Raw genomic sequence first — 115,343 nt, 5'->3', positions numbered from 1 at the left:
GAAAAAGCAGCAAGGGTGAAACGAGTATGGAAAGAACAAAGATCGGTATAACCTGTTATCCGACAGTTGGAGGATCTGGTGTTATCGCGACAGAACTCGCAAAATTATTAGCTGAAAAGGGGTATGAAATCCACTTTATCACATCGAATATCCCGTTTCGGTTAAAGCGAATTTATCCAAATATTTATTATCACGAGGTAGAGATGACGCATTACCCGGTCTTTCAATATCCCCCGTATGACTTGGCTTTAGCTAATAAAATGGCTGAGGTCATTAATCGAGAGAAGATAGATATATTGCACGTTCATTATGCAATGCCTCATGCGATCTGTGCCATATTGGCCAAGGAAATGATTCATCACGATGTGAAAATTGTAACGACTTTACATGGAACGGACATAACAGTTCTTGGAGTCGATCCGAGTCTACAAAATATGATCCGATTTGGAATCGAACGCTCTAACCGTGTTACAGCGGTATCCAGAAGCCTCGTCAATCAGACGAAAGAAATGCTTAATGTTGAGAGGGAAATGGATGTTATTTACAACTTCGTGGACGAACGAGAGTATCGTGAGCGGGATGAGTCTCATTTGAAAGAAGAATACGGTATTGAAGAAGATGATAAAGTTATTATACATATTTCGAACTTCCGCCAAGTGAAAAGAGTTCCTGATGTCATAAAATCTTTTAAAACAATCCGTGAAAAATCTAAAGCAAAACTTCTTTTAGTTGGGGATGGACCGGACTATTATAAAACTTGTCAACTTGTTAACGAACTTGGCTTAAGGGAAGACGTATTATTTCTCGGTAAACAAGAAAATGTCTCTGAACTTCTTTCTTTATCTGATTTGAAACTTCTTCTATCTGAAAAAGAGAGTTTTGGTCTTGTTTTACTAGAAGCAATGGCCTGTGGTGTACCATGTATTGGAACAAACATCGGAGGCATCCCAGAAGTCATTGTGCACGAGGAAACAGGATATATATGTGAGGTAGGGGACACTGAACAAATCGCCGAACATGCATTACGCCTTCTTTCAGACGATGATAAGTGGGAAGAATTTTCTCGAAAAGGGCTAGAACGTGTGCGTAGCGAATTTCTTTCTGAAACAATTGTTAAGCAATACGAACAAGTCTATTCAGATTTACTAGAGGAAAGCGTATGAATAAGCAACTCGAGAAGCCTTTCTTAGAAGCATTGCCAGTGTTGTTTATCTTGATGAAGCAAGGATATGAGGCTTATTTCGTAGGTGGATCTGTAAGAGATCATATCATGGGAAGAGAGATAGGTGATATTGATATCGCCACCTCTGCCCGCCCAGAACAAGTTCAGGCTCTTTTTGAGAAGGTAATCCCAATTGGTATTGATCACGGAACAGTAGTTGTCAATTACGAGGGGACTTCTTATGAAGTGACTACCTATAGAGTGGACGGAGAATATAACGATTTTCGTCATCCTGATGAAGTGAAATATGTGGCTACTATTGAAGAGGACTTATCTAGAAGAGACTTCACAATGAATGCGATTGCTATGAGCTATAAAGGGGAACTCGTTGACCCTTATGGTGGCAAAGAATCGATCATTAATCGTTCCATAGAAACTGTAAGAGATGCAGCGGAACGTTTTCAAGAAGACCCTCTTCGTATGATGAGAGCCCTTCGATTTACAAGTCAATTAGGGTTTACGATAAGTAGCTCTACCTTCCAAGCTGTTCAAGATTATGCTTATCTACTCGACAAAATCGCAGTAGAACGTATAGCCATAGAATTTGAGAAGTTCTTAATGGGAGATTGGGTTCAATCTTCATTTGAACATTTGATTACATCTAACCTCCCTCAGTTTATGCCTGTTTTCAGTACCCATCATGATTTGATGGCAAAAAGTACGGAGCTTAGTTGGGAACCTTTGAATGGATTAGAAGAGGCTTTTGCGATTTTCGTACTTTCTAGTCATGAACTATCTGTAACTTCATTTAGTGAACAATGGAAATGCTCAAAGAAGTTAAAAAAAGAATCAGAGGTATTGGTGAAAGCCTATAATCTGTTAAGAACCGAGCCTTTAAAGTGGGTTGTATATCAACTCGGGGAAGAACGTTTAATCTCTTTTAAAAGAATTTTATCCATATTGGGTGACCAAGAGGATCAGGTGGAAACCTTAAGGCAAACCTTACTAGGTTTACCTATATATTCTAAAAGCGGACTTTCTATTTCTGGGAACGATATTAAAAATTGGTTTCCTGATCAAAAACCAGGACCATGGATAAAAGAACATATGGACAAGGTTGAGCGAGCTGTTGTAATAGGGCATCTTAAAAATGAGAAGGAAGCAATTGAAATGTGGGTGAAGCAATGGAATCAACAAGAGGGAAGCTGATTGAAATACTATCCAATCATCCAGAAGAATATCTTTCTGGTCAAAAGCTTTCACAACAATTAAATATTAGCCGACCAGCTGTTTGGAAACATATGAAAGAATTAGAGAAAGATGGTTATGGCATTGAGGCTGCTCCAAGAAAGGGATATAAAATTATGACATTTCCTGACAAAGTTAGCTCGAATACTCTTTCTTGGGGATTAAAGACCAGGTGGTTAGGTCAAGAGATGATCCATAAACCTAGCGTAACGTCAACGCAAGTTATTGCTCATCAAGAAGCACAAGCTGGAGCTGTACATGGTACGGTTATTGTAGCTGATGAACAAACCAAAGGACGTGGTCGTTTAAATCGTTCCTGGCATTCACACAAAGGGGACGGAGTATGGATGAGTATTATTTTGCGACCGAAGTTTGAGCCTCATAAATCCCCTCAAATTACACTTCTGGCTGCTACAGTTTTAGCTGAAGTGTTTAAGACATATTGTGGAATTTCACCCCAAATCAAGTGGCCAAATGATTTACTAACGGGTGGAAAGAAACTCTCAGGTATCTTAACAGAACTTCAGGCCGAGCAAGATCAAATTAATTATATCGTACTCGGTATGGGGATTAATGTTAATCATGGTGCAGAACAGTTTCCGGAAGAAATTGTGGACCAAGCGACCTCATTAAAAATTGAAACAGGAGAGAGCTGGGAGATACACACCCTTATACAACAAATTTTAAATACGTTTGAAAAACGATATGAGGAATTTATTGAAGAAGGTTTTAGAAGTGTAAAACTTCGTTGGGAAGCCTTTGGTTATCGAATCGGTGAACATGTTGAAATCACTACCCATCAGCAAGAATGGAGTGCTTTAATCATGGGGATTGAGCATGATGGAGCGCTTAAGGTTCGGGATGAAGAAGGAAAAGAACATGTATTGTATTCAGCAGAAATTAAGTGGAGAAGGGGAGAAATATAATGCTTACCCATACAAAGCTTAAAAAAATGAAAGAAGCTAAAGACCCAATTGTCATGCTAACGGCATACGATTATCCAACAGCCAAGTTAGCTGAATCATCGGGCGTTGATATGATTTTAGTTGGTGACTCATTAGGTATGGTGGTTCTAGGATATGAATCTACCATCCCCGTAACAGTAGATGATATGATCCATCATGGGAAAGCTGTACGCAGAGGAGCTAAAGAGACCTATATGGTTGTAGATATGCCGTTTATGTCCTATCATGCTTCTCTATCTGAAACAATGGAGAATGCCAGGCGGATAATGCAAGAGACAGGAGCTCAAAGTCTTAAGCTTGAAGGAGCGGGTGATGTGCTTCCTGTTATGAATAAACTAACAATGGCAGGAGTACCGGTTGTGGCTCACCTTGGACTAACACCTCAATCTGTAAATGTATTAGGTGGTTACCGAGTTCAAGGAAAAGATATAGAAGCAGCTGAAGCTCTTATGGAAGACGCAAAGCAAGTAGAGAAAAATGGGGCGATTGCTTTAGTGTTAGAATGTGTTCCTAAACAGCTTGGTGCTTTAATTCAGGAAGAATTATCAATTCCTGTAATAGGGATAGGTGCAGGTGAGGGAACAGATGGACAAGTACTTGTCTTTCATGATGTGGTAGAGTTTGGTGTAGATCGATTACCTAAGTTCGTTAAGTCATACGCTGACCTTAACGGAAGCATAACAAATGCTTTATCCACCTATGTTCAAGATGTGAAGAATAAATCATTCCCTACAAATGATCATAGCTTTCAAATGAAAGAGGAACTTATTCCTTCTCTTTACGGAGGAACACGTAAATGAAAGTAATTAAAAGCATCTCAGAGATGCAAGCTTATATGCGAGAAAAGGTTAAAGAAGGTAGAGTAATTGGTTTTATTCCTACTATGGGTTACTTGCATGAGGGGCATCAACAGCTCATGAGAGAAGCAAAAAAAGAATGCGATTTTGTTGTGACGAGTATCTTCGTTAACCCACTACAATTTGGACCAAATGAAGACTTCGATCGATATCCAAGAGATGAACATCATGACCTAAAGATAGCGGAACAGGAAGAAAATGATATTCTATTTTTCCCCCATGTAAATGAGATGTATCCAAATGAGCAGTCAGTTAACATGACCGTTCATAAAAGAGTAAACGCTCTATGTGGCAAATCCCGAGTAGGACATTTCGATGGAGTTGTTACGGTATTAGCAAAGCTCTTCAACATCGTGATGCCTGACAAGGTTTATATGGGAATGAAGGATGCTCAACAAGTAGCTGTTGTAGATGCACTTATTGAAGATTATAATATTCCAGTAAAGCTCGTTCCAGTTCCAACAGTAAGAGAAGAGGATTTCTTAGCTAAAAGTAGCAGGAATGTTTATCTAAATGCGATAGAAAGAGAAGAAGCTCCCTATCTATATCAAGGTCTTTTACATGGGAAATCTTTGATTGAAGAGAATGTCGAAAAGTCACCTCAAGCTGTTATTGAGGCTGTTTCTCACTTCATTAAAACACATACCCATGGTAAAATAGACTATGTTGATGTCTTGTCATATCCTCAACTTGAGTCATTAGAAGTTTGTAGGGGAGACATGATTATCGCTGTGGCTGTTCATTTTGAAAAAGCCAGGTTAATTGATAATATTCGAGTATACCAGTAACGGATATATATAGGGGGAGAAGAGATGCTACGCACCATGATGAAATCGAAAATTCATCGGGCCCGTGTGACAGAGGCAAATTTGAATTATGTGGGCAGCATTACGATAGACCAACACATTTTAGAGAAAGTTGGTATATTGCCTCATGAGCAAGTGCAAATTGTAAATAATAATAATGGAGCTCGTCTAGAAACCTACGTAATACCAGGTGAAAGGCACAGTGGAGTGATCTGTTTGAATGGAGCTGCTGCTCGACTTGTGCAACCTGGTGATATTGTAATAATCGTTTCTTATGGACTTTTAAGTGAAGAAGAATTAGAAACCTTCCAACCTAAAGTAGCCATTATGAATGAACAGAACCAAATCGAAGAAATGATCGAACAAGAAACACCATTAACGATCATGTAGAGGGTGTCCCTTTCAAGAGGATCGCTCCCCTATACAAGTAGCCCATTCATGACTTTTTAGATTATGTGGGTAAAGTATTGGGGGCATCTTCATTTGAGTGGTACAGCCTCTTTATTTTTTGAATATAGATACTATTTAGCATGCAGCAAAGAAGGTGAACAAATGGCGAAGTTTGTAGTTGTTGATTTGGAAACAACGGGTCATAGTCCGAAAAAAGGTGACAAAATTATAGAGATTGGTATGGTCACGATTGTAGATGGCGTCATAACTGATCAATATAAGTCGTTCGTCCACCCCGAACAACCCATTCCGAGCTTTATTAGTCAATTAACAGGCATTCAAGATTCAGATGTTCAAGGTGCGCCGTTATTTGATGAGATTGTAGAAGACGTCGTATCCCGGTTAGATGGGGCCTATTTTGTGGCACACCATGTAGAATTTGATCTTGGTTTCTTAGATTATGCTATTAGAGAAGTTACAGGTAATAAACTATCTATGCCTGTTATAGATACTGTAGAATTAGCGCGTATTCTCATGCCACAAGCTCCTGGATACAAATTAGGGCAGCTAGCGGAGTTTTTTAACGTTTCACACAAAGATCCCCATCGTGCGCTTGCGGATGCCTATGTGACGGGAGAAATCCTCTTAAAATTATTACATAAAGCTAAAGGTCTTCCTTATGAAACGTTATCACACTTACTACAGCTTGAAGCAAAATTGAAAAGTGATGTAAGCGAGCTATTACAAGGAATCGTTAATGAAAAAGCCTTCAGTTTAGATCATACAGAAATGGATTTATTCAGAGGCATTGCTGTTCGTAAACAAGATGAATTTGATGAGGTTTCCCATACATCTCAAGAAAGTTTTGCTCCTTTCTTAGAGAACACATTTAAACAAGGCGGCTATCTTCACAAGCATATGGATAAGTATGAGGACCGAAAAGGCCAGAGGGAGATGGCTACCACGATCTATGACGCTTTTCAGTCACAAACTCATGCGATGATTGAAGCAGAAACCGGAACTGGGAAATCACTTGGTTATCTTATCCCTGCCCTATATGAAGCAATGGAAACAGGGGAAAGGGTGGTGGTGAGTACCCATACCACTCAATTGCAATCACAACTTGTAGAAAAAGAACTTCCTTTTTTACAATCAGCATTACCGTTTTCTTTTTCATCTGCATTATTGAAAGGGAAGCAACATTATTTAAGTTTGAAAAAGTTCGAACATGAACTCTTCTCACCTACCTCTGACAATTATGATGTCGCCTTAACGAAAGCGATGATTTTGGTGTGGTTAACTGAAACGACTACAGGTGATCGAGATGAAATTCAATTGCCCTCAAGTGGTCAAATCTTTTGGAGAAAAGTATCCGCTGAAGCTGAAGGGTATGCAGATCCTAAGTCACTTTGGTATCGTATGTCCTTTTATCAACAGGCTAAGAAACGTGCACAGAAGGCGGACATTATCATTACGAATCATTCCTTACTATGCACAGATATTATTCGTCAGAATGGTCTTATAGCTTCCTATAAGAAAATTATTGTGGATGAAGCGCATCACTTAGAATCTTCAGCTGCTAAACACTTTGGGTTAAGACTTGATTACGTAACCATTCAGTATTTAGTCAATGAGATGGGTGGAAATCAAAACGGTGATTGGATGCATAACGTTTTATCAGCGTACCCTGAGCTATCGCTGCGTTTAGATATACGTAAGTGGGATAAGTATATGCAGCGTATAAGGGAAGAAGCGGATGAATTGTTTCGATTTATCTTTTCTTATGTTGTAAAAAAACATAATGCTGAAATTACTTTAAATGATGTTGGTCGTTTTCAGTATCGTTATCAAAAGGATCAAGAGGATGTTACAACTTGGAATACGATTGAAGAGATGACTCATCGTGTATCGTTCTATATGCGTGACGCGATTCAGTTTCTTCATCAATGTAAGCAGTATATTACCATGGCGGAAACAAGTAATGAAGCTACAAGGTGGACAGAAGATATTACGATGTACATGGAGCGCTTAGAAACCATTATAAATGGCCTTCAGGAGCTACTGATTGAAGATCAAAAAAACCTTGTAAAGTGGATTGAACTAGAGGCTTATGGGGCAAAGAATGCGGTTTTCCTTTACAGCGAGCCCATAGAGGTGGCATCCATGCTTTCTGAGCATTTCTTTGATAAAAAAGAAAGTGTCATACTCACAAGTGCTACTCTAACCATGAAGGATTCTTTTTCGTTCATGTTAAAGCGTTTAGGATTATCAAACGAAGACACGATTCAATATAAAATCCCGTCACCATTTCTTTATGACGAACAAGTTCAGTTGCTTATCCCAAATGATTTTCCAAGTGTGAAATATGGAGAACAGGAAGCTTTTATCCATGCTACATGTGAAGCCATATATTCTTTAGCAGATGTAACAGAGGGCCGTATGCTTGTGTTGTTCACATCCTACGATATGTTAAAGAAAACGTATTATGTCATGAAGGATTTTATGGACCAAGAAGAATTTATGCTGATTGCTCAAGGGATATCAAGTGGAAGTCGAACACGTCTTAAGAAGAACTTCCAAGCATTTGATAAAGCCATACTTTTTGGTACGAGTTCTTTTTGGGAGGGTGTTGATATTCCAGGAGAAGACCTTACGTCTCTTGTTATTGTTCGTCTTCCATTTCAGCCTCCTGATCATCCAGTTTATGAGGCAAAGTCACAAAGCATAAAAGAGTCAGGGAAAAATGCTTTCATGGAACTTTCATTGCCAAATGCAGTGCTTAGATTTAAACAAGGGTTTGGGCGATTAATACGCTCTAGTTCTGATCGAGGTATTGTATTCGTTTGTGACGATAGGATTATGAAAGCTAAATACGGAAAGTATTTCTTGGATTCAATCCCTGAGCTGCCTGTACATTTTGACAGCACCACTAAATTAATTAAGCAAGCTAAAGACTGGCTATAATAGAGTGATGAGAAAACGCACATCCTAATGGCATAGTTTAAGTAAGGGTGTGAATGGTATGAGAATATTGCTTATCATGTTTCTCATTGTTATCTCTTTTCCTAGTCACCATGTAGATGCAGAGAGAATGTTATTAGATAAAAATGAAGCGATATTTGTTTTTTTCTCACTTCCAGATGGAGAAGCCATGCTCATTCAAACTGGGAGAGGAAAAGATTTTCTTGTGAACACAGCTTCGAAAGAAAGTGAAGATGATCTGTTAGCACAGCTTTCAAATATAGGGGTAGATCAATTAGATTCGATCATCCTCACTAATCAAGAAAAATCAACCTGTGGAAATACTTCAAGAATTGTAAAAAGGTATCACGTGGAGTCTGTTATTCATGGAGCTGATTTAGAAGAAATTTGTTCTAAATCGAACAATCATGCTAAGGAAGTTATTTGGAAAGAAGGAGAACTTCATGAATTGAACCCTGGTTTGTCTGTTCGAGTCTTGCCTTCAATGGGAGAAAGTGACATGAGTTTATTCTTTATGTATGGGAAGACATCGCTTATGTATTTAGCTAGCGGTGAGTTAGAATTAGAGCAAAAAATAGCCGACAGTTATCCTTTAAAAGCTGAAGTCATTAAGATTGCGGATTATGCACGTACACAGTCGCCTACGCTTCATTTTTTAGAAGAGGTTGATCCTCATGTAGCAATGGTGTTTCCATTGCAGGGATCACGTCCTAATGAGGGACTTTTGGAACGTTTGCATGAATCGTGGATTGAAGTATATCAGCTCAAGAATACAGGAACGACTACAATTCTTTGTAATTTAGAGGATTATGAAGTATTATCTTAAAAAATGCTCACTTCTTGTGGGCTTTTTCCCTTTTCTATAAAAAAAACTGCACGATATAACTTCGTGCAGCAAGAATGGGTTAGGAAGAAATTTTTGAAAAATGTGTAGCTTATCATCAAATTGTCAATGGATCATTGTTATAATAAAAAGGTGCTTTCCATTGGTGTACTTTTATGATGTGCACCGCAAGAGGGTTTTATGTGATCCAGATTTTGATAAGCACATGCAAATATCGACAAGACAGACGGAGGGTTATTATGGAAGGACAAAAGGTTGAAGTGATGTCTACAACTCGGGTTGAGAAATCCAATGACTTATACAAGATCGTGGATTCTTTAAATCGTACACTGAAAGATCAAAATTTAATGTTTGGATTAGCATTGGATGAGAATGATGAGAATACGGCCGTATTTACCATCTATAGAACATAAGTCGGGGAAAGTTTTATTAACCGTTATCATTGCTGTTGTTCTGCTGACCGGATACCTTGGTTATCTTTATTATACAGTTCAAAATGATAAAACAGAGACTTACGCAACATCGAAACAAGTAGCTCAAAAAGAAACCCCGTTAATGTCCGTAAATTCAGTTTCTCGCTACCATGGAATGCATCAATATGATATAGTAGCAGGCGTGGACGACAATGGAGTAAAAGGATTTGCCTTTATTCCCGTAACAGATGAAAAAGAAGAATCTGTAACATATGTTACGAATACGGATATGGTTGTTGAAGAAGAAATGCTTAATATTTGGGAGGACCAATGTGCTAATTGCACTTTCATTGAGATTACTCCTGCAATACACCAAGGTGTGCCACTATGGGAAATCACTTATAGAGATGAAAACAACCGTTATGTATTTGACTATTATAAAATGGAAAACGGAAAGCGATTTGAAGTTTTTCGTTTACAACAATAGACGTATAAGAGGAGGGCATATGGAATGGAATTAGCAAAACGCGTTCAAACGTTAACACCTTCAAGTACACTTGCTATTACAGCGAAGGCAAATGAACTTAAGTCTCAAGGCCACGATGTCATTGGCCTAGGAGCAGGGGAGCCTGATTTTAATACCCCGGAGCACATATTAGATGCTGCTAAGAATGCGATGGATAAAGGGCATACGAAATATACTCCATCTGGAGGCATTAAACAACTCAAGCAGGCCATTGTAGAAAAGTTTGAAAATGATCAGGGCCTTACATATGATCCCGACCAAGTGATCGTTACTACTGGTGCTAAACATGCTCTATATACATTATTTCAAGTATTACTTAACGACGGCGATGAAGTCATTGTTCCTGCTCCATATTGGGTGAGCTATCCTGAACAAATTAAGCTAGCTGGAGGGAATCCAGTTATCGTTTCAGCTCAGGAAGAGAACCATTTCAAATTGACCCCTGAACAATTAGAACAGTCTATTACAGATCGTACGAAGGCTGTCATTATCAATTCACCGTCTAATCCTACAGGTATGGTTTATTCTAAAGAGGAGCTAACAGCGCTAGGGGAAGTGTGTAACCGTAAAGATATAATGATTGTTTCAGATGAAATTTATGAAACGCTTATATACGGTGGCGTTTCACATACTTCCATTGCTCAACTATCTGAGGAGTTAAAGGAACGTACCGTTATTATTAATGGTGTTTCTAAATCACATGCTATGACAGGATGGAGAATTGGATATGCTGCTGGGAGTAAGAAAGTAATCAAAGCTATGACAAATCTTGCTTCCCATTCTACGTCAAATCCAACAACAGTAGCTCAATATGCTGCTTTAGCGGCTTACACATCTTCTCAAGAAGAAGTGATGACCATGAAGGAAGCATTCAGTCAGCGACTAGAGAAACTTTATGAATGGGTAACAGCGATTCCTGGTATTACGTGCGTGAAGCCTCAAGGCGCATTCTACTTGTTCCCAAACGTTTCAGAAGCGGTACAACTCACAGGCTTTGATTCTGTTGACGATTGGGTAAAAGGAATTTTAGAAGAGGAGAAAGTAGCACTTGTGCCGGGCTCAGGTTTTGGAGCTGATCAAAACGTTCGGTTATCTTATGCTACATCTCTTGACCAATTAGAAGAAGCAGCAAAACGTATTCATCGTTTTGTAGAGAAGCATCAATCTTAAGTTTTTTGGAGGGAAAGAAAGTGAAAACAACTATTTCTCAAGCACATAAGCATGTTAATGAGGAAGTAACAATCGGCGCGTGGTTAGCAAACAAGCGCTCAAGTGGTAAGATTGCTTTCTTACAATTACGTGATGGAACTGGATTTATCCAAGGCGTAGTTGTGAAAGCAGATGTAGAGGAAGAAGCATTCAATCTTGCGAAAAGTGTAACGCAAGAATCCTCGTTGTACGTAACAGGAAAAATCGTAGAAGATACAAGATCTCCTTTTGGATACGAGATGCAAGTTAGTTCTCTTGAAATCATTCATGAGGCTGTTGATTACCCAATCACACCAAAAAATCATGGTCCTGAATTCCTTCTTGATCATCGTCATTTATGGTTACGTTCAAAAAAACAGCACGCCATTATGAAAGTACGTAATGAAATCATTCGTGCAACTTACGAATTCTTTAACAATAATGGTTATACTAAAATTGACCCACCAATCTTAACTGGGTCATCTGCTGAAGGTACAACTGAGTTGTTCCATACAAAATATTTTGAAGAAGATGCTTATCTTTCTCAAAGTGGTCAACTTTACATGGAAGCTGCTGCAATGGCATTTGGCAAAGTATTCTCATTTGGCCCTACATTCCGTGCTGAGAAATCTAAAACTCGCCGTCACTTAATCGAGTTCTGGATGATTGAACCTGAGATGGCATTTATGGATCATAATGATAGCCTTGAAGTCCAAGAGCAATATGTCTCACATGTTGTACAATCTGTACTTGAAAATTGTAAATTAGAATTACATGCACTAGAGAGGGATACTGAGAAGCTTGAAAAAATTCAAGCCCCATTCCCTCGCATCACCTATGATGATGCCATTCAATTATTAAAGGAAAAAGGCTTTGACGATATCGAATGGGGCGAGGACTTTGGAGCTCCACACGAAACGGCCATTGCTGAGAGCTATGATAAGCCTGTATTCATTACGCATTACCCATTAGACATTAAAGCCTTTTACATGAAGCCTGACCCAGAGCGTCCGGATGTGGCACTGTGTGCTGATTTGATCGCACCAGAGGGTTATGGTGAAATTATTGGTGGAAGTCAGCGTATTGATGATTTAGAGCTTATGGAACAACGTTATGAGGAGCATGGGCTTACTGGTGACGCCTATCAGTGGTATTTAGAACTACGTAAATACGGAAGTGTTCCTCACTCTGGTTTCGGTCTTGGACTTGAGCGAACAGTTGCTTGGATCACAGGCATTGAACACGTTCGCGAGACTATTCCGTTCCCTCGTTTATTAAACCGTCTATACCCATAAGACAATAAGCGATGTTTATTGTAGTAAAAGCTCCCAAAGTTTGGGAGCTTTTTCATTCATTGGCTGTCGGTTTTAATCGTTAATCATGTTACAATCAGTGGATGGATAACTTCGGTGTAATCAAAGGTAGAGGTGAGCAGGACAATATGAACGGAATCGCAACGTTAATGAAAGAACAGTTAGCATTACCAAAAAGATTATTAACCAATTACAGGCATCTAGGACTAACAGAGAGTGATGTTATGGTGCTTTTACACATCCATCGCTTTCAAACAGAAGGAAATGATTTTCCTACACCTTCAGAACTGTCTGAATTTCTTTCTATAAATGAATATGAATGTTCCCAAGTTCTTAGAAAGTTAATTCAAAAGAGCTATCTTTCAATTGAACAAAATACAAACGAAGAAGTGCTAAATGAGGTTTATTCGTTAAATGGCCTGTGGGAAGCACTTCTTGAAGAACAAGAAGACGAATATCGTACGAAACAAGACGATCCGGAGCAGCCTAATATGTTTGTTTTGTTTGAGCAAGAATTCGGGAGAGCCTTGTCTCCATTTGAAATTGAAACGATTAATATATGGATTGATGAAGATCATCAAGAGCCCGCACTCATTAAAGCAGCTTTAAGGGAAGCGGTGCTAATGGGGAAATTGAACTTTAAGTATATTGATCGCATTTTACGCGAATGGAAGAAGAAAGGGATTCGTTCTGTACAAGATGCCAGAGAGGCCAGTAAATCATTTAGAAGTCAACAAGGGAAGTCAAATCAAACTTCTGAGGAACAAAGTTCTCAGCGGGATGTTTCCATTTATTATAATTGGCTTGATGATGACGCATAGGAGAAAGGGGAGAGGAGATGCTGAATCGTTCCCAAATCAAGATTGTTTTAGATTCATTAGAGAAGATGTTTCCAGATGCGGATTGTGAACTAGAACATGAGAACCCTTTTGAGCTTCTTGTTGCTGTAGTTCTGTCAGCTCAATGCACAGATGCTTTGGTCAACAAAGTGACAAAGGATTTATTTAAGAAGTACAGGACACCAGAAGATTACGTGAACGTGCCACTAGAAGAACTTCAACAAGACATCCGTTCAATTGGCTTGTATCGAAACAAGTCTAAAAATATCAGGAAGTTAAGTCAAATGCTAATCGATGAATATGACGGGGAAGTACCATCATCAAAAGAAGAGCTAGAGAAATTAGCTGGGGTAGGGCGTAAAACAGCAAATGTAGTAAGTGCTGTGGCCTTTGGAGAACCAGCCATTGCGGTTGATACACATGTTGAGCGCGTGTCTAAAAGGTTAGGGATATGCAGATGGAAAGATTCTGTGCTTGAAGTAGAGAAAACACTTATGCGTAAAGTTCCAAAAGAACAGTGGAGTGCTACTCATCACAGAATGATTTTCTTTGGAAGGTATCACTGCAAAGCTCAAAATCCACAATGTGAGGTATGCCCTTTATTAGAACTATGTAGAGAAGGGCAAAAGAGAATGAAAAAAGTAAGTAAGTAAAAAGATCGATCCTAGAAGGATCGATCTTTTTTTAATTATTATTTTCTTCTGAATCGTTTTCTTCTTCATTTGTATCGCCTGAAGACTGGTCTTCAGAGTCTGGTTGGTCATCTGTATTGTCTTCTTGTTCTTGATCTTGATTAGAATCGTTATCTTGGTTGTTGTTATCATTACCTGCATCATTATTGTCCTGATTGTTGCCGTTACCGTTATTGCCTTGGTTGTTGCCATTGCCATTATTGTTGCCATTATTGTTCTCGTTTTGGTCATTTTCGTTTTGATTCTTTTCTTCATTTTCTTCTTCACCGTCTAACAGATCATCTACATTTTCATCCTCTTTTTTAGGAACTTCAATCTGAACAGGTTTTGGTGAACTTGTATTAGCACCATTTCGTTCACTAACAGCAAAGACTTCAAAGGAGTAAGCCTCTCCAGGCTGAACATTAGGAATTTGTATTTTGGTTTCCTTAATGCCTTCTGTAATCGTTTGAGGCGATTGTCCTCTAGTTGCTCCTTTTACGGTAAACGTTACGGGACGCTTTTCATCTTGTTTATATTTCCAGGAAAGGGTGATGCTTTGCTTTCCTTGGTCATAGTTAGCCTGCAAGCCCTCAACAGGGTTTAACTGATCATAGGCTTGTGACCTATTTGTAGGTTCTGTCCCTTTTACAAATAGCTCGTATCGGATTAGGTTGCTCGGTGTATACTCACTTGGGAGTTTAGCAGGACTTGTGCCAGCTTCTACTTTAGATTCTACAACAGAAGAAGGCTTTTTGAAGTCAGCTGTTTCGACCCCTTGTGAGATATGGGTCATGAGTTGTCGGAAGTAATTGTGTGGAATATTCGTATACCCTTTAGGTATTGAACGTTTGTTATTTCCGTAACCCGCCCAAGCTGCAATTGTGTAGTTTGTTGTATAACCAGCAAACCAAGAGTTGGTGTCATCGTTCGTTGTTCCGGTCTTACCGGCAACTGGAAGTCCAGGGATGTTGGCTGCTGTTCCTGTACCAGATGTTACGACATCTCTAAGCATATCTGTAACCATATAAGCAGTTGAGTCATTCATAGCTACATTTGATTTAGTTTTAAATTCAATTGGTTCGCTTCCGTCTTGAAACTCGATTCGCGTAACAGAATACGATTCATTATGAACTCCTTCATTACCAAATGCACTATACGCTTCGGCTAACTCAAGTGGAGTTACTTCTTCACCGCCACCGATTGCATTCGTCTCATAAAAGCTAGGTTTTGTAAATTCAATACCTAATCCTTCAGCAAAGGATTGAGCTTTATCAAATCCAACTTCATTAAGCGTTTTGACTGCCGGCACGTTTAAAGATTTCTCTAAAGCGTACCTCATTGAAACCTGGCCCTTATATCCAGAAGTATAAGGGGTCCTAACTTGTTTATCAGGTTCAGTTTGATAATAGTATTCTTCATCAACAAGCTGATGGTGAGTCGACCACTTCAAGTACTCAATTGCAGGTCCATAATCGAGAATTGGTTTAAATGTAGACCCTGGCTGTGATCCTCCATCGATTGCATAGTTAAATGTAGCGTTAATTCCTTCTGTGTTACGTCCTCCTGCAATCGCTCTAATCGCACCTGATTTGGTATCTATGACGGCTGCAGCAGCTTGCAGTTCTTTATCAGGGAAGGAGATTCCACCATTATCATCTAAAAGCTGTTCTGCTTTTTGTTGTGCTTTTGGATCTAGTGTTGTATATACTTTAAGACCATCTTCATAGACATTCACGTCATCAACTTTACCTTGAATCTCTTTTAATACTTGTTCAATAAAGGCGTCGTACGGAATATTGGTTTCCGTTTTTTCAGATAGCATGGATTGTACTTTCACTGATTTTGCTTCTTTTGCTTCTGCTTCTGTAATTTTTTCGTGCTGAACCATTAAATCAAGAACGACGTTTTTACGTTCTTGAGCGAGATCAGGGTTCTTGTATGGGTTATAAGCAGATGGACGCTGCGGCAGTCCGGCTAATAATGCAGCTTCAGGTAATGTTAATTCATTTAAATCTTTATTGAAATAGAGTTTTGCTGCACTTGCTACACCGTATGCGTTGTTTCCGTAATAAATCTTGTTCAAGTACATGGAGAAAATTTGTTCTTTAGAGTATTTCTGTTCTAGCTTAAGTGCGAGCCATTGCTCCTGAACTTTACGCTCAATTGATTTTTTCGGGCTTAAGAAGGATCTTTTAACAACCTGTTGCGTGATTGTACTTGCTCCTTGAGCTCCAAACCCTTCTGTTATATTGGCATAAATGGCACCGCCAATGCGCTGAAGATCAATACCAAAGTGATCAAAGAAACGAACATCTTCTGTTGCGAGGACTGCATTTTCTAACACTTGTGGGACATCTTCATAAGTTATCTTTGTTCTTTTCTGAGTCCCGAGTTCAGCAAACAGATCTCCGTTTACATCATACAGCTTGGTTGAATACGGATCAGATAATTTCGCTTCATCTAAATTAGGTGCACCTTGGACATAGTAGACAAAAAGACCACCGCCTAAGAGAGCTCCTACTAAACCTATAATCAATAACGTGGTGAAGATTCGTTTAAATACCGATTTCTTCCCAGATTGTTTGCTTTGCTTTTGCTGCTTCTTTCTAGCAGCTCGAGATTGGCTATTTTCGGCCATTTCCCATCTTCCTCCGTTCTAAAAGTATAAGTCATCCAAAACGTGCAAATAATCTACACGTATATGATACTTAAGTGAGATGATATACCCTTTTGTTACAATCTCTTGATAGGGGATTGATTTTCTTCCCCCATCTTTTTGTCGTTCCCAGTAAGGGAAAAGTTTCTCTGCCTCGAGAAAATACGTTTCTCCTAGAGTGGAAAATCGAATAATTAAAAAGCAGATTCCCCCATGTTCACATACTTGTTTCATATGGTCAATTTGGTGTTGGTGAACATTAGCAAGAGGGAAGGATGTTTTGTTTTTAGTTTCCTTCGCTTCAAAATCAATATACCTACCCTTGTAAATTCCGTTGTAGTCTGTAGTGGAAGCTTGTTTGAAGTACGCTTCCTTAATGACAGCAGCACTGCGCTTAGGGAAATCTACATTGACGATCTGTACGGGGGTAGGCTTCTTATGGATGACAGCTCGGTTTAATTCTAAATAGGCTTTATTTGTTTGGTTAATGTCTTCTTCTAACGTCATGCCACGATTAGAGAAGTCCGGTTTCGACTGAGGACGTTTCTTCCCAGGGGATGGGGAACGTCCTTTTTTTCCGTTTGGATAATTCATGAAATGTGCCCTCCCTGTGCATGATAGTATCATATCAGAAATGATAAAAAAATGAGAACAAAAATGTGAAAAATCCCTAAAACATTGCATTTCTGAATAAGTACGAGAGAGGTGATTGTTTGAATAAGACGAAACATCCTTCTTTTATTCAAGACATCATTCATGCTACAGAAGAAGGTAATAAAGATAACGTTTCAAGAACTAAATGCTATCAGGACTTCTATATGAAAAACAAGGAAATTCATTGGGCATTTCTTGCTAGCATGGTCTCAAGAAATGCTGGATGGAATATGACCGATCTTAATGTGCATCCAATGAAGGATTTACTGTCTAGAGATGTCAGGCAGCAATTATTTGCTACTTTTGAACGGGCTAACTGGCTCATATTCTCAGATGCTTACCCTCAATTACTTCTCTATAAACGATCGATTGAAAAAGGGGAACCGCTATTTCGACATTTATCAACATTAAATGTATCTCGGTTTATGATTAAAGAATGGGAAAGTTTTTGGCATACAAATGACAAGGAACGTCTTGTCAAAGCACTCATTATCAATGAACAAAATGTTATTGAAAAGCCTGTTATTCAACACCCCTTCTTCAAGAAACGAGTATTTCATAGGGTACCGTACTTATCTCAAGACTTTTTTCATTTAAGTGCTGTCCTTTTTCCTACATCAACCGGGAAACTTTACGGTGCTTCAGTTCATGATTTTACGAATATCTCTAAACGAATTGCATTGGGGAAGAAGTTATATCAATTACTATTTCATCCACAATTTTACCCCTTTTTTCACCAATTTGCTGTTCAGACGGAACCTATCGGATCAAGAACTGAGTACGAACAGTATTTCTTGTTACCAGTTGCGAAAACTCCTATGCTTAGGGTGATGTATCCTATCATACATCACAGGGATAATATTCGACCAGATTGGTACCTTTCAGGGCGTTCCGTGAAGAAAAAGTGGTGGCGAGATGAGTGTTATAAAACGACTATGGATGTCAGTCATCGCTTTTATGCTAAGCGTTTTGCTATGTTAGCGTTTCAACAGTTAAAAAGTCCACAATAAAGCACGAGCATCCACTAGTGGATGCTCGTGCTTTATTATTATTTAGCTTTAAGTAGCTGGACGATTCTCACCGTCTAGTTTAGGATTCCCATCGCCTTTAAAGTTCTCGTTGCGTTGTTTTGGTTCCTCGTTCTTTAAAGGCTTCTTTGCTTGTGTATTACGACCTTTTTTACCCATGATATCCCTCCTCGACAATAGTTTGCGACAGTTTTATGAAAACATACGAATCAAGGGGAATTTTGGCGATATTCACTTTCTTTGTAGCTTTTCTTCTAGTTTTGTCAGGTGGAAAGGGTTATTGGACCCAAGAGAGAATTCTTATATAAACAATTCTCGAGGAGGGTGCCAAATGGCGGTAGCTGCTAAAAAGATTGAAATGTTCCAAAAAGGTGTTTCCAAGTTTGAATTTGAACAAAACTGGGTTGAGCTTATGGACCGGATCGAAATGGTGGACGAGAAAGTTTCAAGAAAAGCAGATGAGGTTGTTATGACAATGGTATTGTCTCATAGGCACGAAATTGAAGATTTGCAATCAGAATTATACCGTCTCCAAAGTGAACTTAAGAAACTTCAAAAGGAACAAAAGAACGCCGTGCAACATATAGAGAAACCCACTCAATCTTCTAAAATTAAAAACCTTTGGCACCGAATTTACAAGTGAACATTGTTTATTTTCATGTTAAAGTAGACATGGGAGTGAGCAACTGTGAATTCACAATTATATGATGATATACTAAAAATAAAAGAGCAACTTGAAGTATTAAAAGTACAGTTCGTACAATCAGAAAAACCAGCAGAGAAGAAAGATAGGGCTTTATTTGAACGTGTCAAAACAGAAACAGCTCCGCTTTTTACTTTAAATGAGCGATGGGCCAACGAGGCTGAACAGTACTTAAAGCGTCATCCAGGTCAATCTGTTCACCCATTGCAATTGAAAAACACAAAAGAAAATATAGAACTTGTAATTCTTCACAGTTATTACATTGATGTTCCGAAAAAACGTTTCATGGAATTATACAATTCCATTCATTATGTTTTAGATCAACTAGTGGAAGGGTTACAAAAAGAGAGCACCGATGAATAGGTGCTCTCGAACAATGAGGTGAAGCTATTCTTTAATGGCTCCACCTTTTTTTGTGTGCATTTCTGATGGTTTGTCCTCGCCTACTTCTGCAAATCGTTTAGCAGTTAAGGGTTTTTCATTTTCGTGATTTTGACGTTTGACTTTATATCCTTTACCTCTTCCCATTACCATTCGCCTCCTTTCTGCTTTCATATTTATTATTTCTTAGGGGACGATGAACTATGCTTAACGAATTTTGAATAGGAAATATAAAAAAATTAAAATAATCATGAACGAATGGCTATACTTATTCGTTATATCTATAAGGGTCATAAAAGGGGAGTGGGTATGGACGAACAAGTTCTAAAGAGGATTAAAAAAGGTGATCAACAAGCCCTTGCCCAAGTTTTAAAAGATCATTATGAGTTTCTTTATAAATACACTGTTCAGCTTACCGGAAATACAGACGTTGCGAAGGATGTTACGCAAGAAACGATGGTGAAAGTCATACATTCTATTCACAAATATGAAATACAGGCCAAGTTTTCAACATGGATCATTCAAATTGCTACGAATATTTTTCTGGATATGAAGCGGAAGGATAAAAGATGGGAACTATATCTGAAAGAAAATAGTGGGGCAGTAGGATATAAATCAAATATGGAAAATGGCTGGTCTGAAACATTGGAAGTTCTTTCATCCCTAGAAGATAAATATCGTATTCCGATCCTCTTGAAGCATTTGTATGGCTATGAGTATAAAGAGATTGGACGGATGATTGGTTTAAAGGCAGGCACTGTTAAATCTAGGGTACATTATGGACTGGAGCTTTTAAGGAAGGAGATGCAAGGTGATGAAAAAACATAATGAAAACAACATGTTTGAGGATAAAGTGACGAACGATTTAAAGGATTTCCATGAATCCATTGATGTAGAACAACCTGACTTTAATCATCTATTGCATCTTGTTCAAACAGAACAAAATCAAAGGCATCAAGATATTTGGAAAGAGTTAATGTTTTTATGGGGGATGTCTGTGATCATTTTGGCACTGCTAGCTATCCTTTATTTTTATACACCCATTCTTTTCGGTTTGTCCCAATTAGGAGTCATTACAAGTCTTGCTGTATATTTCTACAAGGAAAAAGTGAAGGTGATGCGGTATGACCCAAGTTGAACCTCACGAAGTGCCGATCTTAGCTTGGTGTCTCATTGCATTATTATTAGTTAGTCAAAGTACTTTTTTATTCCTACAAGCTAAAAAGGTGGGGAAAGCTCCCTGGTTTTGGGCTTTAATTGGTCTAGTACAGGTCCCTATGCCCACTGTTGCATTTTTTGTAATGAAAAAGCTTTTATGGGAGAAGAGAAGATGAGAGCTGGACTAATCTTTTTAAGCTTACTACTTCAAATGACCGGGCTTGTTAGTTTCTTCATTGATGTTAAAACAGGAAGCGTCCTTTATGCCTAGTCTTATGTGCTTGTTGGCATTGTCCTGTTTATGCTAGTAAAAGATCTTCAAAAAGAGGAGGAAGAACGCAATGATTATCGTGACTACTGATTTTGTAACAGGCTCAACCATTAAAGAAGTAAAGGGGTTTGTAAGAGGGAGTACAGTTCAATCTAAAAATATTGGCCGTGATATACTTGCTGGACTTAAAAACATAGTAGGTGGAGAGATACGGGATTATACGAAGATGATGGATGAAGCTCGTCAATTAGCCATTGGGCGGATGACAGAACATGCTAAGGAAAAAGGGGCGAATGCCATTATAGCCGTTCGTTTAGAAACTTCGAGTGTAACGAGTGCGGCTTCCGAGATCATAGCTTACGGAACTGCTGTTATCATTGAAGAAACATAGAGAATAGAGGTATTCACCATAAAGTTAAAATGAAAGCCGAGAGACAATTGTCTCTCGGCTTTCATTCATTGTTTTTTACTGTACTTATTAAGACAATGATTTCTTGCCGTTTCGTATACGATATAAAATAAGGTAGAAAGCAGGAAGTAATAGTAGCGTTAAGAGTGTTGAAAACGCAAGTCCTGCCACAATAGATACGGCAAGAGGCCTAAATAAAACATCTCCACTAACGATAATAGGCACTAGTGCAGCGATTGAAGTTAAGGTCGTTAGTATAATAGGACGTATACGCGCTCTTCCAGCTTCAATGACAGCTTCAATAATAGACTGTGATACTCGGTAGTTCTGCTCAATAAATTCGACCAGAATAACTGAGTTTCGTACTACAATTCCTGATAATGATACAATACCAAGCACTGCTAAGAAGCTAAGAGGCTGATTGAAAATAAAGAGTCCAATGATCGCACCTGTTACTGCTAAGAAGACAGTACTTGTAATGAGTAAAGGCATTAACAAGGAGTTGAACTGGATTGCAATAACTAAGTAGATCAGGAACAAGATAATAACAAATAGTTTAGATACTTCAATAAAGAACTCTTGTTGAGCACTTGCCTGACCACTTTGCGTGAAAGAGTAACCAGAAGGCAACGTTTCTTCAAAATCAGATACGATTTGATTGGCATCATCTTGGAATCTATTCGATCCTTCTTCTCCATACGCTTTCAGTGTAATGGTGCGTTCTCCGTCTATATGAGGGATGCTCCCAATCTTCTCCGTTTTTTCTTCGGTGATTATTTCATTAAGTGTAATAATTTCAGGTGGACCGTTTTCACCTGTTGAAGGTGCAGCAATTTGTAAGTTACTTAGGTTAACACCTGCATCGTCCCCGTCATCTAGTAAGACTTTCATAGAATAGTTTTCAACTCCGTTATCAAATGCAGGTAAGGGGATTCCTGCGCTTGCGGATTGAATCTGAGAAGAAACTTGATCAACTGATAGATTTAAGTCAGCCATTCTCTCACGATCTAAATTATATTCAATATAAGGTTGCTCATTATTCATGTTTAATGTCACGAGTTCTGTAGATTCAAGAGACTTAATTTTCTCTTTTAAGTCATTTGATAGGCTAAGAAGCTCATCAATTTCACTACCTTGAATTTTCACCTCTACAGGAGCACTCGGGGGTGGACCTGAAACGATGGTTTCTAAGAAAATCTCTGCTTCCGGATATTCTTCTCGTAATGGTCCTTCCCATTCATTAATGAATTCGGAAGCACTCGTTTCACTTTTGTCAACCCTTACCAGGACCTGGCCTGTATATTCGCCGCTTTGTTGTAAACCTGAGCTGAATAGATTTGGCATACCGGATCCCGCAAATACGGCTGTTTCATCAATCTTGTTACTGTTTTCTTTAAGAAACTGTTCCATGTCGTTTAATTGATTCTGCGTATTATCTAATGTCGTTTCTTGGGGATAGGATACCGATATAGTAACTTCTTGCCTGTCTGCCTCTGGGAAGAATTCGAAAGGAATTCGTGTTACAAGAAGGGCTAGTAATACACATGCCAATAACCCAGAAAATCCAAAAATAAATGGTCGCTTTGTTACTCTTGGTAATACTCGGTTTGCATACGCATCTTCAATCCAATTGAAAAATGAACCGAGTATCCCCACTTTTTTGGGAGCTTCTTCTTGGTCTTTACGCTTTCGACGAACGTATTGGACCGTAGGCACTAATGTTAATGCCATGATGGTGGAAGCAATAATCGTTGTTATGAGTGTTGTAGGTAAAGCTCGTATAAAGTCCCCGTTAGACCCAGAAATAAAGGTAAGAGGGAAAAAGCTGAAAATAATCATGAGAGTAGAGGTTATAATGGATACACGAACTTCCTTTACCCCCTGTATTGTACCTTGCCATGCGCTGTCTCCCATTTGGAACCTGCGCTGAATATTGTCGTTCACCACAATGGCATCATCAACTAATATACCAATGGCTATTATTATTCCTATAATGGATATTTGATTTAAATCAACTCCAACATAAGGGAGCGGGATTAATCCAATAATGACGGATATTGGAATAGCAATAGCGACTAGAATGGCACTTGAGATTGGTAGTCCGAATAACATAATAATCAATACGGCCACTACAGATATAGCAAAAGATGTAATTAGACTTGTGAAGACTTCTTCAATGATCGTGCTTTGGGTATAGAAGCGATCAACATCGATATTTGAAGGTAAATCTTTTGATAGTGTATTTACTTCTTCTGTTATTGTATCCTGCAAAGCTGATATATTTTGACCTTCATTGGCTAAGATTGTAAAAGAAAGGGAAGGTTTGCCTTTATACGTAATAAGGTCTTCCGTCTCTTTTAACGTAAGTGATATCGAGCCAACATCATTTAAGAAAAGCGGGTCTCCATTTTGCTTCTTTCCGATTGCTAGAGATTTTAGTTGTTCCCAGTTCTCAGTTTTTTGCAACAATAGTTGGTATTGCTTTCCTTCTTCTTCAGTTGTACCAATTGCTCCAGGAGAAAGCTCCTCCCTTAATGTTTGTGTAATTTGAAAAGGCGAAACGCCTTGTTGGTTTAGTGAGTCTGAATCAAGTTCAATAAGTAGCTGTTGCTCTGGTAAGCCTTTTACTTGAACTTGATCAATCCCGCCAATATCAGTTAAAGATTCTTTCCATTTTTGGACGGTGTCACGAATGTTATAAAGATCGTTAAACTCCTCTGCTGTTAGGTGATAAGATGCAACAGCCGACATACGGAAGTCTGTTTGAACACTCGGGTCTTGAACGTTATCAGGGAAGGACCTTGATACGTCAGATACAGCTTGTCGTACTTTAGAGAAAACGGTTTGACGGTCTGCATCTCCACTTAATGTCAGGGTAACAGAAGAGAATCCAGTTGAAGAAACAGATTCTACAGTATCTATACCGGCTATATCCTCCATATCATTTTCAAATGGGTTCGTAATGGTGCTTTCCACTTCTTTAGGGGTTGCACCAGGGTAAACAGTTGAGATCGTAGCAACGTTCACATTGATTTCTGGAATCTCTCTTTTAGGCAACTGTGCGTATGTAAAGATGCCTGTAAAGATGAGTAAGAGAATAAATATCCAAACAATTTTTCGATATTTAAGTACCCAATTCATTAATATCCTCCTTTATCTCTGGTGAGAGTTTATATTACAATATTAACATATGCGACCTTTCATTATAGGTCAATTATGAATCGGTTATAATGAAATTATTTAGTGGAAACGCTTTACACCTTGTTATTTATCTCATATAATAATTATCCATTTATCTATTTTCCTGAGCAGAAAGGGCTGTCATTTTAAATGAATACAGAACAATTAATTAATCGAGCTAAAGAAGTTAGAAACAGAGCTTATGTACCGTACTCTAAGTTCCCAGTAGGTGCAGCAATTTTAATGAAATCGGGAAAAGTCTATGAAGGTTGTAATATTGAAAATGCCGCGTATCCGGTAACCTGTTGTGCTGAGCGGGTAGCCATTTTTAAGGCAATCTCTGAAGGTGAAACAGACTTTGAACAGATTGCTGTTGTTGCAGATACGAATCGACCAGTTCCACCTTGTGGTTCTTGTCGTCAAGTTATTAGTGAATTCTTTGGACAAGACACAAAAGTTCATACCACAAACCTAAGCGGTGAAGTCAAAACCCTTACTGTACGTGAACTATTGCCATATTCATTTAATCAAGATGATCTTACAAAATAATTTTTTAAGGGAGAGGTTCTGATAAGAACGCTCTCCCTTTATTTATGTACTTAATTAAAGGGATTGTTGAGTCTAAGTTGTCACCGAGCAAGACATAGTATTTAAAGGGTGAACGGACACGCGATTTTCGGTGAGGGGAATGCATGTAGAAAATTAGGCTTGTTTATTAAGTTTACTTTGGGAGAATTAGGTATCTGTCTTAGTACATGTCTCTCCTTTTTGACATAGGTTATTAGTGAACCTAAGATAAAGAAAGGAGAAATGATTATGCATCACAAGAAAATGTGTCATCCTTGTCAACCTTCAATGGTGAGCCCGGCTAAGACTAATGTTTTCCCTACGAAACAATGTGTAAAGCACAACTTCTATCAACAAGAGGTAAATAACGTTTACCCAACACACACTACAAATGTAAACCATGTGAATACAGTAAATAAAAACTTCTTCCCTCAAACTCAATCTGATGTATTTGAATTTTCTGAGCAAAATGTAAACATGGGTCCAACTTCACCAATGGGTCAACAAGGTCCAGGAGGACAGGTAATGGGCGCTTCCACAGGTCCTATGGGTCAACAAGGCCCTGGAGGTCAAGTAATGGGTGCTTCCACAGGTCCTATGGGTCCTGGAATGCAAGGGCCTGGTATGGGACCAGGCATGCAAGGACCAGGTATGGGACCGGGCATGGGCATGGGTCCTAAAGGGCCTGGATGTTGGAGAGATTAATGCAGTTATAAATGAGCTGGCTTACCAGCTCATTTTACATATATTAAAGGAGTTATTTTATGAGAGTTATAACGGTGACAGGCTATAAACCAATGGAAATGGGGATTTTTAAGGTCGATGATCCAAACATTGTATTTGTGAAAGAAACGCTTCGAAGGAGATTGGTTCCTCTTATTGAAGAAGGAGTCGAGTGGGTATTAATCTCTGGTCAAATGGGAGTAGAGTTATGGGCGTGTGAAGTTTTAGTGGCTTTAAAAGAACAATACAATGTGCACGTCGGCATATTTCCTCCTTTTAATAATCAGGAAAGTAGGTGGCCTGAAGCTCAGCAAGAAGAATATCGACGCCTTTGTGAAGAAGTTGACCATGTACAAGCTTTATATAATAAAGATTATGATGGCCCTTACCAGTTTAGAGCAAAAGATCAATGGTTGCTAGACAAAACGGATGGGTGTCTTATTCTCTATGATGAAGAAACCGGAGGGAGTCCGGGATATTTTCTTGAAAAAGCGAAAAACTACCAAGAAACACATGACTACTCCATTTTTTATGTCACTCCTTTTGATATTGATGACACTGTCCGTGAAATGCAAATGGAAGACCCAGATTACTGGAACCATTCCTAAAGATTAAATTGACAATCGTGGGTTCATCTGCAAGAATTATGATAAGTGTATAAATCTGAGGTGAGAGAGATGGGTTTAGATCGTATTCAATTGTCAGGTAAAGAAATATTGGATAAAGATTTTAAAACAGGTATTCGTGGGTATAATCAAGATGAGGTAGATCAATTCTTAGATGTAATTATCCAAGATTATGAAGCTTTTCATCAAGAGATTGAACGGTTGAAACAAGAAAACGCTAAGCTGAAAAAGCAAGGTGATGTTCCGAAGCAACGTGTTCGTTCCTCTGAAGCATCACCTGCGCCTTCAAGACAAACCGGCCAGGTTAATTATGATGTGTTACAACGATTATCGAATTTAGAAAAGGCTGTTTTCGGCAAAAAGTACGCAGATTCTTAGTATATGGAAAAATATACTTGATGAAGTAATGTGAATTTCGTGGTATACTATTTGCAGAAACAGATTGACGAAACAAAGAAAAGAGATTAAAATAATTGAGCGGTTGATGAATGCTTGGGTAATCGCTGCATGTTTTAGCATGTAGAGGAAAGTCCATGCTCGCACAGGCTGAGATGCTTGTAGTGATCGTGCTTGACGAAATCATAAGTCAAGGTAGTGTTCACACTAACGGCAGGGAAGACACCTACGTCTTAGTGATAAGGTGTTGCGATCTTGAAAGTGCCACAGTGACGAAGTTTGATTGGAAACAATCAAAGTGGAACGAGGTAAACCCCACGAGCGAGCAACCCAAAATTAGGTAGGGGCACTCTTCTGAGGAAATTCAACCAATATGAAGAGACAAGCTTTGCGCTTGTAGATAGATGATTACCACCTTTTGTACGAGGTTGACCACCGGTAGCAGTACAAAGGTACAGAACATGGCTTACAAAGCATTCATCTGGTCAATTAATGTTCATCACAACACCCTTTCTAAAGCTCGAGCTTAGAAAGGGTTTTTTTATTACGTTATAAGGAGTGCTTGTGCATGCCGAAACCGAAAAAAGTAACCCTAATTGCAACTACAGCCATGGGGCTTGAATCCATAGTAGCTAAAGAAGTAAAAAATCTAGGTTATGAGGATGTTAGTGTAGAGAATGGCCGGGTTCGTTATGAAGCAGATCTATCTGCAATTCCAAGAAGTAATCTGTGGTTGAGAAGTGCTGATCGAGTGAAATTGGTAATTGGTGAATTTGAGGCTAAAACCTTTGACGATTTATTCGAACAAACGAAAGCTTTGCCATGGGAAGATTATATACCTGAAGACGGATCGATTCCTGTTATTGGAAAATCGGTTAAATCTACCCTTTATTCTGTTCGTGATTGTCAGTCAATAGTTAAGAAAGCAATTGTTGAACGAATGAGGAAAATGTATGGGCTTGCATCTCGTATCGAAGAGTCAGGGCCAGAACATAAAGTAGAAATTGCCATTCATAAAGATCATGCTCTACTTACAATGGATACAAGTGGTGCCGGGCTTCATAAACGTGGCTATAGAACTGGTCAAGGTGAAGCGCCTTTAAAAGAAACGATGGCTGCTGCTCTTGTACAGCTTACGAATTGGCGCCCTGATGAACCATTTGTAGATCCCTTCTGTGGCTCTGGTACTATTCCCATTGAAGCAGCTTTGATTGGTCAAAATATTGCCCCAGGATTTAATAGGGAGTTTGCATCAGAATCATGGGACTTTATTCCTTATAATCTTTGGGAGAATGCTTTTAATGAAGCTGAAGAGGCGGCTAATTATGACCAGGAGTTAAATATAACTGGTCTAGACGTAGATGGCCGTATGATAGAAACTGCAAAAGCGAATGCGATTGAAGCAGGACTTGGTGACTTAATTTCGTGGAAACAAATGCAAGTTAAAGACTTTAATCCAAAAGAGAAAAATGGTTACATTGTGGGTAATCCTCCTTACGGTGAACGCATCGGAGACCAAGAAGAGGTCGAACAAATGTATAAAGACTTCGGGTTAATCATGCGTGATCATCCTTCATGGAGTGTTTATGTTATAACTTCGAATGAAAAATTTGAAAAACTTTACGGTCTGCCAGCTACGAAGCGACGTAAGTTATACAATGGATTTATTAAGATCGATTACTATCAGTATTTTGGGAAGAAAGAATCTTAAATGTAACCTTAGTCAGGCACTGCTACTTCTTTAGCAGTGCCTGACTTTTGTTATGTCTAAAAGATATATTTGTTGAAGTTTACTGAATAATTAGTATAATTGTAGGAGATCTATCGTTTATTGGAAACGGAGAAGAGGAGGAAAGAAATGAGTACAGTTCAAACAGAATTACAGCCGATTGAGCAGAAATTTATGGACTATGTGAAAGAAATAACACAATTAGGTGAAGCTATTGGTTTAATGGGATGGGATTTACGTACATACGCACCAAAGAAGGGGGTAGAAGGTCGTTCAGAAGTTATCGCAACCCTTTCATCTAAAATACATGAAATGCAAACATCTGATCAAATGAAAGAATACATCGACACATTAAAAGGTCAAACTGATCATGAAATTGTTCAGAAGTCAGTAGAAGAATGTGAAAAGGACTATAATCAAGCTCGTAAAATACCTACTGCTGAGTTTAAAGAATATGTAGCACTACAGTCTAAAGCTGAGTCTGTGTGGGAAGAAGCTAAGGACAAAAACGATTTTGAGATGTTTAAACCATACTTAGAGAAGATGGTTGAATTTAATAAGCGATTCGCAGAATATTGGGGTTATGAGAAGCATATCTATAATGCACTCTTGGATAATTTTGAACCTGGAGTAACTGTAGATGTCCTTGACGAGGTTTTCCCAGCTGTAAGAAAGTCACTGACTGAACTACTGCAAAAAATTCAAAATTCTAGTGTGGAAGTTGATGCTTCTGTCCTTACAGGTCATTTCCCTAAAGAACAACAACAAGCATTTAGTCTAGAAATTTTAAAGCGTATGGGATATGATTTTGATGCTGGTCGCCTTGACGAAACAGTACATCCTTTTGCAACAGGGTTAAACCAAGGGGATGTCCGTGTTACTACAAAATATGATGAATCAGATTTCCGAACCGCTGTCTTCGGTACAATCCATGAAGGTGGGCATGCTCTATATGAACAAAATATCAGTTCTGAGCTTGCATATACTGCTCTCCAAGGTGGCACTTCAATGGGAATTCATGAATCACAATCCTTATTCTGGGAGAATTTTGTTTCAAGGACTAAAGCATTTTGGCAGAACCATTATGACTTGTTCTTGGAGCATGCGCCTGAATCTTTTAAGGAAGTTTCATTCGAAGATTTCTTTGCAGCTGTAAATGAAGTCAAACCATCATTTATTCGTATTGAAGCAGACGAATTAACCTATTGTCTCCATATTATGATCCGGTATGAACTAGAAAAAGCGCTAATCAGTGGAGAGATAGAAGTAGGTGACCTTCCTGAGTTATGGAATGATAAAATGGAAGAGTACCTTGGCGTTCGTCCAACTAGCAATAAAGTTGGTGTACTTCAAGATGTTCACTGGGCTGGCGGAATGTTCGGTTACTTCCCATCCTATGCACTAGGTTATATGTATGCAGCTCAGTTTCATAACACAATGAAGAGTGAGATAGATGTAGAGGGATCAATTGAAAAAGGTGACTTTACTGTCATAAAGAATTGGTTAACTGAAAACATTCATAAATATGGTAAATCTAAGAAGCCTCTTGAGATTTTAGAGGATGTAACTGGTGAAAAATTAAATGCTAATCACCTAGTACAGCATTTATCGGACAAATATAGTAAAGTGTATCAATTCTAATAAAAAAACAGGAGACCCTTTAAGGGGCTCCTGTTTTTTTATGAATTACCGATTAAACCTTTAAACGTTGGTGATCCTGGTGGTGAATTTTGAATGATGTCTATAAATGGAATCGTGTAAGCGAAAGCAATTAAGACCACTGCGATGCCAATCCATAAGCGCCAGTTCTCAAAGATCATAGGGGTAGGTTCAGCATCTTCAGCTGTTTCAGCTATTGGGAATTCTTCTACACCTTTTGGAGCAAAGAAAGTCATGTAAATAAATGTGTACATCATGATTATGATGCCGATAAATAGAATGGATCCACCAATGGCTTGACCGTATTGATATCCAATCCATTCTGTTACTTGTTCACTACCATTGTATTCAGAAAAGGCGGAGCGGCGTGGAGCGCCAAGTAAACCGGCAATATGCATGGAACCTGACATAAAGAACATTCCAATGGCCCACACAATGGTTTGAATAATTCCTAAACGGTTCGTTTTCTCATCCAGTTTGCGACCTGTTAATACAGGAACGAGCCAATAGGATATCCCGAAGAATGTAAGGATAACAGTTGTCGCTAATGTCAGGTGAAAGTGACCTGTAACCCAGATGGTATTATGAACAACAAGGTTTAATTGGTTAGATGCATTAACCAGACCTCCTGCACCTGCAGGGATAAATGCAATCATTCCAACCATAGGTGCGAAAAAGCGAACGTCCTTCCAAGGTAGTGCTTTAAACCAACCAAATAGGGTGTTAAACCCTTTTGCTCTGCCAGCTGTTTCAAAAGTCGCAAACATGCTGAAAGCAGTTAGTAAGGAAGGGATGGCAACAGCAAAAGTTAATACAACTTGGATGTATTTCCAAAATGGATCAATACCAGGTTCTAATAATTGGTGGTGAAATCCAACTGGAATAGAGAACAACAGGAATAGAATGAATGCCAGACGTGCTAACCCGTCACTAAATATTTTGCCACCGATAATTTTAGGGATAATTCCATACCATGCCATGTAAGCTGGTAACAACCAGAAGTATACAAGAGGATGGCCAAAATACCAGAATAAGGTACGACTTACAAGGATGTTAATTTCATCCACAATACCTAAAGACCAAGGGATAAATTGAATAAGTACTGTTGCTGCCACACCAATTGTACTAATAAACCAAATTATCATATTAATAACGACCATAAAGGCTAGTAATGGAGATTTTTCTCCTTTATTTGCTTTTTTCCACTTATATAACTGGTGAAAATTAACGAAACAAGCGATCCACGTGCCTACAATAACGAGTGTTAGGCCAAAGTAGAAAATAGGATGAGCCGCAAGTGGAGCGTAGAAGGTATATAATACACTTGCTTTACCTAACAGAATCATAGTTGCAGCTGCAATCGTACCAACAAGCATTACCCAGAAGGCGATCCAAGCCCAAACTCTTTCTTTATCACTCATACCAACCGTTTTACTCATTAAAGAAAATTGGAATCCGATAATAAAGAATGTGGTTAACACTAAAGCAAGAATAACTCCATGCACAGTGAGGATTTGATAATAATCAATTCCAAATGGTAATGTGAATCTCCCTGTTCTTACTAGGGTTTGTAAAAGTCCCATTAGTCCGCCTATCAGTAGTGAAATAAAGGCAACCCACATGTGGGCCATAGATAGCTTTGAATCCTTCTTTGTTAGTTGGTTAGCAATCATTCGTCATACACCTCCACAGTAGCGGTCATATAATGGTGGCCAGTTCCACAATATTCATTACAAACAAATGTATATGTTCCTGGCTTGTTAAAAGTGGTCTCTACCGTATTGATATAACCAGGCTCAAGCATCATATTTGCATTGGTGCCTGCTAATTCAAATCCATGAACTACATCTGTACTTGTGCCTTGGAACATGACCTCTGAGCCTACAGGAATTCTAATCGTGCGTACTACATTTCCTTCTTCATCTGTTCCGAAATCGTAGTTAAAGGCTGAAGCAATGACGTTCACTACATAACGGTTATCATCTAGCTGCTGCATGCCTAAGTTCTCTTTTTTAAATGAATCATGAGCCTCTACATTTTGCGGGTCGATTGTTGTTAAGCAGCTAGGTGGTTTCGTCCCTTGATAAAATGCCCCTACGCCTAACATGATTAAAAAGATTAATAACGCTCCTCCGCCTATTAACATCCACATCTTTTCATATTTGTGTAAATGCATTGTCTTTCCCCCTTAAACAAATCTGATTATGACTTACCGATTTACAAAAATCCCCCAAACTCCAAACCAAGTTACGACCAAGAATGCCCCTACAAATAAAACCGCGATAAACGTTCCTTTTAGATCCGCTTCTTCTGCTTGAGTTTTTGTCTGTGTATTTGGATCGTTCAATTGAGTTTTTGCCATCTTCCATTCCACTCCTTCCAAATTACCCCTGTTTGGTTTTTACATTTTTATCATACTGTATTTTTTCTGTTTAGAAACAAGTTGGAGATCCATTTCACAAATAGTTCAAAACTCTCGAATAAACCTTTAATATCAATGGATCCGGCCGTTTGTGACGTTTATTTGACACCGATTTCATGAACAATCAGTGACAAAGTGACTATAAATGAATGGTTTTTAAAGCACTTCTGGTTTTACAAATTAATCAGAGTATATTTGTTTACACTGCGAGGGTAGTGAAAATGGCGTTCTCTTTAAATGGAATGGTATACTAAACAAACATTATAGTTGGAAGGGGAGAGTTTTATGTTTTTGCCTAGTTTTAACCTTGAAGGTAAACTTGCTGCAGTAACGGGTGCTACGAAGGGGATTGGGTATGCTATTACGATGGCGTATGCGGAAGCCGGGGCAGACATTATTGTCATTTCAAGAACTGAAGAAGATGTACATACAGTTTGTAAAGAGATTGAACAGTTAGGGAGAATAGCTTATCCTGTTGTAGGAAATGTGCAAGATTACGAAGAGATTATAAATCAAATTAAAGAAACCACCCCTTATCAAGACATTCATATATGGGTGAACAACGCTGGGGTCAATATAAGAAGCGACGCATTCAATGTAACAGAATCTGAGTGGGATCAAATTATACAGACAAATATGAAAAGTGCTTTCTTCTTAGCACAATTTGCAGGTGAACAAATGAAAGAAAGAGGGGAAGGAAAAGTTGTTAACGTATCATCAGTGGCGGGTCACGTAGCCCTTCGTACAGGAGTGGTATATGGGATGACGAAGGCAGCGTTGATTCAGATGACCAAAACTTTATCTCTAGAATGGGGAAAATACAATATTCATGTAAATGCTATCGGCCCATGGTATTTCCCTACATCTCTGACCGAAAAGCTTCTTGAAAATGAACAATACGTTAAAGAAATAAAAGAGCGAACACCAATGGGGCGGATTGGAGAGTTAAAAGAATTAGCGGGAGCTGCTGTTTTCTTGGCTTCAGAAGGTAGTAATTACATGACGGGTCAAACCTTGTATATAGATGGCGGAATGAGCGTTTATGGTTTTTAATTTTTAAATTTAATAATTGAAGTTTTTGGCGCTAGGAGTTTTATGACTCATAGCGCCTATTTATATAGATTAAGGTAAATCATACTGCTTTTCGATTCATAGTACATCTTGAACACATATGCTGGGGTTTAAGGAGATGCGTAGTTTCCTTTGAAACAAATTCAAATAAAAGCTACATAGTAAAATGTGTAAAACCGTGAGTAAGATTCAAAGGGGGGAGGCAAGCTAAAAGAAAAATGGAAGAGGGATAGTATGGCATGGATAACATCGGTCGGTGTAAGTATTCCCGAATATGAAATAACACAAAAGGACATACAATCTTTTGTGAAAGAAGTGTTTCCTCGATCAGAAAGAGAGATTAACAGGCTTTTACCTGTATTTGAAAATGCAGCAGTTGAGAAACGTCAATTCGTTGTACCAAAGGAATGGTTCGGCAAAGAGCATTCTTTTCGGGAGCGAAATGATTTATATGAAGAAAAAGCACTTCAGCATTCTTTAGAAGCTGTTGATCATTGTCTGACTAATGAATCATTCCTGACAGAAGAAGTCCCTTATGAATCAATTGACTATATCATTTATGTATCCAGTACAGGAGTAGCTACACCAACTATTGATGCGCGTCTAATGAATGAACGAAATTTCAGAGATGATGTGAAACGTGTTCCTATTTGGGGGTTGGGATGCGCTGGCGGAGGCGCAGGTCTTGCTAGAGCTATGGATTTTGCGCATATGTATCCTGAAGCAACTATTCTAGTAGTGTGCGTTGAACTTTGTGGACTTACTTTTCAAAAAGGCGACCGAAGAAAGAGCAATTTCATAGGGACTGCCTTATTTGGTGATGGAATTGCAGCAGCATTAGTAACGGGGGAACATTCTCCAATTGCAGCGAAAAGAACTTCTACAGCTCCAAAAATGATTCGATCAAGTTCGAAATTAAAAAAGCAAGCTCTTGATGTAATGGGGTGGAATGTGAATGAGGATGGCTTTCAAGTAGTCTTTGCTAAAAGCATACCCACACTCGTTGAAACGTTTTGGAAAGAACACATTGAACACTTTTTGAGAAGTATAAATAAGAAAGAGGGGGACTTATCTTTCTACGTAGCTCACCCTGGAGGCCAAAAGGTTCTTCAAGCTTATGAGGAAGTATTGGGGAGTTCTAAAGAAAAATTCAGATATTCATACGATGTTTTAAGAAATCATGGCAATATGTCTTCTGCAACAGTATTACATGTTTTGAAACATTGGATGGAAGAGTTTCCAAAGGCAGGAACAGCTAGCGTACTAGCAGCATTAGGGCCTGGATTTAGCTCTGAATTAGTTGGATTGGAGTGGTCGGAATGACTTTATGGTTTGTTGTATTATACTTGTTTATCATAGCTCAACGACTTATTGAAGTGGCAGTAGCAAAACGTAATGAGATATGGATGTTACGCCATGGTGCAATAGAAGTTGCCGGAGGTCATTACAAATGGATTGTTTTAGTACACTCGTTGTTCTTCGTTTCAGTTGGTTTAGAAGCATGGAATAAGGAGCTAGTCATCTCAGATTGGAAAGGCTTTTTATTAGGGGCATTCTTTGTTACTCAAGGGTTTCGAATCTGGTGCTTAACTTCGCTAGGAAGGTTCTGGAATACAAAAATCATTGTTTTACCAGGGGCAGAACTTGTAGCGAAGGGACCATATAAATGGATGAAGCATCCCAATTATGTAGTGGTGGGTTTAGAGTTTGTCATAATTCCACTGTTATTTAATGCCTATATGTCAGCTGTTTTATTCCCGCTACTTCATTTGGCTCTTATGAAAATTCGCATTCCTCATGAAGAGAGAGCTCTGACGAAACTGTCTGAATGATTGAAATTATTTCTCATTCTCATTGAAAACTCTTCTCAACCCTGCTATACTCTATTTAGAAATGAAAATCATTATCATCGGAAGTGAGGGGCTAAAATGATTTTTCTTATAATGGGAATTGTAGTGCTATATTCAATACTGATGGTTGGCATACTAGCCAAGCTTCGTGATGAAAAGGCAATGTACTTAGTAGATTTGTTTAAAGGTAGACATACATTAAGATCAGCAGAAGCGAAACAAAGAAAATATGAAGATGTTTTATCAGCCAGGTAATATACCTGGCTTTTTATATGGCTAGAATCTTACTAAATATATTTGATTTTGGATTATATGAATCCCTCTTAGTCTAATCAGTGTTTCGTTTTAACTTGCTATAAACTCAATTTAACTAGAACGTTTTCAAGTGTTACTAAAATCGTTATACTAATACATAGAGGCTAAAGCGAAAGGGGGATCAATATATGACATATATTCGTTCGGTCAATTGGGTTCGAGACCAACTGGACTCAATTCGATTAGTGGATTGTAGGTTTTACTTACAAAATCCAGACAAAGGTCGATTAGAATATGAAGAAGGACACATACCTGGCGCAGTATACATAGACCTGGAGAAAGATATGAGTGGGACTGTTGGACAAACAGGCGGGCGTCATCCTCTGCCAAATATGAAAGATTTCTTAGGTGTTATTCAAGAATCTGGCATTCAGAATAATGATATCATTGTTGCTTACGATAATCAGAATGGTGCTATGGCATCGAGATTTGTATGGATGATGATGTACATGGGGCATAAAGAAGTGTATATTTTAGATGGTGGTTTTAGAGCCTGGGAAGAAAAAGGATCTGGATTGACTACAGAATTCCCAGTTCACAAGCGATCCTCTTATAAAGCAGTATATCAATCTAGTATGATAGCAGATCAAACCTACGTAGCTCAACAAATCGATAACCACCATACAATTATTCTTGATTCAAGAAATTATGAGCGTTTTGCAGGTATAACTGAGCCAATAGATCGAAAAGCGGGTCATATTCCTTCCGCAGTAAATGCAGAATGGACAAAAGTTTTGAATGAAGCAGGGATATGGAAATCTAAAGAGGAATTAAGATCTCATTTCCTGCAATATGGAAACCCGGAAGAGTGGATTGTCTATTGTGGTTCCGGTGTTACTGCTGCGCCTAACGTACTCGCATTGTATGAAGCGGGTTTCAAGCAAGTCCGACTCTATGTAGGTAGTTGGAGCGATTGGATTACTAATGATAAGAATCCAATTGATAGCTCCGTTTCTTCTTAATCAGATTATACATAAAGGGTGTAGTACATGCCGCTATCCAAATCACTTGGGTACTTTATAGAGGATCTATGGTCGAAAGGCTTTCGACTAAAGGATAAAGATATTCATTTTATTTATTTCGGCAAGAATTATACGAACTCTGAAGATTGGCTCGTAATCTTCGCTTTAAAAGTTACGATTCAGTTTCAAATGAAATTCGATGGTAGTTTCTTTATTGGGGTATTAGAGTATTTACAAGAAAACCATCCTCGTACAAAACGAGATGCTTGGAGACTTATTGAACAAAAAGGGCTATACAAAAGAAAAAAACCACACTCCTTAGCTAAATAGGAGTGTGGTTTTTTAATTAGCGTGTATAGCAGCTCGTGCAAGTTCATCTGCTTTTTTGTTTTGCTTATCGGGGATCCACTTAATAAAAAAGAATGGGAAATGATTCCCTAGTTGTTCAGCTTCTCTTAAAAGAGGAAGGAAGCGATCTTGCTTCGTGGATGACTGTTCAATACAGTCCACAACAAGCTTAGAATCTGATCGCACACTGACTATTTCTTCTGGAAACATTTCCTTACAGATTTCTAGTGCTTTTATGAGGGCCGTAAATTCTGCTTCGTGATTTGATGTTATTCCAATCGGAATCGAATAGGTGTAGTGGTCTTTCCCATTTTTAATGTAGATTCCAACTCCACTTGGACCTGGGTCTCCTTTTGAAGAACCATCTACATATACTTCAAGCATACGTTGAACCTCCTTTATGAAGGGGTTGATGTTTTATTAAATCGCTTCGCTAAATATAAGAAAGGTGTGTCTAGAGCAGCTACAATAAATTTAATAACATAAGTTGTTATAAAGATTTCAAACCAAACGTTTGTCGGAACTTCTCCTAAGAAAGCAATCAGGGTAAACACAAAGGAATCAAGCAATTGACTAATCATTGTACTTCCGTTATTTCTAACCCAAAGTAAGCGATCTCCAGCAAACATACTCTTCAGCTTAGAGTAGATGAAGACGTCTACATATTGACTTACGATATACGCGACTAGGCTTCCTGCAGCAACACGCGGTAATAATCCAAATATGGTTTCGAGAGCCGTTTGGACTTCCGTGCCAACAGGTGTAAACCATTTAACCGCTATTTGCATCATAACCGTCATACTAATAAGAGTAAAGAAACCTAACCAAACTGCTTTCTTTGCTTCCTCTTTACCATATTTTTCATTAAGAATGTCGGTAGCCAAGAACACTGTTCCATAAATAATATTTCCTAGCGTCGCAGTTAATCCAAACATCTCAATCGTTTTTGTAACTTGTATGTTAGCTACAACGGTAGCCATTCCAATCCATACAAAGAGACCTTGTCTTCCAAATCCTTTATAAATTAAAGTTAACATGGAAAAGTTAATAAGGGCGAATACAATCCATAATATTTCGTTCATTTTTTCAATCCTTTCTAGTTTTGATATCGCAGGAAGTTTCGAACTGCGCTATGCATAACGATAGACCATTATACGTGGTGTTGATGTTTTTTTCAATATGTTGCCCAAACTGTACTTTTGAGAGTCTAAATAAAAGACTCTCAAAAGTAGGTTGTTAAGCCCCTTTATGTGGAAGAATCGAAGTTGAGAGAATGCTTCCGTTTTTCCAAAATTGAGAGTAAGGTGGTTCGGGAAATCACTCGCTTTCCGCGGCGAGCTGGCAAGCCTCCTCGAACGCTTTCGCTCTCTGTGGGGTCTTCCCTAGGCTCCTACTGCCGCAGGAGTCTCGCAATTTCCCGAACCACCTTCACCATATATAGAGAACGGAAGCATGCTACATAAGAGCGCGGAATGTTAAGCCCCCGCCATACTTAAGCTGAGGGGACGTAATTCAAATCCTGATAAGGGGTGTCTGGGGAACGGGGAGACTCCTGCAGGAGAAAGAGGTCGACGAGACCCCGGAGCGAACGTAGTGAGTGAGGAGGCTCGACAGCTCGCCTGCGGAAAGCGAGTCGTTCCCCAGACACCCCTAGTTCTCAATAAACGTAACGGCCCCACTCGCAATAAAGTGTCTCAGTTTCAAGTCTTCAAGATTAATGCCCTTTTCTTGTGAAAGCTATTCAATAACACCACGTTAACAGAGGCAAATAAAAAAGCGACAGCTCTAAAGAGCTGTCGCTATATGTCGTGCGTTTTTTATAATTTAATTAGTTTTTAACAACGTTAGCAGCTTGAGGGCCACGGTCGCCTTCTACGATTTCGAAAGAAACGCTTTGACCTTCTTCAAGTGTTTTGAAACCTTCTTCTTGGATCGCAGAGAAGTGTACGAATACATCGTTTCCACCTTCTACTTGGATGAAACCATAACCTTTTTCTGCGTTAAACCATTTTACTGTACCATTTTGCATTGTAAAATCCTCCTAAAACATTCACGTAATGACGTGAGACGTAATAATACAAAGTTGATGAAAGAATTCATAAAAAAGGGTAACTCCAATAGAAATGTAGGATCATCAAATCCCGAACACTTCTATTGAAGTTACCTCGTCTTTCATGATTCCACATCTTCTTTGCTTAGGTCTAATATAGCTTATTTTTATAAAGGAAGTCAAGGAGTAATGAGAATTTTTAAAACAAATTGTATTTTCTCAACATACTGCAGAGATCTTCTTTCCTTCTCTTATAAAATACCCGTTCTTTGCATTTTTAGTCACATTTCATCTAAACTATAAAAGAATAAATGGAAGGAGAACTCTAATGAAAAAAGATATTGAAATTGCTCAGCAAGCTAATATAAAACCAATAGAAGAAATTACGCATCAGTTAAAGCTAGATCATGAGGACTTTGAGCCATATGGGCGCTACAAAGCTAAATTATCTGATTCATTATTACATAAGTTGTCTGAACGTAAGAATGGAAAAGTTGTGCTTGTAACAGCCATTAACCCTACCCCGGCTGGGGAAGGTAAGTCCACCGTTACTGTAGGTTTGGGGCAGGCTATGAACAAGCTGAATAAAAAGGCTGTAATTGCACTTCGAGAGCCTTCTTTAGGTCCAACAATGGGACTAAAAGGAGGTGCTGCTGGGGGAGGTTATTCGCAAGTTTTACCCATGGAAGACATAAACCTTCATTTCACAGGCGATATACATGCGATTACTAGCGCGAACAATGCCCTTTCTGCTTTTATTGATAATCATATTCACAGGGGGAATGAATTAAATATCGATCCTAGAAAGATTGGATGGAAAAGGGTTTTGGATTTAAATGACCGAGCTCTTCGTGAAATTGTGATAGGGCTAGGTGGTCCCTTGAAAGGAGTACCAAGGGAAGATGGATTTAATATCAGTGTAGCCTCCGAGATTATGGCCATTCTCTGTCTTGCTTCAGACTTAAAAGATCTGAAGAAACGACTTGCTCGAATTGTGTTTGGTTATACGTACGAGGATCAACCCGTTACTGTTGAACAGTTAGGTATGGAAGGGGCTTTAACACTTTTATTAAAAGAAGCGCTTAAGCCAAATCTTGTCCAAACGATTGAAAATACACCTGCCATTGTACATGGTGGACCGTTTGCCAATATTGCACATGGTTGTAACAGTGTGATGGCGACAACGATTGCTTCCAAATTAGGGGACTACGTCATTACTGAAGCAGGATTTGGTGCTGATCTTGGTGCTGAGAAGTTTTTAAATATCAAAACACGTGCAGGAGATTTTACTCCCGATGCTGTTGTCCTCGTTGCTACCGCTCGGGCTTTGAAAATGCATGGTGGAGTATCGAAAGACGAGTTAGCACAAGAAAATGTATGCGCTCTTCAGGAAGGGATAACCAATCTTGAGAAACACATGGAGACTATTCAGTCATTTGGCCTTCCATTTGTAGTCGCTTTGAATCGTTTCCCCACCGACACTGAAGAAGAGTTGGCTTATATAGAAAAATGGTGTAAAGACCGAAACGTTCGGGTTGCTCTTACTGAAGTTCATTCTAAGGGAGGCACAGGAGGGCTAGAGCTTGCTCAAGCTGTTATTGATACTGTTGAAAAAGAAGCTAGCTCATTTACTTATACGTATGATCTTGAGGACACTATTGAACAAAAGATATCAAAAATTGCAAAAAAGGTTTATGGTGCTAAAGAAGTTGAATTTTCAAGTCAGGCAAAGAAGCAAATAGAATTATACAACCAGCTAGGTTGGGCGAATCTGCCTATTTGCATGGCTAAAACTCAGTACTCACTGTCTGATGATCCCACGCTAATAGGTAGACCATCTGATTTCACTATTACGATCAGAGAATTTAGTCCCTCAATTGGAGCAGGATTTATCGTTGCTTTGACAGGTGATGTAATGACAATGCCAGGATTACCAAAAGAGCCAGCTGCACTCCACATGGATATAGACTCAACAGGGAAAGCTGTAGGTTTATTTTAAACTTGATGACAACGTACAAATATAAGAGGTTGCTCTTTGGGAAGGAGCAATCTCTTTTGCTTTACAGATAAAATTATTCCTTCGTAATATAGAGGTGAAGACGGAGGGGAGGACGGTACATATGAATTTATCAATAGGCGTAACTGGTTGGGGCGATCATGACCAGCTATATCCTGCGGGTACGAAAAGTCAGGATAAATTAGCGGTATATGCTTCTCATTTTCCTGTTGTGGAAATTGATAGTGCATTCTATGCGATCCAACCTAAACGGAACTATGAGAAATGGGTTAAGGAAACACCAGAAGGTTTTTCGTTCGTGGTTAAAGCTTTTAGTAAAATGACTGGTCACCAAAGAGAAAAGATGTCCTCAGAAGAAGTTCGAGATATGTTTCATGCCTATATAGAGTCGATCCAACCATTAATTGATTCAAGTAAGCTTCGTTTTGTTTTATTTCAATTTCCTCCTTGGTTTTCTGTATCAAAGGAAAATGTTCAAAAACTAAGAGTCATTCGTGAATTAATGGGTGACTTACCACTTGCTTTAGAATTTCGCAACCAATCTTGGTACTCAAGTGAGTATAGAGAACAAACTCTATCGTTTATGGAGAAAGGAAATTGGATTCACGGAGTAGTTGATGAACCTCAAGCTGGTGAGGGCTCTGCGCCAACGGTTCTTCAAGCTACAAACTCAAAAGAAACACTCGTCAGACTTCACGGTCGCAACGTGCATGGGTGGAACAAAAATGGGCGTGAAGATTGGAGGGAGGTACGCTTTTTGTACCGATACAATGAAGAGGAACTTGAAGAATGGAAGGAAAATGTGGAGAGCTTACTTCAACAATCTGAACATGTAACTGTATTGTTCAACAATAACTCTGGGGGCGACGCCGCGGATAATGCTAAACAATTTATTGACTTATGTCAGGTTGAGTACGAGCAGTTAAACCCAAGACAAATGGATTTATTCCAAGACTAGGAGGACTTTATGGAGGATGAAGTGTTGGAGAATATATCAAGCTTTATATACAATCGCTTCAGGCATGACGCTACTGGACATGACTTTTATCATATGAAAAGAGTAGCCAAAATGGCTAAGCGGTTGGCCGTTCTAGAAGGAGCCGATCCTTTTATTTCAGAAACAGCAGGCTGGCTTCATGACACACTAGATCCAAAACTGACAGAGAATCTTACTGAAGCTAAGCAAGAAGTTATCAACTTGCTTGAATTTTGTCATATACCCCAAAAAGAACAGAAGCAGATTTTAAGGGCAATGGAAGCCGTCTCTTTTAAATCAGGGCATCGTATTCCTCAGTGCATAGAAGGGAAAGTGGTCCAGGACGCTGATCGGTTAGATGCTATAGGAGCTATTGGTATTGCACGTGCTTTCTCGTTTGGTGGAGCCAAAGGTCAAGCTTTACATAGTGAAACTTCTGAGGAGACGACGATACGTCACTTTTATGATAAGCTGCTTAAAATTCAAGGTCTTCTCAACACTCCCTCAGCGGTTAAAATCGGTCAAAAGAGACATGACTTTCTTGAAACATACCTTCATCAGTTTTATGAGGAATGGATGTAACGAGTGTAATTGCTGTTAAAAATGCTCGTATGCTTAAGGTCGAAGCAGACGTCGAATAATTCTCGGGTTTGTTTTATTTTAATAAGATCAGACATCTTACTCGGACCTGAGATATGATATAATGTCTCGGACCAGTTAGTATAAGAATGAGGTGACGATTGTGCAAACAAGTGAAAAAACGTATTTAGATATGTGTCGATACATAATGGATCATGGAGAACGTAAGGGAGATCGTACTGGTACAGGCACGCTTTCTACGTTCGGCTATCAAATGAGATTTGATCTATCAGAAGGCTTTCCGCTCTTAACCACAAAAAAAGTCCCGTTCCGGCTTATTAAAAGCGAGCTCTTGTGGTTTCTAAAAGGGGACACCAACATCCGTTACCTTTTGCAACATAATAACAATATTTGGAACGAATGGCCTTTTAAGCGGTGGATTGAAAGTTCGGACTATAAGGGTCCTGACATGACGAACTTTGGCATTCGTAGTCAACAGGATGAAGGGTTTAATGAACAATATAAGGAACAGATGGATAAATTTAAAGAACGTATATTAGCAGATGAATCATTCGCTCATACCTATGGAGACTTAGGAAATGTGTATGGAAAGCAATGGCGTAATTGGGAGTCTTCTCAAGGAGAATGGATCGATCAGATTCAACAAGTTATTCAAGATATTAAGACTAAGCCAGATTCAAGGCGTTTAATTGTGTCAGCTTGGAATCCTGAAGATATTGCCCCAGAGAGAGCAGCATTACCGCCTTGTCACGTTCTATTCCAATTTTACGTGGTTAACGGGAAGTTAAGTTGTCAGTTATACCAGCGTAGTGGGGATGTATTCTTGGGGGTTCCGTTTAACATTGCAAGTTATGCACTACTTACCCATTTAATTGCAGAAGAATGTGGTCTAGAGGTAGGCGAGTTTATTCATACACTTGGAGATGCCCATATTTATACGAATCATGTAGAACAAGTTAAAACGCAGCTTGCTCGAGAAATGAAGCCCCTACCATCCATTTCAATTAACATGGAAGGAAAGTCTGTATTTGAAGTAGAAACCGATGATATTGAGCTAAACGGATATGACCCACACCCTCGTATTAAAGCACCAGTTGCTGTGTAGACTTGATAAAGGAGGATGACAATATATGATTTCATTTTTAGTGGCGATGGATCGGAATCGTCTTATAGGAAAAGATAATGATTTACCATGGCGTCTCCCTAATGATTTGAAATTTTTCAAATCGGTTTCAACTGGGAAAACGATTATAATGGGAAGGAAAACATTTGAATCCATGAATGGACCACTTCCGAATCGCAAGAATGTTGTATTGACACGTGATGCTAACTTTCAAGAAGATGGGTGCGATGTCATTCACAGTCTAGATCCTGTCTTTGAATGGGAGAAAGAAGATCCTAATACAGAATACCTTATTATAGGTGGCAGTCATATCTTTGAACAAACGATCAATGAAGCGGATCGAATGTATATCACATGGATTGAAGAAGATTTTGAGGGGGATACATATTTCCCAGAGTTTAATGAAGATGAGTGGACTTTAACGAAGAAAGAGCGCGGAGTTCAGGACGAAAAAAACCCATATGAATACTACTTTTGCCAATACGATCGTAAACAATAAGTTTGAACGAAACTCATGCAGCTTTCCTGCATGAGTTTTTGGAATGATTGTCATTAGAAGGCTTGTTTTTGGAAACTATAAGAATAATGTATGAAAGCCCTCCGTTAAAATAGCAATTAATGCTCCGCTATAATTAGAGAGGCACGCATGTACAAAAAGATGAAATAACTCTTTAATATAGTTTTTAGAATTAATGAAGAAACATAGACAAAACAAATAAAAAGGCTTACAATCGAAGACGAAAGACATATTTTTCCCTTAGGTATTTGAATATTTTTGTAGTGGGTCTGTTTAGAGTCTCTGCTTTTGTGAGAAACTCAAGGTAATAGATCCAAATAGAAAAAATGTGCAGCCTATTAACTGCCATTTGGACAAGGGACGGTGAAGTTATGCTATCGACAATTGGCATTCCAGGGTTAATTCTGATCCTTGCAATTACACTGATTATATTTGGTCCAAAAAAGTTGCCTGAAATTGGAAAAGCTACTGGTCAAACCTTAAAGGAATTTAAGAAATCTGCCCGGGAATTAACGAGTGAAGAAGATGACAATACAGTAATTGAATCAAAAGGGACTTCTTCTAACCAAGATCAAGCATCCCCTAACACTCAACAACAATAAGAGCATGGAGTGGTGATTTATGTTAGGACAAATTGGTGTACCCGGATTAATACTTATTTTGGTGATTGCTCTTGTAGTGTTTGGACCTTCTAAACTTCCTGAAGTAGGTAAAGCAGTAGGGAGTTCACTTCGAGAGTTTAAGAAAGCTACTTCGGATCTTACTAGCACGGACTCTGAAGATTCCAAGAAGATTGATCAAAATCAAAACCAAGACAAAAATGCGTAGAGAAATTAAATGTGGAGATGTAAGAGGCATACGCTCTTGCATCTTCTTTCATGAAAAAGGACACGTCGCTCCCATCTGGAGGTGCAACAATGGAACAAGATCATAGTACTATAGATAAAGAAATGAATGTAACGGAGCACTTAGGAGAACTTCGGAAGCGATTAATCATAACGATAAGCGTTTTTATTCTCTTTTTTGTTGGCGGGTTTATCTTTATTGAGGAAATTTTCCAATTCTTCATGCAAGGATTTCAAGAACGTTCGAAAGAGTTAGGAAATGAGATTACAAAATTAACGGTATTGGGCCCGTTTGATGTGCTGTGGGTATATATAACTTTAGCAAGTATTATTGCAGTGGCAGGGACTCTTCCAATCCTTTGTCTTCAGGTGTGGTTATTTATTAAGCCTGCTCTTACACCTAAAGAACAAAAACTCTCACTTTCCTATATACCAGCTATTTTTCTCTTGTTTATTGGGGGATTATCATTTGGGTATTTCCTTATTCAACCTCTGATATTCGATTTCTTGGTTGCTTTAGGGGAAGACATGTTTACGATGATGTTTACTGCTGATAAATATTTTAGCTTTCTGCTTAGAATTACGTTACCATTTGCCGTTTTCTTTGAAATTCCTATTATTGTTATGTTTTTAACGAGCCTTGGTATTGTAGATCCCGGATTGCTTCGAAAGATTAGAAAATATGCTTACTTCGTACTTATTATTATTGGAACAATCATCTCCCCTCCAGACTTTGTTCTGCAGATTGTAGTGGCGATTCCATTAATCATTCTTTATGAAGTATCCATTATTCTTTCAAGTGTGGTGGCCCGTAAACAAGCGAGAAAAATGGAAGACATTTCAACAGATTCATAACGTTTGAAAAGATACCCGTTATAGGGTATCTTTTTTTAGTATGATTGCTTTTTTGCAGGCTACATGTTACAAAAGTAAAAAGCAATATAGAACAAGGGGGACAAAAATGCGATCTTTTTATCATTTTATGATGACATTTCGCGGTAAATTAGTACCAGATGACAAAAGTCGGTTAGCAGACTGGATGTTTGAAGACTCAAATTTCCCGAAACAGTCATACTCTTACGATGAAATTAGCCGATATTTAGAATGGAATATACCATTCTCATCTGCTTTAAGCATTTTCGATGAATTATGGGAGCAATATCAGATGGAAGAAGTTATGTAAGAAATGTTTTGAATTTTAGCTATAAAACTCATGAAAAAACCGCCAAAATGGCGGTTTTTTGTTTTGAAATAACAAAACAGCTACTTTGTACTGGGTATAACTATTAAAGCGTTGAGGCTATCCACTTTAGTTCTAGCGCGTTTTTTATTAACAAACGAATGTTGCACCAACTATGATAAGCAAAATAAAAAGGACCACAATTAATACAAAGTTATTTCCGTAACCATAGCTCATGTGAGCGCCTCCTTTAATTCTAGATAGTATTACTATATGGAACTAAGGAGGAGTTGGTATGGGCATATGCGGAGGTTTGAAGATTAATCGATGATGTATATGTGACCAATTGCTATTGCTTTAGTATTTCCTGCGACAGTTAAAATTCGTAACGATTGTTCTTGAGGGATTAAGTGAGTTATTTTACCTTCTAACTGCTTTAATTCTCCCTTTGAATACACTGTAATTCTTACAAGAGCTTGGTTTTCGTGTGCCTCTAAACATGCCTCATTAAGCTCACTTAATGCCTGCTCATCAAGCGATGGAGGCGGTAGCTTTCCATCTTCTTCCCACATTTTCTTCATCATTTCCACGTGTTCTGGCAACATAAGTGAAGTCCACTTCATAGTTCCTCGATCTCGCAGCATATATATCACCTCTATATTGAGTATAACGAACAAGTGTTTGTAAAACAATAGATAAAGAACCTACGTTCGTATATAATTAGGTCAGGAGGTTGGTACTTATGGAACAACCAGTCTGGAAACAGCAAGGTTACAATGTTGAGATTGTTTACATGGCCAAAGACGGCACGTTAACAAAGCGGAAAATAAAGGTGGTGTCATGTAATCGAAATTCTGTAAACGGGTATTGTTACTTGCGCCATCAAATGCGTAGTTTTTTAAAGGAAAATATACTGGCTGCTCACCCGAAGTTACCTACTTCATCACATAGATAGCCTTTTTATAATTTTGTTAGTCTGCATTGTATTGTGGAATTTGGTACGATGTTTATAAGGGAGGCAGTATAATGAAAATTATTCATACCGCGGACTGGCATTTAGGTAAGCTTGTCCATCAATTACATATGACAGAAGACCAAGAATATATTCTTGATCAATTTATAGAGTTAGTGAAAGATGAACAACCGGATGTGGTTATTATTGCTGGAGATTTGTATGATCGGGCAGTACCTCCAAAGGAAGCTGTAGATTTACTGAACCGTACTCTTATTACACTAATCTATGACTTAAATATCCCTGTTTTAGCTATATCAGGGAATCATGACAGTCCAGACAGACTGAATTTTGGAAGTCAGCTCTTTAAGCGCCAACAATTTTACTTACAAGCGAGACTTGAGGATGCTTGGAAACCTGTTCGTATTCCGGATGAATACGGCCAGGTAAGCTTCTATTTGATTCCTTATATAGAGCCGAGCGAAGTAAGAAAAGAGCTTGACGATGAATCTGTAGATACACACCAACAAGCTATGGAAGCAATTGTAAAGCGTATAAAGGAAGACCAAGTTGCTGATGACCGTCACGTATTTGTAGGTCATGCGTTCTTAGCTGGTGGAATGGAGTCAGAGTCTGAGGAGCGGTTGTCTATGCTAGGAGGGGCGCCATATATAAACGCAGAGCTTTTTAATGATTTCTCCTACGTAGCACTTGGGCACCTTCACCAACCCCAAAAGGTTAAAAATGAAACCATTCGTTACTCGGGTTCTTTACTGAAGTATTCGTTCTCAGAGGCCAACCACAAAAAAGGTGTGACAATAGTGGAATTAGATGGAAGCGGTGTGGCTTCTATACGACAAGAACGATTAAAGCCAAAAAGAGATATGAGAGTAAAAGAAGGATATTTACATGATCTCCTCAAGGTTAATGAAGAAGGTATGGAAGATTATCTTCATATTAAATTATTAGACGAAGGACAGATTCTTGACCCTATGGGGAAACTCCGTAAGAAATTTCCTAATGTTTTAAGCCTGGAACGTGTTGGATTAATTGGGAAGGCGTACACAGAACAGTTATCCAATGTGCAGGAAAGGAAACAAATGTCGCATATGGAGCTTTTTGAATCGTTCTATAAAGAAGTGAAAGGTACTGACATGGACCAAGACAGAAGAGATGCGATTTCTACGGTTATAAATGAAATTCAGGAAGAAGAAAGGAACCAATAATATGCGTGCCATTCAGCTAGTAATAGAAGCTTTTGGGCCCTATTCAAAACGCCAAGTCGTAGATTTCACACAGTTAGGACACGAGACGGTGTTTTTAATTACAGGACCTACAGGTGCAGGTAAAACGAGTATTTTTGATGCCATGGTGTATGCCTTATATGGTCGAGCGAGCGGGAGTGATCGGGACCAGGACACATTGCGTAGCCACTTTGCTGATGAAGATCAACAAACGGAAGTGAAGTTTAGGTTTGAATTAAAACAACACATTTATGAAGTCAGGAGAACCCCTCGCCAATTAAAAAGAAAAGAAAAAGGGGAGGGATTCACAGAGCAGCCGCCTAAAGCTGAACTTTATAGGATTAAAGAAGGTGAACATGAGCTATTAGCATCTAAGATCAAAGAAGTAAATGAATCGATTGAAAGCATGCTTCATTTAGATTATGAGCAGTTTAGGAAGATGATCATGATTCCACAAGGGGAGTTTAGGCGTCTCATATCTGAAAACAGTAAAGAGAGAGAAGAAATTCTTCAAAAAATCTTTCAAACATACGTTTATGAACAGATGACAGATCGTTTGAAAGAGGAGTCAAAAGAATTAAAAGAAGCTATTCAGGAAATTGAATATAAAGAAGTTGAGGAAATCAATCGTTTAGATTGGGACGAAGAAACACGTCATTCTCTTACTACTTCTGCTGAAGTAATGACTAAGCTCCAAAAAGATATCGAAAGAGACCAACAACAACTTCAAGATAATAAAGAAAAAATTGAAAATGAGCGGAAAGATTTAGCAAGCGCCCAAGAAACGTTTTATGAGAAAAAACAGTTAAATCAATTGTTCCTTAGATTAGAGAAGCAAGAGAAAGAAGTTAGTCAGTTGGATAATCAGAAGCCTTCCATTATAAAACTTGAAGAGGAAGTCCATGCTGCCACAAAAGCAAATCACGTAAAACCATATGAGGATCAGGTTCGCCAAAGAGAAGAAGAAGAGAAGAAACAGCATGAGCAACTTGAACAAAAAGAAAAAGCTCTTAATGAAGTGAAAATTAAATTTGAACAAACAAAGAAAAACTATGAAGCAGCTCTTTCTAAAGAAGAAGAGTTAGAGTCATTAAAATTGAAAATACAGCAAAAGAAGAAGGATTATGAAAAAGTTGAACGTTTTAAATCATTGCAAACTGAAGAGGAATATTTACGAAAGTCCAAGGAAGAAATGGAGTCTTCTGTTAAAGCGCTAGAAGAACAATTAAAACAATTGAATGAGAGATGGCAATCACTTTCTAAAGCTACCTATAATTCTCAAGGATTGACAAAACAATACTATGAATTGGAAGGTCAGCAAAAAGAATACGGCGCAAGAATTGATAAATTACACCATTTGATAAAAGAAGAAGAAAAAATTCAGTCTATGATTCGAACCTACCATCAAGCTAAAAACCGTTTGGAAAGAGCTAAAGAACAAGTAGAAAGCACAAAATCAAAGCTTAAACAACTAGAACAGTCTAAGCAACAGAATCAAGCTGTTGTTTTAGCCAACCATCTGCACGATGGAGAGGCATGCCCTGTTTGTGGCTCTATGGACCATCCTGATAAAGCATACACAAAGAAAGATCCAATCTCTGATGAGGAAATTAACCGAGTAAGTAGACAAGTAGAAGAAAGTGAAAAGAGACTTACTGAAGAACAGGAATATTATATTAAGATCAAATCTGAAGGCCAAACCCAACGTCAAATAACAGATCAACTGGCTGAAGAGCTTAAGGATGATTTGCAAAAGGATCATCTTTCTGAGAAAAGTCTCCATGAACAGATGCAATATTGGCAAGGTCAATACGAAGATTTAAAGAAAGAAAAAGAAACGCTGTCGGAAAAAATTAAGCAATTTGAGGTCGCTCGTAATGAGATGGAGCAAGTAAGCCAACAGATAAGTGAATTGAGTAGTTCGCTCGAAAATGCACGTAAAGAATCTTCATCAAAGCGCGACGCTTGGCTGCAAGTATCTACAAAGCTTTCTCAAATAGAAGAGGAAGTATCTGATATAACTACAGATGTTAAAGCTTTTAAACTGGAATTAAATAAAATGGAAAACGAATATTCCAGGCAACAAAAAGCATTGCAAGACTTGGCTAATTCGTACCAACAAGAAAAAGAACAAAAACAGAAGTTAGAGACAGAAGTTGAAGGTCACAAGCAATTTTTAGAAGAAATAAGGCGCAACGTTGCAATTGCCAGAGAATCTTTTGGGAAAATCATAAAAGAGCAGGGCTTCAGGTCAACAGATGATTACAGTGATGCTAAAATGGATTCTGAAATGGTAGACCAAAAACAAAAAGAGGTAGAGAATTTTTACGCAAGCTATCAATCTGTTATGGAAGGTTATGAAGCTCTAAAAAAACAATTAGAAAATGAAGAAGTACCCGATTTATCCTACTATGATGATATTGTAAAGACTCTAGAGCGGAATCTTCAGGGGATTACAGAGAGACAGCAAGTATTGCATCTACAAATCAATGAACAATTGAGAATTCATAAAAAACTTCAAAAACTTTTACATGATAAACAAGAGAAAGAGCAAAGGTACTATTACGTTGGGGAATTAGCTCAGTTAGCTAGAGGAGATAACGCATATAAGTTATCTTTTGAACGCTATGTTCTTTCAGCCTTCCTGGATGAAATTATTCTTCAAGCTAATATTAGGTTAGATCAGATGACAGAGCACCGTTATCAGCTCGAGCGGAGTAAGGAACGAGCTAAAGGAGGAGCTCAGAGTGGGTTAGACCTTGAAGTGCTTGATCATTACACAGGGCAAAAGCGTTCAGTTAAGACTTTATCTGGGGGAGAAGGCTTTAAAGCCGCGCTGAGCCTTGCTCTAGGTATGGCTGATGTGGTTCAAGCTCACGCAGGTGGAGTACAGTTGGATACGTTGTTTATCGATGAAGGATTTGGTACTCTAGATGAGATTTCTTTAGAACAAGCAATCGGGTGCCTGAAAGATCTTCAAAAAGGGAATCGGATGCTAGGCATCATATCTCACGTGCCACAATTAAAGCAGGAAATACCAGCGAAATTACAGATACAGCCGTCTCCTAAAGGATCAGTATGTCATTTTACATTCCACTGACTGGAAGTATTTACACCTTAAATTCTGACAATTTCACATGATATAGTAATGGATAGAGTAAATCCCTGTCTATTCCATTGTGAATTACTTGGAAATAGATGATGTAGTAAGTCTAGGAGGCCTTTACCATTATGAAAATCGTGACAGCTTCAACATTTGAACAACAAGAATATGTAAAAGAGAAGATTACATATTTTTTTGATTCGCTATTTCCTTTTTTCTTCTCGAAGAATTATGCAATAGATCTTGAGAATTTTGGGGTCCTTTCTATTGAAGGCGTGGAAGAATACTCTCTTAAAGAGATACTAGAAGTAACAGCTGCACTGCAAACATTGCAAAGCCTTTTAGAGTGTATTTCTGATCGTGTTGGAGATCCGAAGCATTCTAAGCAATTTGATCGTAATACAAAAATTTTAGAAAAACACTCTATCTATTTCCCACTTAGATATGATGACTTCTTATCTACATCAGATAAGGAAGCTTTGTCTCTTATGGGGAAGCCAGAGAATCAATGGATCTTGTAGAAACTTCTTGTCAACTTTCCTCGTCTGGAGTAGGATAAAGAAAAAGAAAAGAGATGGAGGGGATGAGGTTGACAATGCCTCTTTCATTAGATACGAAAATAATCACACTCGGAAAAGAAAAACGTGTACAAGAAAAAGAAAATGTATTTGAACTTTATCTAGATCAATACTGCTTGTTTCCGATAGATGAATTATTGGAAATATCTCGAACAGCTGATTCTGAACAGACCGGGACAGCGAAGATTGTCGAAATGACTTGGGCTCGTGGGCAAACACGTTTAGTTTATCAATTAATTTCGTTATATAGCGTCAATTAACGACAGTAAATTTGCGGTTATGTTGAATGATGCGCTTGCCCGGGAAATAGACAATTATTCCTTAGCATATTTTCATGAAATTGCCATAAGTCAGATGTTCGAAAGGAACTCCCTTCCCTTATACTGAAAGTAGAGATCATTACAAACATATGAGAAGGAAGGGATTCCAATGATGACGGCGATGTTATTTGGTTGTATTTTAAGTGGTAGCTTTGCTTTAATTATTGCAGGAGAGCTAACAACAGATTGAACTCAACAATCTAGAATGCTATACTTCCGGAGCAGGTGCCAAGGGGTGCCTGCTTTTTTATTTACATAAATGAGCGTGAGGTGAACAAGATTGGATATTTTAAAGAATGATTGGAAAGACGTTTTGGAAGAAGAATTCTACAAAGATTATTACCAGAGATTAAGAGAATTTTTGAAAATTGAATATGCAAATGAAGCGGTTCATCCACCTATGCACGATATTTTTAATGCGCTTCACTACACTTCCTACTCAAATACTAAGGTTGTTTTGCTAGGACAGGACCCTTATCACGGTAAAGATCAAGCTCATGGTTTTAGTTTTTCAGTTAACCCGCAAGTGACAGTCCCGCCTTCCCTTAGGAATATTTATAAGGAGCTGTCAGAAGATGTTGGTTTTCATGCACCTCCACACGGTTACCTGCTACCTTGGGCTAAACAAGGGGTATTACTATTAAATACGGTTTTAACCGTCCGCGAAGGACAAGCGCATTCACACAAGAAGAAGGGATGGGAGACATTTACGAACGCAGTTATTGAGTCCCTGAACAAGCGTGAAGATCCTGTGGTCTTCATGCTTTGGGGGAAACCTGCCCAGCAAAAGGTGAAAATGATTGATGCAGATAAGCATCTTGTATTAGAAGCGCCACACCCTAGTCCTCTCTCAGCCTACCGGGGTTTCTTCGGTAGTCATCATTTCTCTAGAGCAAACGAATTTCTATTAGAAAAGGGGCTCGGGTCCATAGATTGGCAACTCCCCCATGACCCTTATGAATCTAAGTAAATTGAGGTCTTATCAGTATTAGTAATTTTACTTGTTCTATATATGCCCCTTATATGAAAGACTCTAAGCTGAGACACTTTTGTGTAGATAGGTCCGTTACGCTTGTGGAGTGGTTGGGTTGTCTGGGGAACGACTCGCTTTCCGCGGGCGGCCCCACACGATGTGGGGTCGTTCGACGTTGTCACAGGACGTGAGGATTTTAGTCGAACTTCTCTCATTTTCGAGTCTTCAACAATCCTGCTCTATTATTGAACAAACCTATTATAAAGATTACGACAGCAAACATTAACGGAGCTTTTAAATAAATAATGAATTCGCCTACACCTTCTCTCCTTACTAAACGTACATTAGAAGTAGTGAATATATAAAGGAGGGGAACCGATGAATCAAGGTATGAGATCATTTGGTCCCGGGCCTAGGCCCCAGGTAGGAAGAATGTTTAACCAGGGGCCTGGTAGGATCCCTCAAATGCCGCAACGCTTTGGACCACAGGGTTTTCAGAGTCCGATTCCTCAAAGTTTTCAAAGGTTTAATGGGATGGGAGGAATGCAAGGATTCCCTGGTATGTCTAATATGGGTGTTCAGGAAGTGGGGAGTCAAACACGAGGTGGGGGAGGATTGCTTTCTAAAATTTTTTCTTCTGGAGGGGGAAGTGGTCTTCCATCACTAGGGGGAGCTGCACAAGGATTAGCTGGTACGGGCGGAGGAGCCACTGGAATGCTAAATAATGTTCAGCAAGTATTAAAAATGGCTCAATCAGCTATGCCGATGGTGCAGGAATACGGCCCAATGATGCGTAATATTCCTACCATGTTCCGTTTAATGAAGATTATGAACGAACCAGACGAGGGAAATGAGGGAGAGGAAGAGAGATCGACATCGCAAGAAGAATCAAGTCAGAATACTGAACAGCGTAGAAATCGTGTGAAAGAGGCGGGAAATCAAACTACTAGTGCTTCTTCTCACAGTAAAGAACCAGTTCTTGTAAAGGAATCTCATTCAAATTCTAAACCTGAAGGGAACGGTCCTTCTAAACCTCGAATGTATATTTAAATAAGCAAGATTCTTGATTTTTCTCCTCTAAAAGGAAACAATAATGGGTACGATAAGATTGTTTTGATTAGAGGAGGAATGCATCGTGACGAGCAACAATCTTGAGAAAGCAACGTTTGCAGGTGGCTGCTTCTGGTGTATGGTAGAACCATTTGACCAGCGCCCAGGAATTCATGAGGTAATCTCTGGTTACACAGGTGGCCACATGGAGAATCCGACTTATACGGACGTCGTAACAGATACCACGGGTCATGTAGAAGCTGTTCAAATTACATTTGATCCGGATATCTTCCCTTACGAACGCCTTCTACAAGTATTCTGGCAACAAATTAATCCAACCGATGCTTTTGGACAATTTGCCGACAGAGGGGAATCTTACTCAACAGTCATATTCTTTCATAACGATAAACAGAGAGAATTAGCGTTGAAATCAAAACAGGAATTAGAAGAAAGTGGTAAGTTTAAAGACCCAATTGTTACAAAAGTCTTGCCTGCTTCAACTTTCTATCCAGCAGAAGAAAAGCACCAGGATTATTACAAAAAACAACCTTATCATTATAAGCGTTATAAACAAGGATCAGGTCGAAAAGATTTTATTGAGAATCATTGGAAAATGGAAAAAGACCCTAATCAGTTAAAAGAAGAATTGACACCTATGCAGTATAAGGTAACACAGGAAAATGGAACAGAACCTCCATTTCGCAATGAGTACCATGATCATGAAGAAGAAGGCATTTATGTAGAAGTTGTTTCGGGCGAACCTCTATTTAGTTCTAGGGACAAATATGATGCTGGATGTGGATGGCCAAGTTTTACACGACCAATCGATTCTTATTTCGTCGAAGAAAATTTAGATACGTCCCATGGTATGATTCGTACAGAAGTTAGAAGTCGGACTGGAGACTCACACCTTGGACACCTCTTTGACGATGGACCCAAAGAGGAAGGTGGATTACGTTATTGCATCAACTCGGCTGCTTTAAAATTCATACCAAAAAATGAATTAGAAGAAAAAGGTTACGGATATTTACAATTTTTATTTGAATAATTAAAAAATCTCTCCGTTGGAATGTTTCAACGGAGAGATTTTTTATAAAGTTCATTCCAAGAATCGATTTAGTACATACACACTAAACATAAAATGTGTGGGGAGATGAACATTCATTTCATAAATTCAATTGGAAACAAAGATTTAGTTAATTGACACTATCTCGAAACTGAGATAATATAATGCTAAAGAAGTAGTTAGATGAAACCATAATAATATTATGTAAACTAAAAGGGTTCTGTAACGTACATCGAGTAGAAAAGTATTCATCTTTTAAAGTTCTTCAAAGAAAACTATTGATTATCATGAATTCGTTTAGTGAAAGACGACTTTATGTTTGAGGCATTGTGAAAAGGAGTGTTTAATATGAAGCACCTATTCAAGCAAGGTAAAGCAGATAAACCAGTATTGCTTCTGTTACATGGTACAGGAGGCACTGAAGAAGATTTGTTACCTATAGCAGAGATGATTGATCGAGAAGCTTCTGTACTCAGTGTTAGAGGTCAAATTAGTGAACAAGGTATGCCTCGTTTTTTTAAACGACTCAGAGAAGGTGTATTTGATGAAGAGGACCTTGTATATCGTACTGAGGAACTGTTTGAATTTCTGAAGTGGGCTGCAAAAGAGTATGATTTTGATCGTAATAATATAATTGCAATCGGTTATTCGAACGGAGCGAATATGGCTGGTAGTTTATTATTCCATTATGAAGATGTTCTAAAAGGAGCAGTCTTGTTCCATCCTATGGTTCCGATTAGAAGTGTAACCTTACCTAATATGACTCAGTTGCCGATCTTTATTGGCGCAGGAACCAATGACCCAATTTGCAAACCTGAAGAAACGACTGAGTTAAAAGGTTTACTTGAAGAAGCCGGAGCAGAAGTCTATATGTACTGGGAGAGTTACGGTCATCGTTTAACGGAAGCAGAAGTATCAGAATCTAAGAAGTGGTATACTAGCAAGTATTAAACTGCAGGGTGCTCAATCTGAGCACCCTTTTTCTGAAGGGTGGAGAAAATGTTTATTCCGTTTGAACATAAATTGTATAAAGCGACATTTATAGAAAGACCTAACCGGTTTATACTTCATTGTAAGATTGACGAGGCAGGAGAAATGGTAAGAGTTCACCTACCAGACCCAGGCCGATTGAAAGAATTACTTCAATACGGTGCGACCGTTTATTTGCGTTATAGTGATAAGAAAGATCGAAAAACAAAATGGACAGCTGTTTTAGCTCACGATCCATTTGATGATACGCTTGTTTCTTTACAAACTACATTGGTTAATCATCTAATAGAAAAGGCTTTAAAAGAAAATAAATTAAAAGCCTTTGAACGGTTTACGTACAAAGCTAGAGAATACAGAAAAGGTCATTCCAGGTGGGATTTTCATGGATCTGAAGGAGACCTACACCACTTAATTGAAGTTAAAAGTGTCTCTCTAGGTGTTAAGGGAGTAGGATATTTCCCTGACGCTATAACAAAGAGGGGAACCAAACATGTTCAAGAGCTGACATCGATCGTAGCGGAGGAAAAAGAGTGGCTAGGATCGATTTTATTTGTTTGTCAGCGTAATGACCTTCATTCTGTTCGTCCAGCTAAACACATTGACCCAACTTTTGCTATGGCCTTGCAAGAGGCTAAACAAAAAGGGGTTAACCTATTAGCTTATTCAACTTATATCACCACTGAGGGGATTTCATTGAAAGAAGAGATTCCAGTTTTAGTTAAGGAAGATTGAATTGGCAAATATATTGAATCTAATGATTCATCTATAGTAAGATAAGTATAGTTGTACATAAAGGAGTTGTCTTGATGATTCATAAGACTTGGTATGAAACAGAAACCATTAAAAGAGTGGAATGTGTGCATGCAGATGCTGAAAAATATGTGGTAGATCGCGTACTAACCCCTGGTAAAATATACGATGTTAAAAACGAAACAGAAGAGTTTATTTTCATTGTAGACAACACAGGTCGTATGGGTGGATTTAAGAAGGATTATTTCAAAGAAGTATAATAATGTAAAAAGCGGATCTCTTTTTGGAGATCCGCTTTATTTTATGCGATAAATAATTTCAATAAGAACAAATTGGTGATTATTAAGACTTTTTAAGATTAATGAATATGTTCAAAACAAAAACTATAACACCAATAACCGTTATGATTGAACCGATTGCAGCACCAATACCAAAGCTTTCGTTTTCAAGTGATATTAATAAATATAATGAGACCATCATAATGGGTAAGCCAATGTTATGAAGCCAAAAATGAATTTTACCTGAGATTGACTGTTCTAATTGTGGAAATAGATGATACAAAATCCCAGCTAATGTTAATGATGTCCATCCCAATAAGTTCATATGAACATGTACTGGAGTAAAACTGTAATCATGTGTTATAGACATAATTAAACCAAGGATAACTGCAATAAAGAAGTAGATTGATGAAATTTTAATTAATTTAATAGCCATATAGCTCCTCCTTTCTGATGTGCTACTTTATGTCTATGTGAGCGAAGGTCTTGATATCCATTTACGTTTTAGGTTTTCAAAGTCGGGTAATGTAGTTGGGATCACTTTATTTATTAGGAGGATAACCATGATTATAGAAAATGTTCGTATTTACTCACCTGATCGTCTATACGACCCAGACAAAACATATTCTTTGTATATTGAAGATGGTGTTTTTACAAAAGTTCAAGAAGGATCTAGTGGAGAAATAGGGGCTGTTGATGGAGAAGGAAGAACAATTGCAGCAGGGTTTATTGATTCACATATGCATTTATTACGGTATGGACTGTTAAAGAAAGAGCTAGACCTAACCGAGGTTTCGTCATGGAAAGACATGAAACAAGAGGTGGAACAGCATTATACATCAATTGAGGATAAGAATTGGATATTTGGAAAAGGTTTCGATGATGCCCAATTTACAGATATTGATCATCTGCTTACATCAGAGGATTTAAATGAAATAGATGTAGATAAATATATGTACTTTATGCATCATGATCAACATGAGTGTGTTATAAGTTATAAGCTCTTAAAGAAACTAGAGAAGGAAGAAGATTTCTACAAACAACCTGAAGTTTTTAAAGAACGAGACCAAGAAGGGAATTTAACTGGAAGATTTAAAGATACAATGGTGCATTTTATTAATTATCACCTTTGGGAGAGGTCAATAGAAGATACCAAAAAAGCTTTGTGTGAAGCCATACCATATCTTCTTCAAAATGGTGTTACTTCTGTACATACAGATGACAGAAGCTTTGTTGGTTCTTACGATACCTTGTGGAAAGCATATGAACAAGTTGAAGCAAAGGGTGACTTACATATAGAGGCCTTTTTACATCATTATGTATATGATGAGAAAGATCTAGATGATTTCATACAAGATACGACTCTTCGCACAGGAGAAGGAACGAATCAAGTTAAGGTTGGATCGATTAAGATATTCTTAGACGGCACACAGCGCCTCCATACAGCTGCTATGAGGCAGCCATACCCTGATGCTCCGGAAACAACAGGTCAACTTATTTATCAACAAGAAGAATTAAATCGTATGATTCGAAAAGCTTCAGAGGCAGGGATGCAAGTAGCGGTGCATGCTCTGGGGGATCGAGCTGTAGAATCGGCCCTTATTGCTTTCGAACAAGAAGAGGCAAATACTCAACAATTGCGACATCGAATTATACATGCTCAAACGTTAGGAGAAGACCTTTTAGTACGTTTAAAAGAGGTTGGGGCTTATATTGAAACGCAGCCTACATTTCTAATGGGGGAATGGGACAAAAAAGATAAGTGGAGCCCAGAAGAGCTATTGCCTTATTGTGATGCTTTCAAGACGATGCTTTCTCATCAAATTCCGATCACACTTAGTTCCGATGCCCCAATAGGCTCAATTAACCCAATTGATTCAGTTTTTGCAGCAGTAAATCGTGTGGATGACAATCATAATCCTAAAGGGGGATGGATGCCACAGGAAAAGCTTACGATTGATGAGAGTTTTAAGGCTTTTTCTGAAACACCAGCACATTTGGAGTTCCAGGAACAACGAAAGGGACTGATAAAAGAAGGGTATCAAGCAGACTTTGTATTTTTAAATCAATTCCCTTCGGAAGTAGACCCTATTCAATTACGTACCCTTACAGTTGAAGAGACATGGACTAAGGGAGCTTGTGTATATACTCGTAAAGACAATTAATATGAAAAAGGACCAAAATCTTTTTAGATTTTGGTCCTTTTGTTTCACAATTATTTATTCATTACAAGCATGACCAATTAAATTAGAGTCTTTTCTAAGATTCAATAGGGTCTTTTTTTAATCCATCACCTGTTTGTGCGATGTGTTCTTCTCCCCAAGTGCATAGAGAGGTTAAAATCTTTTCTAAGCTCCATCCATATTCAGTCAAAGAGTATTCTACTTTAGGTGGAACTTGATTATAGACTCTTCTTTCAATGATGCCATCATCTTCAAGCTCTCTTAATTGTTGGGTTAGCATTTTTTGGGTGATTTCAGGAATTAGTCTTTTTAACTCACCTGTTCGTTTTGTGCCATTATCAATAAGATGACAAAGGATCACTACCTTCCATTTCCCACCAATGACATCTAATGTTGCTTCTACCGGAATATTATATTGTTTCACGGGAATCCTCCTAACAGCAGGAAAACTTGCTACTACCATAAAATTATAGCGCTATTAGTAGTTTTTTGCCAAGCAATGTGCAATATGTACAAATCTTAAGCTGATATTTTGAAAAATAACCCCCCTTCTATCATACTTCTATATGTTACATAATCTTTACTTAACTAGGTAAATTAGAGAGGATATTATTATGAATTGGCAAAGTCATTATGGTTTTAGTCGTATGATTAAACCGAATCATTTAACGATTGGTCTTAACATGCCAATTGAAAATCACGGAAAAGAGAAGCCAACTTTAGATCACCAGGTTGAAAGAGTTCAACTTGCAGAAAAGCTGGGGTTTAGTTCGATATGGTTCCAGGATGTATTACTAGAAGACCCTACCTTTGACGACCCAGCTACAGGTCAAATATTAGATAGCTTCATTTATCTTACTTATATGGGTGCTCATACTAAGCGAATCAATTTGGGGACAGCAGCTTCGGTATTGGCGTTACGACATCCAGCTCGATTCGCTAAAGAAATAGCTAGTATCGAGAATTTAATACCTGAACGATTAATGATTGGACTTTCTTCTGGAGATCGTCGCAGGGATTTCGAAGCGATGAACGTTCCTATCATGGAAAGAGGGCGTTTGTTTAGAGAAGCTTTTGATTATGTACAGCATTTGTTGTATACGGATTATTCAAATACTGAAACACCCCTTGGTAAAATGGAGAACGTTACACTTGTACCAAAGCCAACGAGTAAAATACCTATGTTTATGACTGGATACGCACAGCAGACTTTAGAATATGTAGCCAAACATGGTGATGGTTGGATGTTTTATCCTCAATCGGTTGATGCACAAAAGGGGCTTATAGATGAATACAGACAAAAGGTTGCGAGTTTTGAAGCAGAAACATTTAAGCCTTTCTTCCAACCTGTTGTCTTCGATCTTGCTGAGGACAAAGATCAACAGCCTGAAAAAATCGCTCTAGGATATCGAGTGGGGAGTCGAGCGCTTGTAAAATGGTTAAAGGAATATGAAGCGATCGGAGTGAACCATGTTCTCCTTTCTCTAGAAGACAGCACTAGGCCAGCAGAAGAAGTTATGAAGGAACTTGGCGAAGAGGTTATCCCTTATTTTCCACCTCATCACGATCATAAGTAATTGCATCATTTATTAAGATTAGTTAAGCAGGATTGCATTAAAGAAAGACCGCTAAGAGAATTTCTTAGCGGTCTTTTAGATGTTAACGTGTGATCTGTGCTTCTCTCTTTTTAAAATCAACATCTTTATAATACGTATTCTTTACAAGTACATTCGGACCTAAACAAGCTGCAGCAGGGCAGTGGCAGTTTAAGCTTTGCGCTAATGCACTTTCCTTATAGCGTTTATAGGCTAATGGGAGAGAGGTGTTTTGAATATTCCCAAGTGGTGGTTCATCTGCAAAGTCTGTTACTATTATTTCGCCGCTAAAAATATTGATATTTAATCGAGAACGTCCATCCGGGTCATTTCGAACCGTTACATTTTTCTCATTAAATAAGCGCTTTTGTAATTCTAAATCTTCTTTTGAAGTACTGCACGGGTAAAATGGAAGGGTTCCAAATAACATCCACATGTCCTCTGATCGGTGGTTTAATAATCGGTTAATCCCATTTCGCATTTCATCTAAAGACAAAGTTTCAAGTCCACTTGCGAAATCAACTGGGTACATAGGATGAACTTCATGCCTCGCACAGCCCATTTCAATAATGTGGTCATGAATTTGTTCTAAGTATGGATACGTCCGTTTGTTCAGCATGGTTTCAGCGGATACCATAACACCTTCAGCCGATAGTTTTTGAGAGTTTTCAACCATGCGATCGAAATAACCTTTTCTAATTTCCTCAGATGGTTTCTTGTCCATTCTGGCAAACCCAGTCGTAACAAACTCTTCTACAGTACCCCAATTATGAGATATATGTAAAACGTCAAGATAAGGGATAATAGGCTTATACCGCTCATAGGGCAGCGTTAAATTAGAATTAATTTGCGTTCTGGCACCACGTTCATGTGCATATTTCAGAAGCGGAACTACATATTGTTCCACAGACTTTTTACTTAACACAGGTTCTCCACCTGTAATACTAAGCGCTCGTAGATGAGGAATCTCATCTAAACGTTTTTTTAATAAGTCAAACGGTAGTGCATCAGGATCTTTATTTTGAAGCGTGTATCCCACTGCGCAGTGGTCACATCGCATATTACAAAGATGTGTCGTTGTAAATTCGACGTTTGAGAGAACCATTTCTCCATGTTCTGTTACATCCATATACGCTTCCCATGGATCATTATGGGGAGTAATGGGTTTGAGCTTCATGTCTTCCATATATGAAACTCCCTTTCTTTTTAAAATTAAACACACTATTCACTAGTTTATCACTTAAGAATCATAAAAAGAACCATAATCATCTTCATTGTTTGACCTTTCTGTTAGAAAGAAGATATTTTTTGTTACGACCTAGGTCAGTCATCATTACACCTTAAAAATGTCTTGTTTAAAAGAACTAGAGACAAACGATGTGCTGTTATGAGTTATGAAGGGAATACATTATTGCACAAAAGGGTAATGTGATTAAGTAAATGATTAAAAGAGGAGGACAACATGTGTCACATTTAAAAGGAAAAACAGCAGTTATTACCGGTGCTAGTAGTGGTATTGGTGAATCAATAGCTCAACATTTCGCAGCTGAAGGGACCAACGTAGTACTAGCAGCAAGACGCGAAGAGCGTTTACACAAGCTAGCTGATTCATTGAAAACAGAACATAACATTCAGGTGAAAGTGGTTCAAACAGACGTGACGAAGCAAGAGGACATGGAACGACTTGTGAAAGAGACTAAAGAAGAGTTTAAATCTGTAGATTACTTCATTAATAATGCAGGTGTTATGCTTCTCTCATTCTTAAAAAATGATAAAGTTGATGAATGGGAGAAAATGATTGATGTAAATATTAAAGGTGTCCTTTTCGGCATCCATGCCACACTACCAACAATGTTGGAACAAGAGAGTGGTCATATCATTAATGTATCTTCTGTAGCAGGTCACGAAGTGTTTCCGTCTAGTACGGTTTATAGTGCGACGAAATACGCTGTTAAAGCCCTCTCACAAGGGATGGAAAAAGAACTTTCTAAAACAGGCGTGCGGGTAACGAACATATCCCCGGGAGCTGTATCAACAGAACTTCCTGAACATATAACAGACGAAGAAGTGCTTGAGATGTTCTCAGATCGAAAAGGTCGTATCACTCTAGAAGCTGAAGATATAGCACGTTCTGTAGTATACGCAGTCTCACAGCCAAGCTATGTGAATGTAAACGAAGTTATTGTTCGTCCAATGCAAAAAGAAAGTAAATAAGAAAAGTAAATGCTGTCCTCTTGGTGAGGACAGCATTTATATTAGCGAATTTCAAAAGTTTGGAATTTATTTGTTGGCTCTAATTCTTCAATTGTAATATCCGATACTTTCGCATATGGGCTTGGCCCGTGTTTAATGGCTTCAGAGTAAGATTGAATGCGATCATTTTCACCCTGCGCTTCAATTTCTACGGTCCCATCTGATTTATTTTTTACCCAGCCAACTACGTTACATTCTTGTGCTTTTTGTTGGGCAGAGAACCGAAACCCAACTCCTTGAACACGACCACTTACAATCATATGAATACGTTTCATCTTATCACCTCACGTCTAGTTAGATACGTAGACCCATTACCGTTTATGAGGTGAATTAAACTAGGAAGGCGCATTACATGTATTCGTCAGAAGGGTAGTCTCCATATATTTCGTCATAAGCTGCCTGTGCAGCTTCCTCAGTAGAGAAGAGGGCATCATTTTCTTCAATGAGGTGGTAGGTCTCATGAAGGAAGAGTGCACTCTGCTCAGGGTTATGGGGATGAGGTACAATTTCCGCTTGTTTTATATTCATTACTGTAGGTGTGTGAGGGTTTCGGTAGAGCACAAATACCTCATCTCCAGACTTAATCTCCTTAGGATCAATCATATCCATATCTATCCCACCTTTATCATAGTTATCCTTAGTTTATATAAACGATAAAGAACTAATCATATTTCATCTTGCTAATATTTGTCACTTTTGTTTACATAATAATATTATCGTACATTCCGTGTTAATGTTTGTTTATATTTTAAAAAGTAGGGGAGGATATACATGTTTCTAATCTTACATAGGTCAGAGTGAGGTGCATTATGGGAGAAGTAAAAGTATGTACATTTAAAGCCAGAGATCATGCGCATCTACAATATTATTTTTATAGCGAAGGTGCTGCCAAAAGCAAGCCTACCATTATATTTATTCATGGAATTACTGCTGAATTGCACCATATCAGACAGTTCGCTTCTAAAGCAAAAAAGGAAGCAAACGTGATTATCCCAATATTAAGGGGATATCACCCTGCACTTATTAGAGGTGATTTACAATACAAGGGTCAATACGATGATGACTTAGAGGACTTATGTTTGTATTTACAGTCAATAGACCTTCAAAACGTTTATTGGTGTGGCCATTCTATGGGGTGTGGGAACTTATTGAGAGTGCTCAAAAAAGAGACGGTTTCAAAATTAAGTAAAGGTTTCATTTTTCTTTCTCCATTTTTTCATCCTAGATTGCCAGTCTACAACTTCCAAAATTCCTCTAATAAAGAACTTAATAATATTTATGAAGTAAAATTATTTAAATCGATATTACTGTACACACTTCACCAATTTAAGGTACAAATTTTTAATAAAAGTAAAGTCTTAAAGGTTCCAGATGATTTCCACGAAAATAATCTGCTACACTTAAGCTTTCGTTTATTGATTTCACGTATTCCTGAGGTGAAAATGTTAAATACATTGTATAGATCACAAATTCCTTTATTTATGATGATTGGAGATGAAGATGAAGTAACGAATGCTACAAAACTTGCTGAATGGTGGAAAGGGCGGACGGACCATCCATATAAATTGCAAAAAGGGCACAATCACAATTCTATAATATCTGAAGAGTCGAACGTTTATGAAGTATTAAATTGGATTAAAACGGCATTTGAAAAACAAACTAAAATCATAAGTAAACCATAAATACATTATGTAAACAAATATGATGTTATATTTTGATTAGAACTTAGTAGCAACTCCGAATAGTATAAAAATCAATTAAACATCGTAAAAAAGGGAACAACCTATTCAAATTAATGTATCTCATTGAATTAAGTTGGGACTAGGGTGTTCTGCTTTCGAAAAAAAGTAGCGTAGAAAAGCAACCATAACATATAAAAAGACGAATCTCTTAAGTGCTAAATCCCTGGATGATTGTAAAACCTACTAACAAGCCCTCTGTCTTAAAATATAAGGCAGCGGGCTTGTTTTTGTATAAGAACAAAAAAGATTCTAATGCTGTCTTCAATACCATACGATCTGCGCGAAGCAAGAGGAATCGCAAAGTCTAGTTCTAGCTTAAACTTAGTAGTAACTCCGAGCAGAAAACAATTAAATCAAAAAAACATTATAAATTTCAACTAAATAGATAGCAATAGAGCTGACTTTTTTACTCTATATGATAATGAAGATTTGACTGGTTTTATTTAAATATAAAAAGTAACTAGAAGGTAATTGTAAACGTTATCACATTCGTATATAATGTAGGAAATTTCTGTGAATAGGGGTGGTGTAGTGGAAACAAACTCAATTTGGGTTCCTGAAGGTGAAAAATCCTTCCGTGAAGAGCATATTGGCAAAACGGCTCTCCTTCCTAGTCACCGCATAGATTTAAGGAACTTTACAGAAAGGGAATATAATAAGTTCGTTAAGATGGATCGTGTGAAAGATTGGTCTTCTCTAAGTTGGAAAGATGTAGGGAAACCGTTAGAAGTCAAGAAATATTCAAACGATCGAAAGCAATACGAAGAATCTTACGGAGAAGATATGAAACCTTTCACATCCTGGCAATATTTCAATAAGGCGTTTCATGAATGGTTTGTAAAAGATGTACCGAACGAATTGAAAGAACAAAAAAGTCAATTCTTAAAAAGCTTAAAGACATTTAACCCTCAACAAATCAAGAGTGCCTTAGGAGATGTGGCAAAAATACAGCTTTGGAATTATGCTCATCGCATTCAGGATGGGGTTTGGGATCCCAGGGGGAAAAGAGCATTGTTTGAAGGTTTAGATATAACAAACCCTCGAATACTTTTCCTCGGAGCTGCAGAAGGATACGAAGGTATGCAGTTAGGTGCAATGTATCCTGGAGCTCATATTACAATGGTTGACTATGATGAGTACTGTAGGAGCACTCGTTTTGAAGAGTTTCCCGATACGTACCCATTTTTAGGAGAGAACCCATCTACTGGACAACAGAAAGTCTATTACAAAGGTGATTTCATCATCGATTATATTATAAATGACATAAGAAACCTTCCATTTGGTAAAGAATTTGATATAGTCTTATCTGTAGGGTTATTGGAACATTTCCCTGATGACTATAAGCCTGAGGTTATGGACTGGCACCGAAAGTTTTTAAAACCGGGTGGCTATGCTATTTTAACAACACCGAGAAATCAATTACGCTCAAGGCTCTATTATAATGTAATGGCCGATGTAATGAACCATACGTATCGAGAACTAATGACTTTGGAGCAAATGGGGTTATATGTATATGAGAATGGATTTGACATCAAGCAGCATGGCTTTATTAAAGTGCACAATGGGATAGTAGCCCAATCAAGATAAAGAAAATCCACCTTTCATGAGGTGGATTTTCTTTTTAGGTTAGATCTTTAGGTAAAATCCATTAAAGGAGGACCGAGTAAGAAGGGTGATAAGTCATGGGAGATTAACTTTACCACATAAATTTCAAGTGAATTTGGTTAAAAGGGGGTGTTAACATATCAATACAAAGAACAAAAACCTATTTATACTTAGTAGCAACTCCGAACAGAAAAAATAAACAAAATAAAAACCAGCTCAAGAAAAGAGCCAGTTTCATTCATTCACAGGATAGTCCATTAAGTCAATTTCTTCACCAACTCGCATAGCAAGTGCCTCATTACGTTCTCTTGCTACTGGTTTAGCGCGGGATTTCTCAGAAACCTTGATGGTACCATTATCCAATAGTTGCTTAATCTCAATAAAAAATGTAGGTGGAGTATCGCTATTTAATGTACCACTTAAAATTCTTAAGTTGTTATTAGCACCTCTAGTGACTTCAGAATCTTCCCATAATATAGCTCCGTCGTACATATCCTCATTATAAAGCTCTGCAAAATTCATTGCTTCAATAATTGCTTCTACAGAAGTGTGATATGCATTAGGACTACCGATATAAGTTTTCAGTTGTCCGTCGTATACAAGAGGGCGATAAATAATTGATGTGTCATGTGAAGACATATATTTCATCCTTTAACATGTTGTTAAGGATAGTATGTACGACTCTTAAAAAACTATACTTACTCTAAAGGATTAAATTGACAGACTAAGAGGGGGAGCTTACGATAATCATAAGTCACTAAAATACAGCTTTTTCATTAGAAAGGGGGATTTAGATGATTCACGTTGAAAATGTTACAAAATCTTTCTCTAATGGCAAGGGGATATTCAATGTTTCTTTTAGGGTAGAAGAAGGAGATATATTTGGTTTTCTTGGACCTAATGGGGCTGGAAAATCAACTACCATACGTCAGCTAATGGGCTTTATGAAGCCGAATGAAGGGAATTTATCTATTTCAAAATATAACTGCTGGGAAGACGCGCCTACCATCCAGAAATTTGTAGGCTATCTTCCAGGTGAAATTGCTCTTATTGAAAAGATGAAAGGAACTGAATTTCTTAACTTACTTGAAGATATGAGATCGTTGCGTGGTACCTCAAGAAAAGACGCTTTAATTGATCGTTTTCAATTTGACCCTTCTATACAAATACGTAAGATGTCTAAAGGGATGAAGCAAAAAGTGGGTATTGTAGCTGCCTTTATGCACGATCCATCCATTTACATATTAGATGAGCCTACATCAGGACTTGACCCCTTTATGCAAAGGGAGTTTCTTAATTTGTTAGGCGAAGAACGAGGGAGGGGGAAAACCATTTTAATGAGTTCCCACTATTTCCCTGAGGTGGAGCGTACGTGTAATAGAGCTTCTATTATTAAGGAAGGTAGAATCGTTAGGACAGATTCTATGACAGATCTTCGTTCCTTACAAACAAAAAAAGTAGAAGTCACATTTGAAGATGAGGTAGAGGCTTGTTCCTACGCAGATCAGTTTCCTGATCAAGTGGAAAGTAGATCCTACAACCGGGTTATAGTTCCTATAAAAGGAAGCTATGATGCTTTTGTTACTTCCCTACAAAATCACTCAGTTACAAATATGGAAATGGAGTCTCAAACACTTGAAGAGGTCTTTATGGATATCTATAATCATAAAAACGCGCCTTCTGATCAAGAGGAGGAGTTATAATGAGCCTTTATAAACGTATGATACAACTACATGCTATGAGTATTGTTGGATTTACTGCTGTCTCTGTACTATATATGACCCTCATTATTTGGATTTTCCCAACGTTTGCAGATAAGATGGATGTTATGAATGAGCTAATATCAGGTATGCCCGCTGGATTTATTCAAGCCTTCGGTTTAGAAGCTGGTATGGGGAGTCTTGGAGAGTTTTTATCAAGCAAGTATTACGATATGATCTTTATCATTATTTTATCAATCTACAGTATTATGATTACGAATCAACTCATCTCCCAATTTATAGATCGGGGATCAATGGCCTATTTACTGGCGACACCCTATTCAAGAATCAAGATTGCACTCTTACACTTCTCGGTATTTCTCACAGGATTACTCACTATTATGGTTGTAACGACAGCTATAGGGATATGGGCTCAAACGGTGATCGTTACAAGCGATAATCAAATGGATGTCCAAGCGTTTTTAGAAGTGAATGTAATGGGGACACTTTTATTTTTTGCTCTTGGGAGTTTGAATTTCCTCTTATCTTGTTTATTGAACGATGAGAAGAAAGCTTTAGGTGCTGCTTCCTTGGTGGTTTTTCTCATGTACGGGTTTGATATTATAGCAAAATTAACAGAGAAGTTAAGTTGGTTGGAGTATGCTACATTATTCTCTTTCTTTCAAGCAAGTGATATTTTAAGAAGTGGATCGGCCCCTGTTTATTCCTATTTTTGGCTTATAGTGATTGGAATAGCAGCCTTAAGTATGTCTTTGTGGATATTTAAGAAAAGAGATTTACCTTTATAAAAATAAAATGAAAGCGCCTGGCATTTAGCTGGGCGCTTTTTTAGCTCTTTAGTACATGAAGAAACTATTTCATAAACTGACCTCCGATTTTTACAGCAGCATGGTCCTGGAATTTTCGCTTACGACGGAGGTAATTATCTGTTGTAGAGGACGATTCATGATCTAGCAAGTCTTGTATCGCTTTTAAATCTGCTCCTTTAGACAGGTAATAAGAAGCCGTGTAATGTCTACACGTATGCGGAGTAATCTTAAATTTAATAGGATTAGAGGTTTTCGCATAACGTTCCTGGCGATCTAAGCGTTGCTGGATAAATGGAAAGATAGTATGCAAGTTTTCTATTTGTTTAGTGAATTCATTACTTAAATACTTAAAATTATAATGTTCTCCGTTAGGCTTAGGGAAAAGAGGGGTCTCATCTCCGTCTAAGTTTCCTGAAAAGCCTCGCCTCATTCTAAATTCACTAATCACTTCTAGTACTTCTTCAAATAAAGGGACTTCTCGCAACTTACTTCGTTTTCCAATAACAGAGACAAAATAAAGCCCAACATCTGGTTGATAAAAGACTTCAGACCATTTAGCTTCTGCAAATTCCTGAATACGAAGGCCGGTTGAAACCAATGTATACAACATTGTATACATATAATAGTCATGCTCTTTGAAGTATTTAAGGAGCTCTTCAACTTCTTCTTCATAAAAGTCTCGATTGACGAGTTGTTCTTTTTTTACAGAGATTCGTTTCATACTTTTCGTAAGATCATAGTTTACGATATCACGATTATGTAAATAAGAGAGGAACTGACTAACAACGGTACTTTTGCGACGTAAGGTAGTGGGACGGTATGAGCAGCTTTCTAAATACAGCTGATAGCGCCCTAAGTCTTCGTGATGAATGGTTTGGATTGTATGGCCATCTGCTTGTATGTATCCGATAAACTGACGAACATCACGAAAATACTCTCTTAGGGTAGAAGTTTTACGACGTGACCCAAGTGTAGGGTCATCGTGGAGAAACAGATAAAGAAGTAACTCATCCGGAACTTGTTCCCAGGGAATATCCCTAAAACCAACTTGCATGATCTTATGGTACAAATCAGGGGAACTCCAATCAATTTGTTGTTGGGTAATGTGATGAATGGTTTGTAATGTTGTTTGATTATTCATAATGTTCTCCCTTCATTTAATAAGTGACAAAACCAAAACTTTCTATCTATACTATAACATAGCATTTTTCATTAAACCTAGAAAAATTGTTTATTATTCTATATTCAATTACAAATATATAAACTATAATAGAATATATTAATATTATTTATATTTGTCAGAGGGGGAGCGAAAATGTACTTGTCGATCCAACAAGTATCCAAGAAATTACATAAATCAGAAAGACAAATTCGGTACATGATTAAACAAGAACAAATTATGCCTGTTAATCCAGATACGTACAGAAGGGATGGCGGGTATCGGTTTAAGGAAGAAGAGATTGACTATATCAAACAAACCTATGAACCAGGTGGGTTAACTGTAAAGGGTGCAGCCAAACGAGCCGGAATTTCTCCTCAATACTTAATGCAATTTGTGAGGAAGGGAGAAGTTGAAAGTTTTACAAAGATTATCGGTAAACAAAAACGGCGCTTCTTTGAATTGGAAGAAATTGATCGATTTAAAGATCGATTACAGGAGCGAACTGTGTCGAATCGAGAAGGGGATTATGGGTCACGGGTGCAACTAATTTCGCGAGAAGTCCGTATTTTTGATAAAGTCCGTGTAAACGGCGTCATGACGCGGGTTGTGAGCACATCGCCGCTAAGAACATTAATGAGCAACGGCAAGGAAATCCATATTCGTGAAAATATTGAAGGAAAAGGAAAATGGCCAGAGCGAGAGTATATTAAGCAAAAAGGATTTGCGGAATTCTCCATACCTATACCTCGTAATATGGACCATCCTGTATATGATCTGATATACAAGATGATTTTCCAGTTAGGTAGAAAAAATATACAAATCTATGAAACAGATCTTGGGGACTTTTATGTTCGATGCAGGTTAGGTCGATTAACGATCACAGAGGAGGAACACCAATTATTGCTTCGGTATATTGAAAAGGGAGAAATTCACTATGATTCTAAGGCTTTAATAGCTCAACTTATGTCCGGTTTTACCACAACGTCACTTGATATATCCACTAAAATACTGGATCGGTATTATAAGGAAGCAGAAGAGCTAGGTCTCCCTGTGGAAGAGTTGCTCCTAAAAGCGTTACGTCGTTATTTGTAATCTGGGAGGATTTCACTCTGCCGAAGTCTAATTAGATACAAGGCGGCAGAAGGAGGAATTGTATGAATTGGAATCAATTATCTAGTCAATGGAAAAGGTGTTTTGAGTTAGCTTGGGAATCCTATCAACTAGGGTCTAAACCAATCGCTGCACTAGTTACAAATGAAGAAGGGAAGATCGTTGCAGAAGGAAAATGCGCGGTTCATTGTAATCTCCCTGATGAAAGAATAAGATGTAATGAAATCGCACATGCGGAGGTTAATGCGCTATTAAATATCGACAATCGCGTACATACATACCGAGCTCCTTATACCCTTTACTCGACGTTAGAGCCATGTCCGCTTTGCATGGGGGCATTATATATGTCTGGCATTAAAAACTTAAAGTATGCGGCCAAAGATGAATATGGCGGAAGTATCGATTTACTAGGATCGACAACTTATATGAGTCGAAAGAAGATAAATGCAGAGGGTCCATTTGTTAGTATTGAAGAAGTCTCCATTGTATTAAACGTCGCCTTTGACATCGAATACGATCCTACGAAACGGTTTGTTATAGAAGAGATGAAGAAGGTTTATCCTGAAGCTCTAGAAGTGGGGAGGGAATTTGCGGTTCACAGGACACTTCAACAAAACAAGCACCTCCCGATTGAAAAAATTTACACATTAATACAAAAAGCACTAATCAAACATCTAAAAAGTTTACACAGCTAAGTGAGTGAATGTTACCAGGTATACTTATAAAATTAAGTATACCTGGTTTTTCGTGATTAAGAAGAGAAGAGATGTTAAAATCATGGTAACCGCTGTCAACTGACGGATAATTTCAATACAATAAATAATGATCTGTTTATAAAGGAGTTACCAGTATCATGACAACTGACCAGTATCAAGATTCGTTACACCCATTAGCTAGTTTATACAAACAATTTACTATGTATGATGCGCATGAATCAGCCAAAAAAGCGCTGGATTTATTGGAGAAGCAACAAAACCAGGAACTTGTGATTGGCTTTGCGGGACATTTTTCAGCCGGAAAATCGACGATGATCAATACGCTTCTTAAAGAAGAACTTTTACCATCCAGCCCTATTCCAACGAGTGCTAATCTTGTGAAAATTAAAAAGGGGGAGGGGTATGCTCGTGTTTATTTCAGCGAGGATGACCCAATTGAATACCCTGAACCTTATAATATTGACCGCATACAACAATTCTGCAAAGATGGCGATGCCATTAAAGAACTTGAACTCACAAAAAAGGATACTCACTTAGTTGAAAACGTAACCATTCTTGACACACCAGGCATTGATTCATCAAATGATGCGGACAGAATCATGACAGAGTCAGCTCTTCACATAGTGGACGTATTGTTCTATGTGATGGATTATAATCACGTTCAATCTGAAGTGAATTTAGCCTTCTTGTCAGAAATGCAGAAAAAAGATAAACCACTTTATATTATAGTGAACCAGATTGATAAGCACGATGAATCTGAGTTACCTTTTTCTTCTTTTAAGCAAAGTGTTTACGACGCACTGAACAATTGGAGTATTGAGACAAAAGGGATTTACTTCACCACGCTGACAGATCCTGAACTACAACACAATCAATTCCAGCAAATGAAGTCAACACTTGAACAATTGATTGATCAGAAAAATTTTATTATAAAAGAAACCATCACGAACTCGAGTAAAACACTCATAACAGATTACATCACTCAACTGAAAGAAGATAACAAAGACGTACAAGAAGATCTTGAAAAGAAATTAGCTTCTTTTCAAAAGGACGAAGGGGAGCCTTCATCCCAACAGCAAATGATCGAAACGAAAGCTATACCAGAGAATGCCGAAGATGATTTGAGGCAGCGCGTGGACCATTCCCTCCGAAATGCCACCCTTATGCCTTATGAAGTTAGAGAAAAAGCTCGTTCATTTATTGAGTCTCAACAATCTAATTTTAAAGTAGGTTTTTTCTTTACGAAATCGAAAACAGAAGAAGCTCGGAAAGAAAGGTTGGATTCATTTTATGAAGCTATATCCGAACAGGCTAAAGCGAAGCTAGAATGGCCGGTAAGGAAAGCTCTTGTTGAAACAGCGAAATCATACCATGTTTTTGATGAAACTACTCTGCAAAAATTTGAGAATTTCACCATCACTTTTGCTCCTGATTTACTTAAAGACACGATCCAAAAAGGCGCTGGATCTGGTGGGGATTATGTACTTCAGTATTCTGAAGATGTTTCACGAGAGATCAAGCGTTTGGTGAAAGACGAGGCACTTAAATCTTGGGGGGAAGCTTCTCATTTTCTTGAAAGTGAGAAAGAAGATAAATTAGAACAGCTTAAAGCTAAGCAAGAATCCGAGAATCAATACTTATCTTATAAACAAAAGCTCGAATCCCTTCATAAAGATTTGACTGAGAGAAAAGAATCTCTCATCAATATCAGAAGTGGAGATCTTGATATTGACGGGGCACTTGATGATGCTACCTCAACATTATTCGCAAGAGAACAGCGAGTACGTAGAAATGCGGAGCTAGATGTGAAAGTACCTCAATCAAATGATAAGCCTCAACCCAGGAACGAAAAGAACTTAAAACCTCAAAAGAAGAAAGAGGTTACAATAGAAGAAGCGATCGAACGATTAGATGAGACGCATTCTGCACTAGAACCCTTACAAGGGTTCGGTTCGTTACAACAAGACTTGCTAGAGAAAAAGAGTCGGCTTCAATCCAGGCATTACACAATCGCTTTATTCGGAGCATTCTCAGCAGGTAAATCGTCGTTTGCAAATGCTCTGTTAGGTGAAGCTGTCTTACCTGTGTCACCTAATCCTACAACCGCAACCATTAATAAAATTTTACCCGCTTCTGATGAATACCCTCACGGTAGTGTTCGTGTGAAAGTAAAACAATCAGAAGATTTGAAAGCAGACCTTGCTTACGCGACAGATCACTACAGTGAAAATTTCGAGAATATTGATCAATTAGTAGAATGGATTAAAGAAGATAATACGCGTATATCAACCATCACACCGGACCAAAAAAGATGGTCCTTTCTTCAAGCTGTCACAAATGGATACTCCTATATTAGAAAGCACTTAGGAGGAACGCTTGAAGTTGGATTAGAAGAATTCAAGGAGTTTGTGTCTAATGAAGAGCGTTCTTGCTTTATTGAGTGGATGGAATTGTACTATGATTGCGCCCTTACCAGAGAAGGGATTACCCTTGTAGACACACCTGGTGCTGATTCGGTTAATGCGCGTCATACGGAGACCTCTTTTGAATACATTAAAGAGGCAGATGCAATCCTATTTGTCACTTATTATAACCATGCTTTCTCTGGGGCTGATCGGGATTTCCTTCTGCAACTCGGCCGAGTAAAGGACGCATTTAGTATGGATAAAATGTTCTTTGTCGTAAACGCATCAGATCTCGCCAAAACAAAAGAAGAACTCGATCTTGTTACAAACTACGTTGAAGATCAATTACTCCAATATGGAATTCGTTCGCCTCGATTATTTCCTGTATCAAGCAAAATGGCTTTAGAAGAGCGTGCTGGGAAATCAGAGATCACTTCCGTTACTGGTACTTCAGGGATTATGGAATTTGAACAGTCTTTCCATAGTTTTATACAACAAGAGCTCGTGCAACTCCTTATTCACGCTGCTTTTCATGATCTAGAACGAGCAAAGAATACAATAGAACACTATATTCATTCTGCTTCTCTAGATCAAAAGCAGAAGGAGAAAAAGAAAATAGAATATCAAACAGAGAAAAACGAGATCGTCTCTCGCATCGAAAGTTCAGATAAAGCGCGCTATGAGCAGGCGATCGAAAATAAAGTGACGAAACAAACCTATTATGTTCAAGAACGTTTATCGTTAGCTTTTTCTGATTTATTTAAGCAATCGTTTAATCCAGCTGTAATAAAGGGGAATGGGAAAGAAGCAAAAGAAGCTCTTCAGAAAAGTTTTAATCACTTAAAAGAGATGATTGAGCATGAGTTGCTTCAAGAACTAAGAGCTGTAACGATTCGTATAGAAACGTTTACAAATGAAACGGCTAAAGAATGGAAGCAAGATCTTGAGGAGAAATGTAGTAGGGAAGTAGCTCCCATATCACTTCCGTATTACGAAGATAAGAAAATTCTTACACCAGAGATCCAACCACATCTATCCATTTCTATAAAAGATAAGGCTATTGAGCAGGCTTTGGGTCTGTTTAAAAATACAAAAGCATTTTTTGAACATAATGAGAAGGAAAAGATGAAAGAAGCGTTGCTAGAAGGTTTACTTCCACAAGTGGAATCGGTAATAAAAGCTAATGATGATTTGCTCATCCGTTATTACCTTGCAGAGTGGAACAAAGTCACTGAAGAGTACCAGGATAAGTCGAAGCGAAGCGTTGAAGAATATTACAATGGATTATTAGGTTCCCTTGAAGAACGCGTTGATTTGGATGCACTAAAAAACACCAAGCAACAAATCGAACACTCAATTCGTTAAGTTAGTGAAGAACTAATTTTATTAACAGGTGAACTTTAAATATGAAAATTGTCCAATAAAAAAGCAGCCATAACATGGCTGCTTTTTGCATTATACTTTCTTTTCGATATCAGCATCTTTTTTCAGCTTGTCAATTAGCTGTTTTTCTTGCTTTTGTTTCTCTTGTTGTTGAATTCTTTGTTTAAGTTGATCTTTTACTTCTTTTAGCTCCGGAATTTCTTGTTCGCTTCCTTCACTACTTTTAGCTAATTGATCATATTGCTTTTGAATCTCTTCATCTGTTACTTTCACTTCTTCTGTGTTTTCAGAAATAAACTTGTCAATCAGGATTTGAGTACGAAGTTGATCTTTTACTTCATCTTTAGAAATTTCTTCTTTTTCTAAGAGCTTGTTAAACTGTTCTTCGCCACCATTTCGCTCAATGATGCTATCTAAATCTTTCTGTACTTCTTCATCAGATACGCTGATATCAGAAGATTCCGCTTCTTGTTTAACAAGTTCTAGGTTAATAAGTTGAGTCAGTGTCGAATCTTTTATTTGTGTAAGCTGTTCATCTTTAAGTTCCATTCCTTGTTGCTTATACATCTGCTTTTGTTGCTCAATCGAATCGTTTAAGCGAGACATAGGGATCTCTTCACCATTTACTACAGCGGCTACGTCTCCTTCAGATTCTTTGTCATTGTTTTCTGAATTTTTTTCTTCTTTGTTTTCGCTATCCTTGCTTTCTTCTGTCGTTTCAGTATCTTTGGAGTCATTATCATTAGAGCCTTCTTCGCTACTTGAGCACCCTACGATTCCTACGGAAAGGACAAGGCCAAATAGCAATGTGGCCAGTTTTTTCTTGAATGTCAAAAGAACATCTCCCTTGCTGAAAATTCAATTCTGTTAGACTGTATCATACCACAAATGCTCTTGTAAAATACATCCTCTTATAATGAGGCTTGTTCAGTATGTAAATGCCAATTTTAAAGGCATGTTTAGGAACTATTTCACATAGTCATTAGTGAAGATTGCTATTTAAGGAGGAAAGAGCAATATGAATCCATACCATTATAATCAATATGAACAAAGCCTCATCCAAAATGCTTCTATGTACGATTTGCTCGCTAACTATTACAAGTATATAGACCCTAACAAACATATGATGTATTACATGAAGCATTATGAATGCATGCGACAACTAACGGGTATGTATCGTTCAAATGATCAACAGAACGCTCAGCAAGCAAATCATCAGAATATGTCTTATGTAAGGGTTTTTCATGCATCACCTAATGCCCCTAATGTGGATGTGTATGTTAATGGTCAGCAGCTACTTCAAAACGTGGCCTTTAAACAGGTCAGTCAGTACGTACCGGTTATGGCTGGAGATTATCGTATTAAAATTACTCCAACCGGAAACTCTGAGGCAGTTTTGACTAAAGATATTAGAGTAGAACCAGGTCAGGCTTATACAGTTGCCGCTGCTGGGAACGTTGAAGAACTAACGTTGGTCCCTTATGTTGATGATATGACACCTGCTCAAGGAAAAGCGAAAGCTCGATTTATCCATTTATCCCCGGATGCCCCGCGCGTAGACATTGCAGTTAAGGGAGGAGAAGTGCTATTTCCGAACGTAGGTTTTAAAGAGGCGACAAATTACTTGACTTTACCACCGACACAGGTTGAGTTAGAAGTAAGGCCAGCAGGATCAAAACAAGTTGTACTTACAGTTCCAGGAGTCATGTTAGAAGCTGATGGAATCTATAACGCTGTAGCAGTAGGATATGCTAATGGTGAGCCAACACTAGAAGCCATATTTATATAAACAACAGCCCTTCCCCACGGAAGGGCTGTTGTTTTTTGATATTAATAGAGTATAAGTGTAGAAAAAATTATGAAAATTTAATATACTTAGAGTTACGAAATAATGAGGAGGATATAACATGACCAAAACGTCTTATGATTTAACGTGGGATTTAGATGTGATCTTTGAAGGGGGCAGTGAGTCTGAAGCTTTCAATCAATATTTACATACATTAAACGAAAATTTACAAGAGTTAGGTGATAAGGTAAATCAATTCACCACACCTAAAAGCGCAGAAGAAGTCGAATCTCTTGCAACTATTATTCATCACTTGGAAACAGTTACGACACAAATTAGAGAAAGTGGTGCATTTATAAGTTGTTTATCTGCTCAAAATGTGGACGATAAAAAGGCCAGCCTATTAAGAGCTCAAGTAAGTCAGATGGGAGCTGTATTTTCTACAACAATGACACAACTTGATCAAAAGTTGGTTCAGGTTGAAGAATCTGTGTGGAATCAATTGCTCGATTCACCCGAATTATCCAATTTACAATATGTGTTGAATGAAAAGAGAAAACGAGCTAACGAAAATTTACCCCTGGAGCAAGAGGCAATTATTAATGACTTAAGTATTGATGGCTATCATGCATGGGGCCAAATGTATAACACGATCGTTGGCAAAATGAGTGTAGAAGTAGAAGAAAATGGGGAATCTCATCATTTATCTGTAGGACAAGCTTCAAACAAATTAAGTTCTGCTGACCGAGATGTAAGACAAGCTGTTTTCCACAAGTTACAAAATGCATGGACTGAACAACAAGACCTATTTGGGGAAACGATTAATCACTTATCAGGCTTTCGTTTACAAACCTATAAGCATAGAGAGTGGGATCATGTCCTTAAGGAGCCACTTGAAATTAATCGAATGAGTGAGAAAACACTTGATACGATGTGGTCTTCGATCACCAAATATAAGGATACATTTGTAAAATACCTTGAGCGTAAAGCTCATTTACTTGGTATTGAAAAGCTGAATTGGTATGATGTCGGCGCGCCTATTACAAATGAGGAACAAACCGTTTCTTATGATGAAGGAGCAAAGTTTATTGTTGACCAGTTTAACCAATTCGGTCCCAAAATGGCTTCATTTGCAGAAATGGCATTTGAAAAGCGCTGGATTGAAGCTGAAGATCGCAGCGGCAAACGACCAGGAGGTTTTTGTACAAGCTTTCCTGACAGCAAACAAACGCGTATATTTATGACCTATTCAGGAACAGCATCAAATGTAGCCACACTAGCTCACGAACTAGGTCACGCATTCCACCAACATGTTATGGATGATGTTCACCCTTTAAATCAGCGTTATGCTATGAACGTGGCTGAAACTGCATCAACGTTTGCAGAAATGATTGTAGCAGATGCTGCTGTTAAGAAAGCTGAGACAGAACAAGAGCGTTTATCCCTTTTAGAGGATAAAGTAAACCGAAGTGTTGCCTTTTTCATGAATATCCATGCCCGCTTCTTATTTGAAACGAGATTTTATGAAGAACGTAAACAAGGTCAAGTTTCGGTCGAACGCCTTAATACACTAATGGAAGAGGCACAAAAAGAAGCGTACTGTGATGCTTTAGGAGAATATGATCCTCATATGTGGGCATCCAAACTCCATTTCCACATCACAGGTGTTCCATTCTATAACTTCCCGTACACATTTGGTTACTTGTTCAGCCTTGGAATATATGCAAAAGCATTAGAAGAGGGGAGCGATTTTGAAGAGAAGTATATCGCTTTATTGAAAGATACAGGAAGTATGAGAGTAGAAGACCTTGCAATGAAACATTTAAACGTTGATATTGAGCAACCAGAATTCTGGGAAGATGCAATTAAATTATGTGTGAAAGATGTTGAAGAATTCCTACAACTAAGTCAGTAAAATGGGGAGTGGGATTGGCTCTTATAGAAAGAGTTGATCCCACTTTAATATCAATACAAATGAAATCGTTTCACTTATTCGCTTGACTTATGTGTAAGAAGGGAGTATTATGAAATTAATAAAGAAAAACAACAGAATATAACTCGAACGCATAAAACACCATTAGAATCATAAGATAAGTAATGAGTTACGATTTGAAAGATACTCCGATTCACATATCAGAAAGAGTATTAATTCACATTAGTACTTTTTCTAATATGTGATTTTTTATTACTTCAATAAAAGTAACATATTAGAAATTAGTAATGGAGGTTTTCTCTAATGAAAACAGGTACAGTAAAATGGTTTAACGCAGAAAAAGGTTTTGGCTTCATCGAAGTACAAGGTGAAGACGATGTATTCGTACACTTCAGTGCGATCAACGAAGAAGGCTTCAAGTCTCTTGAAGAAGGCCAAAGCGTTGAATTTGAAGTAACAGAAGGTAACCGTGGACCACAAGCGGCTAACGTAACTAAATTATAAGAATTAAAAAGCTACCTCCAAAGGTAGCTTTTTATATATACTTTCTCTAAGTTTCAGTTCTCTAAAAGATGAAGGTATGAGAGAAGCAAACGTAATCGTTTGTTTTTCTAATATAAGTCTTTTCCAAGGAGGCGTTCAGTACATGGCATTTGGTAAGAAGAAACAAGAAGAGATCAAGAAACAGGACCTTAAAATTTGGGAATGCTCCTCTGAAGATTGTAATGCATGGATGCGGGATAACTTCAAATCCGAAGAAACCCCTACATGCCCAATTTGCAAAAGCAAAATGGTGACATCTGTAAAAGAGCTACAAGTAGTAGAAAATAACAGCGCTAAATGGAATTGATGAATAAAAAAAGATCTCACTTATGGTGAGATCTTTTTTTATGTCTTATTGAATGAATTTTCTTGCAAATGGAGTGTGATATACGCTATTGTGTAAACAAACTAAGTGGGGAGGATTTTTGTGAGTTTACATGTTGCCATACTTCAAATAGATGTTACATATGGAAATCCTGCAGAAAACCAGAAGCACATTGAAGAACAAATGAAACAACTCAAATCACTTGAACAAATCGATGTAGTGGTAATGCCGGAACTGTGGAACACTGGATATGACCTTACTAGATTGGATGAAATTGCTGATCCTTTAGGGGAGCAGAGTCAAGACTTTCTATCTCGTTTATCTCGTCAATACGGTGTAGATATCGTGGGAGGATCAGTAGCTAAAAAAGAGGAAGGACAACACACTAATACCTTGTACGTATTTGATGAAGACGGTCATCTCAAGAAAGAGTACAGCAAGGTTCATTTATTTAAGTTAATGGATGAACATTTGTATTTACAAGCTGGTGATAAACAGAGTCATTTCGAAATAAAAGGTTACCCTAGTGCTGCTTTTATTTGTTATGACATCCGTTTTCCAGAATGGATGAGAACTCATACTATAAATGGTAGTGAGATTTTGTTTGTCGTTGCTCAATGGCCTACCCCTCGTATAGATCATTGGAGGAGCTTACTCATTAGCCGAGCGATTGAGAACCAGTCTTTTGTCGTAGCATGTAACCGAATAGGGAGTGATCCTAAGAATTCATTTGGTGGCCACTCGCTTATCATAAGTCCATGGGGCGATATTATCTCAGAAGCAGATGACACTGAAATGCTTCTTACTGGAGAACTTGATATGAGTATCGTGGAAGGCATTCGTAAACAAATCCCGATTTTTCAAGATCGACGCACTGATCTCTATGAATAAAGACCATATAATTTTGTGGTAATAACCAAAATAAAAAAGCGAGCCTAAGGGTAGGCTCGCTTTATTTATGTTTGGTATTGGTTCATAAATTTACGATCGATACGATTCTTTAAACTCCAGGCAATCTTCCCTTTATAAGACCATTTACCATAGAGAAGAAAGCCTTCTTTATGACCAATGGACATGATCGCAAGCCATTTATGCTGGGGAATGTAATGGCTCCCATCACCTGTGGAGAGAAACCCTTTAATATTCTCCCAAAGTATAGGAGCTTGACGTATGGCGAATACTCCATTCTTTGGAAGGTCAGGATTTTCAGAAAGACTGATACAATCTCCCGCTCCAAATATTGAAGGATGGTCTTTCACTTGTAATGTTGATTCTACTTGAAGATAACCCCCGTCATCGATTGGAAGCTTTGATTGTTTAAACACACCAGGAGCTTTGGGGCCTGCTAACCAGAGAGCATCTGTATATTTTATCTCAGTACCTTGATCCGTATAGATTTTATCATTTGTCATCTCAGTAACATGACTTCCTTTTTGGAGCTTTATGCCTTTACCTTTTACAATTCGTTCGATCTTTTTCGAGATGTCTTCTGTTTCTCCAGGTAGTAATCGTTCAGTACCACTTACAATAGTGATATCTTTCCCCTCGTTATGGTGTGTTCGATAGGACTGTAGGGATAAAGCTAGTTCAACACCTGCTATACCACCACCGACTATTGATAGGTGATCGGTCTGACGTACTTCATCCACCATCGCAGGGAAATGATAATTTGGTTTTATACGTCTGGCATGTTCTTTAACGCCCTTTATATCCGTATGTGCTGTAAGTGATCCGATATCAAATGAAACAACATCATAAGAGAGGACGTTCCCCTGATCGGTAAGTAAAATTTTCTGCTCTGCATCGATTGAGACGATAAACTCTTCTTTAAAATCAACCGAAGCTTTCTCGCATAACTGCGGAAGCGACACCCTGATATCTTCCTCATTATATAACCCCTCGGCGTATCCAGAAAACATTCCTGAATAATATTGATATGGAGACGGGGAAATAAGGATAACTTCTGTATCTGGAAGTTGTTCATTACGTAGCTGATCAATAATATGTAAATGTGCATGGCCTGCACCAATTAATACTAATCGGTTCATGTATTGTATTCACTCCTATTCTCATCTGCCTCAAACTATATCAGATATACAAGTTCTAAACCAACACGAGCTTTTCACGCAATAATATACCCTGGGGGGTTGACGTTTCTGTGAATTCATATTAAGATACCCATATAGGTATTAAAAGAAACAAAAAAACAACTTGGAGGTATGAAAATGAATACAACAGTATTAGACGTTAAAGGAATGGCTTGCCCAATGCCAATTATTAAAACAAAAAAATCAATCCAGGATTTAAACACTGGAGATGTGCTAGAAGTGCACACAACAGACCAAGGTGCCGTTGCAGACTTGTCCGCATGGGCTAAATCTGGCGGACATGAAGTAGTGGATCATAAAGAAGAAGATGGAGTTATTACGTTCTGGATCCGTAAAGGATAATAAATAGTGGATATGGGAGAGGAGAAAACACTCTCTTCCATACCCCTACTTGTATTAGTATAAAAGGAGGAACCTATAGATGTCTACTACAAAAAAGACTAACATCATCTTATTTAGCGGTGATTATGATAAAGCGATGGCTGCCTATATTATTGCAAATGGAGCGGCAGCTTACGACCACGAAGTGACAATCTTCCATACGTTTTGGGGCTTAAACGCTCTTCGTAAAGATGAACAGGTTGATGTACAAAAAGGATTTCTAGAAAAAATGTTTGGAAAAATGATGCCACGTGGTGCAGACAAAATGGGACTATCCAATATGAATATGGCCGGAATGGGTCCTAAAATGATTAAAAAAGTAATGAAAAAACACAATACCACATCATTACCAGCCCTTATTGAGATGGCTCAAATGCAAGAGATTAATCTTGTTGCTTGTCAAATGACTATGGATCTGCTTGGTTTCCAAAAAGCAGAGTTATTAGATGACATTACCTATGCTGGTGTAGCGGCTTACCTTGCAGATGCAGAAGACGGAAATGTGAACTTATTTATTTAATTATCCTCAATTAGGTCAGTCCGATTAAAAGATCAGCTCCCAATCTTTTGAGAAAGCACAAGGTAAGATAGGGAACTGATCTTTTTATTGGATCGGTATTGTTCAGTGTTAGAGGAATAGGGGAGGCCTGAGTCGACATGGAATTTTCTTTTATTATCACAATCTTCCTCATTGGGTTCATAGGATCATTCGTTTCCGGTATGGTTGGAATTGGTGGCTCTATCATTAAATACCCGATGTTATTATATATACCTCCATTATTAGGATTCACAGCTTTTACAGCACACGAAGTATCAGGAATTAGTGCTTTACAAGTATTCTTTGCTACAATTGGAGGCGTTTGGGCTTATCGAAAAGGCGGCTACTTAAATAAATCGCTTATTGCTTATATGGGAATTAGTATCTTAATCGGTAGCTTTATAGGAGGTTACGGCTCTAGGTTAATGTCTGATACGGGTGTGAACCTAGTTTACGGCTTACTAGCCACTATTGCTGCTATTATGATGTTTATACCTAAAAAAGGTATTGACGATGAGAAAATGAATGAAGTAACATTTCCAAAAGCTTTAGCATCTCTCTTAGCATTCGTTACTGGTGTAGGAGCTGGTATTGTAGGTGCAGCAGGGGCATTCATCTTAGTACCAATTATGCTGGTAGTCTTAAAGATTCCTACGCGAATGACGATCGCAAGTTCTCTTGCAATAACATTTATTTCATCAATTGGAGCTACCATTGGTAAGGTTACAACGGGGCAAGTAGAATATGGACCAGCTGCTATTATGATCGTAGCCAGTCTGCTGGCTTCACCACTGGGTGCCAATGCAGCAAAGAAAATGAACACCAAAGTTCTACAAACAATACTTGCGCTTTTGATTTTAGGAAGTGCAGTAAAAATATGGTTAGAATTCTTTGGAGTGTAAATAATGGAGGAGACGACGTTCAGTAAGAGCTCGTCTCCTTTTTCTTGTTGTACCACTATCTATATTGAGCTCACAGTGATATAATCACGTTGGTACCATTTAAATATTGGAGGAATACAACCCATATGCTTAATGTTAATAACGTTAGTTTACGATTTGGCGATCAGAAATTATTTGAAGACGTCAATATAAAATTTACTGCCGGGAACTGTTACGGTCTAATTGGCGCGAACGGTGCTGGTAAATCAACATTTCTAAAAATTCTTTCCGGAGAAATTGAATCCCAATCTGGAGACGTATCCTTAGCATCGAATTATCGTATGGCTGTTCTTAAGCAGAACCACTTTGAATATGAAGATTACGATGTGATGCAAGTTGTTATGATGGGGTATAAACGCCTGTATGAAGTTATGCAAGAAAAGAATGAAATTTATATGAAAGCAGATTTCTCTGAAGAAGACGGTATGCGTGCTGCAGAACTTGAAGGCGAGTTTGCAGAGATGAACGGTTGGGAAGCTGAATCTGATGCTGCTCGATTATTAACTGGTCTTGGCGTTTCAGAAGATCTTCACGACAAGAAGATGGCTGACCTTACTGGTTCAGAGAAAGTAAAAGTGCTATTAGCACAAGCTTTATTCGGTAACCCGGATGTTCTTCTTCTAGATGAGCCTACTAACCACCTGGACATTCGTGCCATTCAGTGGCTAGAAGAATTCTTAATTAACTTTGAAGGTACAGTTATCGTTGTCTCACACGACCGCCACTTCTTAAATAGTGTTTGTACACACATTGCTGACCTTGACTTTGGTAAGATTAAGATTTATGTCGGAAACTACGATTTTTGGTATGAATCTAGCCAATTAGCTCAAAAGTTAGCAAAAGAAGAGAACAAGAAAAATGAGCAAAAGGCTAAAGAACTAAAAGAATTTATTCAGCGTTTCAGTGCGAATAAATCAAAATCTAAACAGGCTACTTCTCGTAAGAAGCTACTTGATAAGATCTCGCTAGATGACATTCAACCATCAAGCCGTCGTTACCCATATGTAGCGTTCAAACCTGACCGTGAAATTGGAAATGATCTTCTAAAAGTAGAAGGACTTACAAAGACAATTGATGGCGTAAAAGTATTAGATAACGTATCCTTCACAATGAACAAGGATGATAAAATTGCGCTTGTAGGCGATAATGAGATCGCGAAAACAACTCTATTCAAGATTATAATGGGGGAAATGGAAGCAGACGAGGGAACATACAAGTGGGGCGTTACCACTTCACAAAGTTACTTCCCTAAAGATAACTCAGCCTTCTTCCAAAAAGATGATCAAACGTTAGTAGATTGGCTACGACAGTATTCACCTGATGATCAAACGGAAACATTCCTACGAAGCTTCTTAGGGCGTATGTTGTTCTCTGGTGAAGAAGTGAAGAAAAAGCCAAGCGTTCTATCAGGTGGAGAGAAAGTTCGTTGTATGCTTTCTAAGATGATGCTAAGCGGTTCAAACGTTCTTCTGTTGGACGAACCGACCAACCACTTGGACTTAGAAGCTATTACGGCTTTAAACGAAGGGCTTACAAACTTCAAAGGTTCTATGTTATTCGCATCACATGACCACCAATTTATTGACACGATCGCAAACCGTATCATTGAAATCACACCAAATGGTCTGATTGATAAATATATGTCATATGACGAATATATTAACGATGAAAAGGTCGAACAACAGCGTAAGGAATTAATGCAAACATCATAAAGTAGCCTAAAAGCTTGGAAAGAGAACTTTCCAAGCTTTTTTTGTTGTTGCTCATTCTTTCTCTAGGGAAGATAGAAATAAATGAATGAACTATTCTTTAAATGGAATAAGACATAGTAGCACCTTGTACCTATTTTAGGAGAAGAAGGGTTTCTTATTTCTTTTGAACGGGGAAAGGAGAGTATCACACAAAAAAAGGAGTGATTATAATGGCAGGTGCTATGAACGACGCAAAACGCGCTGCTAAACGTACTGAACAGAAAGCCGACGAAGCTAGTCAGGATGTTAAGCCTTGGTTACGAGGATTTGCCCGGTTTGGTTATACTGCTAAAGGTGCTGTATATGTATTACTTGGAATATTATCATTAATGGCTGCATTAGGAGTTAGTGGTGGAAAAACCACAGGAACGAAAGGTGCCTTAGCTACTATTGCGAGTAAACCTTATGGAAACGTTATTTTATGGATTACTGCAGTTGGATTAATAGGATATGTTATGTGGAGAATCATTCAAGTTGTTAAAGATCCTGAACATAAAGGAAAAGATGGTTCAGGTATCGGAATGCGCATAGCTTACTTAATCAGTGGAATTATTTATGGTGCCTTAGCCTATAAAGCCATTTCGCTTGCCTCTAGCTCATTGGGATCATCAGGAGGGTCATCAGGTAACTCTAAGCAATCCTTTATTGCTAAAGTATTATCCCAACCAGCAGGTCAATGGATTATTGGAGCAGTTGGTGTTGTAATCATTGGATATGGTTTATATGAAATGTACAAAGGTATGACTGAAAAATTCAAGAAAGAATTTAAATTTGGTGAAATGAATCAAGGTGAGAAGAAACTCGTTCGACGCTCAGGGAAATTTGGGTTACTAGCCAGAGGGGTCGTGATGTTAATTATCGGTTATTTCTTCATTCAAATGGCGATGACTGCGAGCTCTCAGCAAGCAACCGGACTTGATGCTGCGTTATCTGAGCTAGCTTCTCAACCCTATGGCAAGTGGTTACTAGGAATTGTTTCTATTGGTCTTGCACTATTCGGCATTTTCCAGATTCTAAAAGGGAAAAACCGTCACTTAAAAATCTCATAGGCAATGAGTAGTTACGAAAATCCTCCTCTTATAATAGAGGGGGATTTTTTTGTCACTCAATCATATAGTCAACTAAATAAGCTTTTATAAGGATAAGGTTTCCAGTACAATGGTAGGAGAAACCTCAAAAGAAGGGGGCCTATGATGGAATCGATGTTAGCTTCCTATAGTCCGATTTTATTTTTAATTGCAATTCTACTAACGCTAATGACCTCTTATACTGCATTAGACTTATTCACCTTGTATAAGACATCTGAACGTAATGGCAAGTTTCTATTTATAGGTGGTATGATTTCTATGGGAATTGGAATCTGGGTTATGAACTTCCTTACCATGTTATCTTCAGATTCTTATAATGTCATAAATAATCAAGTTCCACTTACAATTTTGTCAGTGGGGTTAGGCATTTCGTTTGCTGGTATCTCCTTTTACTTTGTGACGAATAAATCCATAAAAATATTGAACCTGATTATTGGCAGCTTTTTCTTAACTATGGGCGTATTTGCCACTCATGTTACCGGGATGTATACCTTAAAGTCCGCGGTATACTATGAACCATTTATCCTTGTTTGGTCTTTGTTACTTCTATATGGATCATTTCTATTGGCATTATGGATTTTATTTTATTACAAAAATATCATATATTCTAAAAATCCATGGTTGAAGCCTATAAGCTCTATGATCATCACAGGAGCAATTGTAGAAGGCTACTTTTTGTTAACAAAGTCTGTATCTTTTGATGAGACAATAAATACTTCAGGATTACCAATAACAGGTGAGTATTCTTTTTCCATCTATTTTCTCCTATTTATGTCTGTACTAATTATTGCAGGTGTTCTTGTTTCAAGCACGCTTTTAAATACAAGATTAGCTTCAAGAGATACATATTTGAGAGATATTACATTTGCTCTTGATGAGTCTTCTATTGTTGCTATTACGGATTCTAAAGGATTTATAACGTATGTAAATCAGAAGTTTTGCGAGATATCCGGATACAGAGAAGATGAACTTATTGGTCAGGATCATAGAATTATAGGATCTGGTTATCATTCAAAAGATTTCTTCAAAAATATGTGGAAGACAATAGGAGCTGGTCAAGTTTGGAAAGATGAAATCAAAAACCAAGCAAAAGACGGATCTTATTATTGGGTAGATACTACGATTGTTCCGTTTCTTAATAAGAAAGGAAAGCCCTATCAATATATTGCGATTCGATCTGACATTACAACAAGAAAGGAAGCAGAACACAAATTACAGAATGCGCTGAAAGAAGTTCAGGATATTGAATTTGCTCTTAACCAATCAACCATTGTAGCAATTACAGATGAGAAGGGGGTTATACATAACCTGAACGATAAATTCTGTGAAATTTCCGGGTATAATCGAGAGGAATTATTAGGAGAAGATCACCGAATTCTGAACTCTGGCTATCACCCTCCTCAATTTTTTAAACAGCTATGGAAAACAATTGGAACAGGGCACATTTGGCGCGGCGAAATCCGAAATAAGGCGAAAGATGGTACGTTTTACTGGGTGGATACGACGATCATCCCCTTTATGAACGAAAATGGAAAGCCCTATCAATATTTGGCGATACGAAACGATATCACAGAACGAAAGAGAACCGAAGAAGTACTTCATCGTCAAGATAAACTAGCAGCTGTAGGTCAATTGGCTGCAGGAGTAGCACATGAAATTCGCAACCCACTTACTTCTATGAGGGGATATGCTGAATATCTTCAGTTAGATGAAGAAGACCTTACAAGACGGGAATTGCTTGATATCATTGTTGATGAGATTGAACGTGTGAATGTTATAGTTGAAGAATTCATGGTTTTGTCCAAGCCAAAAGCAGTTCATTTAGAAGAAAAGAGTATTACTCCTATCCTTCAAAACGTCTTATCGTTGCTTGATTACCAAGCAAGGAAAAGCAAAGTTTCTCTAATCTTTAAAGATCCCCCCGAATCACCAGCGATCTATTGTGATGAAGACCGATTAAAGCAAGTTTTCCTCAACTTAATTAAAAATGGGATCGAAGCGAACCATGCAGGGGGAGAGGTGAAGGTCTTCTTAGAAACATCAGAAAAATACATCAATGTGTTTGTTCAAGATACAGGTGAGGGTATTCCGGAAGAACAAATACAAAAGCTTGGAGAGCCTTTTTATACCACTAAAGATAACGGAAATGGGCTAGGTTTAATGATGTCATATAAAATTATAGAGAGTCACAATGGTACTATTCGTGCAGAGAGCAGGAGATTAGAAGGTACAACCTTTATCGTTTCCCTTCCTCTCCACACTACTAACGACGAATAAACATCTAAGAATCACCTTTTAAAAGAAGCGGCACATAAGTCGTTTCTTTTTTCATATAAAATCATAAACTTTTATCTTTTCATACGGAAAAAAAACCGATATGATAACTAATGCCACCAAGTACCGTTATGTCGATTTTTTGTGGGTTGTGTTTATTTTAAATAAAATAATATTTGAACATTAATAAAAGAGGAGGGACCTATGTGGATAATAACAAAAATAGCGACCCCAGGTTTAAAATAGCTCATCGTGAAGCCCTTATTGGTGTCGGATTAGCCATAATTAACTTTGTATGGTGGTACGGTTTTGCTTACGGTTTAGGCGATCAAGCTCCTGAAGATTATTCCTATATATGGGGCTTACCTTCATGGTTTGTCTATAGCTGTATAGGTGGGTTTATTTTGATGACGATTCTTGTTACATTCGTTGTTACTGTATGGTTTAAAGAGGTTCCCTTTGATGAAGAGGAAGGGGGAGCAGAATGAATCTATCTGTTATCATCCCATTACTACTATTTTTGATGTTAATCTTTTTCATCGGGTTATGGAGCAGTCGTCAATTACACGCTTCAAAGAATTTCTTGGAGGACTATTTCCTAGGAGGGAGGCAGCTCGGTGGTTTCATTCTAGCGATGACCATGACTGCTACATACGGAAGTGCAAGTAGCTTTGTAGGAGGTCCGGGAGTTGCTTATACTCAGGGTCTTGGCTGGGTTTTACTTGCCATGAGCCAAGTGGCTACTGGCTACTTTGTTCTTATGATTCTTGGGAAGAAATTTGCCATCATGGCCAGAAAATATAATGCAGTCACTCTTATTGACTTTTTAAAGGGAAGGTATAACAGCAAATGGGTGGTCATTACCTCAGCTCTGAGCATCATAATCTTTCTATTTTCTGCCATGGCTGCTCAATGGGTCGGTGGAGCAAGACTTATAGAATCTATTACAGGACTATCATATACAAGCGCACTCTTCTTATTTGCTTTATCCGTTTTAGTTTACGTTATTATAGGAGGTTTTCGGGCTGTTGCCTTAACTGACACAGTCCAAGGTATTGTCATGTTCTTCGGAACACTTATCCTTCTTGTCGCCACTATAATTGCCGGAGGCGGAGTTTCCTCCATTGTAGCAGATCTATCGGCCGAAAACCCAAACCTATTAACACCATACGGATCCAACCTTGATCTTACTCCAAGTTATGTATCCTCCTTCTGGATTTTAGTTGGTGTTGGGGTTGTGGGATTACCTCAAGTAACTGTAAGAGCAATGTCTTATAACAGTTCTAAAGCAATGCATCGTGCACTTATAATTGGAACGATTGTAGTTGGTTTTATAATGTTAAATATGCATCTAATTGGTGTGTTTGCTCGACCTATTCTTCCTGGTATTGAAGTAGGAGACAAAGTCATGCCACTTATCGCTCAGGAAGTATTACCACCATGGCTAGCTGGCATCGTGCTTGCTGCTCCGATGGCTGCTATTATGTCTACTGTTGATTCCCTGTTACTTCTTGTTAGTTCAGCCATTGTTAAAGATGTCTATCTTAATTACATGAAGCCAGATGCTAGTAACCAACGAGTGAAAAAGCTAAGTATTACCATTACATCGGTCCTTGGTATTCTCGTATTTCTAATGGCATTAAACCCACCTGACCTTCTTATATGGTTAAATTTATTTGCATTTGGTGGGTTAGAAGCCGTTTTCATATGGCCTATTGTTATGGGGTTATATTGGTCAAAAGGCAATAAATATGGAGCATTATCTTCCATGGTAGTAGGAATTGGTTCATACATTGCGATAGATCAATTGACAACTACACCTTTGTTCGGGATGCATACGGTTGTGCTGCCTGTTCTGTCTTCATTGGTAGTTTATGTACTTGTAAGTTTATTTACGCAACACAAAGTAACTGAGCACCGATTTTAAATAGTAAAAAACCTCTGGTTTCTTTAATTTGACCAGAGGTTTTTTTGTTAACATATATAGGGTGATCTTCTTATAGTTTATCCATTAATTACGTTTTTATGGTAAAGGATTCAATGTTAGGGATTCATAAGAACGGGATCTACTATAAGGCAGATAAATATTGATTTTAGAAAATAGGATTGTTATCCGATTGTACTTTGAAATATGCTGTGGTTTGATGGAGATAAGAACCATCAAACCTCGGGAGGACTTACACATGAAAAACAAAATACTGACCATAGTAGCTGCAGCCGGATTATCTGTTTCTGTTACCGGACAAGCATCTGCAGAGAATATAACGGTACAAAGTGAAGATACGCTTTGGGGCATATCTGTTCAGCATAATGTTTCAGTTACTCAATTAAAAGATTGGAACGAGCTACACTCCAATATCATTTATCCTGGTGATCAACTTACTATTAGTAATTATTCATCTGATTATGAAGCCAAAACCTATACTGTGCGTTCTGGCGACTCTCTATGGGCAATTGCGAATACATATGATCTTACCGTCTCAGAGTTACAATCCTTGAACCAGCTATCATCAACAATTATTCATCCCGGTGATACGCTTATTATCGATTCAACGACTCAAGAAACAACATCTGATGGAGACGAGGGAGATGTTGTTAAAACCTTTACAGCAACGGCTACGGCATATACAGCAAACTGTGCAGGGTGTTCAGGCATAACGGCGACTGGTGTAGACTTAAAAGCGAATCCAGATCAAAAAGTGATTTCTGTAGATCCGGATGTAATTCCACTAGGCTCTACTGTGTGGGTTGAAGGATATGGATATGCAACAGCTGAGGACATAGGTGGCAGTATTTATGGAAATGCTATTGATGTCTTCATACCAGATTATGAAGAAGCCATTCAATGGGGAAGAAAGAGCGTTACAGTGAAAGTATATCAATAAGATAAATTTCTCTCATAACCCTCACCAATTAACACATATTAAGAAGGGGCATTTACAGCTCTATAATCTCAGGTGAGGTGATTCTTCATGACAAGAGGACAAAGTAAAAAAGGTAAAAACAAAAATAAAACACGTGACCTTTCCCAAACACCTAAACAAGATCTTGTGGAAGATGGACGTGACGTAGAATTCGCTCAAGAATTTGCTGATGAAGCAGACCGTAAAGCACAAGAGCGGTCGCAAGCAGCGGATCAGCGTGCAAAACAACATAAGAAATAAAGAAAAGGCTGTTCCAATAACGGAACAGCCTTTCCCTCTATTCAGGCAGGATCTTTGAACGAGTTAAGAAACGAACACCTTCTGGACCTTCTAGTGAGAACATCCCTCCTCGACCATCAACTACATCGATAATGAGCATTGTATGTTTCCAATATTCATATTGCTTTTTGTTCATGTAAAATGGACAGCCACCAATTTCGCCTAAATGTACATCAGCTTTACCAATTAAAAAGTCATCTTGTGGATAACACATAGGTGAACTACCATCACAACACCCGCCTGACTGATGAAATAAGAGAGGACCATGTTTAGATTTCAACTTCTCAATAAGCGCAAGTGCTGAATCAGTTGCTTTAACACGCTCCATCTTAATAAAATCCTAGTTTTTTAGGACTATAGCTAACAAGCATATTTTTAGTTTGTTGATAATGAGACAGCATCATTTTGTGGTTCTCACGTCCAATTCCTGACATCTTATATCCACCAAAAGCAGCGTGAGCAGGGTAAGCATGATAACAATTTGTCCATACTCGTCCCGCTTCAATACCACGTCCGAACTGATAAGCGGTATTTATGTTACGGGTCCATACACCCGCACCTAATCCATAAAGGGTATCGTTAGCTATACTCATTGCTTCTTCTTCTGTTTTAAAGGTAGTCACAGAAACAACAGGACCAAAAATCTCTTCTTGGAAAATTCTCATATCATTCGATCCTTTAAAGATAGTTGGATTTACATAGAATCCTTCCCTTAAGTCACCCTCTAATGTGTTTCTACTCCCACCAACTAGACACTCGGCACCTTCTTCATTACCAATTTCTAGATAGGAGAGGATTTTCTCAAGCTGCTCACTTGATGCCTGAGCACCGATCATTGTTTCAGTATCTAAAGGGTTGCCTTGTTTTATCTGCTTCACACGATCAAGTGCTCTCTCCATAAACTCGTCATAGATCGACTCATCAATAAGGGCGCGTGAAGGGCAAGTACATACTTCACCTTGGTTTAAAGCAAACATCAAAAAGCCCTCAATCGCTTTATCTAAGAAGTCATCATCCTGGTCCATTACATCTTTAAAGAATATATTTGGTGATTTCCCACCTAACTCTAAAGTGACAGGGATAATATTTTGAGATGCATATTGCATAATTAAACGTCCTGTTGTTGTCTCACCAGTAAACGCAATCTTAGAAATGCGATCACTTTGTGCAAGAGGTTTTCCTGCTTCTACACCGAAGCCGTTTACGATATTAATCACACCTGGTGGGAGTATGTCTTCAATAAGTTCCATTAGAACCATGATGGAAGCAGGGGTTTGTTCGGCAGGCTTTAACACTACACAGTTACCAGCAGCAAGTGCTGGAGCCAGCTTCCAAGTAGCCATTAAGATAGGGAAATTCCATGGAATGATTTGTCCAACCACTCCAAGTGGTTCATGAAAATGATAGGCAATGGTGTCTCCGTCAACTTCACCTATTGACCCTTCTTGTGCTCGTATACAACCAGCAAAATAGCGGAAATGATCAACTGCTAGTGGAAGATCAGCCGCAAGTGTTTCTCTAACTGCCTTACCGTTATCCCATGTTTCAGCTACAGCTAGCACCTCAAGGTTATCTTCCATTCGATCCGCTATTTTGTTTAGAAGATTTGCGCGTTCAGTAGTAGAGGTTTGCCCCCAAGCCACCTTAGCTTCTTCAGCTGCATCTATGGCTAGGTTTATATCATCCTCAGTTGATCTTGCCACCTCACAAAAGGCTTTACCATTAACAGGACTGACATTCTTAAAATATTCACCACTAGCAGGGGCTGTCCACTTCCCGCCAATATAGTTCTCATATCGTTCTTTAAAAGATACTTTTGAATTCTGTTCTCCTGGATTTGCATAAATCATTCTTATACCTCCCATTAATATGTACAATTTTGGTAGCGCTTTCAAAAAAGCGGGAGCTTCTTATTTGCGCTACTAAAGATACTCTCTTTATTTATTCTAAATTTTCAGATAAATTTATGCAAGTAAAAACACTTTTTCTTCTTCATTGCATTGAAAGATTGAATCATGTTAAATAGGAAGAGAAGTTAAAGTAAGGAGGACGATCCTTTTTGAAATTACAAGGAAAAAAAGTTATTCAAATTGTAAGTGATGAATTCGAAGATCTTGAACTGTGGTACCCTGTTTTACGTCTGCGTGAAGAAGGAGCAGAAGTTCACATCGCAGGGGAGAAGGCAAATGAACAATATAAAGGAAAATACGGGGTACCTATTACTTCGGACTGTTCATTTGAAGATGTACAAGCTAGTGATTATGATGCGATACTCGTTCCAGGTGGATGGTCCCCCGATAAACTTCGTCGATACGAATCAATCCTAACGATGGTTCGTAGTATGAATGAAGATGAAAAAGTCATCGGTCAGATTTGTCACGCGGGTTGGGTCCTTATCTCCGCAGATATTTTAAAGGGCAAACGTGTAACAAGTACTCCTGGTATTAAGCACGATATGATGAACGCGGGAGCCGAATGGGTTAATGAGGCTGTCACAGTAGATGGTCATCTTGTATCAAGTCGCAGGCCTCCTGATCTTCCTGACTATATGAGAGAATTTATTAAGGTATTAGAAACAAAATAACTGCCTAGAACATAACAAACCGCTTAGATACAATCTAAGCGGTTTGTTTATTGTATTAGCTCTTAAAAATCTAAGTCATTCATAGGGTGGGGCCTGATAGAAAAAGTTAGGGCTCTTCACAGTATCATCGTATGATTGATGAAAGATATGGGTTGAAGCTGGAGAGATAGGCGGGATTAACCATGTCCAATCCCCTGTTATTGAGCGGCCACATGCATGTTCTTTCTCTTCAAATAATTGAAACTGATTTGCCGCTGTATGGTGGTCAACAATACTCACACCATGTTCTTTAAATGAATGAAGAACCGCTGCATTTAACTCTAGCAACGCCCGATCCTTCCAAAGGGACCGGTTCCTTCTTATATCTAATCCCATTTTAGTAGCAACTTTTGGTAGCAAATCATATCGAAATTCATCTGCTAAATTTCTCGCACCTATTTCCGTTTCCATATACCAGCCATTAAAAGGTGCAGCTACATATTCAATTCCACCAATTTCAAGCATCATATCCGATATAATCGGAACGGAGTACCACTTTAATTGTAAGTCAGAAAACCATTCATAATGAGGGTGGGTTAGGGGAACTTCTTTCACTAGCGATTTAGGGACTTCATACCAGACGGGATCTTGGCCGTCTACTTGAATGACCCATGGCAAGAGGTCAAACGAAGTATAATCACCACGCCAACCGAGAGATTGACAGTATTTTGTAAATGAAATTGAAGCAGGGTCACCCATAATATGGCCACCTTCCTCATAACCAGCATACCTTAAAAGCTGATGGTTCATTACGCGAATCGGATCCTGAGCATGCTTACGTGGCTTAAATACAGAAATGGTTGACCTGATTTTGCCCTCATTCGTAGCATAACGTAAATGATTACATAAAGCTTCATACACTTCTTCTGCTGAGGAGCTCTCACGGTAATCGAAGACATATAACGAGTCCCAAAACAACCTTCCAATACAGCGATTGCTCTGACGCCATGCCATTTTCGCTCCGTATTCTAGTTCCTCATATGTATGTACATAATGATTCGAATTATCAATTTGCTCTTGAATCTCAGCTAGGCGCTCGTCTATCTCTTGCTCCGTTTTCCCTAGCTCACGGTAGCATCTATGTATAAATCGTTCTGCTTGCTGAAATAAATCTGTGCTCACTCACATTTACCTCCACTAGATGTTTCTTTATGCTGATTGTACCATACATGGATTACTGTACATAAACCGTTTGTCTTATGAAAAAACTAACTATACCAAACCGTTGAGGAGATGAGATCTTGACTCAGTTTCGATTAGGATATGTGGCCATGAGCGTTCATGTTCAAAATGCTTCCCCGTCTCAAACTATGACTTATAGCCAGTTTTCTGCGCTAAAGGATCGTGAAGCAGCTATAAGAAAACTTGAGCGAATTGCTCAGTCTAATCTTTCAAATACATTAAGGCTCTTAAAGCATTCTGTTGCTTCTGGAATAACTTTTTTCAGAATGAGTTCTCGCCTTGTACCATTAGCTACTCATGAGAACCTCTCAGATTGGAACTATATACAACCTCTAAAAGAGGATCTTCAAGCGATTGGAAAATTTGCGGAAGAGAAAGAAATGAGAATCGATTTCCATCCTGATCATTTCGTCGTTCTCAATACCCCAGACAAAGATACCTTTAAGTTTTCTCTTCAGGTTTTAAAATATCACTACCGCTTACTGCATGGAATGGGGATAGACCCAGTTCACCGGTGTGTCCTTCACCTTGGAGGAGCTTATCAAGATAAGGAAAAAGCTCTTGAACAATTTATTGAAAACTGGGCTTATGTGCCTTCTGGTATACAAAAAATGATTATGCTTGAAAACGACGACAAAGTATTTACCATGGAGGACTGTTTATATGTTTGTGAGAAGTTAAACATACCTTTTATATTTGATCTTCACCATCATATGGCAAACCACAATGATTCAGATTGGACTAAACACTGGGAGAGGATCGTTGGTACTTGGGAGCATTCTCCTATGCCATTGAAAATGCACATCTCCAGTCCAAAAAGTACAGAGGAATTTAAAAGTCATGCAGATCTTATTGACTATGAAATGTTTAAAACTTTCCTCCAACAAGTTTCAGGGTCGACCAACAAAATTGACTGTATGATTGAAGCAAAACAAAAAGATGAAGCTCTATTTACATTAAGTCACCAACTCCACGAAGACTCATCTATAACTATGGAAACACCCTCCATATTCCATCTCAATGAATAATAAATGGCTTTCATGTGATTAAAATACATCTTTATAGGGAATAGCCGAGGGAAGTGGAGGGATGAGACATGTCGGAAAACGAACATAATAACAATGAAGCAACAGTGGAAGAAGAACAAGAAAATAAAAATGCAGGAACTACAATTGAATCCCGAACAAACCCCGATCGGCCAGGAAGGCAATTTTATATTCCTTCTCAAATTGTAAGTGAATTTGCTCAAAAAGGGAAAGATCATCTGTCTAAACCATTTCGGTCTCAATTTATTCTTGCCTTAACAGCAGGTTCATTTATGACGTTTGGAGCACTATTTTCAATTCTTCTTGCAATCGAAGTAGAAGTGAAAGGTCTCTATCATCTTCTTTCCGGATTTGGATTTGCAGCAGGTTACGCAATGGTATTTATATCTGGTTCTGTCCTTTTTACGGAAGTTAACGTATTGTTACCAACCTATGTGTTTAACGCGATGGAAAAACAAAAGAATATACTCAAATTTTGGTTTTCGGCTTATATAGGGAACATCATCGGAGCATTGTTCGTTGCTGTTTTAATTCAACTTTCTTCATCATTATCAAACTCTTTTTATACAGAGTTATCCATGTACTTAGATAAGAAGATGAAGTTTCTTGACCATGGCTGGATTGGTTGGTTTCAGATAGTTGTATCTGGCATCCTGGCCAATTGGTTAATAGGAATGGCCGCTTTCTTAACAACTGCAGCAAGGGATTTAACAGGAAAGATTCTAGGGACAACATTACCAGTTGTCTTATTCGTAGCCGGAAACTTCCAGCATAGTGCAGCAAATATGGGATACTTTAGCATGGGGATTCTATCATCAGATAAGTATGAGTGGTATGAATTTCTCCTCTTAAATCTTATCCCAGCGAGTATAGGAAATATAATAGGCGGCGCCATATTCGTGTCTCTTATTTTCTCATATGCTTATAAAGATGATATCCAAACAGCTTTAAATAAGAAAGAATAGCGCGAATTGGGCAACTTTATAGTTGCCCTTTATTATTGCCTTTAAGCAAACAACTCGAAATCTTGTACATTGTGTAGCAAAATACAATGGAAGCACTATAGTGAAGGAGGGAGCGCTTTGAAAATAAGCATACTAGACCAAGCTCCTATCTCAAAAGGAAATACACCTGAACAAACCTTACAAAACACGATTGAATTAGCCCAGTTTGCCGAAAAACTCGGATACTATCGATATTGGGTTGCGGAACATCACAATACTAATGGACTCGCCAGTACAGCACCTGAGATATTAATTACTCGTATTGCTTCCTCAACAGATAGGATTAGAGTTGGATCGGGAGGAGTTCTATTACCTCAATACAGCCCTTTGAAAGTAGCTGAAACTTTCAAAATGCTTGAAGCTATGTTTCCTCGTCGCATAGATCTTGGTCTCGGAAGATCTCCTGGAGGAGGGCAGAAGACGCGTTTAGCTCTTACAGACGGAACACAAAAAATGCTCAGTGCTTTCTCACGGCAAGTGAAAGATTTACATGGGTATCTATATAACACACTGCCTGACGATCATCCATATAAAGGGGTTGTGGCTACTCCTAAAACCTCTACAAATCCTGAGACTTGGGTTCTAGGTTTATCAGAACGAGGCGCTAAGCATGCAGCTATAAACGGGACAGGCTTTACGTTTGGCCACTTTATTAGCCCAGATCAGTCTTCTGAAGCCATAACAACTTATTTAGAGCGTTTTCGCCCTTCACCTGGAAGGAAAGAGCCTGCTATTAATGCTTGCATATTTGTTGTATGCGCTGAAACGAAGAAAGAAGCGGAAGAATTAGCATTAAGTCAGGATATGTGGCTTCTTCAAGTCGAAAAAGGAAAGGAAACAAGAGTTCCGCCTATTGATGAAGTAAAAAAACACACCTTTACTAGTGATGAGCTGCAAAAGATTGAACGAAACCGGTCAAGAGCCGTTATCGGGACACCTGATGAAGTGAAGGAGCGACTTGAAACGCTTGCACATAAATACCGCGCAAACGAACTGCTACTAATCACCAATATTTATGATTTCGAAAAGAAAAAACAGTCTTATAAACTAATAGCAGATGCTTTTCAGTCTTAAAACGGAAAGGGTAGACCCTTTCCGTTTTTTAGCGTCTTAAGGCATCTCCCGTCTTTAAAATTAAGAATATGTTACTATAAACAAGAGAGATAACAGAATTGCATAATTTTTCACAAGACAAAGGGGGACATGTTTACAATGAGTTCTGACAAAATATATGACTTAATAGGTGTAGGGATAGGTCCATTTAATTTGAGCATGGCTGCTCTACTGAATGACCATTCGGAAGTTGACGCTTTATTCTTTGAACAACGAACTTCCTTCGATTGGCATCCAGGCATGTTGATTGAAGGAACAAAGATGCAAGTACCTTTTATTGCTGATCTGGTTACGATGGCCAACCCTAAAAGTCATTATTCTTTCTTAAACTACATTAATGAGCATGAGAGGATGTATCCGTTCTATTTCCTTCAACGCCTAGATATTCCACGTCGGGAATATAACGATTACTGTCAGTGGGTCGCAGGTCAATTAGACACCTGCAAATTCGGCAAAAAGGTCGAATCGGTTCGCTACATAGAAGATAATGAAACATATTTCGAGGTGTTTGTAGTACATACTGATACAGGCGAAACAAATGTTTTTAAGAGTAGACATCTTTTGCTTGGGACAGGGAGTGTGCCGATGATGCCTCCATCCTTTGAACAGTTGCCAAAAGAAGACGTTTTCCATACAGCTCAATTTAAAGATCACATAGATCGCTGCAGGAATGCGGAGGCTATTACAGTAATTGGGTCTGGGCAAAGTGCTGCCGAGACATTTAGAGAATTATTAAAAGAACAACGGGAACACAACTTTCGACTTGATTGGATCACACGTTCTCCTGGATTTTCTTCCATGGAAGAATCAAAGCTTAGTCTCGAACATTTCTCACCAGACTATGTCAATTACTTTTACCAGCTACCTCAACCAAAAAAAGATGAGGTGTTTGCTACGCAAGGCCTTTACTATAAAGGAATTAGTACACATACAGTTACAGATATTTATGATCTCCTTTATGAATATTCTGTTGGTGGAGAGAAACCTAATGTAGGATTACAGGTATTAACAGAGGTAAACGGGATTACTAAGAAACCGGAAGGTAAAGGTTATGAAATAGCTTGCACGCAACATCAGGAAGGGAGTTCCTTTACACATGAAACTGAAGTAGTGATCACAGCTACGGGATATAAACCTTATGTTCCAGACTTTGTGAAGTCACTAGAAGATTTAATAGAGTGGGATGAAGCAGGGCGATACATGGTTGAGGCTGATTATCGCATTAAAAAAGTAAAAATGACTGAGAATGAGATTTATGTTCACAGTGGTATAACTCATTCTCACGGCGTGGGCTCAACAAACCTTGGACTTGCCGTGCATCGAAACAAGATCATTATTAATCACTTGTTAGGAAGAGTTGCATATCCAATCCCAGATCAAAATGTGTTTCAATCTTTTCAACCTGAGAGCTAATATCGATAATATTACCTCTTAATATAATGCAGATGTCAATTTATAAATTGGCATCTGTTTTTTTAGTTCCTTACTAATTTATTTATCGACCTAAATTTTCCCATAGAGAGTAGAAGTAATAGATCTCTTGAAGTATGGCCTTTTGATCCTTTATTTTTATGCTACCTTCAATCTTCGCAATAACCCCCGCGATATCTAACATGTACTCTCTCTCGGCGCTAAATTGAATCCGATTTACGACTTTTTTCCAAGCCTTCGCTGTATAATCAACTTCTTCTTGCGCTTTATCCCAGTCTCCATCTCCCACATAACCTTCTAACTTCTCAAATGATTCATAGACACGATCTTTCTCTCCGAAAGGCTGTTTTAACCAACTTCCACCTGTCATGATGACTATAAATATAGCCAATGTTACTAGAGGTATTGCGTATAAGAAAAAACGGTTCATATCTTCCTCACCTCACCTTAATAAGGGCCTGGGTAATCGCTGATATCTTCTTCATTACCAACTTGTTCGCCGTACAAATCTACGTACAATTCCCCATTCGGTAAGTACAAAGCATAAAAGACAGACTCAATCTGATCAATACCTTGTTTTTTAAGTTGTTCCTCAATCCATTCTTTCGTTACATTTTTCTGCTGTAGGTTCTGATGGATAAGGTTCCCCTCCTGAATTAGTTCTGTAGCAATACCACCTTTATTTGACGGAATCTTTAAGTCTGAAGGTGTGACAGGTAAATATTGAGATTTAGGCAATACAGAAAGCTTTCCGTTCACTTCAATTAGAGCAAATTCTACATCAGTAATATTAAATACACCTCTTTGCCTGAGAAGCATCATAAGTTCCCCGACTTTAATGCGCATTTTCTTTAAGTTATCCTCAAGAATCTTTCCATCTTTCACAACTACAGTAGGTTCACCTTCTAACACCTTTCCCAAATAGCGACTTTTCATAGAAATGACTTGCAGAATCATTGTTAAAACCGCATACCCTGTAAGACCTACCCAGTGGCCCCACGTTGTAGCTGAGAGGTCGGTCGCCAAGTTAGCTGCAATAGAGCCAATTGTAATGCCATTAATATAATCAAAGAACGTTAGTTGCCCAACTTCCTGTTTTCCGAGCACACGTGTGAAAATGAGAAGAGTAAAAAAAGAAAAGATTACTCTAACCACTACTACAAGCGTTTCATCGATCATAAGGTAATCCTCCTGAAGGATCAGTATTGTTCATATTCTCTACTTGATTGAATGTTCTATGCTCCTTCTGCAATAAAAAAGCACCCTTTTTATGGGGTGCCTTAAATAAGGTGTTCACTTTATGTACTGTACCAATAACTTTCTGAATTCTTCGCGATCTTTAGAGGTAAGAGCTTTTGGACCTTTTGTTCGTTTTCCGCTTTTTCTTGCTTGGGCACTTGCGTGACGGGTGATTAAGAGGCGATCAATATTGTCATGAGTATATGCAAAACCACTATGATGAAGGACGATACACCCTTTAGAAATGGCCAGGGATGCAAGGCCGTAATCCTGTGTAACTATGAGATCTCCAGCTTGTGCTAATTGCATAATACGATAATCCGCAGCCTCAGCTCCAGTATCTACATAAATAGTGTCAACACCATGTGGTTCTGGTTTGTTTGAATAATGAGAAAAGCTTTTTACAAGGGTTACATGAAGCCCCTCTTTAGTTGCTTCTTCTATTATAATTTCTTTAAAAGGACATGCATCTGCATCTACGTAAATGTGCAAGCTAACTCCTCCTTTATACGTGCGTTGTTGAAGTATTTGGACCAAGGGACTAAAAAGCCTTCATAAGATATGCTATAATAGATGAATCTAGAAAAGGAAGTAGGCTAAGGAATGACAGAATTACAAGTCGGTACAACACAAACTTTTTCTGTTTCAAGGACAATCGAAACAGGCTACGTGTTGGCTCTTAATAATCACGAAGTATTATTGCATACAAATGAAGCTACAAGAGAATTGGAAGTCGGCGAAGACATCCTTGTCTTTCTCTATCATACGAAAAAAGGAACTATGGCTGCAACTATGTCCATACCAAGTGTTTCCTTTGAACAATACGACTGGGTGGAAGTGAAAGAATCAGTCAAACGCCTGGGTGTCTTTGTAGATATTGGAATCAGTAAGGATTTACTTGTTTCAGAAGACGACCTCCCGCTATTTGAACATGTGTGGCCTCAGGCAGGCGACAAACTTTTTGTCTGTCTATCAAAAGACCAAAAGGGACGTTTACTTGCTAAGCCAGCTACAGAGAACGTAGTTGAAAGGTATTGTGAACCTGCTCCAGAATCCCTTTTACATCAGCTTATAAGTGGTCATATCTATCGCTCTAATAAAGTAGGTTCTTTCTTAATTACAGAAGAAGGCTATCGTGGATTTATTCATCATTCAGAGCGCAAAGAAGAACCCCGCTTGGGTGAATGGGTGAAGGGAAGAGTCATTGATGTAAAAAGCGTTGGATCACTTAATATCTCTCTTCGCCCTGTTAAAGAAGAGGCTTTGGATGAAGATTCAGAAGAAATCCTCGCATTTATGAACGAACGAGGCGGTAAAATGTTCTTTACGGATAAGAGTGACCCAGAGGAAATCCGTGACACATTTAACATTAGTAAAGCTGCATTTAAGCGCGCCTTAGGACGTTTATTAAAACAAGGCAAGATTGAACAACACGACGGTTTGACTACATTAAAAGACTCAGAATAAAAAATGACGCCTAATTAGGCGTCATTTTTTGTATACACATTCGTTTCTGATAAACGGAAAAGACTAAGAATTAATGTAATGCCTATGAAACACACTGTGAAAATAAGAGCATTTTCTAAACCAAATTGATCAGCTACAGCCCCTCCAGCTAAAGCACCAAACGCATAACCACTATCACGCCAAAATCGGTATACACCTAGAGAAGTAGCACGCCATGAAGGGGAAGCCACATCACTTATACTTGCAATTAACGTTGGGTAAACAAGCGCTGTCCCGATACCCAATAATAAAGATGCGAACAGCCAAATGGAAAACATCGTGCCAAAAACAATACTTAAAAGTCCAATGAGTTGTAACCAAACACCTGAAAGAATAAGCCATTTGCGTCCCAACTTATCACTTAATGGACCAGTAATCAGTTGAAAAATCCCCCAACTTGCAGGATATATTGCTATGATAAGGCTCATTTGACCCCCCGTTAAAGACGTGGTCGCAAAGAATAAAGGAAAGAGTCCCCAAGCTACCCCGTCTTTGAAGTTGGTCATTAATCCAATCAAACTTATAGTTGATAAATTTGAATCTTTAAAAGAAGTTTTAACAAATACAGAACGAAATGAAGGGGTTGAACCCGTTTTGTTATTAGGTTTGTCTTGTTGATCTTTAACGAGCAAGGACAACAGAATTCCTAAGAAGACGATTATAAATCCTATCACAAATGGTTCAGGTCTTGGTGAAAATCTTGTCATAATGTAACCAGATAATAAGGCTGTAAGAGACAAACCAACGTAACCGGCAAATTCATTTAATCCGACCGCGATTCCTTTTTGATTGTCTTTGGCCAGATCAATTTTCATATTTACGGTCATAGACCATGTTAGCCCTTGACTCAACCCTAGAAGCACATTTGCAATAATAATAAGCCACCATGCTTCAGCAAGGATGATCAGCAGTGGTACACAACCTGCAATGAGCCAACCAACAATTAAAAGCGTTTTTCTTCCAAAGCGATCAGCTAAATGTCCAGCTATCAAATTCATTATTGCTTTGGTAACACCAAATGAAACGATAAACGATAAAGTTGCTGTAACAGAAGCTATACCAAATTCCTCTTTAGCTAAAATGGGTAATACTGTTCTTTCTAAGCCCACCATAGAGCCTACGAAGACATTAATACATACTAATGTTATAAAAGCCGCCAAATTTTGACGAATCCCTTTTTCAGTATTCATACTAACCCTCCCTATACGGGTATGCGTATATTAATATACCAATCTCCAGATAAGGATTCAACTCTGGAAAATTCGTTCTTAAGTTATACATAAAAAAGAGTAGCGCCTATTACGCTACTCCTTATTGTCCCTCTTATGAATTTCTTCTGTTACAACGTATGCAAGGTCATCGTTTCCATAAAGCGATAGAACACCTAAAAGTGTTTGATCAGGAATCTCTTCTGCTTCTTCTTTTGAAACCGTTAAGTCAACACCTTGTTGAAGGGAAGAGTTATCATGTTGATTTGGATAAGCTCTGTAATAGACCTCTTTAGGGTCTAAATCGTGATTTACGCACCACTGAGCAAAAACAAGAATCATCATTTGTTCATCTTGTTGGAAATTTTTTATAATTTGTTCTTCTAAATCTTTCTTTTCCATATGTAATACTCCTTTACCGATCGGTAGTTCTATTATAGCGAGAAAAAGCATTGGCTTACAACAAAGAATTTTTAGGCATTCACCTATTCATGGATGACTTCATATGCTAGTGGTATCGAATGAAAGAAGGTGATTGCATGAGTCAAAATTGCTATCATTATTATGTTGCTGGTAATACTGCTGAAGGGTATTATCGTTTAACAGAATCCATGTTAAATGGTTTGGATAAGTGCTATATCTTAACAGGAGGGCCCGGCACCGGGAAGTCAACATTTATTAAGTCGGTTGCTGAAGAGTTAAAAGGGAGCGAGCATTTCTTAGAATACCTTCATTCTCCATCTGAACCAGGAAGTCTTGACGGTTTAATTATACGTAATAGAAGAATGGCGTTAATAGATGAACAACTAATTCGTCACCTAAAGAATGATAAAATCCCAGGTGCGCATTTTATTCACTTAAGTGAAGGCTTAGATCCAGTTCGTTTAACAGAACAAAAGAATGCTGTTGTTCAACTATCAAATCAATTAGATCATCTTTACGGGCTGTCTTATCAAACTTTTAAAGATTCTCTTCGCGCTCATGATGATCTTGAGGATATCTACATTTCTTCTATGAACTTTAATGAAGCTAATAAACTGACGGATGAGTTAATTCAATTGTTTTACGGAAGTGAAGATCAATTTAAAGCACCAAGAATTGAACATCGATTTCTTGGAGCTGCAACACCAGAAGGGGCTAAAGACTTTATACAACAACTTACTTCAGACATAAACAAACGGTATTTTATTAAAGGAAGAGCAGGTTCAGGTAAATCCACGATGCTTAAGAAAATAGCTGAAGCAGGTGCAGAAAAGGGATATAATGTAGAGGTGTATCATTGTGGTTTTGATCCAAATAGTCTAGACATGATCATCTTACGTGAACTCAGTATTGCTATCTTTGACTCCACAGCTCCACATGAATACTTCCCAGACCGAGAAAATGATGAAATTGTTGATGTTTACAAGCGATGCATTGAGTCAGGTACAGATGAAACATATGCAAGTGAAATTGCTGATACAACAAAAAGATATAAAGATAAGATGAAAGATGCCATATCCCTTCTTAAGGATGCAAGAAATGTAAGAGATCAACTTAAAACCATTTATTCAAGTGCTATGGATTATACAATCGTAGATCAAAAAAGAGAAGAGTGGATCAATGATACCCTACGTCATTAAAGGCCCATTTGGGGTCTTTTTTGGCGTTTCATCATCTCGTGTTACACTTTCTTGTAGTAAAGGAGAGAATGAAATGACTGAGGAAACCAATCATTTATTAAAACAAATTCCTTTATTCTCCACATTAGAGGAAGAGGACTTATATACTTTAGGTACTATTACTACAAGGCGATTCTATCAGAAGCAAGAATTTGTCTTTATGGAAGGGCAAGAACGAGAGGCTGTTTATTTTATAAGTAAGGGGATCATTAAAACATCTAAAACAGACCGAAATGGAAAAGAACATATTATCAATTTCCTTCAATCAGGAGAAATGTTCCCTCACGTAGGTTTTTTTGAACAAACCCCTTACCCTGCTACTGCACAAGTTTTAGAAGAAGCGGAGCTATACGTTATTCGAATTAAAGACTTTAATCAGCTAATGTTTGATCACCCAAATATTGCTGTACAGGTTATGAAGGTTATGGGGCAAAAGTTATCACTCCTGACAGAACGTATTCAAGAGTTATCTTCAAGGGACGTAAGGCATCGTCTGATTTCAACGTTAATTCGACTTGCAGAAGAATCAGGAATTACTGTCGACAATCAACCTGCTTACATTACCGTTCCACTTACAAATGCAGACCTTGCAAATATGGTAGGCTCTACTAGAGAAAGCATAAACCGGATCTTGAATGAATTAAAGAAGAAGAATCTTCTTCGTGCGAGCCGCTCTTCTATTGAGATCATAAACCTCTCTGATTTAAAAGCTACTCTAAGTTAAAGAACTGTTAACAAACTAAAATAAATTTTTACAAAGCAAACAGAGGTCACAACATTGTCAAAAATAGTGTGATATACATCACTAAATGTAAAGATCCTCTTATTTACAATGTACATATAGGAAGAACAATACTGATTTATGGAGGTCATATAGATGCTTTCTACTGAAAAACAAGCGATTATTAAGTCGACAGCTCCTATTTTAAAGGAAAGGGGAGTAGAAATTACTTCCCGCTTCTATGAACGATTATTTGCTAATCATCCTGAACTTTTACATTTGTTTAATCAGACTAATCAAAAGAAAGGTCGTCAACAAACAGCTCTGGCTAACGCTGTCTATGCGGCTGCTGAAAACATTGACCAGCTAGAAGAGATCCTCCCCGTAGTGAAACAAATTGCACATAAGCACAGAAGTATTGGTGTACGTCGAGAGCATTATCCAATTGTAGGGGAACATTTACTCTTGGCTATGAAAGAAGTTCTCGGTGATGGTGCTACAGATGAAGTTCTACAAGCTTGGGAAGATGCTTATGGAATTATAGCGAACGTCTTCATTGAAATCGAAGAAGATATGTACGAGGAAGCTGCTGTGCAACCAGGAGGATGGGATGGATTCAAAGCTTTCAAAGTAACTCGTAAGGAGAAAGAGAGTGATGCAATTACGTCTTTCTATTTAGAGCCTATTGATGAAAAGCCTTTACCTAGTTTTTCGCCTGGACAGTATATCAGTGTACAATTGCATATTGAGGGAGAGACATATACACATGTTCGCCAATATAGTTTATCCGATGCCCCTCATCAAGGTTATTACAGAATAAGCGTTAAACGAGAAAGTGATCATGACCCAGAAGGCGTAGTTTCAAACTATTTACACAACAAAGTTAAAGAAGGAGATACGATTCCTGTAAGTGCTCCAGCTGGTGATTTTGTATTAGATACGTCTAAAGATATTCCATTAGTCTTCATCAGTGGAGGTGTTGGTCTTACACCACTTGTAAGTATGTTAAAGACAGTCGTAACTCAACAGCCAAACCGTGAGATCATCTTTATTCACGCTGCCCGAAATAGTCAGTTGCATGCACTTAAGGGAGAAGTGGCTCAAATTGTAAAACAAATCGATTCTGTCACGAATTACACTTTATACTCGAATCCAACAGAAGAAGATATGCAATCAATGGATTCAAATACCGGATACGTAACATTGGAATGGCTACAACAAATCCTTCCACATAATCAAATGGACTTTTATTTCTGTGGTCCAACTGGGTTTATGAACACCACTTTTCATGCGTTACAGCAATGGGGTGTTCCAGAAGAGCATATGCATTATGAATTCTTCGGTCCAGCGAAACAGCTAGAAACTGTTCAATAAACAACTCAAGTATTCCAAAAAAGAACTAAGAGTCTAAAAACTCTTAGTTCTTTTTATTGTCCTGATTGTCAACAGACTGTGAATATAGTTGCACCAAATTCCCGCTTTCGTTATGATGAAAAGGGGTTTTTATAAAAAGGAAAACATTATACTCCTGTAGTAGACCATCTAGCATTATGTTCTTTCCTTACTTTCTCTCCTAAAGAAACAGTACATATTAACGATAAAAGGGTGTATACAAATGAGTTCAGAAAGTAATCACACACAATCAAGGAAAAAGATTTTTGTCTTAGGAGGGGATGGATTCTGTGGCTGGCCTACAAGTCTTCACCTGTCTAATATAGGTCATGAAGTCGTAATCATTGACAATCTCTCCAGACGTAATATCGATAACGAACTAGAAGCGGATTCATTGACCCCTATTAAGCCAATGGGGACAAGGATCGAAGCATGGAAGGAAGTATCGGGTAACACGATTGGCTTTCATAACATCGATATTGCTGAAGATTACGAAGGCTTTCTTACCGTTTTAAATGCGGAAAAGCCTGACGCGATTGTTCACTTCGCGGAACAACGTTCAGCTCCTTATTCGATGAAATCACCAAAACATAAACGTTATACGGTTAATAATAATATTAATGCTACGCATAATGTTCTTTGTGCCATTGTAGAATCCGGCTTGGATACTCATCTTGTTCATTTAGGAACTATGGGTGTCTATGGTTATGGAACAGCGGGTATGAAGATTCCTGAGGGGTACCTCGATGTGGAAGTGAAAACAGAAGCGGGCGAACGAATTGAACAACAAATTCTTTATCCAACAAACCCAGGTTCTGTGTATCATATGACCAAAACACAAGACCAGCTCCTATTCCAATACTATAATAAAAACGACTCTATACGTATTACGGACTTACATCAGGGAATTGTATGGGGAACTAATACAGCTGAAACAAATATGGATGACCGCTTAATTAATCGATTTGATTATGATGGCGATTATGGTACAGTATTGAATCGCTTCTTAATGCAAGCTGCAGTTGGTTATCCCATTACAGTGCACGGTACAGGAGGGCAGACGCGTGCCTTTATTCATATCCAGGACACCGTCCGTTGTATTGAACTTGCTATTGAGAATGCACCTTCACGTGAAGATCGAGTGATGATCTTTAATCAGATGACAGAAACCCATCGTGTGAATGATTTAGCAAAGTTAGTTAGTGAAATGACAAATGGTGAGATCGCTTATGTATCTAATCCCCGTAAAGAAGCTGCTGCAAATGACCTTCATGTAAGAAATGATCTATTCTTATCTAAAGGATTGAACCCAACCACATTAGATACGGGACTTCTACAAGAAGTAACTGAAGTTGCAGGAAAGTACGCTCACAGAGCAGACTACTCCAAAATCCCTGCCACTAGTACATGGACAAAGGAACAACAACCTGGTATACCAGAAACAAGTAAAGAATTAAATAAATAATGTAAAGAAAGCCTCCAGTTTTAAACTGGAGGCTTTTTATTTACGTTTTAGAAGACAGCTCAGACTAAATTCTTAAGGTGCCTTCTAACAAGTATTTTCGCTATAAGTTCTTTATCAATCCTTAAAAGACATTTAAAAAGTGAGATAGACGTACCTACAAAAAATCATCGATTGCTATAATATATAGTTAAAAACAACAAGAATTTTCTATATGGAATTTATTTCAAAAATATTCTTTGCTACCATTCCTTATATCTATAATATGTGCCATAATATAAAATAATTAAAAAATTCTGACTTATCAGGAGGAACAAAAGAAAGATGCCTTAGTAAAGTAGAGTTAAAAGCTTTCTCTAATTTGTCATGTGACATCATTTGTATTCATATAATGAAATGGCGTTTCAATTAGTGAAATGATAAAGAGGAGGGGTCATCTTATGACATTTGTGTCCCAAAATGTAAATAGTTTACCTCCGTACTTATTTTCCGTTTTTCATCAGAAGAAAAAGGAACTAGAGGCACAAGGAATTGATGTAATTGATCTTGGTATTGGAGCTCCTGATTTAAAAACACCTTCCTTTATCATTGACCGGCTGACTGAGGAAGCACGAAAATCAGCTCACCATAAATACTCACCCTACAGTGGTATTCAGGAGTTTAAAGAAGCAGTAGCTCGCTTTTACAAGACATATCATGGAGTTTCTCTTAATCCTGATACAGAGATCTTAACCCTTATTGGCTCGAAAGAAGGATTAGCAAATTTAATTCGAGCTGTGGTAGACCCAGGGGATAGTGTCCTCCTTCCTGATCCTGGATATCCAGTCTATCAGTCTGCTGTTCATCTAGCTTATGGAAAGACGATTCGATTACCTCTTGACCCGCATAATGGCTACACGCCTAAGTATGAGGAGCTGTCCCAAGAAGATATACAGAACTCAAAAGTCATGTTATTAAACTATCCTAGCAATCCAACAGGGGCGACGGTAGATTACAGAACTTTTTTGGAAGCGTTTACATTCGCTAAAAAACATGGTCTTTGCCTTGCTCATGATGCAGCTTATAGTCTTGTCACATTTGGTGGCTATAAGGCTCCTAGTTTGCTAGAGGTCCCTGGTGCTAAAGATCTAGCGCTTGAATTTGGATCTCTATCCAAAAGTTTTAATATGACCGGTTGGAGAATTGGGTATGTAGCCGGAAACAGCGAATTGATTCAGGCAATGTCAATCATCAAAAGCAACACCGATACAAGTCAGTTTATTCCCATTCAACAAGCGGGGGCCACTGCACTTAATAGTGACTTCAGTACAGTAAAAGAGAATAATAATATCTATGAAGAACGATTAGAAAACATACTTCCTATCTTGAAAGAACTTAACATTGAAGCTGAGAAACCGCGTGGCACATTCTTTGTTTGGGCAAAAGTTCCAAGAGGATATTCATCGCAAACTTTCGCTGAAAAGCTACTTATTGAAGCTGGCGTTATTGTTACGCCGGGACACGCATTTGGTCAAGGTGGAGAGGGATACTTTCGTTTATCTTTATGCGTTCCAACAGATCGTTTAAATGAAGCTGTCCAACGGATGAAAGCTCTGGATTGGGAGGTAACACATGATTGAGAAGAGTTTACGACCGATTAAACGTACACTTACAAGCGCTCATGCAATTGTAGAGTGCATGAAAATTGAAGGAGTCAAACACGTATTTTGTGTACCCGGAGAAAGCTACCTCCCCATTATGGATGCGATTCATGATGAACCTTCCATCAAGCTTATATCTGCACGACATGAAGGAGGAGCATCCTTCATGGCAGAAGGTTATGCAAAATCTAGCGGTAAACCAGGTGTGTTAATGGCTACAAGAGGTGTCGGGGGATCAAACCTTACGATAGGAGTTCATACAGCTCACCAGGATTCTACACCTATGGTTGTATTCCTCGGGCAAGTACACAGCCAGTTTAGAGGACGAGAAGGATTCCAAGAAGTTGATCTTGATCAATACTTTCGCCATATTGCGAAATGGACAGTAGAAATACGTGATGCTAAAAGAGTACCTGAATTAGTTCAAAGAGCTTTTAGAGTTGCTCAAACCGGTAGGCCCGGTCCCGTCGTTGTTTCCCTTCCAGAAGATCTCTTAATTAAGGAGTCCGTCATGGCATTTGGCCCTCCTGTCCGAAGACCTACACCTAGCCCTTCAAGTGATGAAGTTGGCGATGTTGAAAAGTTATTACAATCATCTGAATCTCCATTAATCATTGCTGGAGGGGGTGTCAAAGCTTCTGAAGCTGAGGGAGCATTAAAACAATTTGCAGAGAAATATAAGATTCCCGTTATGGCATCGTTCAGAAGACATGATGTTATGCCAAATGATCACCCTCTCTATTTGGGCCACCTAGGTTTGGGCACTCACAAATCTATTTTAGAAACCGTTCAACAATCTGATGTGATTCTTGCTTTTGGCACTCGCTTATCTGAAGTAACGACTCAAGACTATTCAATTATTACGGATGAGAAGAAGCTTGTTCATGTAGATATAGAATATGATTCTATTGGTAAGATCTATCAGCCTGACATTGGCATAGTAGCAGACCTTAAAGAAGGCTTACATGCTCTATTATCTATAAACCTTTTAAGCTCGTGGGAGGACTGGGCCGTCACTCGCCGTAGAGTGTATGAAAACGTAACGAGTCTTACCAATAAAGACGTAGATAATCATAATTTTCATACACAAATTATACAAACCCTCCAAGCTCAACTACCTAAGAATGCAATTTTAACAAATGATGCAGGGAATTTTGCGGGTTGGTTACATACTTTCTTTCAGTTTACAGAAAGAAATACGTATGTAGGCCCTACTTCTGGTGCAATGGGGTATGGTATGCCTGCCGCTCTTGGGACGAAGCTTGCTCATCCCCATCGTACAGTACTCTCTCTTTCAGGGGATGGTGGGTTTATGATGACCATGCAGGAGATTGAAACAGCGGTTAGATACAACATCCCGATTATATCTATTGTATTTAACAATAAAATGTATGGAACTATCCGCATGCACCAGGAGATGCATTATCCTTTTAAACCAATCGGTACAGAGCTTGGAAGTGTACCGTTTACTGAGCTTGCTCAGTCTATCGGCGCAAATGGCTATTTCGTTCGTACTATTAAGGAATTCGAGTTGGCTATTGAACGGGCAGTAAAATCCGATAAGCCTGTCGTCATTGAAATTGAAAGCGATCCGAATCAAATTTCGGTCTCCTCTACAATTGAGGAAATCAGAAACCAACATAAGTAAGTGTTATGGACTTCATTGTTCATTAACCATATAACTATCATTCTAAGGAGGTCATTTTCATGACAAAAACACTCATCCAAGAAGAAAAACTAATGAACTTTATTAACGGTAATTGGGTAAACTCCGCTGGTAATCAATTTAAAGAGGTGAAGAATCCAGCGAATTGGGAAACGCTTGTTCAAGTTCCGTTATCAAGCGAAGCTGATGTAAACGAAGCTGTTCAAACAGCAAAGGAAGCACAAAAAAAATGGGCGCTTGTTCCCGCTCCCCAGCGCGCAGAAGTCTTGTATCGTGTAGGGATGTTAATGAAAGAGAGAAAAGAGGATCTTTCGCAAATTTTAACCATGGAAAATGGAAAAGTTATTGAAGAAGCACGTGGTGAAGTTCAAGAAGGCATTGACATGGCCTTTTATATGGCAGGAGAAGGACGCCGGTTATTTGGTCAGACCACTCCTTCTGAATTAAAAGACAAATTTGCAATGAGCGTACGCGCTCCGGTTGGAGTTGTAGGGATTATTACACCTTGGAACTTCCCAATTGCCATTGCTACATGGAAGTCATTTCCGGCTATTGTAGCGGGAAATGCTGTTGTTTGGAAGCCCGCTACAGAAACGCCACTAATGGCTTATGAACTTGCCAAGATCTTTGAAGAATCTGGTTTGCCAAAAGGAGTCTTAAATGTAGTGTTTGGTTCTGGTTCCGAGGTTGGTGATACGATGGTTCATCATAAAGATATACGCGTAATCTCTTTTACAGGGTCAAATGATGTAGGGAGGACGATTGCAGCCAAATGCGGAGAGCAACTTAAAAAAGTGTCTTTAGAAATGGGCGGGAAGAACGCAGTAATCGTCATGGATGATGCAGACTTATCCCTGGCAACAGAAGGTATACTGTGGAGTGCTTTTGGTACCAGCGGACAGCGATGTACCGCTTGCAGTAGAGTTATTGTACATGAAGATGTTAAAGAACGCCTTGAAGAGAGACT

General features: G+C 38.3%; 121 protein-coding genes and 1 other RNA gene (2 of these 122 cut by a window edge). 92 read left to right on the top strand and 30 right to left on the bottom strand.

The window, feature by feature from the left end; translation table 11 throughout:
- From mgsA to nth, 15 genes are all read left to right on the top strand, one after another.
- Nucleotides 1–19 carry the final stretch of a methylglyoxal synthase gene (gene mgsA, locus N780_RS01975; RefSeq protein ID WP_036779362.1) on the top strand. Its footprint begins 395 nt before the window's first position, so 19 of the gene's 414 nt are visible here — the last part of the coding sequence; its start codon lies beyond the left edge, outside the window; it ends in the stop codon at nt 17–19.
- 7 nt (nt 20–26) lie between these two features.
- Nucleotides 27–1,163, top strand: a complete 1,137-nt coding sequence (gene bshA, locus N780_RS01970) for an N-acetyl-alpha-D-glucosaminyl L-malate synthase BshA (protein ID WP_036779359.1) — start codon at nt 27–29, stop codon at nt 1,161–1,163.
- Nucleotides 1,160–2,371 carry a CCA tRNA nucleotidyltransferase gene (locus N780_RS01965; RefSeq protein ID WP_036779356.1) on the top strand — a complete coding sequence of 404 codons (1,212 nt, stop codon included), beginning with the start codon at nt 1,160–1,162 and terminating at the stop codon, nt 2,369–2,371. The genes bshA and N780_RS01965 overlap by 4 nt, the downstream gene beginning before the upstream one ends.
- Complete coding sequence (locus N780_RS01960) at nt 2,347–3,336, top strand: biotin--[acetyl-CoA-carboxylase] ligase (RefSeq protein ID WP_036779828.1); 990 nt, start codon at nt 2,347–2,349, stop codon at nt 3,334–3,336. Before N780_RS01965 ends, N780_RS01960 begins: the two co-directional genes overlap by 25 nt.
- Nucleotides 3,336–4,175 (top strand): 3-methyl-2-oxobutanoate hydroxymethyltransferase, encoded by an 840-nt coding sequence (panB, locus tag N780_RS01955; RefSeq protein ID WP_036779352.1) that lies wholly within the window; start codon nt 3,336–3,338, stop codon nt 4,173–4,175. Before N780_RS01960 ends, panB begins: the two co-directional genes overlap by 1 nt.
- Nucleotides 4,172–5,020: a pantoate--beta-alanine ligase gene (gene panC / locus N780_RS01950; protein WP_036779348.1), complete on the top strand. Its 849-nt coding sequence runs from the start codon at nt 4,172–4,174 to the stop codon at nt 5,018–5,020. The genes panB and panC overlap by 4 nt, the downstream gene beginning before the upstream one ends.
- Nucleotides 5,021–5,044: 24 nt before the next feature.
- Entirely contained in the window at nt 5,045–5,428 is a 384-nt protein-coding gene (gene panD / locus N780_RS01945; protein ID WP_036779346.1) for an aspartate 1-decarboxylase, read from the top strand.
- 162 nt (nt 5,429–5,590) lie between these two features.
- Complete coding sequence (gene dinG / locus N780_RS01940; protein ID WP_036779826.1) at nt 5,591–8,392, top strand: ATP-dependent DNA helicase DinG; 2,802 nt, start codon at nt 5,591–5,593, stop codon at nt 8,390–8,392.
- A 58-nt stretch (nt 8,393–8,450) separates the two neighbouring features.
- Nucleotides 8,451–9,236 (top strand): ComEC/Rec2 family competence protein, encoded by a 786-nt coding sequence (locus N780_RS01935; protein WP_036779344.1) that lies wholly within the window; start codon nt 8,451–8,453, stop codon nt 9,234–9,236.
- A 257-nt stretch (nt 9,237–9,493) separates the two neighbouring features.
- Nucleotides 9,494–9,667 (top strand): YpmA family protein, encoded by a 174-nt coding sequence (locus N780_RS19385; RefSeq protein WP_084599266.1) that lies wholly within the window; start codon nt 9,494–9,496, stop codon nt 9,665–9,667.
- Nucleotides 9,630–10,154 carry a cell wall elongation regulator TseB-like domain-containing protein gene (locus tag N780_RS01930; protein ID WP_036779342.1) on the top strand — a complete coding sequence of 175 codons (525 nt, stop codon included), beginning with the start codon at nt 9,630–9,632 and terminating at the stop codon, nt 10,152–10,154. Before N780_RS19385 ends, N780_RS01930 begins: the two co-directional genes overlap by 38 nt.
- A gap of 24 nt (nt 10,155–10,178) precedes the next feature.
- On the top strand, nt 10,179–11,363 hold the full coding sequence (locus N780_RS01925) for a pyridoxal phosphate-dependent aminotransferase (protein WP_036779339.1): 1,185 nt from the start codon (nt 10,179–10,181) through the stop codon (nt 11,361–11,363).
- A gap of 20 nt (nt 11,364–11,383) precedes the next feature.
- Entirely contained in the window at nt 11,384–12,676 is a 1,293-nt protein-coding gene (asnS, locus tag N780_RS01920; protein ID WP_036779337.1) for an asparagine--tRNA ligase, read from the top strand.
- A 146-nt stretch (nt 12,677–12,822) separates the two neighbouring features.
- Entirely contained in the window at nt 12,823–13,515 is a 693-nt protein-coding gene (locus tag N780_RS01915) for a DnaD domain-containing protein (RefSeq protein WP_036779335.1), read from the top strand.
- Nucleotides 13,516–13,532: 17 nt separating this feature from the next.
- A complete protein-coding gene (nth, locus tag N780_RS01910) occupies nt 13,533–14,186 on the top strand; it encodes an endonuclease III (protein WP_036779332.1) in 654 nt (217 codons plus the stop codon).
- A 31-nt stretch (nt 14,187–14,217) separates the two neighbouring features.
- On the opposite strand, the gene N780_RS01905 is transcribed toward nth, so the two are convergent.
- On the bottom strand, nt 14,218–16,845 hold the full coding sequence (locus N780_RS01905; protein WP_036779329.1) for a PBP1A family penicillin-binding protein: 2,628 nt from the start codon (nt 16,843–16,845) through the stop codon (nt 14,218–14,220).
- An 18-nt stretch (nt 16,846–16,863) separates the two neighbouring features.
- Complete coding sequence (gene recU / locus N780_RS01900; protein ID WP_036779327.1) at nt 16,864–17,457, bottom strand: Holliday junction resolvase RecU; 594 nt, start codon at nt 17,455–17,457, stop codon at nt 16,864–16,866.
- A gap of 119 nt (nt 17,458–17,576) precedes the next feature.
- On the opposite strand from recU, the gene N780_RS01895 reads away from it, so the two are divergent.
- A complete protein-coding gene (locus N780_RS01895) occupies nt 17,577–18,527 on the top strand; it encodes a DUF2515 family protein (RefSeq protein ID WP_036779324.1) in 951 nt (316 codons plus the stop codon).
- Between the two features lie 48 nt (nt 18,528–18,575).
- On the opposite strand, the gene N780_RS20225 is transcribed toward N780_RS01895, so the two are convergent.
- Nucleotides 18,576–18,704 carry a hypothetical protein gene (locus N780_RS20225; RefSeq protein ID WP_256438005.1) on the bottom strand — a complete coding sequence of 43 codons (129 nt, stop codon included), beginning with the start codon at nt 18,702–18,704 and terminating at the stop codon, nt 18,576–18,578.
- A 172-nt stretch (nt 18,705–18,876) separates the two neighbouring features.
- Here N780_RS20225 and N780_RS01890 point away from each other — a divergent pair, with 172 nt between their 5' ends.
- A complete protein-coding gene (locus N780_RS01890; RefSeq protein ID WP_036779322.1) occupies nt 18,877–19,188 on the top strand; it encodes a hypothetical protein in 312 nt (103 codons plus the stop codon).
- Nucleotides 19,189–19,233: 45 nt separating this feature from the next.
- Complete coding sequence (locus N780_RS01885) at nt 19,234–19,611, top strand: DUF1798 family protein (protein WP_036779319.1); 378 nt, start codon at nt 19,234–19,236, stop codon at nt 19,609–19,611.
- Nucleotides 19,612–19,635: 24 nt separating this feature from the next.
- Here N780_RS01885 and N780_RS19675 read toward each other — a convergent pair whose 3' ends face one another.
- Nucleotides 19,636–19,776 carry a hypothetical protein gene (locus tag N780_RS19675; protein ID WP_156969049.1) on the bottom strand — a complete coding sequence of 47 codons (141 nt, stop codon included), beginning with the start codon at nt 19,774–19,776 and terminating at the stop codon, nt 19,636–19,638.
- A 162-nt stretch (nt 19,777–19,938) separates the two neighbouring features.
- Here N780_RS19675 and N780_RS01880 point away from each other — a divergent pair, with 162 nt between their 5' ends.
- The 3 genes from N780_RS01880 (at nt 19,939) to N780_RS01865 (ending at nt 21,449) form a co-directional block, all read left to right on the top strand.
- Nucleotides 19,939–20,457 (top strand): sigma-70 family RNA polymerase sigma factor, encoded by a 519-nt coding sequence (locus tag N780_RS01880; protein ID WP_036779316.1) that lies wholly within the window; start codon nt 19,939–19,941, stop codon nt 20,455–20,457.
- Nucleotides 20,444–20,767: a DUF5345 family protein gene (locus N780_RS01875; RefSeq protein ID WP_036779314.1), complete on the top strand. Its 324-nt coding sequence runs from the start codon at nt 20,444–20,446 to the stop codon at nt 20,765–20,767. The genes N780_RS01880 and N780_RS01875 overlap by 14 nt, the downstream gene beginning before the upstream one ends.
- A gap of 361 nt (nt 20,768–21,128) precedes the next feature.
- On the top strand, nt 21,129–21,449 hold the full coding sequence (locus N780_RS01865; RefSeq protein WP_036779312.1) for a YbjQ family protein: 321 nt from the start codon (nt 21,129–21,131) through the stop codon (nt 21,447–21,449).
- A gap of 87 nt (nt 21,450–21,536) precedes the next feature.
- Here the strand turns inward: N780_RS01865 and N780_RS01860 are convergent, their stop codons facing one another.
- Nucleotides 21,537–24,608 (bottom strand): efflux RND transporter permease subunit, encoded by a 3,072-nt coding sequence (locus tag N780_RS01860; RefSeq protein ID WP_036779310.1) that lies wholly within the window; start codon nt 24,606–24,608, stop codon nt 21,537–21,539.
- Between the two features lie 189 nt (nt 24,609–24,797).
- Here N780_RS01860 and N780_RS01855 point away from each other — a divergent pair, with 189 nt between their 5' ends.
- From N780_RS01855 to N780_RS01825, 7 genes are all read left to right on the top strand, one after another.
- Nucleotides 24,798–25,196, top strand: a complete 399-nt coding sequence (locus tag N780_RS01855; RefSeq protein ID WP_036779307.1) for a cytidine deaminase — start codon at nt 24,798–24,800, stop codon at nt 25,194–25,196.
- A 267-nt stretch (nt 25,197–25,463) separates the two neighbouring features.
- The gene (locus N780_RS01850; RefSeq protein ID WP_036779305.1) at nt 25,464–25,919 is read left to right on the top strand and encodes a CotD family spore coat protein; all 456 of its coding nucleotides are present in this window, start codon (nt 25,464–25,466) and stop codon (nt 25,917–25,919) included.
- A gap of 59 nt (nt 25,920–25,978) precedes the next feature.
- The gene (locus N780_RS01845; protein ID WP_036779303.1) at nt 25,979–26,545 is read left to right on the top strand and encodes an SLOG family protein; all 567 of its coding nucleotides are present in this window, start codon (nt 25,979–25,981) and stop codon (nt 26,543–26,545) included.
- A gap of 69 nt (nt 26,546–26,614) precedes the next feature.
- The gene (gene gpsB, locus N780_RS01840) at nt 26,615–26,941 is read left to right on the top strand and encodes a cell division regulator GpsB (protein WP_036779301.1); all 327 of its coding nucleotides are present in this window, start codon (nt 26,615–26,617) and stop codon (nt 26,939–26,941) included.
- 110 nt (nt 26,942–27,051) lie between these two features.
- Nucleotides 27,052–27,433: RNase P RNA component class B (rnpB, locus tag N780_RS19380), an RNA gene on the top strand.
- A gap of 94 nt (nt 27,434–27,527) precedes the next feature.
- The gene (locus tag N780_RS01830) at nt 27,528–28,670 is read left to right on the top strand and encodes a THUMP domain-containing class I SAM-dependent RNA methyltransferase (protein ID WP_036779280.1); all 1,143 of its coding nucleotides are present in this window, start codon (nt 27,528–27,530) and stop codon (nt 28,668–28,670) included.
- A 147-nt stretch (nt 28,671–28,817) separates the two neighbouring features.
- Complete coding sequence (locus N780_RS01825; RefSeq protein WP_036779277.1) at nt 28,818–30,329, top strand: carboxypeptidase M32; 1,512 nt, start codon at nt 28,818–28,820, stop codon at nt 30,327–30,329.
- Between the two features lie 38 nt (nt 30,330–30,367).
- Here N780_RS01825 and N780_RS01820 read toward each other — a convergent pair whose 3' ends face one another.
- From N780_RS01820 to N780_RS19670, 3 genes are read right to left on the bottom strand one after another with little or no spacing between them, the layout of a single operon-like run.
- Nucleotides 30,368–32,020, bottom strand: coding sequence for a b(o/a)3-type cytochrome-c oxidase subunit 1 (locus tag N780_RS01820; protein ID WP_036779275.1), 1,653 nt, complete (start codon nt 32,018–32,020; stop codon nt 30,368–30,370).
- A complete protein-coding gene (locus tag N780_RS01815; protein ID WP_036779273.1) occupies nt 32,017–32,523 on the bottom strand; it encodes a cytochrome c oxidase subunit II in 507 nt (168 codons plus the stop codon). Before N780_RS01815 ends, N780_RS01820 begins: the two co-directional genes overlap by 4 nt.
- 33 nt (nt 32,524–32,556) lie before the next feature.
- On the bottom strand, nt 32,557–32,709 hold the full coding sequence (locus tag N780_RS19670) for a cytochrome c oxidase subunit 2A (RefSeq protein ID WP_156969047.1): 153 nt from the start codon (nt 32,707–32,709) through the stop codon (nt 32,557–32,559).
- A 345-nt stretch (nt 32,710–33,054) separates the two neighbouring features.
- On the opposite strand from N780_RS19670, the gene N780_RS01810 reads away from it, so the two are divergent.
- The 6 genes from N780_RS01810 to N780_RS01790 all read left to right on the top strand — a co-directional run bounded on the left by N780_RS01810 (nt 33,055) and on the right by N780_RS01790 (nt 37,297).
- Nucleotides 33,055–33,822 carry an SDR family NAD(P)-dependent oxidoreductase gene (locus N780_RS01810; protein ID WP_036779271.1) on the top strand — a complete coding sequence of 256 codons (768 nt, stop codon included), beginning with the start codon at nt 33,055–33,057 and terminating at the stop codon, nt 33,820–33,822.
- Nucleotides 33,823–34,074: 252 nt separating this feature from the next.
- A complete protein-coding gene (locus N780_RS01805) occupies nt 34,075–35,163 on the top strand; it encodes a type III polyketide synthase (protein WP_036779269.1) in 1,089 nt (362 codons plus the stop codon).
- Nucleotides 35,160–35,672, top strand: coding sequence for an isoprenylcysteine carboxyl methyltransferase family protein (locus N780_RS01800; RefSeq protein WP_036779267.1), 513 nt, complete (start codon nt 35,160–35,162; stop codon nt 35,670–35,672). Before N780_RS01805 ends, N780_RS01800 begins: the two co-directional genes overlap by 4 nt.
- A 96-nt stretch (nt 35,673–35,768) precedes the next feature.
- Nucleotides 35,769–35,945: a hypothetical protein gene (locus tag N780_RS19665; RefSeq protein ID WP_156969045.1), complete on the top strand. Its 177-nt coding sequence runs from the start codon at nt 35,769–35,771 to the stop codon at nt 35,943–35,945.
- A gap of 188 nt (nt 35,946–36,133) precedes the next feature.
- Nucleotides 36,134–36,967 carry a sulfurtransferase gene (locus tag N780_RS01795; protein WP_036779264.1) on the top strand — a complete coding sequence of 278 codons (834 nt, stop codon included), beginning with the start codon at nt 36,134–36,136 and terminating at the stop codon, nt 36,965–36,967.
- Between the two features lie 27 nt (nt 36,968–36,994).
- The gene (locus tag N780_RS01790) at nt 36,995–37,297 is read left to right on the top strand and encodes a DUF6123 family protein (protein ID WP_036779261.1); all 303 of its coding nucleotides are present in this window, start codon (nt 36,995–36,997) and stop codon (nt 37,295–37,297) included.
- 12 nt (nt 37,298–37,309) lie between these two features.
- On the opposite strand, the gene N780_RS01785 is transcribed toward N780_RS01790, so the two are convergent.
- From N780_RS01785 to N780_RS01775, 3 genes are all read right to left on the bottom strand, one after another.
- Nucleotides 37,310–37,699, bottom strand: coding sequence for a ribonuclease HI family protein (locus tag N780_RS01785; protein ID WP_036779258.1), 390 nt, complete (start codon nt 37,697–37,699; stop codon nt 37,310–37,312).
- Between the two features lie 14 nt (nt 37,700–37,713).
- Nucleotides 37,714–38,397: a queuosine precursor transporter gene (locus N780_RS01780; RefSeq protein ID WP_036779255.1), complete on the bottom strand. Its 684-nt coding sequence runs from the start codon at nt 38,395–38,397 to the stop codon at nt 37,714–37,716.
- A 746-nt stretch (nt 38,398–39,143) separates the two neighbouring features.
- Nucleotides 39,144–39,344: a cold-shock protein gene (locus tag N780_RS01775; RefSeq protein WP_036779253.1), complete on the bottom strand. Its 201-nt coding sequence runs from the start codon at nt 39,342–39,344 to the stop codon at nt 39,144–39,146.
- A 349-nt stretch (nt 39,345–39,693) separates the two neighbouring features.
- Between N780_RS01775 and N780_RS01770 the strand changes: the two genes are divergently transcribed.
- From N780_RS01770 to N780_RS01730, 9 genes are all read left to right on the top strand, one after another.
- Complete coding sequence (locus N780_RS01770) at nt 39,694–41,364, top strand: formate--tetrahydrofolate ligase (protein ID WP_156969043.1); 1,671 nt, start codon at nt 39,694–39,696, stop codon at nt 41,362–41,364.
- A 121-nt stretch (nt 41,365–41,485) separates the two neighbouring features.
- Entirely contained in the window at nt 41,486–42,340 is an 855-nt protein-coding gene (locus N780_RS01765; protein ID WP_036779249.1) for a DUF72 domain-containing protein, read from the top strand.
- 9 nt (nt 42,341–42,349) lie between these two features.
- Nucleotides 42,350–42,940 (top strand): HD domain-containing protein, encoded by a 591-nt coding sequence (locus tag N780_RS01760; RefSeq protein ID WP_036779245.1) that lies wholly within the window; start codon nt 42,350–42,352, stop codon nt 42,938–42,940.
- Nucleotides 42,941–43,130: 190 nt separating this feature from the next.
- Nucleotides 43,131–44,063, top strand: a complete 933-nt coding sequence (locus N780_RS01755; RefSeq protein WP_438942497.1) for a thymidylate synthase — start codon at nt 43,131–43,133, stop codon at nt 44,061–44,063.
- 25 nt (nt 44,064–44,088) lie between these two features.
- Nucleotides 44,089–44,580, top strand: a complete 492-nt coding sequence (locus tag N780_RS01750; protein ID WP_036779240.1) for a dihydrofolate reductase — start codon at nt 44,089–44,091, stop codon at nt 44,578–44,580.
- 389 nt (nt 44,581–44,969) lie between these two features.
- Complete coding sequence (gene tatA / locus N780_RS01745) at nt 44,970–45,200, top strand: twin-arginine translocase TatA/TatE family subunit (protein ID WP_036779237.1); 231 nt, start codon at nt 44,970–44,972, stop codon at nt 45,198–45,200.
- A gap of 19 nt (nt 45,201–45,219) precedes the next feature.
- Nucleotides 45,220–45,426 carry a twin-arginine translocase TatA/TatE family subunit gene (locus N780_RS01740; RefSeq protein WP_036779234.1) on the top strand — a complete coding sequence of 69 codons (207 nt, stop codon included), beginning with the start codon at nt 45,220–45,222 and terminating at the stop codon, nt 45,424–45,426.
- 89 nt (nt 45,427–45,515) lie between these two features.
- On the top strand, nt 45,516–46,298 hold the full coding sequence (tatC, locus tag N780_RS01735; protein WP_036779230.1) for a twin-arginine translocase subunit TatC: 783 nt from the start codon (nt 45,516–45,518) through the stop codon (nt 46,296–46,298).
- Between the two features lie 106 nt (nt 46,299–46,404).
- Complete coding sequence (locus N780_RS01730; RefSeq protein ID WP_036779227.1) at nt 46,405–46,626, top strand: YozE family protein; 222 nt, start codon at nt 46,405–46,407, stop codon at nt 46,624–46,626.
- A gap of 147 nt (nt 46,627–46,773) precedes the next feature.
- Here N780_RS01730 and N780_RS19375 read toward each other — a convergent pair whose 3' ends face one another.
- Both N780_RS19375 and N780_RS01725 read right to left on the bottom strand, forming a co-directional pair.
- Complete coding sequence (locus N780_RS19375) at nt 46,774–46,896, bottom strand: YjcZ family sporulation protein (RefSeq protein ID WP_371825498.1); 123 nt, start codon at nt 46,894–46,896, stop codon at nt 46,774–46,776.
- A gap of 47 nt (nt 46,897–46,943) precedes the next feature.
- Entirely contained in the window at nt 46,944–47,267 is a 324-nt protein-coding gene (locus N780_RS01725; RefSeq protein WP_052114835.1) for a YolD-like family protein, read from the bottom strand.
- A gap of 98 nt (nt 47,268–47,365) precedes the next feature.
- On the opposite strand from N780_RS01725, the gene N780_RS01720 reads away from it, so the two are divergent.
- From N780_RS01720 to N780_RS01670, 11 genes are all read left to right on the top strand, one after another.
- Nucleotides 47,366–47,578, top strand: coding sequence for a hypothetical protein (locus N780_RS01720; RefSeq protein WP_036779224.1), 213 nt, complete (start codon nt 47,366–47,368; stop codon nt 47,576–47,578).
- 71 nt (nt 47,579–47,649) lie between these two features.
- Nucleotides 47,650–48,801: an exonuclease SbcCD subunit D gene (locus N780_RS01715; protein ID WP_036779222.1), complete on the top strand. Its 1,152-nt coding sequence runs from the start codon at nt 47,650–47,652 to the stop codon at nt 48,799–48,801.
- A 1-nt stretch (nt 48,802) separates the two neighbouring features.
- Nucleotides 48,803–51,919 (top strand): SbcC/MukB-like Walker B domain-containing protein, encoded by a 3,117-nt coding sequence (locus N780_RS01710; RefSeq protein WP_036779219.1) that lies wholly within the window; start codon nt 48,803–48,805, stop codon nt 51,917–51,919.
- A gap of 131 nt (nt 51,920–52,050) precedes the next feature.
- Nucleotides 52,051–52,443 carry a DUF5365 family protein gene (locus N780_RS01705; protein ID WP_036779217.1) on the top strand — a complete coding sequence of 131 codons (393 nt, stop codon included), beginning with the start codon at nt 52,051–52,053 and terminating at the stop codon, nt 52,441–52,443.
- A gap of 74 nt (nt 52,444–52,517) precedes the next feature.
- Nucleotides 52,518–52,760 carry a DUF2584 family protein gene (locus tag N780_RS01700; protein ID WP_156969041.1) on the top strand — a complete coding sequence of 81 codons (243 nt, stop codon included), beginning with the start codon at nt 52,518–52,520 and terminating at the stop codon, nt 52,758–52,760.
- A 340-nt stretch (nt 52,761–53,100) separates the two neighbouring features.
- Complete coding sequence (locus N780_RS01695) at nt 53,101–53,790, top strand: uracil-DNA glycosylase (RefSeq protein ID WP_036779212.1); 690 nt, start codon at nt 53,101–53,103, stop codon at nt 53,788–53,790.
- 381 nt (nt 53,791–54,171) lie between these two features.
- A complete protein-coding gene (gene vrrA / locus N780_RS01690; protein WP_036779210.1) occupies nt 54,172–54,843 on the top strand; it encodes a VrrA/YqfQ family protein in 672 nt (223 codons plus the stop codon).
- Nucleotides 54,844–54,928: 85 nt separating this feature from the next.
- Complete coding sequence (msrB, locus tag N780_RS01685) at nt 54,929–55,891, top strand: peptide-methionine (R)-S-oxide reductase MsrB (protein WP_036779208.1); 963 nt, start codon at nt 54,929–54,931, stop codon at nt 55,889–55,891.
- Between the two features lie 366 nt (nt 55,892–56,257).
- Nucleotides 56,258–56,860, top strand: coding sequence for an alpha/beta hydrolase (locus N780_RS01680; RefSeq protein ID WP_036779205.1), 603 nt, complete (start codon nt 56,258–56,260; stop codon nt 56,858–56,860).
- Nucleotides 56,861–56,908: 48 nt separating this feature from the next.
- On the top strand, nt 56,909–57,631 hold the full coding sequence (gene sfsA / locus N780_RS01675) for a DNA/RNA nuclease SfsA (RefSeq protein ID WP_036779202.1): 723 nt from the start codon (nt 56,909–56,911) through the stop codon (nt 57,629–57,631).
- A gap of 74 nt (nt 57,632–57,705) precedes the next feature.
- Complete coding sequence (locus N780_RS01670; RefSeq protein WP_036779199.1) at nt 57,706–57,909, top strand: DUF6501 family protein; 204 nt, start codon at nt 57,706–57,708, stop codon at nt 57,907–57,909.
- 82 nt (nt 57,910–57,991) lie between these two features.
- Here the strand turns inward: N780_RS01670 and N780_RS01665 are convergent, their stop codons facing one another.
- Entirely contained in the window at nt 57,992–58,363 is a 372-nt protein-coding gene (locus N780_RS01665; RefSeq protein ID WP_036779196.1) for a cbb3-type cytochrome c oxidase subunit I, read from the bottom strand.
- Nucleotides 58,364–58,490: 127 nt separating this feature from the next.
- On the opposite strand from N780_RS01665, the gene N780_RS01660 reads away from it, so the two are divergent.
- Nucleotides 58,491–60,092: an amidohydrolase gene (locus N780_RS01660; protein ID WP_036779193.1), complete on the top strand. Its 1,602-nt coding sequence runs from the start codon at nt 58,491–58,493 to the stop codon at nt 60,090–60,092.
- 94 nt (nt 60,093–60,186) lie between these two features.
- Here the strand turns inward: N780_RS01660 and N780_RS01655 are convergent, their stop codons facing one another.
- Nucleotides 60,187–60,534, bottom strand: coding sequence for a winged helix-turn-helix transcriptional regulator (locus N780_RS01655; RefSeq protein ID WP_036779190.1), 348 nt, complete (start codon nt 60,532–60,534; stop codon nt 60,187–60,189).
- Between the two features lie 190 nt (nt 60,535–60,724).
- Here N780_RS01655 and N780_RS01650 point away from each other — a divergent pair, with 190 nt between their 5' ends.
- Entirely contained in the window at nt 60,725–61,687 is a 963-nt protein-coding gene (locus tag N780_RS01650) for a TIGR03571 family LLM class oxidoreductase (protein ID WP_036779187.1), read from the top strand.
- An 82-nt stretch (nt 61,688–61,769) separates the two neighbouring features.
- Here N780_RS01650 and yfkAB read toward each other — a convergent pair whose 3' ends face one another.
- Nucleotides 61,770–62,891 (bottom strand): radical SAM/CxCxxxxC motif protein YfkAB, encoded by a 1,122-nt coding sequence (gene yfkAB, locus N780_RS01645; protein WP_036779185.1) that lies wholly within the window; start codon nt 62,889–62,891, stop codon nt 61,770–61,772.
- 278 nt (nt 62,892–63,169) lie between these two features.
- Here yfkAB and N780_RS01640 point away from each other — a divergent pair, with 278 nt between their 5' ends.
- Nucleotides 63,170–63,919 carry an SDR family oxidoreductase gene (locus N780_RS01640; RefSeq protein ID WP_036779183.1) on the top strand — a complete coding sequence of 250 codons (750 nt, stop codon included), beginning with the start codon at nt 63,170–63,172 and terminating at the stop codon, nt 63,917–63,919.
- A gap of 41 nt (nt 63,920–63,960) precedes the next feature.
- Here the strand turns inward: N780_RS01640 and N780_RS01635 are convergent, their stop codons facing one another.
- Together N780_RS01635 and N780_RS01630 are read right to left on the bottom strand one after the other, a co-directional pair.
- Nucleotides 63,961–64,233 (bottom strand): acylphosphatase, encoded by a 273-nt coding sequence (locus N780_RS01635; protein WP_036779180.1) that lies wholly within the window; start codon nt 64,231–64,233, stop codon nt 63,961–63,963.
- 73 nt (nt 64,234–64,306) lie between these two features.
- Entirely contained in the window at nt 64,307–64,567 is a 261-nt protein-coding gene (locus N780_RS01630; RefSeq protein WP_036779177.1) for a transcriptional regulator SplA domain-containing protein, read from the bottom strand.
- Nucleotides 64,568–64,767: 200 nt separating this feature from the next.
- On the opposite strand from N780_RS01630, the gene N780_RS01625 reads away from it, so the two are divergent.
- Entirely contained in the window at nt 64,768–65,640 is an 873-nt protein-coding gene (locus tag N780_RS01625) for an alpha/beta hydrolase (protein WP_036779174.1), read from the top strand.
- Between the two features lie 591 nt (nt 65,641–66,231).
- On the top strand, nt 66,232–67,287 hold the full coding sequence (locus tag N780_RS01620; RefSeq protein WP_232299474.1) for a class I SAM-dependent methyltransferase: 1,056 nt from the start codon (nt 66,232–66,234) through the stop codon (nt 67,285–67,287).
- Nucleotides 67,288–67,539: 252 nt separating this feature from the next.
- Here the strand turns inward: N780_RS01620 and N780_RS01615 are convergent, their stop codons facing one another.
- Nucleotides 67,540–67,944, bottom strand: a complete 405-nt coding sequence (locus N780_RS01615; protein ID WP_036779171.1) for a hypothetical protein — start codon at nt 67,942–67,944, stop codon at nt 67,540–67,542.
- Between the two features lie 155 nt (nt 67,945–68,099).
- On the opposite strand from N780_RS01615, the gene N780_RS01610 reads away from it, so the two are divergent.
- Both N780_RS01610 and N780_RS01605 read left to right on the top strand, forming a co-directional pair.
- Nucleotides 68,100–69,008, top strand: coding sequence for an ABC transporter ATP-binding protein (locus N780_RS01610; protein WP_036779169.1), 909 nt, complete (start codon nt 68,100–68,102; stop codon nt 69,006–69,008).
- Nucleotides 69,008–69,814, top strand: a complete 807-nt coding sequence (locus N780_RS01605; protein ID WP_036779168.1) for an ABC transporter permease subunit — start codon at nt 69,008–69,010, stop codon at nt 69,812–69,814. Before N780_RS01610 ends, N780_RS01605 begins: the two co-directional genes overlap by 1 nt.
- A 64-nt stretch (nt 69,815–69,878) precedes the next feature.
- Here N780_RS01605 and N780_RS01600 read toward each other — a convergent pair whose 3' ends face one another.
- Nucleotides 69,879–70,976 carry a tyrosine-type recombinase/integrase gene (locus tag N780_RS01600; RefSeq protein ID WP_052114834.1) on the bottom strand — a complete coding sequence of 366 codons (1,098 nt, stop codon included), beginning with the start codon at nt 70,974–70,976 and terminating at the stop codon, nt 69,879–69,881.
- A 174-nt stretch (nt 70,977–71,150) separates the two neighbouring features.
- On the opposite strand from N780_RS01600, the gene N780_RS01595 reads away from it, so the two are divergent.
- From N780_RS01595 to N780_RS01585, 3 genes are all read left to right on the top strand, one after another.
- Nucleotides 71,151–72,089 carry a helix-turn-helix domain-containing protein gene (locus N780_RS01595; protein WP_036779167.1) on the top strand — a complete coding sequence of 313 codons (939 nt, stop codon included), beginning with the start codon at nt 71,151–71,153 and terminating at the stop codon, nt 72,087–72,089.
- A 62-nt stretch (nt 72,090–72,151) separates the two neighbouring features.
- Nucleotides 72,152–72,802: a nucleoside deaminase gene (locus N780_RS01590; RefSeq protein ID WP_036779165.1), complete on the top strand. Its 651-nt coding sequence runs from the start codon at nt 72,152–72,154 to the stop codon at nt 72,800–72,802.
- 158 nt (nt 72,803–72,960) lie between these two features.
- Complete coding sequence (locus N780_RS01585) at nt 72,961–76,593, top strand: dynamin family protein (protein ID WP_052114833.1); 3,633 nt, start codon at nt 72,961–72,963, stop codon at nt 76,591–76,593.
- A 90-nt stretch (nt 76,594–76,683) separates the two neighbouring features.
- Here the strand turns inward: N780_RS01585 and N780_RS01580 are convergent, their stop codons facing one another.
- Nucleotides 76,684–77,445 (bottom strand): SurA N-terminal domain-containing protein, encoded by a 762-nt coding sequence (locus N780_RS01580; protein WP_036779163.1) that lies wholly within the window; start codon nt 77,443–77,445, stop codon nt 76,684–76,686.
- A gap of 184 nt (nt 77,446–77,629) precedes the next feature.
- Here N780_RS01580 and N780_RS01575 point away from each other — a divergent pair, with 184 nt between their 5' ends.
- The 5 genes from N780_RS01575 (at nt 77,630) to N780_RS01555 (ending at nt 82,089) form a co-directional block, all read left to right on the top strand.
- Nucleotides 77,630–78,400 carry a DUF4397 domain-containing protein gene (locus N780_RS01575; RefSeq protein ID WP_036779160.1) on the top strand — a complete coding sequence of 257 codons (771 nt, stop codon included), beginning with the start codon at nt 77,630–77,632 and terminating at the stop codon, nt 78,398–78,400.
- Nucleotides 78,401–78,518: 118 nt separating this feature from the next.
- Entirely contained in the window at nt 78,519–80,312 is a 1,794-nt protein-coding gene (locus tag N780_RS01570; RefSeq protein ID WP_036779156.1) for a M3 family oligoendopeptidase, read from the top strand.
- Between the two features lie 321 nt (nt 80,313–80,633).
- The gene (locus N780_RS01565) at nt 80,634–80,834 is read left to right on the top strand and encodes a cold-shock protein (RefSeq protein ID WP_036779154.1); all 201 of its coding nucleotides are present in this window, start codon (nt 80,634–80,636) and stop codon (nt 80,832–80,834) included.
- Nucleotides 80,835–80,976: 142 nt separating this feature from the next.
- The gene (locus N780_RS01560) at nt 80,977–81,180 is read left to right on the top strand and encodes a cold-inducible protein YdjO-related protein (protein ID WP_036779151.1); all 204 of its coding nucleotides are present in this window, start codon (nt 80,977–80,979) and stop codon (nt 81,178–81,180) included.
- Between the two features lie 120 nt (nt 81,181–81,300).
- On the top strand, nt 81,301–82,089 hold the full coding sequence (locus tag N780_RS01555; RefSeq protein WP_036779149.1) for a carbon-nitrogen family hydrolase: 789 nt from the start codon (nt 81,301–81,303) through the stop codon (nt 82,087–82,089).
- 65 nt (nt 82,090–82,154) lie between these two features.
- Here the strand turns inward: N780_RS01555 and N780_RS01550 are convergent, their stop codons facing one another.
- Complete coding sequence (locus N780_RS01550; protein ID WP_036779147.1) at nt 82,155–83,246, bottom strand: NAD(P)/FAD-dependent oxidoreductase; 1,092 nt, start codon at nt 83,244–83,246, stop codon at nt 82,155–82,157.
- Between the two features lie 177 nt (nt 83,247–83,423).
- Here N780_RS01550 and N780_RS01545 point away from each other — a divergent pair, with 177 nt between their 5' ends.
- From N780_RS01545 to N780_RS01500, 10 genes are all read left to right on the top strand, one after another.
- Nucleotides 83,424–83,648, top strand: coding sequence for a sulfurtransferase TusA family protein (locus N780_RS01545; RefSeq protein WP_036779144.1), 225 nt, complete (start codon nt 83,424–83,426; stop codon nt 83,646–83,648).
- A gap of 79 nt (nt 83,649–83,727) precedes the next feature.
- Entirely contained in the window at nt 83,728–84,207 is a 480-nt protein-coding gene (locus N780_RS01540) for a DsrE/DsrF/DrsH-like family protein (protein WP_036779142.1), read from the top strand.
- Between the two features lie 137 nt (nt 84,208–84,344).
- Nucleotides 84,345–85,127, top strand: coding sequence for a sulfite exporter TauE/SafE family protein (locus N780_RS01535; RefSeq protein WP_036779140.1), 783 nt, complete (start codon nt 84,345–84,347; stop codon nt 85,125–85,127).
- 125 nt (nt 85,128–85,252) lie between these two features.
- Nucleotides 85,253–86,878, top strand: coding sequence for an ABC-F family ATP-binding cassette domain-containing protein (locus N780_RS01530; RefSeq protein WP_036779138.1), 1,626 nt, complete (start codon nt 85,253–85,255; stop codon nt 86,876–86,878).
- Between the two features lie 209 nt (nt 86,879–87,087).
- On the top strand, nt 87,088–87,966 hold the full coding sequence (locus N780_RS01525) for a DUF1206 domain-containing protein (protein WP_232299473.1): 879 nt from the start codon (nt 87,088–87,090) through the stop codon (nt 87,964–87,966).
- Nucleotides 87,967–88,110: 144 nt separating this feature from the next.
- The gene (locus N780_RS01520; RefSeq protein WP_036779135.1) at nt 88,111–90,282 is read left to right on the top strand and encodes a PAS domain S-box protein; all 2,172 of its coding nucleotides are present in this window, start codon (nt 88,111–88,113) and stop codon (nt 90,280–90,282) included.
- 203 nt (nt 90,283–90,485) lie between these two features.
- A complete protein-coding gene (locus N780_RS01515; RefSeq protein WP_036779132.1) occupies nt 90,486–90,767 on the top strand; it encodes a YhdT family protein in 282 nt (93 codons plus the stop codon).
- Entirely contained in the window at nt 90,764–92,206 is a 1,443-nt protein-coding gene (gene panF, locus N780_RS01510) for a sodium/pantothenate symporter (protein WP_036779130.1), read from the top strand. Before N780_RS01515 ends, panF begins: the two co-directional genes overlap by 4 nt.
- Before the next feature lie 256 nt (nt 92,207–92,462).
- On the top strand, nt 92,463–93,164 hold the full coding sequence (locus tag N780_RS01505) for a 3D domain-containing protein (RefSeq protein ID WP_036779128.1): 702 nt from the start codon (nt 92,463–92,465) through the stop codon (nt 93,162–93,164).
- An 87-nt stretch (nt 93,165–93,251) separates the two neighbouring features.
- A complete protein-coding gene (locus N780_RS01500) occupies nt 93,252–93,443 on the top strand; it encodes a YfhD family protein (protein WP_036779125.1) in 192 nt (63 codons plus the stop codon).
- Nucleotides 93,444–93,480: 37 nt separating this feature from the next.
- Here N780_RS01500 and N780_RS01495 read toward each other — a convergent pair whose 3' ends face one another.
- Nucleotides 93,481–93,810 (bottom strand): DUF779 domain-containing protein, encoded by a 330-nt coding sequence (locus N780_RS01495; RefSeq protein ID WP_036779123.1) that lies wholly within the window; start codon nt 93,808–93,810, stop codon nt 93,481–93,483.
- 1 nt (nt 93,811) lies between these two features.
- A complete protein-coding gene (gene adh / locus N780_RS01490; protein ID WP_036779121.1) occupies nt 93,812–95,332 on the bottom strand; it encodes an aldehyde dehydrogenase in 1,521 nt (506 codons plus the stop codon).
- A 209-nt stretch (nt 95,333–95,541) separates the two neighbouring features.
- Here adh and N780_RS01485 point away from each other — a divergent pair, with 209 nt between their 5' ends.
- Entirely contained in the window at nt 95,542–96,066 is a 525-nt protein-coding gene (locus N780_RS01485) for a type 1 glutamine amidotransferase domain-containing protein (RefSeq protein WP_036779118.1), read from the top strand.
- 75 nt (nt 96,067–96,141) lie between these two features.
- On the opposite strand, the gene N780_RS01480 is transcribed toward N780_RS01485, so the two are convergent.
- Nucleotides 96,142–97,227, bottom strand: a complete 1,086-nt coding sequence (locus tag N780_RS01480; protein ID WP_036779115.1) for a nitric oxide synthase oxygenase — start codon at nt 97,225–97,227, stop codon at nt 96,142–96,144.
- Between the two features lie 119 nt (nt 97,228–97,346).
- Between N780_RS01480 and uvsE the strand changes: the two genes are divergently transcribed.
- From uvsE to N780_RS01460, 4 genes are all read left to right on the top strand, one after another.
- Nucleotides 97,347–98,315, top strand: coding sequence for a UV DNA damage repair endonuclease UvsE (gene uvsE / locus N780_RS01475; RefSeq protein WP_036779113.1), 969 nt, complete (start codon nt 97,347–97,349; stop codon nt 98,313–98,315).
- 68 nt (nt 98,316–98,383) lie between these two features.
- Nucleotides 98,384–99,298, top strand: coding sequence for a formate/nitrite transporter family protein (locus tag N780_RS01470; protein ID WP_036779110.1), 915 nt, complete (start codon nt 98,384–98,386; stop codon nt 99,296–99,298).
- Between the two features lie 117 nt (nt 99,299–99,415).
- The gene (locus N780_RS01465; protein ID WP_036779108.1) at nt 99,416–100,411 is read left to right on the top strand and encodes an LLM class flavin-dependent oxidoreductase; all 996 of its coding nucleotides are present in this window, start codon (nt 99,416–99,418) and stop codon (nt 100,409–100,411) included.
- 138 nt (nt 100,412–100,549) lie between these two features.
- Entirely contained in the window at nt 100,550–101,863 is a 1,314-nt protein-coding gene (locus N780_RS01460) for a lysine N(6)-hydroxylase/L-ornithine N(5)-oxygenase family protein (protein ID WP_052114832.1), read from the top strand.
- 82 nt (nt 101,864–101,945) lie between these two features.
- Here N780_RS01460 and N780_RS01455 read toward each other — a convergent pair whose 3' ends face one another.
- From N780_RS01455 to N780_RS01445, 3 genes are all read right to left on the bottom strand, one after another.
- A complete protein-coding gene (locus tag N780_RS01455; RefSeq protein WP_036779106.1) occupies nt 101,946–102,311 on the bottom strand; it encodes a DUF4363 family protein in 366 nt (121 codons plus the stop codon).
- 17 nt (nt 102,312–102,328) lie between these two features.
- Nucleotides 102,329–103,060 (bottom strand): DUF421 domain-containing protein, encoded by a 732-nt coding sequence (locus N780_RS01450; protein ID WP_198135815.1) that lies wholly within the window; start codon nt 103,058–103,060, stop codon nt 102,329–102,331.
- A gap of 114 nt (nt 103,061–103,174) precedes the next feature.
- Nucleotides 103,175–103,612 carry a YaiI/YqxD family protein gene (locus tag N780_RS01445; RefSeq protein ID WP_036779103.1) on the bottom strand — a complete coding sequence of 146 codons (438 nt, stop codon included), beginning with the start codon at nt 103,610–103,612 and terminating at the stop codon, nt 103,175–103,177.
- A gap of 111 nt (nt 103,613–103,723) precedes the next feature.
- Here N780_RS01445 and N780_RS01440 point away from each other — a divergent pair, with 111 nt between their 5' ends.
- Nucleotides 103,724–104,587, top strand: coding sequence for a CvfB family protein (locus N780_RS01440; RefSeq protein WP_036779100.1), 864 nt, complete (start codon nt 103,724–103,726; stop codon nt 104,585–104,587).
- A gap of 14 nt (nt 104,588–104,601) precedes the next feature.
- Here N780_RS01440 and N780_RS01435 read toward each other — a convergent pair whose 3' ends face one another.
- Both N780_RS01435 and yxiS read right to left on the bottom strand, forming a co-directional pair.
- Nucleotides 104,602–105,816 (bottom strand): MFS transporter, encoded by a 1,215-nt coding sequence (locus N780_RS01435; RefSeq protein WP_036779097.1) that lies wholly within the window; start codon nt 105,814–105,816, stop codon nt 104,602–104,604.
- A gap of 114 nt (nt 105,817–105,930) precedes the next feature.
- Nucleotides 105,931–106,236, bottom strand: a complete 306-nt coding sequence (gene yxiS, locus N780_RS01430; RefSeq protein ID WP_036779094.1) for a protein YxiS — start codon at nt 106,234–106,236, stop codon at nt 105,931–105,933.
- Nucleotides 106,237–106,373: 137 nt separating this feature from the next.
- On the opposite strand from yxiS, the gene N780_RS01425 reads away from it, so the two are divergent.
- From N780_RS01425 to N780_RS01395, 7 genes are all read left to right on the top strand, one after another.
- Nucleotides 106,374–107,456 carry a PRK06851 family protein gene (locus N780_RS01425; protein ID WP_036779091.1) on the top strand — a complete coding sequence of 361 codons (1,083 nt, stop codon included), beginning with the start codon at nt 106,374–106,376 and terminating at the stop codon, nt 107,454–107,456.
- A 73-nt stretch (nt 107,457–107,529) separates the two neighbouring features.
- Nucleotides 107,530–108,219, top strand: a complete 690-nt coding sequence (locus tag N780_RS01420) for a Crp/Fnr family transcriptional regulator (protein ID WP_036779806.1) — start codon at nt 107,530–107,532, stop codon at nt 108,217–108,219.
- A gap of 153 nt (nt 108,220–108,372) precedes the next feature.
- Entirely contained in the window at nt 108,373–109,590 is a 1,218-nt protein-coding gene (hmpA, locus tag N780_RS01415; RefSeq protein WP_036779089.1) for an NO-inducible flavohemoprotein, read from the top strand.
- Nucleotides 109,591–109,831: 241 nt separating this feature from the next.
- On the top strand, nt 109,832–111,073 hold the full coding sequence (locus N780_RS01410; protein ID WP_052114831.1) for an NAD-dependent epimerase/dehydratase family protein: 1,242 nt from the start codon (nt 109,832–109,834) through the stop codon (nt 111,071–111,073).
- Between the two features lie 437 nt (nt 111,074–111,510).
- Nucleotides 111,511–112,689, top strand: a complete 1,179-nt coding sequence (locus N780_RS01405; RefSeq protein ID WP_036779086.1) for an aminotransferase class I/II-fold pyridoxal phosphate-dependent enzyme — start codon at nt 111,511–111,513, stop codon at nt 112,687–112,689.
- Nucleotides 112,682–114,358 carry a thiamine pyrophosphate-binding protein gene (locus N780_RS01400; protein ID WP_036779084.1) on the top strand — a complete coding sequence of 559 codons (1,677 nt, stop codon included), beginning with the start codon at nt 112,682–112,684 and terminating at the stop codon, nt 114,356–114,358. The genes N780_RS01405 and N780_RS01400 overlap by 8 nt, the downstream gene beginning before the upstream one ends.
- Nucleotides 114,359–114,417: 59 nt before the next feature.
- Nucleotides 114,418–115,343, top strand: the 5' portion of a protein-coding gene (locus tag N780_RS01395; protein WP_036779081.1) for an aldehyde dehydrogenase family protein. The gene runs 577 nt beyond the window's last position; the window shows 926 of its 1,503 coding nt (coding positions 1–926); it begins with the start codon at nt 114,418–114,420; its stop codon lies off the right edge, out of view.

This window comes from Pontibacillus chungwhensis BH030062, from assembly GCF_000770675.1.
In the GTDB taxonomy this organism is placed as follows: Bacteria; Bacillota; Bacilli; order Bacillales; family BH030062; genus Pontibacillus; species Pontibacillus chungwhensis.
The sequence above is the reverse complement of the archived record's forward strand: the minus strand, read 5'-3'. Positions and strand labels throughout refer to the sequence as shown.

Coding starts and splice junctions, on each gene's coding strand:
- bshA (WP_036779359.1), top strand. CDS start 27: ATGGAAAGAACAAAGATCGGTATAACCTGTTATCCGACAGTTGGAGGA.
- N780_RS01965 (WP_036779356.1), top strand. CDS start 1,160: ATGAATAAGCAACTCGAGAAGCCTTTCTTAGAAGCATTGCCAGTGTTG.
- N780_RS01960 (WP_036779828.1), top strand. CDS start 2,347: ATGGAATCAACAAGAGGGAAGCTGATTGAAATACTATCCAATCATCCA.
- panB (WP_036779352.1), top strand. CDS start 3,336: ATGCTTACCCATACAAAGCTTAAAAAAATGAAAGAAGCTAAAGACCCA.
- panC (WP_036779348.1), top strand. CDS start 4,172: ATGAAAGTAATTAAAAGCATCTCAGAGATGCAAGCTTATATGCGAGAA.
- panD (WP_036779346.1), top strand. CDS start 5,045: ATGCTACGCACCATGATGAAATCGAAAATTCATCGGGCCCGTGTGACA.
- dinG (WP_036779826.1), top strand. CDS start 5,591: ATGGCGAAGTTTGTAGTTGTTGATTTGGAAACAACGGGTCATAGTCCG.
- N780_RS01935 (WP_036779344.1), top strand. CDS start 8,451: ATGAGAATATTGCTTATCATGTTTCTCATTGTTATCTCTTTTCCTAGT.
- N780_RS19385 (WP_084599266.1), top strand. CDS start 9,494: ATGGAAGGACAAAAGGTTGAAGTGATGTCTACAACTCGGGTTGAGAAA.
- N780_RS01930 (WP_036779342.1), top strand. CDS start 9,630: ATGAGAATACGGCCGTATTTACCATCTATAGAACATAAGTCGGGGAAA.
- N780_RS01925 (WP_036779339.1), top strand. CDS start 10,179: ATGGAATTAGCAAAACGCGTTCAAACGTTAACACCTTCAAGTACACTT.
- N780_RS01915 (WP_036779335.1), top strand. CDS start 12,823: ATGAACGGAATCGCAACGTTAATGAAAGAACAGTTAGCATTACCAAAA.
- nth (WP_036779332.1), top strand. CDS start 13,533: ATGCTGAATCGTTCCCAAATCAAGATTGTTTTAGATTCATTAGAGAAG.
- N780_RS01905 (WP_036779329.1), bottom strand. CDS start 16,845: ATGGCCGAAAATAGCCAATCTCGAGCTGCTAGAAAGAAGCAGCAAAAG.
- recU (WP_036779327.1), bottom strand. CDS start 17,457: ATGAATTATCCAAACGGAAAAAAAGGACGTTCCCCATCCCCTGGGAAG.
- N780_RS20225 (WP_256438005.1), bottom strand. CDS start 18,704: ATGGGTAAAAAAGGTCGTAATACACAAGCAAAGAAGCCTTTAAAGAAC.
- N780_RS01890 (WP_036779322.1), top strand. CDS start 18,877: ATGGCGGTAGCTGCTAAAAAGATTGAAATGTTCCAAAAAGGTGTTTCC.
- N780_RS19675 (WP_156969049.1), bottom strand. CDS start 19,776: ATGGGAAGAGGTAAAGGATATAAAGTCAAACGTCAAAATCACGAAAAT.
- N780_RS01880 (WP_036779316.1), top strand. CDS start 19,939: ATGGACGAACAAGTTCTAAAGAGGATTAAAAAAGGTGATCAACAAGCC.
- N780_RS01875 (WP_036779314.1), top strand. CDS start 20,444: ATGAAAAAACATAATGAAAACAACATGTTTGAGGATAAAGTGACGAAC.
- N780_RS01865 (WP_036779312.1), top strand. CDS start 21,129: ATGATTATCGTGACTACTGATTTTGTAACAGGCTCAACCATTAAAGAA.
- N780_RS01860 (WP_036779310.1), bottom strand. CDS start 24,608: ATGAATTGGGTACTTAAATATCGAAAAATTGTTTGGATATTTATTCTC.
- N780_RS01855 (WP_036779307.1), top strand. CDS start 24,798: ATGAATACAGAACAATTAATTAATCGAGCTAAAGAAGTTAGAAACAGA.
- N780_RS01850 (WP_036779305.1), top strand. CDS start 25,464: ATGCATCACAAGAAAATGTGTCATCCTTGTCAACCTTCAATGGTGAGC.
- N780_RS01845 (WP_036779303.1), top strand. CDS start 25,979: ATGAGAGTTATAACGGTGACAGGCTATAAACCAATGGAAATGGGGATT.
- gpsB (WP_036779301.1), top strand. CDS start 26,615: ATGGGTTTAGATCGTATTCAATTGTCAGGTAAAGAAATATTGGATAAA.
- N780_RS01830 (WP_036779280.1), top strand. CDS start 27,528: ATGCCGAAACCGAAAAAAGTAACCCTAATTGCAACTACAGCCATGGGG.
- N780_RS01825 (WP_036779277.1), top strand. CDS start 28,818: ATGAGTACAGTTCAAACAGAATTACAGCCGATTGAGCAGAAATTTATG.
- N780_RS01820 (WP_036779275.1), bottom strand. CDS start 32,020: ATGATTGCTAACCAACTAACAAAGAAGGATTCAAAGCTATCTATGGCC.
- N780_RS01815 (WP_036779273.1), bottom strand. CDS start 32,523: ATGCATTTACACAAATATGAAAAGATGTGGATGTTAATAGGCGGAGGA.
- N780_RS19670 (WP_156969047.1), bottom strand. CDS start 32,709: ATGGCAAAAACTCAATTGAACGATCCAAATACACAGACAAAAACTCAA.
- N780_RS01810 (WP_036779271.1), top strand. CDS start 33,055: ATGTTTTTGCCTAGTTTTAACCTTGAAGGTAAACTTGCTGCAGTAACG.
- N780_RS01805 (WP_036779269.1), top strand. CDS start 34,075: ATGGCATGGATAACATCGGTCGGTGTAAGTATTCCCGAATATGAAATA.
- N780_RS01800 (WP_036779267.1), top strand. CDS start 35,160: ATGACTTTATGGTTTGTTGTATTATACTTGTTTATCATAGCTCAACGA.
- N780_RS19665 (WP_156969045.1), top strand. CDS start 35,769: ATGATTTTTCTTATAATGGGAATTGTAGTGCTATATTCAATACTGATG.
- N780_RS01795 (WP_036779264.1), top strand. CDS start 36,134: ATGACATATATTCGTTCGGTCAATTGGGTTCGAGACCAACTGGACTCA.
- N780_RS01790 (WP_036779261.1), top strand. CDS start 36,995: ATGCCGCTATCCAAATCACTTGGGTACTTTATAGAGGATCTATGGTCG.
- N780_RS01785 (WP_036779258.1), bottom strand. CDS start 37,699: ATGCTTGAAGTATATGTAGATGGTTCTTCAAAAGGAGACCCAGGTCCA.
- N780_RS01780 (WP_036779255.1), bottom strand. CDS start 38,397: ATGAACGAAATATTATGGATTGTATTCGCCCTTATTAACTTTTCCATG.
- N780_RS01775 (WP_036779253.1), bottom strand. CDS start 39,344: ATGCAAAATGGTACAGTAAAATGGTTTAACGCAGAAAAAGGTTATGGT.
- N780_RS01770 (WP_156969043.1), top strand. CDS start 39,694: ATGAAAAAAGATATTGAAATTGCTCAGCAAGCTAATATAAAACCAATA.
- N780_RS01765 (WP_036779249.1), top strand. CDS start 41,486: ATGAATTTATCAATAGGCGTAACTGGTTGGGGCGATCATGACCAGCTA.
- N780_RS01760 (WP_036779245.1), top strand. CDS start 42,350: ATGGAGGATGAAGTGTTGGAGAATATATCAAGCTTTATATACAATCGC.
- N780_RS01755 (WP_438942497.1), top strand. CDS start 43,131: ATGTGTCGATACATAATGGATCATGGAGAACGTAAGGGAGATCGTACT.
- N780_RS01750 (WP_036779240.1), top strand. CDS start 44,089: ATGATTTCATTTTTAGTGGCGATGGATCGGAATCGTCTTATAGGAAAA.
- tatA (WP_036779237.1), top strand. CDS start 44,970: ATGCTATCGACAATTGGCATTCCAGGGTTAATTCTGATCCTTGCAATT.
- N780_RS01740 (WP_036779234.1), top strand. CDS start 45,220: ATGTTAGGACAAATTGGTGTACCCGGATTAATACTTATTTTGGTGATT.
- tatC (WP_036779230.1), top strand. CDS start 45,516: ATGGAACAAGATCATAGTACTATAGATAAAGAAATGAATGTAACGGAG.
- N780_RS01730 (WP_036779227.1), top strand. CDS start 46,405: ATGCGATCTTTTTATCATTTTATGATGACATTTCGCGGTAAATTAGTA.
- N780_RS01725 (WP_052114835.1), bottom strand. CDS start 47,267: ATGCTGCGAGATCGAGGAACTATGAAGTGGACTTCACTTATGTTGCCA.
- N780_RS01720 (WP_036779224.1), top strand. CDS start 47,366: ATGGAACAACCAGTCTGGAAACAGCAAGGTTACAATGTTGAGATTGTT.
- N780_RS01715 (WP_036779222.1), top strand. CDS start 47,650: ATGAAAATTATTCATACCGCGGACTGGCATTTAGGTAAGCTTGTCCAT.
- N780_RS01710 (WP_036779219.1), top strand. CDS start 48,803: ATGCGTGCCATTCAGCTAGTAATAGAAGCTTTTGGGCCCTATTCAAAA.
- N780_RS01705 (WP_036779217.1), top strand. CDS start 52,051: ATGAAAATCGTGACAGCTTCAACATTTGAACAACAAGAATATGTAAAA.
- N780_RS01700 (WP_156969041.1), top strand. CDS start 52,518: ATGCCTCTTTCATTAGATACGAAAATAATCACACTCGGAAAAGAAAAA.
- vrrA (WP_036779210.1), top strand. CDS start 54,172: ATGAATCAAGGTATGAGATCATTTGGTCCCGGGCCTAGGCCCCAGGTA.
- N780_RS01680 (WP_036779205.1), top strand. CDS start 56,258: ATGAAGCACCTATTCAAGCAAGGTAAAGCAGATAAACCAGTATTGCTT.
- sfsA (WP_036779202.1), top strand. CDS start 56,909: ATGTTTATTCCGTTTGAACATAAATTGTATAAAGCGACATTTATAGAA.
- N780_RS01670 (WP_036779199.1), top strand. CDS start 57,706: ATGATTCATAAGACTTGGTATGAAACAGAAACCATTAAAAGAGTGGAA.
- N780_RS01665 (WP_036779196.1), bottom strand. CDS start 58,363: ATGGCTATTAAATTAATTAAAATTTCATCAATCTACTTCTTTATTGCA.
- N780_RS01660 (WP_036779193.1), top strand. CDS start 58,491: ATGATTATAGAAAATGTTCGTATTTACTCACCTGATCGTCTATACGAC.
- N780_RS01650 (WP_036779187.1), top strand. CDS start 60,725: ATGAATTGGCAAAGTCATTATGGTTTTAGTCGTATGATTAAACCGAAT.
- yfkAB (WP_036779185.1), bottom strand. CDS start 62,891: ATGGAAGACATGAAGCTCAAACCCATTACTCCCCATAATGATCCATGG.
- N780_RS01635 (WP_036779180.1), bottom strand. CDS start 64,233: ATGAAACGTATTCATATGATTGTAAGTGGTCGTGTTCAAGGAGTTGGG.
- N780_RS01630 (WP_036779177.1), bottom strand. CDS start 64,567: ATGGATATGATTGATCCTAAGGAGATTAAGTCTGGAGATGAGGTATTT.
- N780_RS01625 (WP_036779174.1), top strand. CDS start 64,768: ATGGGAGAAGTAAAAGTATGTACATTTAAAGCCAGAGATCATGCGCAT.
- N780_RS01615 (WP_036779171.1), bottom strand. CDS start 67,944: ATGTCTTCACATGACACATCAATTATTTATCGCCCTCTTGTATACGAC.
- N780_RS01610 (WP_036779169.1), top strand. CDS start 68,100: ATGATTCACGTTGAAAATGTTACAAAATCTTTCTCTAATGGCAAGGGG.
- N780_RS01605 (WP_036779168.1), top strand. CDS start 69,008: ATGAGCCTTTATAAACGTATGATACAACTACATGCTATGAGTATTGTT.
- N780_RS01600 (WP_052114834.1), bottom strand. CDS start 70,976: ATGAATAATCAAACAACATTACAAACCATTCATCACATTACCCAACAA.
- N780_RS01595 (WP_036779167.1), top strand. CDS start 71,151: ATGTACTTGTCGATCCAACAAGTATCCAAGAAATTACATAAATCAGAA.
- N780_RS01590 (WP_036779165.1), top strand. CDS start 72,152: ATGAATTGGAATCAATTATCTAGTCAATGGAAAAGGTGTTTTGAGTTA.
- N780_RS01585 (WP_052114833.1), top strand. CDS start 72,961: ATGACAACTGACCAGTATCAAGATTCGTTACACCCATTAGCTAGTTTA.
- N780_RS01575 (WP_036779160.1), top strand. CDS start 77,630: ATGAATCCATACCATTATAATCAATATGAACAAAGCCTCATCCAAAAT.
- N780_RS01570 (WP_036779156.1), top strand. CDS start 78,519: ATGACCAAAACGTCTTATGATTTAACGTGGGATTTAGATGTGATCTTT.
- N780_RS01565 (WP_036779154.1), top strand. CDS start 80,634: ATGAAAACAGGTACAGTAAAATGGTTTAACGCAGAAAAAGGTTTTGGC.
- N780_RS01560 (WP_036779151.1), top strand. CDS start 80,977: ATGGCATTTGGTAAGAAGAAACAAGAAGAGATCAAGAAACAGGACCTT.
- N780_RS01550 (WP_036779147.1), bottom strand. CDS start 83,246: ATGAACCGATTAGTATTAATTGGTGCAGGCCATGCACATTTACATATT.
- N780_RS01545 (WP_036779144.1), top strand. CDS start 83,424: ATGAATACAACAGTATTAGACGTTAAAGGAATGGCTTGCCCAATGCCA.
- N780_RS01540 (WP_036779142.1), top strand. CDS start 83,728: ATGTCTACTACAAAAAAGACTAACATCATCTTATTTAGCGGTGATTAT.
- N780_RS01535 (WP_036779140.1), top strand. CDS start 84,345: ATGGAATTTTCTTTTATTATCACAATCTTCCTCATTGGGTTCATAGGA.
- N780_RS01530 (WP_036779138.1), top strand. CDS start 85,253: ATGCTTAATGTTAATAACGTTAGTTTACGATTTGGCGATCAGAAATTA.
- N780_RS01525 (WP_232299473.1), top strand. CDS start 87,088: ATGGCAGGTGCTATGAACGACGCAAAACGCGCTGCTAAACGTACTGAA.
- N780_RS01520 (WP_036779135.1), top strand. CDS start 88,111: ATGGAATCGATGTTAGCTTCCTATAGTCCGATTTTATTTTTAATTGCA.
- panF (WP_036779130.1), top strand. CDS start 90,764: ATGAATCTATCTGTTATCATCCCATTACTACTATTTTTGATGTTAATC.
- N780_RS01505 (WP_036779128.1), top strand. CDS start 92,463: ATGAAAAACAAAATACTGACCATAGTAGCTGCAGCCGGATTATCTGTT.
- N780_RS01500 (WP_036779125.1), top strand. CDS start 93,252: ATGACAAGAGGACAAAGTAAAAAAGGTAAAAACAAAAATAAAACACGT.
- N780_RS01495 (WP_036779123.1), bottom strand. CDS start 93,810: ATGGAGCGTGTTAAAGCAACTGATTCAGCACTTGCGCTTATTGAGAAG.
- adh (WP_036779121.1), bottom strand. CDS start 95,332: ATGATTTATGCAAATCCAGGAGAACAGAATTCAAAAGTATCTTTTAAA.
- N780_RS01470 (WP_036779110.1), top strand. CDS start 98,384: ATGTCGGAAAACGAACATAATAACAATGAAGCAACAGTGGAAGAAGAA.
- N780_RS01460 (WP_052114832.1), top strand. CDS start 100,550: ATGAGTTCTGACAAAATATATGACTTAATAGGTGTAGGGATAGGTCCA.
- N780_RS01455 (WP_036779106.1), bottom strand. CDS start 102,311: ATGAACCGTTTTTTCTTATACGCAATACCTCTAGTAACATTGGCTATA.
- N780_RS01450 (WP_198135815.1), bottom strand. CDS start 103,060: ATGATCGATGAAACGCTTGTAGTAGTGGTTAGAGTAATCTTTTCTTTT.
- N780_RS01440 (WP_036779100.1), top strand. CDS start 103,724: ATGACAGAATTACAAGTCGGTACAACACAAACTTTTTCTGTTTCAAGG.
- N780_RS01435 (WP_036779097.1), bottom strand. CDS start 105,816: ATGAATACTGAAAAAGGGATTCGTCAAAATTTGGCGGCTTTTATAACA.
- yxiS (WP_036779094.1), bottom strand. CDS start 106,236: ATGGAAAAGAAAGATTTAGAAGAACAAATTATAAAAAATTTCCAACAA.
- N780_RS01425 (WP_036779091.1), top strand. CDS start 106,374: ATGAGTCAAAATTGCTATCATTATTATGTTGCTGGTAATACTGCTGAA.
- N780_RS01420 (WP_036779806.1), top strand. CDS start 107,530: ATGACTGAGGAAACCAATCATTTATTAAAACAAATTCCTTTATTCTCC.
- hmpA (WP_036779089.1), top strand. CDS start 108,373: ATGCTTTCTACTGAAAAACAAGCGATTATTAAGTCGACAGCTCCTATT.
- N780_RS01410 (WP_052114831.1), top strand. CDS start 109,832: ATGAGTTCAGAAAGTAATCACACACAATCAAGGAAAAAGATTTTTGTC.
- N780_RS01405 (WP_036779086.1), top strand. CDS start 111,511: ATGACATTTGTGTCCCAAAATGTAAATAGTTTACCTCCGTACTTATTT.
- N780_RS01400 (WP_036779084.1), top strand. CDS start 112,682: ATGATTGAGAAGAGTTTACGACCGATTAAACGTACACTTACAAGCGCT.